95 protein-coding genes, 3 tRNA genes, 13 pseudogenes and 1 other annotated feature (1 of these 112 running past the window's edge) are annotated in these 114581 nt (G+C 62.9%); of the genes and pseudogenes, 60 read left to right on the top strand and 51 right to left on the bottom strand.

The window, feature by feature from the left end:
- Together trpC and XANALMUS060_RS06445 are read left to right on the top strand one after the other, a co-directional pair.
- Positions 1-303: the final stretch of an indole-3-glycerol phosphate synthase TrpC gene (gene trpC / locus XANALMUS060_RS06450; protein WP_045737668.1), read on the top strand. The gene continues 492 nt to the left of window position 1, outside the view; 303 of the gene's 795 nt are visible here — the last part of the coding sequence; the start codon falls outside the window, past its left edge; it ends in the stop codon at positions 301-303.
- Complete coding sequence (locus XANALMUS060_RS06445) at positions 300-1022, top strand: haloacid dehalogenase-like hydrolase (protein ID WP_045737667.1); 723 nt, start codon at positions 300-302, stop codon at positions 1020-1022. Before trpC ends, XANALMUS060_RS06445 begins: the two co-directional genes overlap by 4 nt.
- A 38-nt stretch (positions 1023-1060) precedes the next feature.
- On the opposite strand, the gene XANALMUS060_RS06440 is transcribed toward XANALMUS060_RS06445, so the two are convergent.
- Positions 1061-2080, bottom strand: a complete 1020-nt coding sequence (locus XANALMUS060_RS06440; RefSeq protein WP_082064951.1) for a cellulase family glycosylhydrolase — start codon at positions 2078-2080, stop codon at positions 1061-1063.
- 330 nt (positions 2081-2410) lie between these two features.
- A complete protein-coding gene (gene crp / locus XANALMUS060_RS06430; protein WP_045726679.1) occupies positions 2411-3100 on the bottom strand; it encodes a cAMP-activated global transcriptional regulator CRP in 690 nt (229 codons plus the stop codon).
- 142 nt (positions 3101-3242) lie between these two features.
- On the opposite strand from crp (XANALMUS060_RS06430), the pseudogene speD (XANALMUS060_RS06425) reads away from it, so the two are divergent.
- Together speD (XANALMUS060_RS06425) and XANALMUS060_RS06420 are read left to right on the top strand one after the other, a co-directional pair.
- A pseudogene (speD, locus tag XANALMUS060_RS06425) lies at positions 3243-3791 on the top strand (adenosylmethionine decarboxylase); the annotation flags it as partial.
- Positions 3792-3793: 2 nt separating this feature from the next.
- Positions 3794-4195 (top strand): annotated as a pseudogene (locus XANALMUS060_RS06420) (haloacid dehalogenase-like hydrolase); the annotation flags it as partial.
- 38 nt (positions 4196-4233) lie between these two features.
- Here the strand turns inward: XANALMUS060_RS06420 and XANALMUS060_RS06415 are convergent.
- Positions 4234-5253, bottom strand: coding sequence for a cellulase family glycosylhydrolase (locus XANALMUS060_RS06415; protein ID WP_082064951.1), 1020 nt, complete (start codon positions 5251-5253; stop codon positions 4234-4236).
- Positions 5254-5583: 330 nt separating this feature from the next.
- The gene (gene crp / locus XANALMUS060_RS06405) at positions 5584-6273 is read right to left on the bottom strand and encodes a cAMP-activated global transcriptional regulator CRP (RefSeq protein ID WP_045726679.1); all 690 of its coding nucleotides are present in this window, start codon (positions 6271-6273) and stop codon (positions 5584-5586) included.
- A 142-nt stretch (positions 6274-6415) separates the two neighbouring features.
- Between crp (XANALMUS060_RS06405) and speD (XANALMUS060_RS06400) the strand changes: the two genes are divergently transcribed.
- Entirely contained in the window at positions 6416-7210 is a 795-nt protein-coding gene (gene speD, locus XANALMUS060_RS06400; RefSeq protein WP_045726680.1) for an adenosylmethionine decarboxylase, read from the top strand.
- A 418-nt stretch (positions 7211-7628) separates the two neighbouring features.
- Here speD (XANALMUS060_RS06400) and XANALMUS060_RS06395 read toward each other — a convergent pair whose 3' ends face one another.
- Both XANALMUS060_RS06395 and coq7 read right to left on the bottom strand, forming a co-directional pair.
- Complete coding sequence (locus XANALMUS060_RS06395) at positions 7629-8048, bottom strand: hypothetical protein (RefSeq protein WP_235430378.1); 420 nt, start codon at positions 8046-8048, stop codon at positions 7629-7631.
- 283 nt (positions 8049-8331) lie between these two features.
- On the bottom strand, positions 8332-8973 hold the full coding sequence (gene coq7 / locus XANALMUS060_RS06390) for a 2-polyprenyl-3-methyl-6-methoxy-1,4-benzoquinone monooxygenase (protein ID WP_045737665.1): 642 nt from the start codon (positions 8971-8973) through the stop codon (positions 8332-8334).
- Positions 8974-9187: 214 nt separating this feature from the next.
- Here coq7 and rplM point away from each other — a divergent pair, with 214 nt between their 5' ends.
- Both rplM and rpsI read left to right on the top strand, forming a co-directional pair.
- Positions 9188-9616, top strand: a complete 429-nt coding sequence (rplM, locus tag XANALMUS060_RS06385) for a 50S ribosomal protein L13 (protein WP_045726683.1) — start codon at positions 9188-9190, stop codon at positions 9614-9616.
- A gap of 3 nt (positions 9617-9619) precedes the next feature.
- Entirely contained in the window at positions 9620-10012 is a 393-nt protein-coding gene (gene rpsI, locus XANALMUS060_RS06380) for a 30S ribosomal protein S9 (protein WP_012914852.1), read from the top strand.
- Positions 10013-10411: 399 nt separating this feature from the next.
- Here the strand turns inward: rpsI and XANALMUS060_RS06375 are convergent.
- Together XANALMUS060_RS06375 and XANALMUS060_RS06370 are read right to left on the bottom strand one after the other, a co-directional pair.
- Positions 10412-10486, bottom strand: a tRNA-Gln gene (locus XANALMUS060_RS06375).
- Between the two features lie 41 nt (positions 10487-10527).
- Positions 10528-10604 (bottom strand) — tRNA-Met (locus XANALMUS060_RS06370).
- Positions 10605-10724: 120 nt separating this feature from the next.
- On the opposite strand from XANALMUS060_RS06370, the gene XANALMUS060_RS06365 reads away from it, so the two are divergent.
- The 3 genes from XANALMUS060_RS06365 to bfr all read left to right on the top strand — a co-directional run bounded on the left by XANALMUS060_RS06365 (position 10725) and on the right by bfr (position 12196).
- Positions 10725-11336 carry an RNA pyrophosphohydrolase gene (locus tag XANALMUS060_RS06365; protein ID WP_045737664.1) on the top strand — a complete coding sequence of 204 codons (612 nt, stop codon included), beginning with the start codon at positions 10725-10727 and terminating at the stop codon, positions 11334-11336.
- Positions 11337-11415: 79 nt separating this feature from the next.
- A complete protein-coding gene (locus XANALMUS060_RS06360; protein ID WP_045737663.1) occupies positions 11416-11625 on the top strand; it encodes a (2Fe-2S)-binding protein in 210 nt (69 codons plus the stop codon).
- 100 nt (positions 11626-11725) lie between these two features.
- Positions 11726-12196, top strand: a complete 471-nt coding sequence (gene bfr, locus XANALMUS060_RS06355; RefSeq protein WP_012914855.1) for a bacterioferritin — start codon at positions 11726-11728, stop codon at positions 12194-12196.
- 170 nt (positions 12197-12366) lie between these two features.
- Here bfr and XANALMUS060_RS06350 read toward each other — a convergent pair whose 3' ends face one another.
- Together XANALMUS060_RS06350 and XANALMUS060_RS06345 are read right to left on the bottom strand one after the other, a co-directional pair.
- Positions 12367-14871 (bottom strand): hybrid sensor histidine kinase/response regulator, encoded by a 2505-nt coding sequence (locus tag XANALMUS060_RS06350; RefSeq protein WP_045737662.1) that lies wholly within the window; start codon positions 14869-14871, stop codon positions 12367-12369.
- Positions 14872-14874: 3 nt separating this feature from the next.
- A pseudogene (locus XANALMUS060_RS06345) lies at positions 14875-16786 on the bottom strand (EAL domain-containing protein).
- Positions 16787-17312: 526 nt separating this feature from the next.
- On the opposite strand from XANALMUS060_RS06345, the gene XANALMUS060_RS06340 reads away from it, so the two are divergent.
- The 3 genes and pseudogenes from XANALMUS060_RS06340 to XANALMUS060_RS06330 all read left to right on the top strand — a co-directional run.
- The gene (locus tag XANALMUS060_RS06340) at positions 17313-18092 is read left to right on the top strand and encodes a DUF6776 family protein (protein ID WP_045737660.1); all 780 of its coding nucleotides are present in this window, start codon (positions 17313-17315) and stop codon (positions 18090-18092) included.
- Positions 18064-18522, top strand: a complete 459-nt coding sequence (locus tag XANALMUS060_RS06335; protein WP_045737659.1) for a polymer-forming cytoskeletal protein — start codon at positions 18064-18066, stop codon at positions 18520-18522. The genes XANALMUS060_RS06340 and XANALMUS060_RS06335 overlap by 29 nt, the downstream gene beginning before the upstream one ends.
- Before the next feature lie 31 nt (positions 18523-18553).
- Positions 18554-18763: pseudogene (locus XANALMUS060_RS06330) on the top strand (iron-sulfur cluster insertion protein ErpA); the annotation flags it as partial.
- Here XANALMUS060_RS06330 and XANALMUS060_RS21845 read toward each other — a convergent pair.
- Positions 18749-19255: pseudogene (locus XANALMUS060_RS21845) on the bottom strand (response regulator); the annotation flags it as partial. The pseudogenes XANALMUS060_RS06330 and XANALMUS060_RS21845 overlap by 15 nt on opposite strands.
- Before the next feature lie 526 nt (positions 19256-19781).
- Between XANALMUS060_RS21845 and XANALMUS060_RS06320 the strand changes: the two are divergent.
- Genes XANALMUS060_RS06320 through XANALMUS060_RS06300 form a run of 5 tightly spaced genes read left to right on the top strand, consistent with a single transcriptional unit; the run spans position 19782 to position 23335 of the window.
- Entirely contained in the window at positions 19782-20561 is a 780-nt protein-coding gene (locus XANALMUS060_RS06320; protein ID WP_045737660.1) for a DUF6776 family protein, read from the top strand.
- Positions 20533-20991: a polymer-forming cytoskeletal protein gene (locus XANALMUS060_RS06315; RefSeq protein ID WP_045737659.1), complete on the top strand. Its 459-nt coding sequence runs from the start codon at positions 20533-20535 to the stop codon at positions 20989-20991. Before XANALMUS060_RS06320 ends, XANALMUS060_RS06315 begins: the two co-directional genes overlap by 29 nt.
- A gap of 31 nt (positions 20992-21022) precedes the next feature.
- Positions 21023-21409 carry an iron-sulfur cluster insertion protein ErpA gene (gene erpA / locus XANALMUS060_RS06310; protein WP_045726690.1) on the top strand — a complete coding sequence of 129 codons (387 nt, stop codon included), beginning with the start codon at positions 21023-21025 and terminating at the stop codon, positions 21407-21409.
- A gap of 48 nt (positions 21410-21457) precedes the next feature.
- Positions 21458-22384, top strand: a complete 927-nt coding sequence (nudC, locus tag XANALMUS060_RS06305; protein ID WP_045737658.1) for an NAD(+) diphosphatase — start codon at positions 21458-21460, stop codon at positions 22382-22384.
- A gap of 54 nt (positions 22385-22438) precedes the next feature.
- Positions 22439-23335, top strand: a complete 897-nt coding sequence (locus tag XANALMUS060_RS06300) for a membrane protein (protein ID WP_045737657.1) — start codon at positions 22439-22441, stop codon at positions 23333-23335.
- A gap of 12 nt (positions 23336-23347) precedes the next feature.
- On the opposite strand, the gene XANALMUS060_RS06295 is transcribed toward XANALMUS060_RS06300, so the two are convergent.
- The 16 genes from XANALMUS060_RS06295 to cutA form a co-directional block, all read right to left on the bottom strand.
- The gene (locus tag XANALMUS060_RS06295) at positions 23348-23779 is read right to left on the bottom strand and encodes a DUF2752 domain-containing protein (protein WP_045737656.1); all 432 of its coding nucleotides are present in this window, start codon (positions 23777-23779) and stop codon (positions 23348-23350) included.
- Between the two features lie 94 nt (positions 23780-23873).
- Entirely contained in the window at positions 23874-24173 is a 300-nt protein-coding gene (locus XANALMUS060_RS06290; protein ID WP_045737655.1) for a CD225/dispanin family protein, read from the bottom strand.
- 120 nt (positions 24174-24293) lie between these two features.
- Positions 24294-26216: an MFS transporter gene (locus XANALMUS060_RS06285; RefSeq protein WP_045737654.1), complete on the bottom strand. Its 1923-nt coding sequence runs from the start codon at positions 26214-26216 to the stop codon at positions 24294-24296.
- A 128-nt stretch (positions 26217-26344) separates the two neighbouring features.
- Positions 26345-28570 carry a YccS family putative transporter gene (gene yccS / locus XANALMUS060_RS06280; protein ID WP_045737781.1) on the bottom strand — a complete coding sequence of 742 codons (2226 nt, stop codon included), beginning with the start codon at positions 28568-28570 and terminating at the stop codon, positions 26345-26347.
- 392 nt (positions 28571-28962) lie between these two features.
- Positions 28963-30252: a phosphoribosylamine--glycine ligase gene (gene purD / locus XANALMUS060_RS06275; RefSeq protein WP_045737653.1), complete on the bottom strand. Its 1290-nt coding sequence runs from the start codon at positions 30250-30252 to the stop codon at positions 28963-28965.
- Positions 30253-30526: 274 nt separating this feature from the next.
- Complete coding sequence (purH, locus tag XANALMUS060_RS06270) at positions 30527-32113, bottom strand: bifunctional phosphoribosylaminoimidazolecarboxamide formyltransferase/IMP cyclohydrolase (RefSeq protein ID WP_045737652.1); 1587 nt, start codon at positions 32111-32113, stop codon at positions 30527-30529.
- A 274-nt stretch (positions 32114-32387) separates the two neighbouring features.
- Complete coding sequence (locus XANALMUS060_RS06265) at positions 32388-33332, bottom strand: hypothetical protein (protein ID WP_200894015.1); 945 nt, start codon at positions 33330-33332, stop codon at positions 32388-32390.
- A gap of 352 nt (positions 33333-33684) precedes the next feature.
- Complete coding sequence (gene fis, locus XANALMUS060_RS06260; protein WP_045737651.1) at positions 33685-33957, bottom strand: DNA-binding transcriptional regulator Fis; 273 nt, start codon at positions 33955-33957, stop codon at positions 33685-33687.
- 117 nt (positions 33958-34074) lie between these two features.
- Positions 34075-34806 (bottom strand): DUF3426 domain-containing protein, encoded by a 732-nt coding sequence (locus tag XANALMUS060_RS06255; protein WP_235430377.1) that lies wholly within the window; start codon positions 34804-34806, stop codon positions 34075-34077.
- A 306-nt stretch (positions 34807-35112) separates the two neighbouring features.
- The gene (gene prmA / locus XANALMUS060_RS06250) at positions 35113-36033 is read right to left on the bottom strand and encodes a 50S ribosomal protein L11 methyltransferase (RefSeq protein WP_045726698.1); all 921 of its coding nucleotides are present in this window, start codon (positions 36031-36033) and stop codon (positions 35113-35115) included.
- Positions 36034-36252: 219 nt separating this feature from the next.
- A complete protein-coding gene (accC, locus tag XANALMUS060_RS06245) occupies positions 36253-37620 on the bottom strand; it encodes an acetyl-CoA carboxylase biotin carboxylase subunit (protein WP_012914871.1) in 1368 nt (455 codons plus the stop codon).
- A 129-nt stretch (positions 37621-37749) separates the two neighbouring features.
- The gene (gene accB, locus XANALMUS060_RS06240) at positions 37750-38232 is read right to left on the bottom strand and encodes an acetyl-CoA carboxylase biotin carboxyl carrier protein (RefSeq protein ID WP_045737650.1); all 483 of its coding nucleotides are present in this window, start codon (positions 38230-38232) and stop codon (positions 37750-37752) included.
- A gap of 52 nt (positions 38233-38284) precedes the next feature.
- Positions 38285-38761, bottom strand: a complete 477-nt coding sequence (gene aroQ / locus XANALMUS060_RS06235) for a type II 3-dehydroquinate dehydratase (RefSeq protein WP_045737649.1) — start codon at positions 38759-38761, stop codon at positions 38285-38287.
- 218 nt (positions 38762-38979) lie between these two features.
- On the bottom strand, positions 38980-39498 hold the full coding sequence (locus tag XANALMUS060_RS06230) for a TlpA disulfide reductase family protein (protein WP_082064949.1): 519 nt from the start codon (positions 39496-39498) through the stop codon (positions 38980-38982).
- Positions 39495-41780, bottom strand: a complete 2286-nt coding sequence (locus XANALMUS060_RS06225; RefSeq protein WP_045737648.1) for a protein-disulfide reductase DsbD — start codon at positions 41778-41780, stop codon at positions 39495-39497. Before XANALMUS060_RS06225 ends, XANALMUS060_RS06230 begins: the two co-directional genes overlap by 4 nt.
- A gap of 4 nt (positions 41781-41784) precedes the next feature.
- Positions 41785-42117, bottom strand: a complete 333-nt coding sequence (cutA, locus tag XANALMUS060_RS06220; protein WP_045737647.1) for a divalent-cation tolerance protein CutA — start codon at positions 42115-42117, stop codon at positions 41785-41787.
- Between the two features lie 255 nt (positions 42118-42372).
- Here cutA and XANALMUS060_RS06215 point away from each other — a divergent pair, with 255 nt between their 5' ends.
- From XANALMUS060_RS06215 to glnE, 6 genes are all read left to right on the top strand, one after another.
- Positions 42373-42660, top strand: a complete 288-nt coding sequence (locus XANALMUS060_RS06215) for a co-chaperone GroES (RefSeq protein WP_045726704.1) — start codon at positions 42373-42375, stop codon at positions 42658-42660.
- Positions 42661-42771: 111 nt separating this feature from the next.
- Entirely contained in the window at positions 42772-44418 is a 1647-nt protein-coding gene (gene groL / locus XANALMUS060_RS06210) for a chaperonin GroEL (RefSeq protein WP_045737646.1), read from the top strand.
- 540 nt (positions 44419-44958) lie between these two features.
- Complete coding sequence (locus XANALMUS060_RS06205) at positions 44959-47841, top strand: TonB-dependent receptor (protein WP_152640412.1); 2883 nt, start codon at positions 44959-44961, stop codon at positions 47839-47841.
- A gap of 384 nt (positions 47842-48225) precedes the next feature.
- A complete protein-coding gene (locus tag XANALMUS060_RS06200) occupies positions 48226-49299 on the top strand; it encodes a 3-deoxy-7-phosphoheptulonate synthase (protein ID WP_045737777.1) in 1074 nt (357 codons plus the stop codon).
- 374 nt (positions 49300-49673) lie between these two features.
- Positions 49674-49961 carry a GIY-YIG nuclease family protein gene (locus XANALMUS060_RS06195; protein ID WP_045737644.1) on the top strand — a complete coding sequence of 96 codons (288 nt, stop codon included), beginning with the start codon at positions 49674-49676 and terminating at the stop codon, positions 49959-49961.
- 486 nt (positions 49962-50447) lie between these two features.
- Positions 50448-53288 (top strand): bifunctional [glutamate--ammonia ligase]-adenylyl-L-tyrosine phosphorylase/[glutamate--ammonia-ligase] adenylyltransferase, encoded by a 2841-nt coding sequence (gene glnE / locus XANALMUS060_RS06190; RefSeq protein ID WP_045737643.1) that lies wholly within the window; start codon positions 50448-50450, stop codon positions 53286-53288.
- 50 nt (positions 53289-53338) lie between these two features.
- On the opposite strand, the gene XANALMUS060_RS06185 is transcribed toward glnE, so the two are convergent.
- Positions 53339-54436 (bottom strand): glycerophosphodiester phosphodiesterase, encoded by a 1098-nt coding sequence (locus XANALMUS060_RS06185; protein WP_200894014.1) that lies wholly within the window; start codon positions 54434-54436, stop codon positions 53339-53341.
- Positions 54437-54508: 72 nt separating this feature from the next.
- Here XANALMUS060_RS06185 and XANALMUS060_RS19680 point away from each other — a divergent pair, with 72 nt between their 5' ends.
- Positions 54509-54868: a hypothetical protein gene (locus XANALMUS060_RS19680; protein ID WP_152640411.1), complete on the top strand. Its 360-nt coding sequence runs from the start codon at positions 54509-54511 to the stop codon at positions 54866-54868.
- Between the two features lie 356 nt (positions 54869-55224).
- Positions 55225-57117: a S53 family peptidase gene (locus XANALMUS060_RS06180; RefSeq protein ID WP_045737642.1), complete on the top strand. Its 1893-nt coding sequence runs from the start codon at positions 55225-55227 to the stop codon at positions 57115-57117.
- 70 nt (positions 57118-57187) lie between these two features.
- Here XANALMUS060_RS06180 and XANALMUS060_RS06175 read toward each other — a convergent pair whose 3' ends face one another.
- Positions 57188-58159 carry a mitochondrial fission ELM1 family protein gene (locus XANALMUS060_RS06175; protein WP_082064948.1) on the bottom strand — a complete coding sequence of 324 codons (972 nt, stop codon included), beginning with the start codon at positions 58157-58159 and terminating at the stop codon, positions 57188-57190.
- A 129-nt stretch (positions 58160-58288) separates the two neighbouring features.
- Between XANALMUS060_RS06175 and XANALMUS060_RS06170 the strand changes: the two genes are divergently transcribed.
- Positions 58289-58879, top strand: coding sequence for a malonic semialdehyde reductase (locus tag XANALMUS060_RS06170; protein WP_045737640.1), 591 nt, complete (start codon positions 58289-58291; stop codon positions 58877-58879).
- A gap of 81 nt (positions 58880-58960) precedes the next feature.
- A complete protein-coding gene (locus XANALMUS060_RS06165; RefSeq protein WP_052688111.1) occupies positions 58961-59590 on the top strand; it encodes a YceI family protein in 630 nt (209 codons plus the stop codon).
- 116 nt (positions 59591-59706) lie between these two features.
- Here the strand turns inward: XANALMUS060_RS06165 and XANALMUS060_RS06160 are convergent, their stop codons facing one another.
- The 6 genes from XANALMUS060_RS06160 to XANALMUS060_RS06140 all read right to left on the bottom strand — a co-directional run bounded on the left by XANALMUS060_RS06160 (position 59707) and on the right by XANALMUS060_RS06140 (position 64476).
- Positions 59707-60144: a hypothetical protein gene (locus tag XANALMUS060_RS06160; RefSeq protein WP_082064947.1), complete on the bottom strand. Its 438-nt coding sequence runs from the start codon at positions 60142-60144 to the stop codon at positions 59707-59709.
- Positions 60145-60233: 89 nt separating this feature from the next.
- Entirely contained in the window at positions 60234-61229 is a 996-nt protein-coding gene (locus tag XANALMUS060_RS06155) for a radical SAM protein (RefSeq protein ID WP_045737639.1), read from the bottom strand.
- Positions 61226-61498, bottom strand: a complete 273-nt coding sequence (locus tag XANALMUS060_RS19675; RefSeq protein ID WP_152640410.1) for a hypothetical protein — start codon at positions 61496-61498, stop codon at positions 61226-61228. The genes XANALMUS060_RS06155 and XANALMUS060_RS19675 overlap by 4 nt, the downstream gene beginning before the upstream one ends.
- 169 nt (positions 61499-61667) lie before the next feature.
- The gene (locus XANALMUS060_RS06150; RefSeq protein ID WP_045737638.1) at positions 61668-62051 is read right to left on the bottom strand and encodes an STAS domain-containing protein; all 384 of its coding nucleotides are present in this window, start codon (positions 62049-62051) and stop codon (positions 61668-61670) included.
- Positions 62048-62488, bottom strand: a complete 441-nt coding sequence (locus XANALMUS060_RS06145) for an ATP-binding protein (protein WP_045737637.1) — start codon at positions 62486-62488, stop codon at positions 62048-62050. The genes XANALMUS060_RS06150 and XANALMUS060_RS06145 overlap by 4 nt, the downstream gene beginning before the upstream one ends.
- The gene (locus XANALMUS060_RS06140) at positions 62485-64476 is read right to left on the bottom strand and encodes a SpoIIE family protein phosphatase (protein ID WP_045737636.1); all 1992 of its coding nucleotides are present in this window, start codon (positions 64474-64476) and stop codon (positions 62485-62487) included. Before XANALMUS060_RS06140 ends, XANALMUS060_RS06145 begins: the two co-directional genes overlap by 4 nt.
- A 193-nt stretch (positions 64477-64669) precedes the next feature.
- Between XANALMUS060_RS06140 and aceE the strand changes: the two genes are divergently transcribed.
- Together aceE and XANALMUS060_RS06130 are read left to right on the top strand one after the other, a co-directional pair.
- Positions 64670-67360: a pyruvate dehydrogenase (acetyl-transferring), homodimeric type gene (gene aceE / locus XANALMUS060_RS06135; RefSeq protein ID WP_045737635.1), complete on the top strand. Its 2691-nt coding sequence runs from the start codon at positions 64670-64672 to the stop codon at positions 67358-67360.
- Between the two features lie 385 nt (positions 67361-67745).
- On the top strand, positions 67746-68366 hold the full coding sequence (locus XANALMUS060_RS06130) for a hypothetical protein (protein ID WP_045737634.1): 621 nt from the start codon (positions 67746-67748) through the stop codon (positions 68364-68366).
- Between the two features lie 204 nt (positions 68367-68570).
- On the opposite strand, the gene XANALMUS060_RS06125 is transcribed toward XANALMUS060_RS06130, so the two are convergent.
- Positions 68571-69110 (bottom strand): gamma carbonic anhydrase family protein, encoded by a 540-nt coding sequence (locus XANALMUS060_RS06125; protein ID WP_045726719.1) that lies wholly within the window; start codon positions 69108-69110, stop codon positions 68571-68573.
- 264 nt (positions 69111-69374) lie between these two features.
- Between XANALMUS060_RS06125 and XANALMUS060_RS06120 the strand changes: the two genes are divergently transcribed.
- The 6 genes and pseudogenes from XANALMUS060_RS06120 to XANALMUS060_RS18360 form a co-directional block, all read left to right on the top strand.
- Positions 69375-70685 carry an MFS transporter gene (locus XANALMUS060_RS06120; RefSeq protein WP_045737633.1) on the top strand — a complete coding sequence of 437 codons (1311 nt, stop codon included), beginning with the start codon at positions 69375-69377 and terminating at the stop codon, positions 70683-70685.
- Between the two features lie 364 nt (positions 70686-71049).
- Entirely contained in the window at positions 71050-72114 is a 1065-nt protein-coding gene (locus tag XANALMUS060_RS06115) for an efflux RND transporter periplasmic adaptor subunit (protein WP_304413336.1), read from the top strand.
- Positions 72115-72124: 10 nt separating this feature from the next.
- Complete coding sequence (locus XANALMUS060_RS06110) at positions 72125-75253, top strand: efflux RND transporter permease subunit (RefSeq protein ID WP_045726722.1); 3129 nt, start codon at positions 72125-72127, stop codon at positions 75251-75253.
- Complete coding sequence (locus tag XANALMUS060_RS06105) at positions 75250-76689, top strand: efflux transporter outer membrane subunit (protein WP_045737632.1); 1440 nt, start codon at positions 75250-75252, stop codon at positions 76687-76689. Before XANALMUS060_RS06110 ends, XANALMUS060_RS06105 begins: the two co-directional genes overlap by 4 nt.
- Positions 76690-76936: 247 nt before the next feature.
- The gene (locus XANALMUS060_RS06100) at positions 76937-77794 is read left to right on the top strand and encodes a PA4780 family RIO1-like protein kinase (RefSeq protein ID WP_045726724.1); all 858 of its coding nucleotides are present in this window, start codon (positions 76937-76939) and stop codon (positions 77792-77794) included.
- A gap of 23 nt (positions 77795-77817) precedes the next feature.
- Positions 77818-78199: pseudogene (locus XANALMUS060_RS18360) on the top strand (alpha/beta hydrolase fold domain-containing protein); the annotation flags it as partial.
- A 17-nt stretch (positions 78200-78216) separates the two neighbouring features.
- Here XANALMUS060_RS18360 and mnmG read toward each other — a convergent pair.
- Together mnmG and XANALMUS060_RS06090 are read right to left on the bottom strand one after the other, a co-directional pair.
- Entirely contained in the window at positions 78217-80109 is a 1893-nt protein-coding gene (mnmG, locus tag XANALMUS060_RS06095; protein WP_045737631.1) for a tRNA uridine-5-carboxymethylaminomethyl(34) synthesis enzyme MnmG, read from the bottom strand.
- 494 nt (positions 80110-80603) lie between these two features.
- The gene (locus XANALMUS060_RS06090) at positions 80604-81071 is read right to left on the bottom strand and encodes a hypothetical protein (RefSeq protein WP_045737630.1); all 468 of its coding nucleotides are present in this window, start codon (positions 81069-81071) and stop codon (positions 80604-80606) included.
- 180 nt (positions 81072-81251) lie between these two features.
- Here XANALMUS060_RS06090 and XANALMUS060_RS06085 point away from each other — a divergent pair, with 180 nt between their 5' ends.
- Positions 81252-81611 carry a hypothetical protein gene (locus XANALMUS060_RS06085; RefSeq protein ID WP_045737629.1) on the top strand — a complete coding sequence of 120 codons (360 nt, stop codon included), beginning with the start codon at positions 81252-81254 and terminating at the stop codon, positions 81609-81611.
- Positions 81608-82225 (top strand): YdcF family protein, encoded by a 618-nt coding sequence (locus XANALMUS060_RS06080; RefSeq protein WP_045737774.1) that lies wholly within the window; start codon positions 81608-81610, stop codon positions 82223-82225. Before XANALMUS060_RS06085 ends, XANALMUS060_RS06080 begins: the two co-directional genes overlap by 4 nt.
- 150 nt (positions 82226-82375) lie before the next feature.
- Here XANALMUS060_RS06080 and bioC read toward each other — a convergent pair whose 3' ends face one another.
- The 5 genes from bioC to bioB form a co-directional block, all read right to left on the bottom strand.
- Positions 82376-83272 carry a malonyl-ACP O-methyltransferase BioC gene (bioC, locus tag XANALMUS060_RS06075; RefSeq protein ID WP_045737773.1) on the bottom strand — a complete coding sequence of 299 codons (897 nt, stop codon included), beginning with the start codon at positions 83270-83272 and terminating at the stop codon, positions 82376-82378.
- Between the two features lie 165 nt (positions 83273-83437).
- Positions 83438-84199 carry a pimeloyl-ACP methyl ester esterase BioH gene (bioH, locus tag XANALMUS060_RS06070; RefSeq protein WP_045737628.1) on the bottom strand — a complete coding sequence of 254 codons (762 nt, stop codon included), beginning with the start codon at positions 84197-84199 and terminating at the stop codon, positions 83438-83440.
- Positions 84200-84266: 67 nt separating this feature from the next.
- Positions 84267-84422: a hypothetical protein gene (locus XANALMUS060_RS20480; RefSeq protein ID WP_161795380.1), complete on the bottom strand. Its 156-nt coding sequence runs from the start codon at positions 84420-84422 to the stop codon at positions 84267-84269.
- Positions 84423-84441: 19 nt separating this feature from the next.
- Positions 84442-85647 (bottom strand): 8-amino-7-oxononanoate synthase, encoded by a 1206-nt coding sequence (bioF, locus tag XANALMUS060_RS06065; RefSeq protein WP_045737627.1) that lies wholly within the window; start codon positions 85645-85647, stop codon positions 84442-84444.
- Positions 85648-85747: 100 nt separating this feature from the next.
- A complete protein-coding gene (gene bioB / locus XANALMUS060_RS06060) occupies positions 85748-86791 on the bottom strand; it encodes a biotin synthase BioB (RefSeq protein WP_045726731.1) in 1044 nt (347 codons plus the stop codon).
- A 49-nt stretch (positions 86792-86840) separates the two neighbouring features.
- On the opposite strand from bioB, the gene XANALMUS060_RS06055 reads away from it, so the two are divergent.
- A complete protein-coding gene (locus XANALMUS060_RS06055; protein WP_152640409.1) occupies positions 86841-87572 on the top strand; it encodes a ComF family protein in 732 nt (243 codons plus the stop codon).
- Between the two features lie 148 nt (positions 87573-87720).
- Here XANALMUS060_RS06055 and ubiA read toward each other — a convergent pair whose 3' ends face one another.
- Positions 87721-88623 carry a 4-hydroxybenzoate octaprenyltransferase gene (gene ubiA / locus XANALMUS060_RS06050; RefSeq protein WP_045737625.1) on the bottom strand — a complete coding sequence of 301 codons (903 nt, stop codon included), beginning with the start codon at positions 88621-88623 and terminating at the stop codon, positions 87721-87723.
- A gap of 214 nt (positions 88624-88837) precedes the next feature.
- Between ubiA and XANALMUS060_RS06045 the strand changes: the two genes are divergently transcribed.
- Positions 88838-88914, top strand: a tRNA-Arg gene (locus XANALMUS060_RS06045).
- Positions 88915-89645: 731 nt separating this feature from the next.
- On the opposite strand, the gene XANALMUS060_RS06040 is transcribed toward XANALMUS060_RS06045, so the two are convergent.
- Positions 89646-90599: a trypsin-like serine protease gene (locus XANALMUS060_RS06040; RefSeq protein WP_045737624.1), complete on the bottom strand. Its 954-nt coding sequence runs from the start codon at positions 90597-90599 to the stop codon at positions 89646-89648.
- A 161-nt stretch (positions 90600-90760) separates the two neighbouring features.
- Here XANALMUS060_RS06040 and XANALMUS060_RS18355 point away from each other — a divergent pair.
- Together XANALMUS060_RS18355 and XANALMUS060_RS06035 are read left to right on the top strand one after the other, a co-directional pair.
- Positions 90761-91009: pseudogene (locus tag XANALMUS060_RS18355) on the top strand (transposase); the annotation flags it as partial.
- Between the two features lie 227 nt (positions 91010-91236).
- Complete coding sequence (locus tag XANALMUS060_RS06035) at positions 91237-92064, top strand: alpha/beta hydrolase (RefSeq protein ID WP_052688110.1); 828 nt, start codon at positions 91237-91239, stop codon at positions 92062-92064.
- Positions 92065-92128: 64 nt separating this feature from the next.
- Here XANALMUS060_RS06035 and XANALMUS060_RS06030 read toward each other — a convergent pair.
- Positions 92129-92902: pseudogene (locus XANALMUS060_RS06030) on the bottom strand (ATP-binding protein); the annotation flags it as partial.
- 100 nt (positions 92903-93002) lie between these two features.
- Here XANALMUS060_RS06030 and XANALMUS060_RS06025 point away from each other — a divergent pair.
- From XANALMUS060_RS06025 to XANALMUS060_RS06010, 4 genes are read left to right on the top strand one after another with little or no spacing between them, the layout of a single operon-like run.
- Positions 93003-93659, top strand: coding sequence for a heteromeric transposase endonuclease subunit TnsA (locus XANALMUS060_RS06025; RefSeq protein ID WP_045737623.1), 657 nt, complete (start codon positions 93003-93005; stop codon positions 93657-93659).
- Positions 93649-95550: a Mu transposase C-terminal domain-containing protein gene (locus tag XANALMUS060_RS06020; protein WP_152640408.1), complete on the top strand. Its 1902-nt coding sequence runs from the start codon at positions 93649-93651 to the stop codon at positions 95548-95550. The genes XANALMUS060_RS06025 and XANALMUS060_RS06020 overlap by 11 nt, the downstream gene beginning before the upstream one ends.
- A gap of 58 nt (positions 95551-95608) precedes the next feature.
- Positions 95609-95944 carry a hypothetical protein gene (locus tag XANALMUS060_RS21175; RefSeq protein ID WP_200894020.1) on the top strand — a complete coding sequence of 112 codons (336 nt, stop codon included), beginning with the start codon at positions 95609-95611 and terminating at the stop codon, positions 95942-95944.
- The gene (locus tag XANALMUS060_RS06010) at positions 95941-96840 is read left to right on the top strand and encodes a TniB family NTP-binding protein (RefSeq protein WP_052688108.1); all 900 of its coding nucleotides are present in this window, start codon (positions 95941-95943) and stop codon (positions 96838-96840) included. Before XANALMUS060_RS21175 ends, XANALMUS060_RS06010 begins: the two co-directional genes overlap by 4 nt.
- Before the next feature lie 497 nt (positions 96841-97337).
- Here XANALMUS060_RS06010 and XANALMUS060_RS22620 read toward each other — a convergent pair whose 3' ends face one another.
- A complete protein-coding gene (locus XANALMUS060_RS22620; protein ID WP_255352351.1) occupies positions 97338-97460 on the bottom strand; it encodes a hypothetical protein in 123 nt (40 codons plus the stop codon).
- A gap of 1194 nt (positions 97461-98654) precedes the next feature.
- Between XANALMUS060_RS22620 and XANALMUS060_RS19670 the strand changes: the two genes are divergently transcribed.
- Both XANALMUS060_RS19670 and XANALMUS060_RS06000 read left to right on the top strand, forming a co-directional pair.
- On the top strand, positions 98655-100058 hold the full coding sequence (locus tag XANALMUS060_RS19670; protein ID WP_152640407.1) for a hypothetical protein: 1404 nt from the start codon (positions 98655-98657) through the stop codon (positions 100056-100058).
- A 412-nt stretch (positions 100059-100470) separates the two neighbouring features.
- Positions 100471-101133, top strand: a complete 663-nt coding sequence (locus XANALMUS060_RS06000) for an HAD domain-containing protein (protein ID WP_045737620.1) — start codon at positions 100471-100473, stop codon at positions 101131-101133.
- Between the two features lie 51 nt (positions 101134-101184).
- Here the strand turns inward: XANALMUS060_RS06000 and XANALMUS060_RS18345 are convergent.
- Positions 101185-101370 (bottom strand): annotated as a pseudogene (locus XANALMUS060_RS18345) (integrase core domain-containing protein); the annotation flags it as partial.
- A 294-nt stretch (positions 101371-101664) separates the two neighbouring features.
- On the opposite strand from XANALMUS060_RS18345, the pseudogene XANALMUS060_RS05985 reads away from it, so the two are divergent.
- Positions 101665-102659: pseudogene (locus XANALMUS060_RS05985) on the top strand (IS3 family transposase); the annotation flags it as partial.
- Positions 101934-102050, top strand: a sequence feature (AL1L pseudoknot). Its footprint overlaps the pseudogene before it by 117 nt.
- Before the next feature lie 41 nt (positions 102660-102700).
- Here the strand turns inward: XANALMUS060_RS05985 and XANALMUS060_RS21840 are convergent.
- Both XANALMUS060_RS21840 and XANALMUS060_RS18335 read right to left on the bottom strand, forming a co-directional pair.
- Positions 102701-102965, bottom strand: a pseudogene (locus XANALMUS060_RS21840) (Tn3 family resolvase); the annotation flags it as partial.
- Between the two features lie 10 nt (positions 102966-102975).
- Positions 102976-103320 (bottom strand): annotated as a pseudogene (locus XANALMUS060_RS18335) (MerR family DNA-binding protein).
- Between the two features lie 296 nt (positions 103321-103616).
- Between XANALMUS060_RS18335 and leuC the strand changes: the two are divergent.
- Positions 103617-105032: a 3-isopropylmalate dehydratase large subunit gene (leuC, locus tag XANALMUS060_RS05980; RefSeq protein WP_045737618.1), complete on the top strand. Its 1416-nt coding sequence runs from the start codon at positions 103617-103619 to the stop codon at positions 105030-105032.
- Between the two features lie 4 nt (positions 105033-105036).
- Positions 105037-105657 carry a 3-isopropylmalate dehydratase small subunit gene (leuD, locus tag XANALMUS060_RS05975; protein ID WP_045737617.1) on the top strand — a complete coding sequence of 207 codons (621 nt, stop codon included), beginning with the start codon at positions 105037-105039 and terminating at the stop codon, positions 105655-105657.
- A 46-nt stretch (positions 105658-105703) separates the two neighbouring features.
- Here the strand turns inward: leuD and XANALMUS060_RS05970 are convergent, their stop codons facing one another.
- Entirely contained in the window at positions 105704-106384 is a 681-nt protein-coding gene (locus XANALMUS060_RS05970) for a GntR family transcriptional regulator (protein ID WP_045737616.1), read from the bottom strand.
- Between the two features lie 77 nt (positions 106385-106461).
- Here XANALMUS060_RS05970 and XANALMUS060_RS05965 point away from each other — a divergent pair, with 77 nt between their 5' ends.
- The 9 genes and pseudogenes from XANALMUS060_RS05965 to XANALMUS060_RS05930 all read left to right on the top strand — a co-directional run bounded on the left by XANALMUS060_RS05965 (position 106462) and on the right by XANALMUS060_RS05930 (position 114481).
- Positions 106462-108438 carry an aconitase family protein gene (locus XANALMUS060_RS05965; protein WP_045737615.1) on the top strand — a complete coding sequence of 659 codons (1977 nt, stop codon included), beginning with the start codon at positions 106462-106464 and terminating at the stop codon, positions 108436-108438.
- Between the two features lie 87 nt (positions 108439-108525).
- A complete protein-coding gene (locus XANALMUS060_RS05960) occupies positions 108526-109026 on the top strand; it encodes a YbhB/YbcL family Raf kinase inhibitor-like protein (RefSeq protein ID WP_045737614.1) in 501 nt (166 codons plus the stop codon).
- A 70-nt stretch (positions 109027-109096) separates the two neighbouring features.
- Complete coding sequence (locus XANALMUS060_RS05955) at positions 109097-110011, top strand: hypothetical protein (RefSeq protein ID WP_152640406.1); 915 nt, start codon at positions 109097-109099, stop codon at positions 110009-110011.
- The gene (locus XANALMUS060_RS05950) at positions 110008-110277 is read left to right on the top strand and encodes a hypothetical protein (protein WP_152640405.1); all 270 of its coding nucleotides are present in this window, start codon (positions 110008-110010) and stop codon (positions 110275-110277) included. The genes XANALMUS060_RS05955 and XANALMUS060_RS05950 overlap by 4 nt, the downstream gene beginning before the upstream one ends.
- A 64-nt stretch (positions 110278-110341) precedes the next feature.
- Positions 110342-111344 (top strand): annotated as a pseudogene (locus XANALMUS060_RS05945) (IS256 family transposase).
- 148 nt (positions 111345-111492) lie between these two features.
- The gene (locus tag XANALMUS060_RS19665; protein ID WP_152640404.1) at positions 111493-111711 is read left to right on the top strand and encodes a hypothetical protein; all 219 of its coding nucleotides are present in this window, start codon (positions 111493-111495) and stop codon (positions 111709-111711) included.
- A gap of 25 nt (positions 111712-111736) precedes the next feature.
- On the top strand, positions 111737-112525 hold the full coding sequence (locus XANALMUS060_RS05940) for a taurine catabolism dioxygenase TauD (RefSeq protein WP_152640403.1): 789 nt from the start codon (positions 111737-111739) through the stop codon (positions 112523-112525).
- Positions 112526-112578: 53 nt separating this feature from the next.
- Complete coding sequence (locus XANALMUS060_RS05935; RefSeq protein WP_045737611.1) at positions 112579-113187, top strand: L-threonylcarbamoyladenylate synthase; 609 nt, start codon at positions 112579-112581, stop codon at positions 113185-113187.
- Positions 113188-113209: 22 nt separating this feature from the next.
- Positions 113210-114481 (top strand): MFS transporter, encoded by a 1272-nt coding sequence (locus tag XANALMUS060_RS05930; RefSeq protein WP_152640402.1) that lies wholly within the window; start codon positions 113210-113212, stop codon positions 114479-114481.
- The last annotated feature ends 100 nt before the right edge of the window (positions 114482-114581 follow it).

Below are 114581 nucleotides of genomic sequence, written 5' to 3'. Positions count from 1 at the left end.
ATGGACGTCCTGGTGGAAGTGCACGACATCGACGAACTGGAGCGCGCCCTGCAAGTACCCGCGCCATTGATCGGCATCAACAACCGCAACCTGCGGACCTTCGAGGTGTCGCTGCAGACCACCTTGTCGATGAAGGACGCCGTCCCGCGCGATCGCCTGTTGGTGACCGAGAGTGGCATCCTCAGTCAGGCCGACGTGGCGACGATGCGCGCTGCCGACGTGCATGCTTTCCTGGTCGGCGAGGCGTTCATGCGTGCCGAGGAGCCTGGAGAAGCACTGCGGCAGTTGTTCTTTTCCGCATGAGCGTAACGTATCCAGTTCCGCACGCCGATGCGCCGGTGGTGGTGTTCGATTTCGACCACACGCTGTACGACGGCGACTCCGGCAGCCACCTGTTCGCTTGGTTGATCCGGCGCAATCCGTTGCGCCTGATCGCCGCGCTGTTGGCGACGCCGTTGTTAGGGCCGCTGGTGGCGATGCTGTCGACACGACGCACCGGCATCTCTGGCTATGTGTGGATCGCCAGCTTCGGTTTGCATCGCGCACGCGAGTTCAACGGGATCATCGATCAATACGTCCTGCATCATCAGGCGCAGATTCGGCAGCGGCTGCTGCCGCAAGCGCTGGAGGTGTTCGCCCGGCACCGTGTCGCAGGCGACCGGGTGGTGGTGGCCACCGGTGCGCCGCCGGAGTTGGCACGGGCGATTCTCGGTTTTGTCGCGCACCAGGACGTGCCGGTGATCGGCAGCCTGATCGGTCCGCGGCTGGGCGCGGTCACGGCGACCCGTCACTGCCACAATCAGGAAAAGATGCGCATGCTGCGCGAGCTCGGCTATGGCGCCATCGCCAAGGCCTATTCGGACAGCATCGCCGACCTGCCGCTGCTGCAAGCGGCGGCGGCGCCAGTCGTGGTCAATCCCAAGGCGTCGGCGGTGGCGGTGTTTCGGCAGGCCCTGCCGTCCGGTACGCCGATCCTGAACTGGGGATGCCGTGATCGCGCTGGCGACGCGGTGGGCGCGTGATTGCCGCGAAACGGCAGCCCAGCGCGCGACGCTGTTGCTCAACGCCCAGGTGCCGAATAGGCGCTGTCGCTCGCGACCAGGGCTCGGTGGATCGGCGCGATCCACTGCCCCTGGTCGATGTCGTAGGTGCCGAAGCCGCCTTCGAATTCCCAGTAGGCCCAGGCGAAATGGCGTTTCTCTGCGGCGTTGACCACGGCGATCGTCCAGGCGATGCGGTCGGCCGGCGGCGCCTTCTCGTAGGTGCCGAATTCACCTAGCAGCACGTGCCGGCGATGCACTGCGGCCCAGGCCGCGATCGTGTCGAACTCGCGATAAAGCTTGGCCCGGTCTACGTCGCTGCCCCAGTGCACGCCTGTGTTGTCGCGGATGTCACGACGAACCCAGGGTGCGCCCTGATGGGTGAAGCGGAACGGGTTGTAGTAATGCACCGTGACCAGAAGATGGGGGTCGTTCTCGGGCAGGCGCAGTTCGTCGAGGGCGTTGAAATTATTGCCGTTGGCCGGGCCGACGACCACGGTCCGGATCGGGTTGTCGCGGCGGATGACGTGCAGTGCGTCCCGGAGCAGGCCATTCCACACCGTACTGGTCACTTCGCCGCCGGGCTCGTTGAGGATTTCGAACAGTACCGAAGGCGGTGCGTTGCGGTAGCGTGGGGCGATCTGGCCCCAAAATGCCAACAGTTTCGTGCGGCAAACAGCGGCGTCGTTGGCGCAGGCATGGAAGTCGTGTTCGTCCAGGATCACGTTCAATCCTGCTGCCGTAGCCTGGCTGACCACCGTGTCCAGTGTGTTGAGCCAAACCGGGTCGAGCCGGTTGGCTGCGTCCATGTGCGCGAAGGCTTGCAGGTTCACCCGAACGGTGTGGAAGCCGCCATCGCGGATGGTGCGGAACAGTGGCGGGCGGAAATGCGCCTTGGCCGGGTCCGTCCACATTGGGTCATCGCTCAGGATGTTGACCCCACGGCCGAGCTGGGCAGAGGCGTCGGCCTGTGCCCAGCGCATTGGCAGTGCCAGACACAACAGCGCCAGAACGATGGGGATACCACGGTTGCGGTGCATTGCTGCTAGCTCCTAGGCAGTGGCAGGAGGCGAGACGCGCCGAGGCGCAGTCGGCTGGCAGCGGAGCCGCCACTGCACTCACTGCGCCAGGATCTGGCGCACTATCATCGTGCCCCATGGTCTGAGAAAAGCGAATGCAGGCGAACTGACCGGGCCAAGCGGGACCATGGCATCGCAGACGTACTCGCTGCCGCAGCCTCCGCCGTGTGGACTGGCGGTTGTCTCACACAACGCAGCGCGGCTGTCCATCTGAGACAGGTGGGCGCCCAGCGCCCGCACACCGAGCACCGCGGCGAGCAGGCCTGGTTCAGCGCTATCGCGGCATGCCGATCAGCGTGCGCCGTACAGCACCACGGTCTTGCCGCGTGCGTGCAGAAGGCCGTCGACCTGGAGCTTCTTCAGCACCCGGCCGGCCATCTCGCGCGAGCAGCCGACAAGTCGTGCCAACTCCTGCCGCGACACCCGCAACTGCATACCCTGCGGGTGGCTCATCGCCTCCGGCTCCTGGGCTAGGTCGTGCAGGGTGCGCACAATGCGGTCGCTGACATCCAGGAAGGCAAGGCGGCTGGCTTTGCGCGAGGTATCGAGCAGGCGCTTGGACAGCTGCACGCCGATTGCGTACAGCACCCGCGGCGCATCGGCCGACAGCGAACCTAAGAACAACTGGTGCAAACGTTCGTAGCTGATCTCGGCCAGCTCGCACGGCGTGCGCGTGCGCAGGATCACCTCGCGCTGGTCCGATTCGATGAACAGCCCCATCTCGCCGACGAACTCGCCGTTGCCGAAGTAGCCGAGAACCAGCTCACGGTCGTCATCTTCCTCGGCGATAATGCTGACCGAGCCGCTGACCACGTAGTACAGGGTCCCGGCAGGGTCGCCAGGTCTGAACACGTCGGTCCGCGCCGGATAACGACGGCGATGGCTGTGCGCTAGAAAGCGGTCAATGGTGGCGGCGTCCAACGTCAGAGGACTTGGGGCGATACGCACGGGTGCTGCGGTGGTGGCGTTTCCGGGACTCATGTTGGTTTCAGCTACGGCGTGATTCGTGAAGCTTAACGGGCCGCGTTCGTGGCGGCAAACATTAGGACGGACGACACATTTCGCGTTGCGCGCGTTTAGCTCATACTCTTGTGTATTCCCACGTCTGCAGAGGACCCACACCGTGGTCAAGCCGTTGCCTCGCTTGAGGCTGCAAGGTTTCAACAACCTCACCAAGGCGTTGAGCTTCAACATTTACGATGTCTGTTACGCGATCTCCGAAGATGAACGTCAGCGTTACATCGAATATATCGACGAGCAGTACGACGCCGATCGTCTGACCCAGATTCTTACCGATGTGGCCGAAATCATCGGCGCCAACATTCTGAACATTGCGCGCCAGGATTACGATCCGCAGGGCGCGTCGGTGACGATGCTGATCTCCGAAGAGCCGGTTATCGACAAGAAGGCGGCGGGCAAGGAAATCATCTCCGATGCCGTGGTTGCGCACATGGACAAGAGCCACATCACCGTCCATACCTACCCCGAAACCTATTCGCAGCACGGTATCGCTACGTTCCGTGCTGACATCGATGTCGCGACCTGCGGAGTGATTTCGCCGCTGAAGGCGCTCAACTATCTCATCGAGAGTCTGGAATCGGACATCGTGATCATGGATTACCGCGTGCGCGGCTTCACCCGCGACGTGAAGGGCAAGAAGCACTATATCGATCAGCGCTGGAGGTGTTCGCCCGGCACCGTGTCGCAGGCGACCGGGTGGTGGTGGCCACCGGTGCGCCGCCGGAGTTGGCACGGGCGATTCTCGGTTTTGTCGCGCACCAGGACGTGCCGGTGATCGGCAGCCTGATCGGTCCGCGGCTGGGCGCGGTCACGGCGACCCGTCACTGCCACAATCAGGAAAAGATGCGCATGCTGCGCGAGCTCGGCTATGGCGCCATCGCCAAGGCCTATTCGGACAGCATCGCCGACCTGCCGCTGCTGCAAGCGGCGGCGGCGCCAGTCGTGGTCAATCCCAAGGCGTCGGCGGTGGCGGTGTTTCGGCAGGCCCTGCCGTCCGGTACGCCGATCCTGAACTGGGGATGCCGTGATCGCGCTGGCGACGCGGTGGGCGCGTGATTGCCGCGAAACGGCAGCCCAGCGCGCGACGCTGTTGCTCAACGCCCAGGTGCCGAATAGGCGCTGTCGCTCGCGACCAGGGCTCGGTGGATCGGCGCGATCCACTGCCCCTGGTCGATGTCGTAGGTGCCGAAGCCGCCTTCGAATTCCCAGTAGGCCCAGGCGAAATGGCGTTTCTCTGCGGCGTTGACCACGGCGATCGTCCAGGCGATGCGGTCGGCCGGCGGCGCCTTCTCGTAGGTGCCGAATTCACCTAGCAGCACGTGCCGGCGATGCACTGCGGCCCAGGCCGCGATCGTGTCGAACTCGCGATAAAGCTTGGCCCGGTCTACGTCGCTGCCCCAGTGCACGCCTGTGTTGTCGCGGATGTCACGACGAACCCAGGGTGCGCCCTGATGGGTGAAGCGGAACGGGTTGTAGTAATGCACCGTGACCAGAAGATGGGGGTCGTTCTCGGGCAGGCGCAGTTCGTCGAGGGCGTTGAAATTATTGCCGTTGGCCGGGCCGACGACCACGGTCCGGATCGGGTTGTCGCGGCGGATGACGTGCAGTGCGTCCCGGAGCAGGCCATTCCACACCGTACTGGTCACTTCGCCGCCGGGCTCGTTGAGGATTTCGAACAGTACCGAAGGCGGTGCGTTGCGGTAGCGTGGGGCGATCTGGCCCCAAAATGCCAACAGTTTCGTGCGGCAAACAGCGGCGTCGTTGGCGCAGGCATGGAAGTCGTGTTCGTCCAGGATCACGTTCAATCCTGCTGCCGTAGCCTGGCTGACCACCGTGTCCAGTGTGTTGAGCCAAACCGGGTCGAGCCGGTTGGCTGCGTCCATGTGCGCGAAGGCTTGCAGGTTCACCCGAACGGTGTGGAAGCCGCCATCGCGGATGGTGCGGAACAGTGGCGGGCGGAAATGCGCCTTGGCCGGGTCCGTCCACATTGGGTCATCGCTCAGGATGTTGACCCCACGGCCGAGCTGGGCAGAGGCGTCGGCCTGTGCCCAGCGCATTGGCAGTGCCAGACACAACAGCGCCAGAACGATGGGGATACCACGGTTGCGGTGCATTGCTGCTAGCTCCTAGGCAGTGGCAGGAGGCGAGACGCGCCGAGGCGCAGTCGGCTGGCAGCGGAGCCGCCACTGCACTCACTGCGCCAGGATCTGGCGCACTATCATCGTGCCCCATGGTCTGAGAAAAGCGAATGCAGGCGAACTGACCGGGCCAAGCGGGACCATGGCATCGCAGACGTACTCGCTGCCGCAGCCTCCGCCGTGTGGACTGGCGGTTGTCTCACACAACGCAGCGCGGCTGTCCATCTGAGACAGGTGGGCGCCCAGCGCCCGCACACCGAGCACCGCGGCGAGCAGGCCTGGTTCAGCGCTATCGCGGCATGCCGATCAGCGTGCGCCGTACAGCACCACGGTCTTGCCGCGTGCGTGCAGAAGGCCGTCGACCTGGAGCTTCTTCAGCACCCGGCCGGCCATCTCGCGCGAGCAGCCGACAAGTCGTGCCAACTCCTGCCGCGACACCCGCAACTGCATACCCTGCGGGTGGCTCATCGCCTCCGGCTCCTGGGCTAGGTCGTGCAGGGTGCGCACAATGCGGTCGCTGACATCCAGGAAGGCAAGGCGGCTGGCTTTGCGCGAGGTATCGAGCAGGCGCTTGGACAGCTGCACGCCGATTGCGTACAGCACCCGCGGCGCATCGGCCGACAGCGAACCTAAGAACAACTGGTGCAAACGTTCGTAGCTGATCTCGGCCAGCTCGCACGGCGTGCGCGTGCGCAGGATCACCTCGCGCTGGTCCGATTCGATGAACAGCCCCATCTCGCCGACGAACTCGCCGTTGCCGAAGTAGCCGAGAACCAGCTCACGGTCGTCATCTTCCTCGGCGATAATGCTGACCGAGCCGCTGACCACGTAGTACAGGGTCCCGGCAGGGTCGCCAGGTCTGAACACGTCGGTCCGCGCCGGATAACGACGGCGATGGCTGTGCGCTAGAAAGCGGTCAATGGTGGCGGCGTCCAACGTCAGAGGACTTGGGGCGATACGCACGGGTGCTGCGGTGGTGGCGTTTCCGGGACTCATGTTGGTTTCAGCTACGGCGTGATTCGTGAAGCTTAACGGGCCGCGTTCGTGGCGGCAAACATTAGGACGGACGACACATTTCGCGTTGCGCGCGTTTAGCTCATACTCTTGTGTATTCCCACGTCTGCAGAGGACCCACACCGTGGTCAAGCCGTTGCCTCGCTTGAGGCTGCAAGGTTTCAACAACCTCACCAAGGCGTTGAGCTTCAACATTTACGATGTCTGTTACGCGATCTCCGAAGATGAACGTCAGCGTTACATCGAATATATCGACGAGCAGTACGACGCCGATCGTCTGACCCAGATTCTTACCGATGTGGCCGAAATCATCGGCGCCAACATTCTGAACATTGCGCGCCAGGATTACGATCCGCAGGGCGCGTCGGTGACGATGCTGATCTCCGAAGAGCCGGTTATCGACAAGAAGGCGGCGGGCAAGGAAATCATCTCCGATGCCGTGGTTGCGCACATGGACAAGAGCCACATCACCGTCCATACCTACCCCGAAACCTATTCGCAGCACGGTATCGCTACGTTCCGTGCTGACATCGATGTCGCGACCTGCGGAGTGATTTCGCCGCTGAAGGCGCTCAACTATCTCATCGAGAGTCTGGAATCGGACATCGTGATCATGGATTACCGCGTGCGCGGCTTCACCCGCGACGTGAAGGGCAAGAAGCACTATATCGATCACAAGATCAATTCGATCCAGAATTTCCTGGCGAAGAACATCAAATCGCGCTACGAGATGTTCGATGTCAACGTGTATCAGGAAAACATTTTCCACACCAAGATGCACCTGAAGGACTTCGATCTAGATCAGTACTTGTTCGAGGAGAAAGCCAAGAACCTGTCGTTCAAGGAGCGCATGCGTATCGAAGCGCTGCTCAAGCGCGAGATCGAGGAGTTGTTTCACGGCCGCAATTTGGTCGAATAAGTCTCTAGTCAGGGGTGCGCGGCAAGGTCGCCGCCGCGCGCTACGCGCTCCCGACAGGGCTCCGAGGTGCTACAAAAGTGTGCGATCTCTCTGCATTTTGTCTACATGCGGAGACGATGCGGCAATTCTTTTTGCCGGCACGTGCTGGATCGGCGCAGCCATCCGACCGAAGGGCTGCGGCGGTTTTGCTTTAGCTGTTGACCCGGTGAGGCCGGGGCGCTTGGCGCCTCCGGTCTTGAGGCTGCCGTGCGATCTAGTCGGGCAGTCTCTGGCGGCAGGAGGTGCGTTGCTGTGGAGCGCACTTGGCGACAGCGCCTTGTTCTGCGGTGCGCTGGGAGCTTGCGTCTGCCGGATGCGCGGCTCGCGGAATCAGCCTGCGGTGCGGACGATGCCGGATGCCGGATGCCGGATGCCGGCCTCAGGCGATGGCCATCCGTTTGCGTCTGACGAGTAGGCGACCGATCAGCAAGCGGTGTGCGACCATCGCCAGCAGCGCAGTGATCGACAGCGCGATGATGACGCGGGTAAACATGCCGCCCAGATTGCCGGCGTGCTCCAGTTGGTCGAGTCGGCCGAACTGCGATGGATCTGCGTTGGCATAGGCGATCACCACGGTGGCGCCGTCCAGCAGCAACGGTGCCGCTTCGGCGCCGCTGGCTTCGAACGCGCCGTTGTGCAGCCGCCCCTTGCTCTGGAACGCATAATGAAAGCGATAGCGCGTCAATGGCCGGGCCTGCATGCTGAAGGTGCCATCGGCGATCACCGGGACCGTGGTCACCGAGTGGTCGCGCAGGATTGCGCTGGCGTGGGCGTAGTCGCCGAGCAAATGATAAAGCACGGCACCACTGCAAAGCGCGAACAGGGCCGCGCACAGCAGGCGTGAGAGCCTGCGGATCAGCGGTGATGGTGAGTGGAGCGTGGCTGCGGGCATGGTGGTCGACGTGCGCAACCCGCGCCGAAGGTGCTAGAAGCGAACGATGCCGCAAATGACAAACGACACAGCAGATTGCCCATCGCGGGAATGTCGTGCGTGTGCGTGGAATCAGTCAGCATTTGTTCACTTTAGCCCGAATCCGCGGGCAATGCCAGCCGGCCCGGCTGCTCGCCGCCGCCAGCCATGGTCACAGTCGATAGGCGACCGCTTTCATTACGCGCGACGCGGCGGCCATCACGGTAGGGATCGGTACGGGCAGGTGTCGCGCGCCGGCGTGTTCGGCGTGCTCGGCATGGCGCGCCTCGTCGACTTTCATCACTGTCAAAATGTCGCGGCTGCGCAGGTCGGCTGGTGGCAGCGTCTGCAGGTGTTCGTCCAGGTGCGCCTCGACCTGGCGTTCGGTCTCCACGACGAAGCCCAGGTTCCAGCCATCGCCACGCAGCCCGGCAAGCGTGCCGATCGCGTAGCTGCCCGCGTACCAGAGCGGATTGAACAGGCTCGGGCGGCTGTCCAGTTCGTGTAGCCGCTTCGCGCACCAGGCCAGGTGATCGGTCTCTTCCTGTGCCGCCTCCAGCAGCTGCGCGCGCGTGGCCGGGTCGCGGGCGACCGCCGCTTGGCCGAAGTACAGCCCTTGTGCGCAGACTTCGCCCACATGGTTGATGCGCATCAGCCCGGCCGCGTGGCGGCGCTCGTCCGGCGCCAGCACCACATCGGCGCTGGCGGCGGGGTAGGCCCGTTGCGCTGGCGGATCGCCGAACACGGTCTCCAGGGCCCGTTGGGCCTCGACCAGGATGCGATCAAGTGGAGAATACTGGCGGCTGTCCGTCATGCGGGAGGCCCGGAAGCGGTGGGAGTGTCGATTCTCCCCCCGGGCTGGCGCACTGCCAAGCGTGAAGGGTCATTCTGGCCGTTGTGCCAGGAAGAACTTGCACGCAACCGTCGTCGCGCGTAGAATTTCGCCTCTTGCGTTTTTGCAATTCACAACGCGTGGCAAAGTTCCGGCAGTTTGCTGCGGGAATCCGCCCGACCAACCGAGTCTTTCAATGAGCACCTTCACTGCTAAGTCCGAGACCGTCCAGCGCGACTGGTATCTCGTCGACGCCGCCGGCAAAACGCTGGGTCGGCTTTCTACCGAACTTGCTCGCCGTCTGCGCGGCAAGCACAAGCCGGTCTATACCCCCCACGTCGATACTGGCGATTATCTGGTGGTGATCAACGCCGAGAAGATCGTCGTCACCGGTAACAAGCTCAAGGACAAGAAGTATCACCGCTTCACCGGCTACATCGGTAATCTGAAGACCGAGAGCCTGGAGCAGGCGTTGGAGCGCCATCCTGAGCGAGTGATCGAGATCGCGGTCAAGGGCATGTTGCCCAAGGGGCCGCTGGGTCGCGCGATGTATCGCAAGCTCAAGGTCTATTCCGGTGCGCAACATCCGCACGCCGCTCAGCAGCCGCAGGTTCTGGATATCTAAATCATGGCTATCACGCAAAACTACGGCACTGGCCGCCGCAAGTCCTCCACCGCTCGCGTGTTCCTGCGCAAGGGTACCGGCAATATCTCTGTCAATGGCCGTCCGCTGGACGAGTTCTTTGGCCGCGAGACCGCACGCATGATCGTGCGTCAGCCGTTGGAACTGACCAAGAACACCGAGAGCTTCGACATCGTGGTCACCGCCTCTGGCGGCGGCACCACTGGTCAGGCCGGCGCGATCCGCTTGGGGATTGCGCGTGCGCTGGTCGAGTACGACGAAACGTTGAAGTCCGAGCTGCGCAAGGCTGGTTTCATGACCCGCGACGCCCGTGAGGTCGAGCGTAAGAAGGTCGGTCTACACAAGGCGCGTCGCGCCACCCAGTTCTCCAAGCGCTGATTCATCGCGCCTAGTGTGGAATCCCGCGGGATTCCACTGGGGTGTACAAAAGCCCGGTTTCGGTCGGCCGGGCTTTTGTCGTTTTGAGGTTTTTTCTGTGTTTTGCCGACCGATAACGATGGAAGGTTGCCAATCCGCGTGATCCCGGCGGTTTTTGGCGTTGCGCGCGTTTGGCACAGTGCCGCGCTTGACTTGTGCCTGTTGCTCCGAGGCGAAGCGCTGTACCCGCTTTGTATCCAGCGCTGCTGAAAATTCCCCCGGAGTTCAAGGGGTTTGGCTGGATAGAGGAGGTGTTGGGTCTGCCGCCTTGTACGCGGCGTGCAGCGCGGGTGCGATGGACTTGCGCGAACCAAAAGCGAGTCAAATAAAAAGCCGATCTGTCGATCGGCTTTTTTTATTTGGCTGCCCCGGATGGATTCGAACCACCGAATGCCTGAGTCAGAGTCAGGTGCCTTACCGCTTGGCGACGGGGCAATGTGTAACAAAATTATTGCACGCCTTCAGCGTGGATACCATGGTGGCTATGGGTGGACTCGAACCACCGACCCCAGCATTATGAGTGCTGTGCTCTAACCGGCTGAGCTACATAGCCTCGGTGAACCGTCAATTCTTATGGAGAATCGGGCGGCTGTCAACGCATTTCTGCCCTGCTTGTGGCTTGAGCGCCACCATGGCAGAGTCGGAGCCAGTAGATTTTTCAGGAGTCCGCATCGTGATCGATCCGGACGGCTATCGACCGAACGTAGGCATCGTGCTGATGCGACCGGATGGTCAGGTGTTCTGGGCACGTCGTGTGCGCCGGGATGGCTGGCAGTTCCCGCAAGGTGGCATGAATACCGACGAAACCCCGGTCGAAGCCATGTACCGCGAGTTGCGCGAAGAAACCGGCTTGATGCCCGAGCATGTGGAAGTGCTCGGCGCCACGCCCGGTTGGCTGCGCTATCGCTTGCCCAGCCGAGCCATTCGCCGCAATGAGCGGCAGGTCTGTATCGGCCAGAAACAGGTCTGGTTCCTGCTACGCATGCAATGCGACGAAAGCCAGTTGAATCTGGAGTTGACCGAGACGCCGGAGTTCGACCATTGGCGCTGGGTCGATTTTTGGTATCCAGTGGAGCATGTGGTGCTGTTCAAGCGCGGTGTGTACGCCCGCGCACTGCGGCATCTGGCGCCGTTGGCGCAGAACATCGCCGGCAGCGGCATCCGCGCCATGCCGGCGCTGGCGCAGGAGGCCTGGTTGCCGGGCAATAACGCTGGCCACGAGCGCCCACGTAAGCGGCCGCGTAAGCGCGGCGGGTCATTGGGGGTGCGGGCGAATCATGATTGAGGGGTGGAATTGACAACCATTCTCACTTCGGGTTGAATGGTCCAGGGCGCAGTCCGCGCTGTTCACTACCAAGCTTGCCGTGTACGTCTGCATCTGCAACGGGGTCACTGATCGCCAGATCCGCGAAGCGGCCGAGGCCGGCTGTCGCAGCGTGTCCGAATTGACCATGCGCACGGGCTGCGGCGCTACCTGCGGCTCCTGCCTGGACATGGCCGCCGATCTGCTGCAACGCGCGCTCACGCGTGAACTGCCACTTCCGGTGTTGGTCGGTCTGGCCTGTGCTGCCTGAGTGCATGCCGCCGCGCGGCGGGATGATCACGATTCGCGTTCCCTCACGTTAGCGCTCGATTCGCTAGAGTCTGCGCTTTCCATCTTCCGCGAGCGATGCGATGAAGGGCGACAGCAAGGTCATCGAGTTCCTCAACAAGGTCCTCTACAACGAACTGACCGCGATCAATCAGTATTTTCTGCATGCCAAGATGCTGAAGAACTGGGGCCTGAAGGAACTGGCCGAGCACGAGTACAAGGAATCCATCGACGAGATGAAGCACGCCGACAAGCTTGCGGACCGTATTCTGTTCCTTGAGGGCCTGCCCAACTTCCAGGCGTTGGGTAAGCTGCGCATCGGTGAAAACCCGAAGGAAATTCTCGAATGCGATCTGGCTCTAGAGCAGGACGGCACCGCCACCTTGCGCGAGGGCATCGCCTACGCCGAGTCGATCCAGGACTATGTCAGCCGTCAGTTGCTGGCCGATATCCTTGAGTCGGAGGAAGAGCACATCGACTGGCTGGAAACCCAGTTGGATTTGATCGCGCGGATCGGCGAGCCGAACTACCTGTTGACCAAGCTCGAAGACTGAGTCGCGTCCTGCGCTTGCGTGGCGGTCGATGTTCCGAGCAAGCGCGCGGTTTTTCTTTCGTGACATCCGCTGATCTGTAGTGATCTGCATGGCCGGGGGCGCTGAGCTGTCGCACAATGGTCGGCTTGCCCCGCTGGGACGAAACATCCACCAGCTCAGAGTGCGGAGCTTTAAGCGTTGCGCAAAATGGCGAGGTAACCATTCAAGGCCAATCGCGCTTGTGCGAACTCGGCGATGGCCTGGCCGACCTCGACAGCGGGATGTTCCAGCGTTCCCGCGCGTACGCCGGCTTCGATGCGCAGCGCTGCGGCCGACAGGGTCTGCGCACCGACGTTGGCGGCGGATGATTTAAGGGTATGCGCGGCATCGCGTAGCAGCGCGTCCTCGGCGGTCGCGACGGCTTGTTCCATGCGCTGGATCAACAGTGGCGCATCGCCCAGAAAGGTGTCGACGATCTGCGCAGTGTTGGCGTTGCCGATGACCTCGCGCAGCTCGTCCAGCACTTCGATGTCCAACACTTGCTTTGCCACCGCCACGTGTCCGGTGCTCTCGGTCGCTGCCGATGCTGGCGTCGGCGTGGCTGCGATGGCGGCAGCCGCGTCTTTCGTGGGAAGAAACGGCCTGCTGCTGCCAGCGTCGTGAACGGCACTCGCATTCGCCATGGCCGCGTCCATGCCAGTGACCGCTGATGCAGGCACATGCGCCTGCGTGCGCATGGAGGGACGGCTTGGCAGCCAGCGTTGCAGGCAGGCTGCTAGCCGAGTTTGATCGATTGGCTTGGAGAGGTAATCGTCCATGCCGGCATCCAGGCAGCGTTGGCGGTCGCCGGCCATGGCGTTGGCGGTCATCGCCACGATCGGCAGACGCGCGCGCGTCCCGTTGGCTTCTGACTGACGCCATTGGCGGGTGGCGGCGTAGCCATCCAGTACCGGCATCTGGCAATCCATCAATACCAGGTCGTAAGGCTGTTGAGCCAATTGCGTCAACGCCAATGCCCCGTTTTCGACAGTGTCGGCACGATACCCCAGGGCTTCGAGCAATCGTTGCGCCACCATCATATTGACCGGGTTGTCTTCAACCAGCAGCAGACGGTATTGGCTGGGCGTGGTCTTCGCGTTCGAGTCGTTGGCCATGGTGTGCGTGGGGGGCGTGCTGCGCTCCTTGGTGCGCTCGCTTTCGATCTGCGCGTTTGTGTCCAGGGCTTTCAGTGCATTGACATAGGTGTCTTCTTTCGGACTTCCCGCGCTGACCTCCGTCGCAGGTGGGTCAAGGGCGAGCATGCTGCGCAGGTCCAGGTCGGCCGCCTGCCGCGACAGCAATGCGCCGTGCGCGCGGATTTCTTCCGGAATCTCCGTGTCACCGTAGAGCCAGATCAGGCGTGTGGTCTGCGGCGCTGGCAACCGCGCGACCGCACGCTGCAGCGCGCGGGCGCTGTGGCGCATGCCGTCAAGATCGCCGATCACCAAATCGTAGGTCGAACGCGTGCTGTTGCCAGTGCGTAGCCGCTCCAGCGCTTCCTGGGTGGAATCGACCTTGCTGACCTGCACTCCCCAGTTCGTCAGCAGTCGATTCAGCCGTTGGTACAAGCGCTGGTCCGCACTGACCAGCAGGGCATGTAGACGCGGCATGTGACTGTCTGCATGCGATATGTCACCGATCACCTTGAGCAGTGCAATCTCGAACCAGAAAGTAGCGCCGTGATCGAGCTTGGATTCCAGGCCGATGCGTCCGCCCATCAGCTCGACGATACGCTTGCAGATCGCCAGACCCAAGCCGGTGCCGCCGTAAAGACGGGTCGTGGATGCGTCGGCCTGGGTGAAGGCCTGGAACAGCCGTTCCTGGCGTTCGGCGCTGATGCCGATCCCGGTATCGCGCACTTCGAAGCGCAGCACGTGTTGCGCCGGACTCTCGCCGAGGCGACGCACGTGCAGGTCGATGCCCCCGCGTGCGGTGAATTTGATCGCGTTCCCCAGCAGGTTGCTCAGCACCTGGCGTAGTCGCACCGGATCGCCGCGTACCTGCAAGCGCACCGCGCGGTCCAGTTGCAGTGTCATGCGCAGGCCTTTGGCTTCCGCCGCACGCTGCATCAGTTGCAATACGTCGTCGAGCAGTTCGCGCAGGTTGAAGGCGGTGGTTTCCAACTCCAGTCGGTTCGCTTCGAGCTTGGAGTAGTCCAGGATGTCGTCGACGATTCGCAGCAATTGCAGCGATGAGTTGTTGGCCGCACGCAGCATCTCGCTCTGATCCAGGTCCAGCGGACCTTGTGCGATCAGTTCCAGCATCGGGATGATGCCGTTGAGTGGCGTGCGGATCTCGTGGCTCATCGTGGCCAGGAACTCGCCCTTGGCCAGCACAGCGGCCTCTGCCGCTTGCTTGGCCTGGACCAGCTCGCATTCCAGCCGCTCGCGCAGGTGTACATCGTGCTGCAGTGCGTTACGTTCGGATTCGGCTAGGTCGGCGCGGGTCAGGGCCGTGTCAAGATCGCTGACCTGTTGCTGTGCGCGCCAGCCGACGGTTGCAGTCAGTATGGCAGCGGCGATCATGCACGCTGGCGCCAGCCAGGACCATGGTGCCGGCAGGGCCATCGGTGGTAGCGCCAGGATCGCACCGCCGATGGCGCTGCCGGTGCCTAGCACGGCCAGCCATGGTAGGGGCTGGCGTTTTTGTGCGGACATGAGCTACAGCACCGCGTTCTGGAAGTCGAAGTTCAATTGATCGCCGGCTGATTGCACCAGATTGCCCTGGATGAAGTCGACTCCGCCCATCCACATTGCCGCAGCTGCCTGTGCCTGCTCGATTTGCTGGCCGATGATGAGCAGCCCGGCGCGGTGCGCCAAGTCGATCGCGATGCGTAGTTGGTCGCGCAATTGAGGGTTGCCGTGGGCGTTGGCGAAGCGCGCGGATAGTCGCAGATACCCCAGCGGTAACTGGGCGATCAGTGCTTCGGCTTCGGGGCCTGGTTCGAACTGGCTGATGCAGAACTGCACGCCCACCGGCATCAGGCGTGCGCAGAACTGCTGCAGCGTCGCAGTGTGAATCAGCGCATCGTCCAGACGCAGGTCGATCACCAGCGAGGTGCCGGTGACACCACGTCGCTCGATGGCGTCGATCAGCCAGTCGGTGAAGGCGGTGCGCGCCAGGGTGCGGCTGGATTGCGAGACGAATAGGCGCAGCGGCGGCGTGGCGTTCTGGTGAAGCTGCAGTAGGCCAAGTGCGTGGTCCAACACCTGCTGGTCGAGATCGGCGATGAGTCCACCGGCTTCGGCCGCCGGCAATAGCTGGCCGGCGGAGATCAGGGTGCCGTCGCGTTGGCGCACGCGCAGCAGTACCTGGTACTGCGCGATGTCGCCGCCGGCGACGGCGACGATCGGCTGGTAGGAGGGTTCCAGTTGGCCTTCCAGCATCGCAATGCGAGCCAGGTCCTCCTCCGTGCGGGGTGGGGTGTATGCGACGACGCTTTGCGGATGCAGCCGGGCCTGCAGCGCAGTGCGCTCCACCGCTTCCAATGCGGCGCCGGCGTCTTCGAAGCCCTGCATCAGATCGGCATATCCGACTGCGCAGCGCAGATGCAAGGTTTCGTCATCGCGCAACGGGAAGCCGTGGCCTGTCAGGGTGTCGCGCAGCGCTTGCGCGCGCTGTAGTTGTGTCTCGGCGTCGCTGTCCTCGGTCAACAGCAGGAAGCTGTTGTCGTTCAGTCGCGCCAGTGGCAGTGGTGCGTTGGCCCCTGCCAGGCGTTGTCCGGCTTGGGTGACCAGACGTTCGAACGCAGCGTAGCCGTAGCGCTCGCGCAAGCCAAGCGCACTGGCGATCTCGATGAAAAACAGGCTGCCGGGGCGGCGTGCGTGTAACGCTGTTTCAAGCAGTTGCAGCAGGTGCGCGCTGGTCGGCAAGCCGGTCTCGGGATTGTTCAACGGTACCTGCTCGGCGCTGCCCTGCTGACTCTGTTGGGCTTGCTGACGCGCGCGGCGGATGCGGTTGGACACGGCGGCGATCAGATGCCGCGGCCGGATCGGTTTGGTCAGGAAATCGTCGGCGCCACTGTCGAGTACTTCGTAGGGTAATTCCGGATTTGCATCGCCGGACAAGGAACACAATCGGCAGTAACTGATGTTGCGGTTGCTGACGGATCAGCGTGGTCAGGCGCATGCCGTCGAGTCCTGGCATGTGCAGGTCCATCAGGATCAGGTCTGGTCGGTACTCGGCGATCGTCTGCTGCACTTCTTCTGCTTGCAACTGCACCTGTGCGTCCATGCCGGCACCGTGGAGAATGCTCTGTGCGAACAGCGCCTGCGAGCGGTCGTCCTCGACGATCAGGACACGGTAGGCGTTTTCTTGCAGTTGTGGTGAGCTGTCATTTACCGCATCAGCCTCCACGGCCTGGGCTTCGGGCGTGTTGGCTGCCGACCCGCTCAGGCTGTCTGCAGTGCTGTGGCCGGCGAGCGGCCCGGGCGCTGCGTCCGCCGCTGGCGATTCGGTCACGGCATCGGTGGCCCAGCGCTGCCAATGGTCGGGCGGCGGGGTCTCGGCACGGACATTGTGCGTGCCCGGTTGCTCGTGATCTGGAAGTGGAGTGGTGTCTCTGGTTGCCATCGCGTCTTGTTCCTGGTGCGCTCCCCATTATGCGTTGAAGTGAGCGATGGCAGGGAAACGGTCTCATTTGGCTCAGCGACGAGGCTGCATGCTGTGGCCGTGATGGAGCCAGCGCATGCGACCTCGTCGCAAGCGCCACGTCCGCAGTGTGCCGACCACGTTCGCGGCCAGGACTGGCGATAAAGGCTGGCTTCTGGCTTCCAGGAGGGGCCCGGCGCGGGTATCCGGGTGCTGGGGCGCGGTCCCAGGCCGAATCCAGGTCCGGCCGCCAGTCTGTCGGCGAGGCGCTCGGCCAAGGCCGATGCGCTGGCGCTGCCGAGTCCGGACCGGGATTGGCGTGTCTGCAGCATCGGTGGCTGGGTCAATCCTACCGTCTACGCCTGTGGCCATGGTCAGCCTGGCGTGGGCGATACCGGCGGCAATTCGCCGTCGATCATGGGTTGGCTCTGGATTACAATTTGGAAAACCAAGCAGGCCGACTCGCCAGGATCGACGTCGGCGCCGCTCCGGTGGCGCCGTTGTATGCATGAACCGACCCGTTCCCCGTTTCCAGATCGTGCTCAATGGCGTCGCGCCACGCCGTGCCCGTGCAGTCTGGTTGTTGTTCGCGCTGCTATGGCCGCTGTCGATGGGCCTGACTTGGTGGTTCGCCAGCCGTCAGGCAGCGCCTCGGCTGGGCGTGGTCAGCGCGCAATTGCGCCAAGCCCAACACCAGTTGCTGGCACAGCAGCAGCAGATCCAGGCCCTCCATCAGCATCAGGCCACCCTGGCCCGTTCCGACCAGATCAGCCGTGCCGCCAACAATGAAGTGCAGAGTTCCCTTGCCGAGCGCGAGGAAGAGATCGCCAGCCTGCGCGCGGATGTCGCGTTCTACGAGCGTCTGGTCGGTGCGACCAGCCAGCGCAAGGGCTTGAGTGTGCATTCGGCGGAGTTCTCTGCCGAGGTCGGCGGCACCTGGCACTACAACGTGGTGCTGACCCAGAACCTCAACCGTGGCGCGATCAGCCAGGGACAGATGCGCCTGACCGTGGAAGGGGTACGTGGTGGCAAGCTCGCCAGCGTGGGCTGGGACGAGTTGCACCAGAAGACAGGCATGCCTGGACAGGACTATTCGTTCCGATACTTCCAACAGCTCGATGGCAGCGTAATACTGCCCAAGGGATTCACTCCACAGCGGGTGCGCGTGTGGTTGAGCGGTGGTGGGGGTGGGGCACCGGTCAACCAGACCTTCGATTGGGTATTGGCCGGCAACAGCAACGGCAAAGTGGAGCAGAGCGATGTTCGGAAACAAGAGCGGCCGCAGTAGCGGTCAGACCGTGGTGGACACTCTGATCGGCGCCCAGGTGGTGATCCGTGGCGATCTGATGTTCAGCGGTGGGCTCTACGTGGAAGGGCGCATTCTTGGCAAGGTGATCGCCGAGGAGGGAGTGCCGGCGATGCTCACCCTGTCCGAACACGGCAGCATCGAAGGCGAAATACGTGCCCCGGTGGTGGTCATCAATGGTCAAATGATCGGCGACGTACACGCCACCGAGCGGGTGGAGCTAGCGCCGAAGGCGCGGGTGCAGGGCAACGTGCATTACCAGGTGGTGGAGATGAACGCCGGCGCACAACTCACCGGGTGTTTGATCCATGCCGGCAGTATCGCCACGCTGGCGCTGCCGCAGATGCCCAACGCCGTCGCCTTGGGTGCCCCGGAGTCGTCGCCGCCTGCGCTGACCGCGGACCAGGCTTGATTCGGCGCCCGGCCATCCCCATGCTGTCTACATGAGCACCATCGTCTCCCTGCCCGGCGCTGCGCCGACGCCCGATTACCAGTCGCTGGAGCGGCCGCTGAACTTCACCTCGGCCGCCGCGGCCAAGGTGCGTGAGTTGATCCGCGAGGAAGGCAATGACGCGCTGGCATTGCGCGTCTACATCCAGGGTGGTGGTTGCTCAGGCTTTCAGTACGGCTTCGAGTTCGACGAACACAATCGGCAGTAACTGATGTTGCGGTTGCTGACGGATCAGCGTGGTCAGGCGCATGCCGTCGAGTCCTGGCATGTGCAGGTCCATCAGGATCAGGTCTGGTCGGTACTCGGCGATCGTCTGCTGCACTTCTTCTGCTTGCAACTGCACCTGTGCGTCCATGCCGGCACCGTGGAGAATGCTCTGTGCGAACAGCGCCTGCGAGCGGTCGTCCTCGACGATCAGGACACGGTAGGCGTTTTCTTGCAGTTGTGGTGAGCTGTCATTTACCGCATCAGCCTCCACGGCCTGGGCTTCGGGCGTGTTGGCTGCCGACCCGCTCAGGCTGTCTGCAGTGCTGTGGCCGGCGAGCGGCCCGGGCGCTGCGTCCGCCGCTGGCGATTCGGTCACGGCATCGGTGGCCCAGCGCTGCCAATGGTCGGGCGGCGGGGTCTCGGCACGGACATTGTGCGTGCCCGGTTGCTCGTGATCTGGAAGTGGAGTGGTGTCTCTGGTTGCCATCGCGTCTTGTTCCTGGTGCGCTCCCCATTATGCGTTGAAGTGAGCGATGGCAGGGAAACGGTCTCATTTGGCTCAGCGACGAGGCTGCATGCTGTGGCCGTGATGGAGCCAGCGCATGCGACCTCGTCGCAAGCGCCACGTCCGCAGTGTGCCGACCACGTTCGCGGCCAGGACTGGCGATAAAGGCTGGCTTCTGGCTTCCAGGAGGGGCCCGGCGCGGGTATCCGGGTGCTGGGGCGCGGTCCCAGGCCGAATCCAGGTCCGGCCGCCAGTCTGTCGGCGAGGCGCTCGGCCAAGGCCGATGCGCTGGCGCTGCCGAGTCCGGACCGGGATTGGCGTGTCTGCAGCATCGGTGGCTGGGTCAATCCTACCGTCTACGCCTGTGGCCATGGTCAGCCTGGCGTGGGCGATACCGGCGGCAATTCGCCGTCGATCATGGGTTGGCTCTGGATTACAATTTGGAAAACCAAGCAGGCCGACTCGCCAGGATCGACGTCGGCGCCGCTCCGGTGGCGCCGTTGTATGCATGAACCGACCCGTTCCCCGTTTCCAGATCGTGCTCAATGGCGTCGCGCCACGCCGTGCCCGTGCAGTCTGGTTGTTGTTCGCGCTGCTATGGCCGCTGTCGATGGGCCTGACTTGGTGGTTCGCCAGCCGTCAGGCAGCGCCTCGGCTGGGCGTGGTCAGCGCGCAATTGCGCCAAGCCCAACACCAGTTGCTGGCACAGCAGCAGCAGATCCAGGCCCTCCATCAGCATCAGGCCACCCTGGCCCGTTCCGACCAGATCAGCCGTGCCGCCAACAATGAAGTGCAGAGTTCCCTTGCCGAGCGCGAGGAAGAGATCGCCAGCCTGCGCGCGGATGTCGCGTTCTACGAGCGTCTGGTCGGTGCGACCAGCCAGCGCAAGGGCTTGAGTGTGCATTCGGCGGAGTTCTCTGCCGAGGTCGGCGGCACCTGGCACTACAACGTGGTGCTGACCCAGAACCTCAACCGTGGCGCGATCAGCCAGGGACAGATGCGCCTGACCGTGGAAGGGGTACGTGGTGGCAAGCTCGCCAGCGTGGGCTGGGACGAGTTGCACCAGAAGACAGGCATGCCTGGACAGGACTATTCGTTCCGATACTTCCAACAGCTCGATGGCAGCGTAATACTGCCCAAGGGATTCACTCCACAGCGGGTGCGCGTGTGGTTGAGCGGTGGTGGGGGTGGGGCACCGGTCAACCAGACCTTCGATTGGGTATTGGCCGGCAACAGCAACGGCAAAGTGGAGCAGAGCGATGTTCGGAAACAAGAGCGGCCGCAGTAGCGGTCAGACCGTGGTGGACACTCTGATCGGCGCCCAGGTGGTGATCCGTGGCGATCTGATGTTCAGCGGTGGGCTCTACGTGGAAGGGCGCATTCTTGGCAAGGTGATCGCCGAGGAGGGAGTGCCGGCGATGCTCACCCTGTCCGAACACGGCAGCATCGAAGGCGAAATACGTGCCCCGGTGGTGGTCATCAATGGTCAAATGATCGGCGACGTACACGCCACCGAGCGGGTGGAGCTAGCGCCGAAGGCGCGGGTGCAGGGCAACGTGCATTACCAGGTGGTGGAGATGAACGCCGGCGCACAACTCACCGGGTGTTTGATCCATGCCGGCAGTATCGCCACGCTGGCGCTGCCGCAGATGCCCAACGCCGTCGCCTTGGGTGCCCCGGAGTCGTCGCCGCCTGCGCTGACCGCGGACCAGGCTTGATTCGGCGCCCGGCCATCCCCATGCTGTCTACATGAGCACCATCGTCTCCCTGCCCGGCGCTGCGCCGACGCCCGATTACCAGTCGCTGGAGCGGCCGCTGAACTTCACCTCGGCCGCCGCGGCCAAGGTGCGTGAGTTGATCCGCGAGGAAGGCAATGACGCGCTGGCATTGCGCGTCTACATCCAGGGTGGTGGTTGCTCAGGCTTTCAGTACGGCTTCGAGTTCGACGAAAACCGTGCCGAGGACGATCTGGCGGTGCAGACCGACGCGGTCACCTTGCTGGTGGATCCACTCAGCCTGCAGTACTTGATGGGTGCCGAAGTGGACTACAGCGAAGGGTTGCACGGTGCGCAGTTCGTGATCCGCAACCCCAACGCCAAGACGACCTGCGGCTGCGGCAGCAGTTTCAGCGTGTAGACACGCTGCGGCTTGCGGCACGCCCGGTTTGCCTGCACCCTGCGGCGCATGTCCGAACCGATGCCCATGCCCGTTTCTTTCGCTTTCGCCACAAGCGCACTCGACCGTGCCGATGCGCTGCGCAACGATCCGGTTGCGCTGCGTCGGGCCTGGGAGCAGGCACGGGTGTTGGTCCTGGATGCCGATGGCCATGCGTATGCGGACGTCCAAGGGCATTTGTGCGTCTATGCCAGCGCGACGTTGGGCGATGCGCTGGAGCGTGCGGTGTTTCTCGGCCTGGACGATGGGCAGGCGTGGTTCGCGTTGATCGCCGCTGCGCTGCCGCGCGATCTCGCGCCGGCGCAGCGCCTGGATTTGCGCCGTGCCGCTGCCGAGTGGTCAGCGCCCGCCGCTGGCATGTTCGCCTATGCCCGCGCCATGCTCCATTGGCAGTCGCGGAACCGCTTCTGCGGCGTATGTGGTGGCGCGATTGCATTCTTGCGCGGTGGTTTTCTCGGCCAATGCACCCAATGCGGCATCGAACATTACCCGCGCGTGGACCCGGCGGTGATCGTCGCGGTCAGCGATGGCCGGCGTCTGCTGCTTGGGCGCCAGGCCAGTTGGCCGGCGCGCCGCTATTCGTTGATCGCTGGGTTCGTCGAACCAGGCGAGTCGCTGGAACAGACCGTGGTCCGCGAAGTGGCCGAGGAAACCCGGGTACGGGTGCAGCCGGGCAGTTGCCGTTACTATGCCGCGCAGCCATGGCCCTTTCCTGGCGCGCTGATGCTCGGTTTCACCGCGCTGGCGGGGCCGGACGTGCCGCAGGTGGATGGTGAACTGGAGGACGCGCGCTGGTTCGACCGCGAGGCCATCGGCGCTGCTCTGGAGCGCGCAACGGCACAGGGCGACAGCGCCGACGACGGTCATGGACTGCGCTTGCCACCGCGCATTTCCATTGCGCGTGCGTTGATCGAGGACTGGTGCCGGCGCGGCTAGCCGCAGCGCTGCCGGTCAAGCGCATCCGCTTCAGAACGGTCCCGGAGGACCTGCATGTTTACGACCCTCGTCGCTGTGATCGTTACCCTGGTGCTGGGCCATGTCGCGCCTGGCATGGTGGCATCCTTGCGTCGCTTCGACGCGTTCGGCGATTGGTTGTCATGGTTGGATGCGCGCGCTGGCGATGGCAGTGTGTGGCGCGGCCGCGATGGCATGTTGCTGGCGTTGCTGCCGGTCTTGTTGCTGGTGGGTTTGGTGCAGTGGCTGTTGGCGGTGCCGTATCTTGGCCTGTTCGCGCTGCTGTTCGGGATCGCAGTGTTGGTCTTCAGTTGGGGCCCGCGTGACCTGGACCGCGATGTGGAAGCGGTGATCGAGGCCGACGACGCAGCGGCGCGACGCTTGGCGGTGGCGCAATTACGGGCTGCTGGCGAGCCGCTGCGCGAGGACCCGGCCGGTCTGGTCGAGGCGGTGGCGGTCGCGGCGCTACGGCGTTGGTTCGCGGTGCTGTTTTGGTTTCTGCTGCTCGGGCCGTTCGGCGCGCTGGGTTACCGTCTGCTCGCGCTGGCGGTGGCTGGTCCTTATGCGGCGCGGCTACCGCCTGCCACCGCGGCCGGTGCGCGCGTGTTGCTGGGCGCGCTGGAATGGCCGGTGGCCCATCTGATGACGTTTTCGTTTGCGTTGGTCGGCAATTTCGAGGCGGTGTTTGGCGTCTGGCGTGCGCTCGGTGCTGGCCGTTGGCGTCTGGACAGCAGCTTCATCGGGCCAGTGGCTTGCGCCAGCGTGCGAGGCGAACTCGATGCCGAGGCGCACGACTACAGCGACGCAGGCATGTTGGTGCCGGCCTTGCGACCGCTGCCCGAATTGCGCGATGCAATGAGCCAGGTGTGGCGGATCTTGCTGTTGTGGTTGGTGCTGCTGGCATTGCTGGTCATCGCTGGCTGGGTCGGTTGAGCTGGCGCGCCGCTACGCAAGTGTGTGTGGCGCGAGCAAGGTGAATGGGAACCACGGGAGGTTGCGCAGCAGTGCGTAACCGAGCAGCACCCACAGCCATCCTCGTGGATCGGCCAGAATTTTCAGCAGCGGTGCCAATGGACGCAGACGCAAGCCGGCGGCGTTGAGTGCCATGAGCGCCAATAGCGGCAGCGCCACCACCAACAGTGGATTGCTTGCCCAGGCGTGGGCCAGATCCAGATGCACTAACGCATGCAGGCAGCGGGTACTGCCACAGCCGGGACAGTACAGGCCGGTGAGGCGATGGAAGGGACATGTCGGCAGCGGATGACCCGGTGCGTTGGGGTCGACGTGGCGCAACACCAGCGTGGCGACCGTGGCGGCACTGCTCAGTGCGAGCAGTGGCAGCCAGCGGGGCAGGGAATGGACGCGTGTTAGCACCACCGCGACACCTTTTGGCGTTGGGGAGGGGCCGCTGCTGCAGACGGCGGCGGACCGGACCGGTGAGTTACGAAGAAGCGTGCATGCGGCAAGCTATTCAGTGGCCGAGGAGGCTGCCGAATACGATGCTGCTGCCGCCCAGTACGAACAATAGGGCGATCAGGATGGGCACGGCGAGCGCGGACAACAGTGCCCACATGCCTGCCTTGCGTGAGGCCGCGCGCGCGCCGTCGATGTCGCCCGCACTGCGACGCCCGTCGACCTGGGCGGCGTATACGATCGACACGATGCCCAGCGGCAGACAGCAGAACAGCGTGGTCAGGATCGCCCAGACCAGATGGTTGGGAATATAGAGGCCCGTCTCGTTGGGTGCGGGTGGCGGTGATGCGTGGCTCACTGTCTTTGATCCTTCATCCGTGGATGCCATGGTGCCGATGCGGACAGAGCGGGGATGTGCGCCCAGCGTCCTTGCCTACATAAGTTAGGCCGAAGCATACACGCCGAGCACCTGTCTTGTTCATGCGGCGTCGCCGCGCAGTCCTCGTACCTGTGCTTCCAGCAGCGCGGCGCTGGCCTGGGTACCGGCAATCGGTGTGTCGGCGATCACCTCGATCGGGGCGCGGAAGCGTCGCGGTACACGCATGCGTCCCAGCCGTGAATCGCGCCTGCTCCACATGCTGCTCCACATGTTGCGCAGGGCCATCGGCACCACCGGCACCGCGCGGCGGGCGAGGATTTTCTCCACTCCTGACTTGAACGCACCGATTTGCCCGTCCTTGGTCAGCGTGCCCTCGGGGAAGATGCACACCAGCTCGCCCTCGGCCAGCGCCGCATCGATGGCGTCGAACGCGCGCTCCAACAGTATCGGGTCCTCGCGCGCGCCAGCGATCGGAATCGCCCTGGCGGTGCGGAAGATCCAACGCATCACCGGGAGATTGAAGATGCGGTAGTACATGACGAAACGCACCGGTCGCGGGAGCGAGGCGGCCAGTACCAGCGCGTCCATGTAGCTGACGTGGTTGCACACGATCAGCGCCGGGCCCGCGTCGGGCACGTGTTGTTCGATGCCGTGCGTGCGCAGCCGGTACAGCGCGCGCACCATCAACCAACTGAGGAAGCGCATCAGGAATTCGGGGACGATACTGAAGATCCACAGCGCGATCAGCGCATTGGCGATGGCCAGCGCCAGGAAGACCTGCGGGATGCTCAGTCCGGGCATCGGGATGCGCAGGCCGAACAAGCTCAGTTGCGGCAACTGTAATGCGATGCCTATCGCTGCGGCCAGGACAATGAACAGCGCGTTCTGGATATTGAGCCCGGCGATGACCCGCGATATTTCCGCCTTCGGCGTGCGGCTCTGGATCAGAGCGAACAGCGGCACCACGAACAGGCCGGCACACAGGCCGATGCCGACCAAGTCGAGCATGAGCCGCCAGCTTCCAGACTGGTGGACGAACGCGCCGATTTCCAGGCTGGTGTGCAGTGCCGACCCAGGCCGGGCGAAGTACAGGTCGAGCATGAAGCCGCTGATGCCGAACGCGCCCAGCGGCACCAGGCCGATTTCAACGGTGTGTCCGGATAGCCTCTCGCATAGCAGCGCGCCGGTGCAGGTGCCGACCGAGAACAGTGCCAGCGCGAAGATGTACAGTTGCGGCGCACCACCGAGATTGACCTCGGCATAAGTCGGCAACTGTGCGGTGAGCACGGTGCCGAAGAACCAGAACCACGACACGCCCAGCACCGCGTTGCGTACCGCCAGTTGGCGACGGGTCAGGCGCATGATCGCCAGCGACTGCGGCAGTGGGTTCCACTGGATGTTCAGTTGCGGTGCGCCGGCATCGACCTTGGGAATGCGGCGCGCGACCAGATTGCCGGTCACCGACAGTGCGATCACCGCGGCGGCGGCGGCGACTGGACCGTGGTGGCCGGCGATCTGAAAGATCAACCCGCCCACGATCATGCCGCACAGGATTGCCAGCGACGTGCCCATCTCGATCAGGCCATTGCCGCCGGTCAGCTCTTCCGGCTTGAGCACCGATGGCAGGATCGAATACTTCACCGGACCGAACAATGTGGCTTGCAGGCCGCTGCAGAATAGCGCCAGCAGCAGCAGCGTCATGTGCTCGGTCAAGAAGCCGACCGCCGCCAGCGACATGATCGCGATCTCCATCGTGGTGGTGATGACCACCAGACGCGATTTCTCCAGCTTCTCTGCGATTTGTCCGGCGAGCGAGGAAAACAGGAAGAACGGCAGGATGAACAGTGCGGGAGCCAGATTGGTGTACAGCGTGCGCTGTTGTGGGGTCACGCCGAGATAGAACAACAGGCCGATGATCGCTTGTCGGTACACGTTGTCGTTGAACGCGCCGAGCGCCTGGACCACGAAAAACGGCAGAAAGCGGCGTTGCCGCAGCAGGGCGAACTGGTTGTGGGCAGACATGCAGACTCCTTTGCGGACGTGGGCAGCCTAGCAGCTTCGATGCGGATCAAGGTTGCGGGGAGCATCTGTTCGTGCATGGCGAGCTTGTCGCGTGCGGCGAAGCAGATGGATCGTGCTGATAACGTATCTCAGCGTGTGTTTGGCACGGCAAGCGCGGACGTTGATGTTGACGTCCCCATATCAGCAGCCGCCCGCGCCGCTTCGCGGAGTTTGGGCAATAAGCGCAGGGTCAGTGCGAGTTGGTTGCGCACCAGTCGGCGCTTGCTGTCGTCGATGCCATCCTCGCGTTCCAGTGCGTCCGCCAGCGCGATCTCCACCGCCGTGTCGGTCATGGGTAACGCGTGTCGCTGGTTCAGTGCGTCGGCTAGCGCGCCCAGTGTCTCTTGCAGGTAGGTGCCTGCATGGTCGATGTCCGGATCGGCTTCGCCGGCCAGCGCGGCGCGGTGCGCGCCCAGCGCCGACAGATAACCGAGCAGGGTGTTAGACAGCGCCAGGAAGCGGAAACCCGCATCCAGATTGCGGCGATAGCGGCCCGGTTCGCGCAGCATGTTGGATAACGCCACCGACAGGCCCGCGTCGGCGTTGTGCATGTCGCGTCGGGCGATGCGATAGGGCAGATCGTCGCGCATGCCGCTGCGATATTGCTCCAGTACTTGTGTCAGGTAGCGTGCGCAACTGGTCAGCACCGTCGCCATGACCTGGTTGATGCGCCGACCCTGCCAGTCCGGCAGGATCAAGAACGCGGCGGCGGCGGCAATTGCGCAGCCGATCAGCGTATCGAGCAGACGCGGCCAGATCAGCACGAAGCCGTCGCCGAGCAGGTTGAAACAGAACAGCGCCATCACTGTGATTCCCGCAGTGGCGAGCATGTAGCGGTCAGTGCGGGTCACGAAGAACAGCAGCGTGGCGAGCAAGGCAAACAGTAACTGCACTTCGGTGCCGGTGAACAGTTGCATCAGCGCCCAAGCCGCGCCCAGGCCGATCAGCGTGCCGGCGATACGTTGCGCCAGGCGCAGCCGGGTGGCGCCGTAGTTGGGCCGGCAGACGAAAGCGGTGGTCAGCAGCACCCAGTAGCCGTTGCGTGTATGCATGGCTTGGATGATGGTGTAACCGGTTGCCAGCGCAATCGCCATGCGTAGCCCGTGCCGGAACAGCACCGAGCCGGGGGTGAATTGTTGGCCGAGGCGCAGCAACATTTCGCGCAAGGTATGCGGCGAAGCGTCGCGCAGGCGAGTATCCATGGTGTCGCTGTTGGTATCCGATCGTGCCGCCTCGGCCAGGCGCCGTTCGATGCTCTGCAGGTTGGTCACCAGTAACTCCAGCGAGCCGAGCAGGCGCGCCTGCTGCGGATCGGCGTGGGCGTGCAGAAAATCCAGCGACTGACGCAAGTCGGTGGTGGCCTGCTGGGTCTGCTCGCCATAGTCGAATGGCTGGCGTAGCCGGATCGCCTCGCCCAGTGCCGCGCAGGCCTTGCCCTGTAGCGCCAGCAGACGCTGGCAGCGGTACAGCACGTCGCTGTGGAAGAAGGCGTCGGTCAATGCCTCGTATGGATAGTGCGAGGAACTGGCGCGCTCGTGGAAGTCCTGCGCCATGTAGTACAGGCGGAAGTACAGGCCGGACTGTACGCCGGGCCGGCCGGAACGACCGAAGCGGCTCATGATTGCGGTCTTGGCCGCATTGAGCGCTGCCACCACTTGTGCGTTCTGTTCGGCCAGTGCCAGCCGCCGCGCCTGCAGGTCGCTTTGCCGGATCGGCTCGAACAGCGCGGCTTTGAGCTGCAGGTAGCGGCCGAGTTCGACGAACAGCCGCGACAGCCGTTCGCGCACCGGGCGGTTGGCGAACAGCACCGTCCACAGCACCGACAGCACGCCGTACCAACCAGCGCCGAGCAGCAGCAGCGCCACGCCGTGCCAGGCGCTGCTGTCCAGATGGCCGCTCTGGCTGCCATGGTCGATGCCGATCATGGCGTAGATCGCCAGCGCCACCGTGCCCTGGGCGATGGACGCATAGCGTTCGCCGAGCGCGCCGAGCAGGGTCAGGGCGAAGGTGGACAGCGCCAGGCCGGCCACGAACGCGAGCGGATACGGGAACAGCACCACCACCGCGGCGGCGGCGGCGGCGAAGCACAGGAGCGACAGCAGTACCGACTTGGTCCGGCCCAGCCAGTTGTCGTCGGTTTCGGCGATGGCGCTGGCGATGGTGCCGAGGAAGATCGCCGGTAGCGCGTCCAACTGCTGGCGATGCCAGCACAGGCCCATGGCCGCGGCCAGTGCGATGAACACACGCAGGCCGTAGCTGGCCTTTTCGTGGGCCCAGAGGCGGCTGAGACGGGATTCGAGCGAGGTCGTGGACACGGCGACACGATAGCGTACCCGTTGTCCGTGCGACGCGATCAGCGTCACCGGGTGTGGCAGAGAATGGGAGGCATTGGTGTGGCGATCCAGCGGCGGATTTTTTGAGCTGCTTGTGCGGCAGTGAACGCCCTGCCCAACGTCACGACGCTGGCTCGGATCTTTCTGAGCTGCCTACACGGCAGTGAACAGCACCAGCGCGTTGCGCAGGGCATTGATGGTTTTCTGAGCTGCCTACACGGCAGGTTGCTGACATCGGATGGATGCGTGGATGCGCAATTCACACCTGATGCAGCCTTCCAGCACAGTCGCTGCCGTTTGTACGCACAGCGACATCCTCTCGCAACGGGCGTTAGCGATGATGCCGTCGCGAGGGGACGTCGTGCTTACACGCGCTACGCGTCGCGTTCGCGCGCGATTGCGCGCCAGCCGATATCGTGGCGGTGGAAAGCGCTGGCCCATTTGATCCGGACCACGCCGGCATAGGCGCGACGCTGCGCATCGGCCACGTTATCGCCCAACGCGGCCACGCACAGCACGCGGCCGCCAGCGCTGACCACGCGCCCCTGCGCATCGAGTGCGGTGCCGGCATGGAACACTTTGGCGTCGGCGGGCACCGTCTCCAGGCCGGTGATCGGCTCGCCAGTGACCGGCGTGTCCGGATACGGCGCGGCGGCCAGCACCACGCCGAGCGATGGGCGTGGGTCCCACTGCGCTTGGGCTGCATGCAGCCGTCCGTCCAGTGCCGCTTCGACCAGATCGAGTAGATCCGATTGCAGGCGCAGCATCACCGGCTGCGTCTCCGGGTCGCCGAAGCGCACGTTGAATTCGATCACCTTCGGCGCGCCGTTGGCGTCGATCATCAGGCCCGCGTAGAGAAAGCCGGTGAACGGCACGCCATCGGCCTGCATGCCGCGCACGGTCGGTTCGACCACTTCCCGCATCACCCGCGCATGCACCTCGGCGGTGACCACCGGCGCTGGCGAGTAGGCGCCCATGCCGCCTGTGTTGGGGCCGGTGTCGCCGTCGCCGACGCGCTTGTGGTCCTGGCTGGTCGCCATCGGCAACGCGCTGACGCCGTCGACCATGGAGATGAAACTGGCCTCCTCGCCGTCGAGGAATTCCTCGATCACCACGCGTGCGCCAGCGTCGCCAAAGGCGTTGCCGGAGAGCATGTCACGCACGGCGGCCTCGGCCTCGGCCACGGTCATGGCCACGATCACGCCCTTACCGGCGGCCAGGCCGTCGGCTTTGATGACGATCGGCGCGCCTTTCGCATGCACGTAGTCCAGCGCGGCGTCCACCTCGGTGTGCACGGCGTAGAACGCGGTCGGAATGCCGTGGCGGTGCAGGAAGTCTTTCGCGTACGCCTTGCTGCCTTCCAGCTGCGCGGCCGCGGCGGTGGGGCCGAAGATACGCAGGCCGGCGGCGCGGAAGCGGTCCACCACGCCCAGCACCAGCGGCACTTCCGGGCCGACCACGGTCAGTGCCACGCCTTCGGTCTGCGCCAGTGTCAGCAACCCGTCCAGATCGGTGACCTTGATCGCCACGTTGCGGCATTTGGCTTCGTTGGCGGTGCCGGCGTTACCGGGGGCGACCAGCACTTCGCTGACGCGCGAGGATTGGGCCAGTTTCCAGGCCAAGGCGTGTTCGCGGCCGCCAGCGCCGATGACGAGCAATTTCATGGGGTCGAGTTATCCATACGAATCAGGAGGAAGGCCATACAGAGCCGCTATTTGATAACGCCGAGCCAGATTTTGCGTCTGTGGATCTTCTCGGCCGTTTCAGTGCGGTTGCCACGATAGTCAGTACAACGCAACGTGCGATGTGTTGTCATGCTCAGTTACCGCCATGGTTGTGGTCAGACAAACGCAACAGCTTGCGTGCGCGATCAACAGGCGGAGGTTGCAACATTCCGCCCGCAGCGACCGTGCCGGGATCAACGCGCCTTGGCGCGCCTCAATGGCGAAAATGCCGCACACCGGTGAACACCATGGCGATGCCGTGTTCGTCGGCGGCGGCGATGACCTCGGCGTCGCGCATCGAACCGCCGGGCTGAATCACCGCCTTGATGCCGGCGGCAGCGGCGGCGTCGATACCGTCGCGGAACGGGAAGAACGCATCGGAGGCCATCACCGAGCCTTCCACCGTCAGGCCAGCGTCGGTGGCCTTGATGCCGGCGATGCGCGCCGAATACACCCGGCTCATCTGCCCGGCGCCCACGCCGATGGTGCGGTGATCCCTGGCGTAGACGATGGCGTTGGACTTGACGTACTTGGCCACTTTCCAGGCGAACAGCAGGTCGGCGAACTGCGCTTGGTTCGGCGCCAGTTTGGTGACGACCTTGAGTGCGTCGCGGGTCACCACGTGGTCGTCGGCGGTCTGCATCAGCAGGCCCGAACCGATGCGCTTGGTGTCGATGAAGCCAGTGCTGGCCGGTGCCAGCGGGATGCGCAGCACGCGCACGTTGGCCTTCTTCTTGGCGTATTCCAGTGCGGCCTCTTCGTAGTCCGGGGCGATCAGCACCTCGACGAACTGACGGTCTAGGATGACCTTGGCCGTGGCCGCATCCAGCGTGCGATTGAAGGCGAGGATGCCGCCGAAGGCGCTGGTCGGATCGGTCGCATAGGCCATTTCGTAGGTGTCGCCGCAGCCCGTACCCACCGCTACGCCGCAGGGATTGGCGTGTTTGACGATGACGCAGGCCGGCGCGTCGAACTGGCGCACGCATTCCCAGGCCGCGTCGCTGTCGGCGATGTTGTTGTAACTCAGTTCCTTGCCTTGCAACTGCGTGAAGGTCGCCAGCGAACCCGGGGCCGGATACAGGTCGCGATAGAACGCGGCCTGCTGATGCGGGTTCTCGCCGTAGCGCAGGTCCATCACCTTGACGAAACTGCCGTTGCTCTGCGCGGGGAACACGCTGCGGCACACGCCGGCCTCGCTGTGTTCTACCACTGCCGATAGATAATTGCTGATCGCCGCATCGTACTGCGCGACGCGGTTGAACGCGGCCACCGCCAGGGCGAAACGCTTGGCGGCCGACAACTGGCCATCGTGGGCGTCCAGCTCGGCCAGCAGCTCGGCGTATTGCGCCGGATCGGTGGCCACCGCCACGCGGGCGAAGTTCTTTGCCGCCGAGCGCAGCATCGCCGGGCCGCCGATGTCGATGTTCTCCACCGCCACATCCAGGGTGCAGGCCGCATCGGCGGTCACTTGCTCGAACGGATATAGATTCAGCACCAGCAGGTCGATCGGCGCGATGCCATGTTCGGCCATCACCGCATCGTCGGTGCCGGCGCGGCCGAGCAGGCCGCCGTGGACGCGTGGGTGCAGGGTCTTGACCCGTCCGTCCATCATTTCCGGAAAGCCGGTCAGTTCGGAGACGTCCTGCACCGTCAGCCCGGCCTCGCGCAGCGCCTTGGCGGTGCCGCCGGTGGACAGCAATTCCACCTTGCGTGCGGCCAGCGCATGGGCCAGATCGATCAGGCCGGTCTTGTCGGAAACGGACAGCAGCGCCCGGCGCACGGGCAGGAAATCGGAGGACATGAGGGTCAGGCACACATCGAAGCGAGGGAGCGATATTGTAGGCTGCGCCGTCGCCGGCATGGACCTCGGCACCGCGCCAGGGTGTGGATCTACGCGATCATTGGTCGTTGCCAGGATCGTTTGCGCTTGGCGAAGTGGATCTTGTCCCGGTGCCACCGCCATCGGGCCTGCATTGGGCAGGGTTTTCCGGGTCTGTCTAGGCCATGAACCCCCCCTGCGTCCGCAACTGAGGTCAGCGCCGGGCCATTGATGTCGAGCCCGTCGGTGTCACGGATCAATGGGATTGAAGCCACGGCGAGGACAGGGACCAAAAAATGATGTCCGCTCCCAGGTAGTCCGTCGCGAAAGTCGACTGTTCAACCTTGCCCACGACGTTACCGGTACGCGGATCACGATAGTCGAGATCGGGTTCTTGAACGGCCATCGCGACCAGATCCAGCCGTCCCTTGTATGTGTGGAAGAATGGATAGGCGTTATGCATCTGGGCTTTCTTGTAGGGCAGCACGTCTGGTCCGCCGACGCCGATGTGATGCGCTACAGCGAAATCGAAAGCACGCTGCATGTAGCGATGGTCGTTGTTCCATTCGCAGGGCCAGAAGTTGATGTATTGGACGACAGCGCTGTGCTTGAAGACCGCGCGCGCATAGGCGGCATTCTCCAGGGTGGCTTGAAAGTAGCCGTCGCAGCTGAAACCTCCAGCGGAGTCTTTGGGTTTGTCCAGATCAATCGCCGATTCGGGCAAGTTGATGCCGCGAATGCGTCCGTCGAAGCGCTCGGCCAGTGCCTTGAGTAGCGCCTGATAGCGTTCACGCACATGGGGATTCCATTGCATGGCCACCCAGCCTTCGCCGCTGGTGCTATCGCCCTGCTTCGCCAGCCCTCCGCCGTAGATGGGATCTTTCAGCAGATACTCGGGGATGCGGCGGGCGTCGGCCGAGAAGAAGCGGTCCTGCAGTTGCACGAAGAGCTGTTTGTGCACCGATTGCAGAGAGGCCAGGTCATGTTCGATCGCGGTAAAATCGTAGACGCCCTTCGACTTTTCCAGCATGCGCCAGGGATAAAGAACCTGAGCGCCCTTGATGTCGTTGCGCGCTAGAAGCGGCTTGGCCTTGGCGAAATCTCCGGTGGAAAGATAGATGTAGTCATCTGCAGTTCTGGCTTTTTTCGCCAATGCAGGAAGTGCAAGAGCCAATAGGCAAAGCAACATGGTCTTGTGCATTTGTACGCATTGCATGGTCAAGAACACAGCGCAGGCGCTGCGCGCGTGTTGTCCAATCGATGGATGGTGCGTTGTTTATGGCGGCCGGCCAGGCGATGTGGCTGGCTTGCGGCGATCCAGGCCGTCGGCCAATCGAAAAACTATCACTCTACGAATCGACTTTACAACCCGTCGAGATGCCTGCGATCGAGACTTCATCGGCCTGATGAATTGCCCGGACGTGGCCTAATAACGCGGTTGCAAAAAGCGATTGCCCCCGGAGCCGATGTTGCGGTGTTTGGGGGCCACGCCGCGCATCGCATCGGGCGAGGAGGGCGTGCCTTCGCAGCGCATGTTGCGTGCGTCTTGTCCTTCAGGCCAGCCCGTATTCTTTCAGTTTCTTTCGCAGCGTGGCGCGATGAATGCCCAGCAGTGCCGCCGCGCGGCTCTGGTTGCCTTCGCAGTAGTTGAGTATTTCCACGAACAATGGGATTTCCATCTCGCGTAGCACGATCTCGTATACGTCGTCTGCGTCGCAACCATCGAGGTCGCGCAGGTAGCGGCGCACGGCTTGCGCCACGTGTTCGCGCAGCGGTGGCTTCGGTGCGCCGCGACTGGAATCAGGACGTGTGGTGGCGGCGTTCAAATTCGATGGATCCCGGTAAGACGACCACGCCGGGAGACTGAAGGGTCGGCGTGGGGAGAGGAGTCTAGCGCGTGGCCCGCGCCGCTGTCATGGCGACAAGTGGAAATTAGTGCGGTTTCAGTGGAAGTCAAAGCTGAATGCTGCTGTGTCTGCTGCCAACTCGCGTACTTGGAAGGTGATCTGTGCGCTCTGTCCCGGCGCAAGTGTCGTGTTGTCTGGATGGTGATTGCCCAGGTAGTCCTGCGGCTTCAAGACACGGCTGCCGATGGTGCGTCCATCGGCGTCGGCCAGCGATAGTTGCAATAGCGGCCATGCTTGCGCCCAGCGTGCGTCGTTGCGAAATGTGGCGCGTACCAGCAGTACGCCGTCCTTGCCAGGCAGCGGCCGCACCTCGCGGCTGAGCATGGTGAATGCGCGTGGCTCGCGCCACGCCGGCACACTGCAGTGCAGCACTTCGCAGATTCCGCTCACCCATGGCCGCCAGTGCGCGTCCGCACTGAGTTGTTGGCGGTCGGCGATCAGGATCTGCAGCGCCAGCAGGGCGCTCAACCCGAGCAGGGCGATCCATTGCCAGGGTCTGGAGCGCAACACCGGTCGCTTCAGGAAATTCGGCGCGGCACTGGTGGCTGTCTCTCGCGTGCGCGCCACCGCGTCGGTGATTGCCTCCGGCATGTCCGCTGTGGTGTCGGCCGTATCGGGTTCGGTCTGGTGGGTGGGTGCGCCATGTGCGGGTACGTGCGCTACAGCGCCGGGCTCGGACGTGGCGGCGGCATCGGTACCTGTGTGGGACCGATCCGGTTGACGTAACAGAGTCGCGAAGCTGGGACGTGGTGGCGTGGGATCGGGCATGCGCAAATGTGACGACGGCAAGGACGCTATTCAAGCATGCGCGCAGAGGCTGTGCAGCGCCAGACACTTCCGCCCCGCGCTTGGCGCGGTGGCGAGTGTAGTGGGTTGCTCACGTTCATTTGCAAACAAGACGAGGCATCGGGTTACCGGCTAGCGCGGATGGTGCGTTGCGCTATAGGTATTCCTGATGTCATCGCTCGGGTTGGAGTGACCTGCCGACGATGGGGTGGTTGTGCAGTGCGCGCGATGGGAGCAATGGGGTCATCGTCGGCCACGCCGTCCATCTCGGAGGCGATGGCAAGGAGTTCAGGTGCGGCGCACGCCGTCGATGCGCATCCAGTCGCCGTCCTGCTCGGTGCGCAATTGGTCGAACCACGCGGCATAACGCTGCAACAGGTCCTGTTCCTGGCCGTGCAGGATTCCAGAGAGCGCGATGCGTCCGCCCGGCGCGACGCGGGCGGCCAGGGTCGGTGCCAGTGTGTCCAGCGCCGAGGCGAGTATGTTGGCGACGACCACTGGATAGGTCGCGGTGGGTTCGTCATGCGGCAGATACACCGCCAGCCGCGCACCGACGGCGTTGCGCTCGGCGTTGTCGTGGCTCGCCAGTAGCGCTTGCGGGTCGTTGTCCACGCCGACGGCTGCCGCTGCGCCCAGCTTCAGCGCGGCCAGCGCCAGGATGCCCGAGCCGCAGCCGAAATCCAGCACCCGCGCTTGCGTCAACGCGCCGTCTGCGGCCAGTGCGTCCAGCCAGCGCAGGCACAGCGCGGTGGTCGGGTGGGTGCCGGAACCGAATGCCAGACCGGGGTCCAGACGCACCACGGCGGCGTCGCTGCCGCTGGCCTCCTCCGGTAGCGCGTGGTTCCACGGCACGATGAAGGTGCGTGCGCCGAAGCGCATCGGCTGGAACTGATCCAGCCAGGCGCGTTCCCAGTCCTGGTCGTCGACTTTGCGGAAAGTGGCTTGGCTCCAGTCCAGCCCGGGGTCGAACGCATCCAGCGCGGCCAGCAACAACAACGCGTCCTGCTCCTCAGGGAACAGCGCACTGAGAACCAATGTGCCCCACAGTGGTGTTTCGCCCACGCCTGGTTCCAGAATCGCGCGTTCGTTGCTGGTGTCGGCATCGGCATCGAGCAAGGTGACGGCCAGCGCACCGACATCCTCCAGCGCAGTTTCGTAACGGGGCTGGGTCGCGTCGGTGCAGCGCAGGGTCAGTTCGAGGAACGGCATCGGTCGGCGGGTGATCAGGGGAGTGAGGGTGAGTCGCGGACTCGGAACTTGGCCTTTTCCAGGTGTAAGCCGCAGGCGGTGCTGTCATGGCGGCGGCATACAGGGCCAACGGCTGTTGCTACGTGCGATGGCGGCAACGCCTTGCCACTTTTTTCGTCACGGTATTGGAGCGCGATTTGGCTCCGGAGCGCATGTTGCCGTCCGGAGCCACTGGCTTCATCACACCAGCGCGATGGACTTGTTCTTGCGCTCGGCCAGACGTTTTTCCAGGTAGTGGATGTTCTGTCCACCAGCCTGGAAACCCTTATCGCGCATGATCCGCTGCTGTAGCGGAATGTTGGTCTTGATGCCGTCCACCACCATCTCGCTCAGCGCCACGCGCATGCGCGCGATCGCGGTCTCGCGGTCGGGGCCATGCACGATCAACTTGCCGATCATCGAGTCGTAGTTCGGCGGCACTTTGTAGCCGCTGTAGATGTGCGTGTCCACGCGCACGCCGGGGCCACCGGGCGGGTGGAAGCCGGTGATCAGGCCCGGATTGGGCATGAAGGTTTCCGGATCCTCGGCGTTGATGCGGCACTCGATCGCATGACCACGCAGCACGATGTCTTTTTGCTTGATGCTCAGCTTGTGCCCGGCCGCAATACGCAACTGTTCGCAGACCAGATCGATGCCGGTGATGCGCTCGGTGACCGGGTGCTCGACCTGGATGCGGGTGTTCATTTCGATGAAGTAAAAGCGCCCGTTTTCGAACAGGAACTCGAAGGTGCCGGCACCGCGATAGCCGATGCGGATGCAGGCGTCCACGCACACCTTGCCGATTTCGTTGCGCAGTTCCTCGGTGATGCCCGGCGCTGGCGCTTCCTCGACCACTTTTTGATGGCGACGCTGCATCGAGCAGTCGCGCTCGCCCAGGTGGATGGCATTGCCCTGGCCGTCGGCCAGTACCTGGATTTCCACATGGCGTGGATTCTCCAGGAATTTCTCCATGTACACCTGGTCGTTGCTGAAAGCGGCCTTGGCTTCGGATTTGGTGGTCTCGATCGCGGCCTTCAACGCCGCTTCCGAATGCACCACGCGCATGCCGCGACCGCCGCCACCGCCAGCGGCCTTGATGATCACCGGATAGCCGATTTCGCGCGCAATCTTGGTGTTGGCGACGATGTCTTCGCCCAGCGGGCCACCCGAGCCGGGCACGCACGGCACGCCAGCGGCCTTCATCGCGCGGATCGCTTCCACCTTGTCGCCCATCAGACGGATGGTGTCGGCCTTGGGGCCGATGAAGATGAAGCCGGACTGCTCCACGCGTTCGGCGAAGTCGGCGTTCTCCGACAGGAAGCCGTAGCCGGGATGGATCGCTTGCGCGTCGGTGACTTCGGCCGCCGCGATCAGTGCCGGGATATTGAGGTAGCTCTCCGCCGACGCGGCCGGGCCGATACACACCGACTCGTCGGCCATGGCCACGTGCTTGAGGTTGCGGTCCACGGTGGAATGCACCGCGACCGTGCGGATGCCCAGCGTATGGCACGCGCGCAGGATGCGCAGGGCGATTTCGCCGCGATTGGCGATGACGACTTTATCTAGCATGGGAAAGGATTCCGAACGCGGGATGTGGTTCTGGACGCGGGATTGCGAGGCGCTGGACGCGGAAAAGCAAATTGGCGCGCAGGCGCTTGCTTTTCCGAGTCACAGGTCCTGGTCCTGCGTCCCGGCGCTTCAACCGATCACGAACAGTGGCTGATCGAACTCCACGGGTTGGCCGCTTTCGCCGAGGATCGCCACGATGGTGCCGGCGACGTCGGCTTCGATCGGGTTGAACATCTTCATCGCTTCGATGATCGCCAGGGTCTCGCCGATCTTCACCGTCTGGCCGACGCTGACGAACGCGGGCTTGTCCGGGGATGGGGAGGTGTAGAAGGTGCCGACCATCGGCGCACGCAGCACGTGGCCCTCGGGCAGGGCGTTGCCGGGCTTGGCGCTGCCGCCGGTGGAGGCTTCGGTCGGCGAATGCATCGGCATCGCGGCGGTTGGCGCAGGCGCAGCCGCCGGCGCTGCGGCGACGTACTGCGGCGCGCTGCCGGCCATCCCCTTGGGCGTGCGCGCCAGGCGCACACTTTCCTCGCCTTCCTTGATCTCGATCTCGGCGAGATTGGATTCTTCCAGCAGGTCGATCAGCTTCTTGATTTTGCGCAGATCCATAACGGCCTCGTGAGGTGAATCGGAATAAAGACCGGGCGTGCGGCCCGGCGACTTAAATGGGAATGCGGCGTGCTGGTATGGCGCATGCGGTCGCTTCCAGCCGTGTCAGCGCCGCGTCCATCGCATAGCGGTAGCTATCTGCGCCGAACCCGCAGACCACGCCGACCGCGTGATCACTGAAATAGCTGTGGTGGCGGAACGGCTCGCGGCTGTGCGGATTGGACAGGTGGATTTCGATGAATGGAATCGCCACCGCCGCCAGTGCATCGCGCAGCGCCACCGAGGTGTGGGTGAACGCGGCCGGGTTGATCAGGATGAACGCGGTGCCGTCCTCGCGTGCGGCTTGCACCCGCTCCACCAGCACATGCTCGGCGTTGGACTGCAGGCTGTCCAACTGGTAACCCGCCGCGCCGGCCTGGGCCAGCAGGGCCGCATCGATCTGCGCCAGCGTGGTGTGCCCGTACACGTCCGGCTCGCGGCTGCCGAGCAGGTTGAGGTTGGGGCCATGCAGCAGCAGCAGTCGGGACATCGAGGGCACAACAGTGGAAAGGGCGGCAGTCTGCGCGAAGCCGGCATTGCTGTCCAGTTCGGCGAAGTTGCAGATGTTTTAAGCGTCCGTTTGATTTCCCCGATTCCCTGCTGCGCTGCGCCAGGTCAGCGTCCACGATCATGCCGTGAGCGTGGACGCGCCACGGTTCCATCCGTGCGGGATCGCCTGCGTTGTGTCGCTCAATGCGGTTGTGCCGCTCAATGCGCTGGCGAGTGGCCGTCGCGTGTCCAGCGCTCGGCCTCGCCTGCGGCGAATGGACCGAGTTTTTGTTTCACAATGCGGCCATCGGCGTCGATCAGCACGCTATACGGCAATAAGCCCTGAGTGTCGCCCAGGCGCACGCTGGCGTCGGCCGGGCCGGGGGTCTCCAGCGCGGTCGGGTAGCTGATCGGTATCCGTTGCAGCAATGCGCGCACATCCTCGACCCGGTCCAGGGCGATACCCAGCACCTGCAGGCCGCCTTCGTTTGGCGTGCGCGCCAGACGGTCCAGTTCCGGTATTTCACGCACGCATTGTTCGCACCAACTGGCCCAGACGTTGACCAGCAGCGGCCTGCCACGGAACTGCGCCAAGCTGATGCGCTCGCCATTGAGCGTGGTGAGTTGCAGCGCCGGTGCGTGTTTGCCGTGTCGCACGTCGAACGCGTGTGCGGCGATCAATCCCAGCACCGCCGCGACCACTGCGACCACGAGCAGGCGTTGCGGCGTGGTGGTCATCGCGCCGCGCGTAGCAGCGCGTCTTCGACCACGGCTTGGGTCAGCATTGGCGGCAGCACGGTCGGCGGCGCGCCAGGACCGTAGACCACGTACAGCGGCACACCGACCGCCTTGTGCTCGGCGAGGAAGGCGCTGATGCGCTGGTCCTCGTTGGTCCAGTCGCCCTTCATGTACACCGCGTCCACGCGTTTGAGCGTGTCGCGGAACACGTCGCTGTGGAAGACGTTGCGCTCATTGGCCTTGCAGGTGACGCACCAGTCCGCGGTCATGTTGACGAACACCACGCGATTGTCGGTGCGCAGACGGTCGAGCATCTCCGGCGAATAGACCACGGTATTGCCCTCTTCCACCGTGGCACTGGGGGGGGGCAGTCGGGTCACGCCCCAGGCCGGCAGCAGCGCCAGCAGCAGCAATACGCTGGCCGCGCGCATGCCCCACGTGTGGCCGTGCCAGCGTGCGCGTTCGAACCACCACAGCCCCAGGGCCAGTAGCGTGGTGCCGATCAACAGCAGGGCGACCGCGTCTACGCCGCGCTGCTTGCCCAGCACCCACAGCAGCCAGATCGCGGTCAGGTACATCGGGAACGCCAGCACCTGCTTGAGCGTTTCCATCCATGCACCCGGCTTGGGTAGGCGCGTGGCAAGGGACGGCACGAAGCCGATCAACAGGAATGGCAGCGCCAGGCCCAGGCCGAGGGTCAGGAACACCAGCATGGCTGTGGCTGGCGGGGCGGTCAGTGCATAGCCCAGTGCCGGACCCATGAATGGCCCGATACAGGCACTGGACACCACGCAGGCCAGTACGCCAGTGAAGAAATCGCCGACCGGTCCGCTGCGCGCCGAGAGCGACTGGCCCAGGCCGCCGAGATTGGTGCTGAGAGTGAAGACGCCGGACAGGCTGAGCCCGACCACGAACATCAGATACACCAGGACCGCGACGAAGCCCGGACGCTGCAATTGGAACCCCCATAGCAGGCGCGCGGCCACGGCGATACCGCCGACCACGGCGAAGGAGGTCAAGACGCCCGTGGTGTACCAGAGCGCATGGCGGCGAGCGCGGCTGCGGCTTTCGCCGCTTTGCGCCAAGCCCAGGACCTTCAACGATAGGATCGGCAGCACGCAGGGCAACAGGTTCAGCACCAAGCCCCCACCCAATGCCAGCAGTAGGATCCACAGCAGGTTTTGCGGTGCGGGCTGCGTCGCGGCGTGGCTTGCGTCACGGTACGCCGGGGCATCCGGCGCAGGCTTGGGCGCAGGCGCTGTCGTTTGGTTGGCAGCGCTCGTCGCGTCGTTGGCGTCACTCTGGCGGCTGTCCAGCGGAGTCACCATGAGCGGGGTGACCGCCGCTTGATCGGGCGAAGTGAGCTTGCCCTTGGGCAGCGACAGCTTCACCCGCCGGGTCATGGGCGGATAGCAGATGCCGTTGGTCTGACAGCCCTGGAAGGTCGTCACCAAGGTCGCCTCGGCGGCATTGGTGCGTTGTCGTTGCAGCGGCACGGTCACTTCGCTTTGGTCGAAGTACACCACCACATTGCCGAAGTGTTCATCCTGGTGCGAGCGGCCCGGCGGCCAACGCGGTATGCCGGTGCGAATGCCGGGGGCACCTTCCAGTACCAGCGCGGTGCGGTCGCGGTACAGGTAATAGCCGGGTGCGGGCGTGAAGCGCAACAGCAAGGTATTGCCGTCGCTGACGATGGCTTCGAAGCCGAATGCCTGATCCGACGGCAGCGGCAGGCCCTGCAGCATGTCGGTCGCTGCACTGGTGCCGAGCAGCGGTTTTCCCTCGTTATCGGAGTGGTTGTCTACTGGCGCAGACTTGCTGGGCGGCACCGCATCCGCAGCAACGGCCGCCGGTAGCGCCACATCGAGCATGCGTTTCTGCGGCGGGTAGCACACACCGGCGTCGGCGCAGCCCTGGTAGCGCACTTCCAGTTGAAGGTGCTTGGTGCCGGGGTCGGCAATGCCGCTCTGCACGGCGGTCAGTTCGCCGCGGTAGGTCTCCACTTCGCCGAAATACGGGTCGATCTTTTTGTGTCCGGCTGGCAATTGCAGGGTCGGGTTGGGTTTGAAGTCACCGATCACCCGGACTGCGATCCGGTGCCGATACAGGTAGTAACCCTTGGCGATGTCCCAGTGCAGCACGATGCGGCCGCGTTCGGGCGCTTGCGCGCTCAGCGCGAAGGCCTGGTCCACCGGCAGCAGGTCTTTTTCGCTGATTGCCAGGGCGGGGAAGGCGGCTATGGCCAGCAGGCACACAGCGACGATACGTTGCAGCAAGGTCATCGGCTTATGGTTCCTCACGGGTTTCGGCATGCAGCCATTGCAGGTAGGCGGGCAGGCCATCGGCGACCTCGACTTCGACCAGCTCAGGCACATCGTAGGGGTGCAGTTCGCACAGCCGCTGCCGTAGCGCGGGCAGGCGGTCGGCAGCGGTTTTGATCAGCAGCAGTACTTCCTCGGCCTGTTCCACCGTGCCCTGCCAGCGGTAAGTGGAGTGCAGGCCTGGTAGGCGGCTCACGCATGCGGCCAGCCGCTCGTCGACCAGCGTTCGTGCGATCCGCGCGGCGCAGGCCGGATCGGGGCAGGTGCTGAACAATAGGCGGAGCGCGGGCATGACCATATAGGCCACAGTATAGGGACGCCCAATCGGGCTGTGGTGGCGCCCGGAGCGATGTTCGATGTCCTGGCGTGGGTGGAGAACGGTGAGTGCGAAAATTTTTTGCTCTCGCCCCTTGAAAGCCTGTCGCTTGGCACTACATCTTGCGCATCCCGGCGTGCCGGGTTTTTTCGCCAGCGTTGCTGGCACTCGTCATCTGCGAGTGCTAATGCCGCCTAATTTCACTAGACCAATCAATCATTTAAGAGGCCCCTCTCAATGAGCATCAAGCCGCTTCACGACCGCGTCGTAGTCAAGCCGATCGAAGCCGACGAAATCTCCGCCGGCGGCATCGTGATCCCGGATTCGGCCAAAGAAAAGTCCACCAAGGGCGAAGTCGTGGCCATCGGCCAAGGCAAGCCGCTGGACAACGGCAGCGTGCGCGCGCCGGCGCTGAAGGTTGGCGACAAGGTCATCTACGGCCAGTACGCCGGCTCCAGCTACAAGTCCGAAGGCGTCGAGTACAAGGTGCTGCGCGAAGACGACATCCTGGCCATCGTCGGCTAAAGGCCCTCACGCCGGGCCAGGAGCTGGATGCGCTGTGCGCTCCCGCTGTCCTAAGACCTGCTGCCTGTCGATTCCTAAATTCCCAAATCACGCATTACTGGAGTTACCCATATGGCTGCCAAAGATATCCGTTTCGGTGAAGACGCCCGTTCGCGCATGGTGCGCGGTGTCAACATCCTCGCCAATGCCGTCAAGGCGACCCTTGGCCCGAAGGGCCGCAACGTCGTGCTCGAGAAGAGCTTCGGTGCCCCGACCATCACCAAGGATGGCGTCTCCGTTGCCAAGGAAATCGAGCTGGCGGACAAGTTCGAGAACATGGGCGCGCAGATGGTGAAGGAAGTCGCCTCCAAGACCTCCGACAACGCCGGCGACGGCACCACCACCGCCACCGTGTTGGCGCAGGCGCTGATCCGCGAAGGCTCCAAGGCCGTCGCTGCCGGCATGAACCCGATGGACCTCAAGCGCGGTATCGACAAGGCCGTCGAGGCCGCCGTGGCCGAACTGAAGAAGATCAGCAAGCCCACCGCCGACGACAACGCCATCGCCCAGGTCGGCACCATTTCGGCCAACTCCGATAAGGCGATCGGCAACATCATCGCCGACGCGATGAAGAAGGTCGGCAAGAAGGGCGTGATCACGGTCGAGGAAGGCTCGGGCCTGGACAACGAGCTGGACGTGGTCGAGGGCATGCAGTTCGACCGCGGCTACCTGTCGCCGTACTTCATCAACAACCAGCAGAGCCAGTCGGCCGACCTGGACGATCCGTTCATCCTGCTGCACGACAAGAAGATCTCCAACGTGCGTGACCTGCTGCCGTTGCTGGAAGGCGTGGCCAAAGCGGGCAAGCCGCTGCTGATCGTCGCCGAGGAAGTGGAAGGTGAGGCGCTGGCGACCCTGGTGGTCAACACCATCCGTGGCATCGTCAAGGTCGTGGCGGTCAAGGCGCCGGGCTTCGGCGACCGTCGCAAGGCGATGTTGGAAGACATGGCCGTGCTGACCGGCGGCACCGTGATCTCCGATGAAGTGGGCCTGTCGCTGGAGAAGGCGACCCTCAAGGATCTGGGCCGCGCCAAGAAGGTGCAGGTTTCCAAAGAAAACACCACCATCATCGATGGCGTCGGCGATACCGCCGGGATCGAGTCGCGCATCAAGCAGATCGAATCGCAGATCGCCGAGACCTCGTCGGACTACGACAAAGAGAAGCTGCAAGAGCGCATGGCCAAGCTGGCTGGCGGCGTGGCGGTGATCAAGGTCGGCGCTGCCACCGAGATCGAAATGAAAGAAAAGAAGGCGCGCGTCGAAGACGCCCTGCACGCCACCCGTGCGGCGGTGGAAGAAGGCGTGGTCCCCGGCGGCGGCGTGGCCCTGGTGCGTGCGTTGAGCGCGATCGGTTCGCTCAAGGGCGATAACGAAGATCAGACCCACGGTGTGCAGATCGCGCTGCGTGCGATGGAAGCACCGCTGCGCGAGATCGTCACCAACGCCGGCGAAGAGCCGTCGGTGATTCTCAACAAAGTCAAGGAAGGCACCGGCAACTTCGGTTACGACGCCGCCACCGGCCAGTTCGGCGACATGGTTGCGTTCGGTATCCTGGATCCGACCAAGGTGACCCGTTTGGCGCTGCTGAATGCGTCCTCGATCGCCGGCCTGATGATCACCACCGAGGCGATGGTGGCCGAAGCGCCGAAGAAGGAAGAGCCGGCCGTCGGCGGTGGCATGGGCGGTGGCATGGGCGGCATGGGCGGCATGGATTTCTGATCCAGCCGGCGCGAGCCGACCAGTCATACGCAGTCGAAAGAGCCCCGCAGCGATGCGGGGCTTTTTCGTTGCCGGCCACGTTGTGCATGGTCATCGGAGTGATGCCGATGCGCGATAAGCCGTGCTCTTACAGCACGCACGGCGCAATCGGGCTGTTCCGTTCTGCCAATCCGATGGGCAGATCCTCCGGGGGTGTCGCCAGGTGAGGGCGTCTGCCCGAACGAGATCGGCGCGTTGCGGCAATGCGGCGGGAATCGGTGTGAGCGACGGCGAATCGCGCATAACGTCGAAACCGTCTACAGGCATCGCGTTGCAGCGTGTTGACAGGGTTGTCGACGACATGCAGGTTAGGGCGCACGGGTGCCCAGGGGAGCTGCACGTGCCCGCATGTTCGTCCTTTTTCTTTGCGTCGTCGTTGGCGCAGCGCGGCGCGTGCCCGTGGCACGCGCGATGCTGCTGTGGGCGCGCGAGGCGGTGAACAGGACGCTGCACGCCGCCGCTTTGCGACGGTACTTCCATCTTTGTCGCAGGGGATAGCGCATGCACCACACCCGATCTTTCACCATGCTTGCCTTGGGCATCGTACTTGCGTTGCACACCGTGTCCGACGCATGGGCGCAAAGCACCAGTACCGATGCCGATGCCACCGATCTTGGTCAGGTCGTGGTCACCGGCTCGCGGATCAAACGCGCCGAGGTGGAAGGGGTCCAGCCGGTGGTGGTGATCAGTGCGCAGCAGATCCAACAGGAAGGTTTTCTGACCGTCTACGACGTGCTCAAGACGATGAACCAGCAGGGCAGCGTCGAGGCCGATACCAAATACGGTTCGCATACGCCCAACGCCGCGCCGATCAACCTGCGCGATCTCGGTCCCGGGCGCACGCTGTTGTTGGTCAACGGCCATCGCGTCGCCGATTATCCTCAGCCCTATGCCGGCGAGAGCAACTTCGCCAACTTCGCCAACATTCCCTCTGCGGCAGTGGAACGGATCGAGATCCTCACTGGCGGCGCATCGGCGATCTACGGTTCCGATGCCGTGGCCGGCGTCATCAACGTGATCTTGAAAAAGGGTTACAAGGGCAACCAGGTGCGCTTGCGTGGCGGCACCGCGACCGAAGGTGGGCGCGATGTGTTCGACCTGTCCTGGGTCGGTGGTCACGGCGGCGACAAGTGGAATCTCACCTACGCGTTGCAGTGGACGCGGCGCGATCCGCTGTCGGTGGGCGAACGGCCGAAGATGGACTCTCAAAACGACGAGTCGTACAGCAACTGGACTGCGCAGGCGCGCAAATACGGCTTTAATCCGTTCACTGGGCTGAGCCTGGTCGATGCCGACAGCAATCGACGTCTGGCTCCGCCCAGCGGCACCTGCGCGCGCTTCGGTGGTCAGTTCATCGATGCGCAGCGGCTGAGCTATGACTACAACAGCGATACGGTGCGCAATCGCGGTGGTTATTGCGGGATGGCCCATGACTACGCCGACTGGATGGCGGCCAAGGGCGGCGACAACGGCTCGGCGTATCTGTACGGCACGTTCGATTTCGACAACGGCGTGCAGGCCTGGAGCACGCTATCGACGACCAAGAGCCGGGGTTACTGGACCTATGATCCGCCCTACGTCTACCTCGGGCCATTCCACGACACCGGTAGCGATCGCAACCTGTACGCGATCCGCCAGTTGACCCGCTACGAATCCGGCGGCTGGAAGAACCTGGCCAATATCACCGATGAATTCTCCTGGGATCTGAGCGCCGGCTTCAAGGGGCGTCTTGCTGACCGATTCGATTGGGAAGTCGCGGTCGGTCGTGCGCGCTATACCGTCGATGAGTATGTGCGCACGGTGGACACCCAGAAGGCCACCGACTACTTCCTCGGCCCGCAACTGGGCAGTACCGCCGACGGAACGCCGATCTACACGCTCAACGAAAATCGCTGGTACCAGCCACTCACCGGCGCGCAGTACAACGCGTTGGCGGTCAAGGCGGAAAACCGCGCCGATTCGTGGGTCAACCAGGCCAGCGCCAACATCACCGGCGAGTTGATTCAGGGGTGGGCTGGGCCGATCAAATTCGCCGCCGTCGGCGAAGTCGCCAAGCAAGGCTACCGACTGGTGCCGGATCCGTGCGCCAACGATTGCTATCCACTGGATGTGGTCGATCATGGCGGTGGCGAACGCTTGCGTTATTCCGGCGGTCTCGAATTCGATGTGCCGCTGCTGTCCTCGCTCAATGCCAGCCTGGCGGCGCGTCACGACCGTTATGGCGACTACCGCTCCTACAGCAGCGATCTCGGCGCCGCCATCGGCACCCAGCGTGACACCACCTGGAGCGCAGGACTGGAATGGCGGCCGCTCAGCACGCTGCTGTTGCGCGGTAGTGTTGCCACCAGTTTCCGCGCACCGGACATGCAATACGTGCTCGGCGAACCCAGCTCGACCCAGCAAACAGTGATCGATCAATACCGTTGCATCCAGAAGGGGTATTACCTTACCGGTGCCTGCAACGCCGAGAACAGCGACATCTACTACTTGATGCAGGTCAATCGTCGCGGCACCCCGGACCTGGAATCGGAACACGGACGCTCGGTGACCGCTGGTTTTGTCTGGGATATCGCCGAAGGTCTGTCGTTGACCACGGATTACTACAAGATCCGCCTGCAAGACATGATCAAAGACCTTAACCGCGACGAGATTCTCACCGGCGAGGCAGGGTGCCGCACCGGTCTGACCACCGCCGGTGGCGTGTGGGTCAATCCCGGTGGCGCCGAATACTGCGCGCGTATCGTCTCGCGCGTGTCGCGCGATGCCGCTGGTCGCGTGACCGGCATCGAACAAGGGCCGATCAACATCGCGCAGATGCGTGTGTCCGGTATCGACGCTGCACTGAAGTACCGATTGAGCACGGCGCAATGGGGCAACTTCAGCTTCGCGCTGGATTACAACAACCTGATCGGTTATCACGAACAGACCTACCGCATCGACGACGACAAGAACCTGCGCGATCAAAGGATCCGCACCAAACTACGCGGCAGCGTGCATTGGGAAAATGGCGGCCCGCTGGATCTGACCGTGTATGGCAAACGCTTCGGTTCCACCGAGGCGGTGAACTGGGGCACCTGCGCGCGCTTCGACGATGGGTATCAGCCCAGTCCCTCGGACGAATGCCGGGTTAGCGATAGTGCTAATCGCCACTTCGGCCAGAGCACCGCGCGCTACTTCGGTCGCGTTGGCCCGGCGTTGTACTGGAACCTCACCGCCGGTTATCGCATCACGCCGACGATGAAGGTCAACCTGTACGTCAACAATGTGTTCAACACCGTCGGTTACGACAACAAAGAGCGCTACTACGGCTATCAGTTCTACAACACCACGCTGTACGACGCGGTCGGTCGCGAAGTGGCGGTGGAGTATGTGCTGGATTTTTAACTGCGATGCCGCGCAGCTCGATCAAGTTGCGCTCGCGCTGGCTTGCGTTTCCCGCGTGATGGGGTGCGTTGCCTGGCAACGCGATGCAAGGGATGCTTTTTGATGCCGCGCATGGCGAGCCCTCGGCGCCTGCATCACAGTCGCATCGGTTGCATCGGCAACTGTGGCGCTCTTCGCGACCCTGTGTTATCACTGTTGACCATGAACGCTTCCTGCCGCAGCTTTTACTTTTGGTATTACGATTTTCCGATGCCGCTGGCGGAGGAAGGATCGCGTTCAAGCTGAGGACCACTTCAGTCGCCATCCCGAAAGCCGCCAGCGAACCTGGCGGCTTTTTTCATGTCGCTGGACCTGGCACCACCCAATCAACCGATGAGAATGCCCATGGCTCCCCATACCGACGATTTGCGCATCCGCAGGATCGAACCGCTCATCCCGCCCTCGCAACTGCTGGCGTTGTTGCCCTGCGATGAGAGCGCCTCGCAGACCGTCGTCGCCGCGCGCGCGGCGCTGCACGCGATCCTGCACGGTGACGACGACCGTTTGGCGGTGGTGATCGGTCCCTGCTCGATCCACGACCCGGTGGCGGCGCTGGAGTATGCGCAGCGTCTGCGTCCGCTGCGCGACACCTATGGCGATGCGCTGGAGATCGTGATGCGGGTGTACTTCGAGAAGCCACGCACGACGGTTGGCTGGAAGGGCTTGATCAACGATCCGGACCTCGATGGCAGCTTCGATATCAACAAGGGCCTGCGGCTGGCGCGCGGCCTGCTGCGCGATATCAACCGCCTGGGCCTGCCTGCTGGGGTGGAATTCCTCGACATCATCTCGCCGCAATACATCGCCGACCTGGTGGCCTGGGGCGCGATTGGCGCGCGCACCACCGAAAGTCAGGTGCATCGCGAGATGGCTTCCGGGCTGTCATGTCCGGTCGGATTCAAGAACGGCACCAGCGGCGACGTCAAGATCGCCGTCGATGCAGTTGGCGCGGCCTCGCATCCGCATCATTTCCTGGCCGTGACCAAAGACGGGCACACCGCCGTCGCGGCCACCGCGGGGAATCCGGATTGCCATGTGATCCTGCGCGGCGGCACCCAACCCAACTACGATGCCGATAGCGTTGCCGCCGCCGCGCAGGTATTGGAAAAAGCCGGTTTGCCTGCGCGACTGATGATCGATGCCAGCCACGCCAACAGCGCCAAGAATCCGGAGAATCAGCCCAAGGTGATCGAGAACATCGCCAGCCAGCTCGAAGCCGGACAGTCTCGTATTGTCGGCGCGATGATAGAAAGTCATTTGCGTGGTGGTCGTCAGGATCTGCGCCCTGGCCAGCCGCTGGTTTACGGTCAGAGCATCACCGACGGCTGCATCGATTGGGACACCTCGGTACAGGTGCTGGAACGCTTAGCGCAGGCCGTGCGGGCGCGCCGCCGTGCGCGAACGGCACAGGCGGCCTGAGTGCGGCATCGGTATCGCGCGCAATGCCCGGTACTGCCGCTGAAAAACAGAGCCGGCCGCGCCGCCGATGCCGAAGGGAGAGAGCTTCGGCATCGGCGGCTGCACGCCGGTGGTGACATTATCCGTCGGCGTGGTGATGCCGGTATGCCGACGTGTGCCATGCGCTGGCAAGTGATGGATTTTGCGTTAAGACTAGCTAGCAAAACGACGGCCTCGCCGTTGGACGGGCGCTGACAGTGCTTGTCATCGTCGCTGTACACTGCGCTCTGCGCGCTGTCCGCACTCACCCCACAGCGCTTGCGACATTTTGTTAAGCACTTTAAAGCCTGGATGCGCGCGGTTCAACGTTACTGCATTGTCGGCATAATGTCGCCATGGCCATTTCCACACCCTGGTTCCTGTATCTGCTCGAATGCCGCAACGGTAGCTACTACGCAGGCATCACCCCCGACGTGCAGGCGCGCTATCAGGCGCACCTGCGCGGTAGCGGCGCCAAGTACACCCGTGCCAATCCGCCGCTACGGTTACTGGCGAGCCGGCTCTACCCCGACCGTGCCGCCGCCGCGCGTGCCGAATGGGCGCTCAAACGGCTGCCACGCGCACGCAAGCTGGCGTTCCTGTGTGCGTCAGACCCGCTCGCTGGAGCCGACAGTGCGCCATGATCGCCGATAGCGGTGGCCTCAGCCGCCAGACATTTTCTCTTCTGATCGAGCGCGACTGAGATTTCTCCCATCGCGCGTTCTGTCGGATTGTTGAGAGTATGTCGGAGAAACGTCGACGCGCGACGCGAATACAGCAGTGTCCAGCGCTCATGCGTATATTCCGTGCTTCAGCGCGATCTACCATCAGGATGCTGTGTACCGGAAAGTAGACAAAATGGGCTCTCTCTAAAAAGAATGAATTGTGCAGTTTTTTTGCACTGCAGCGTGCATTCAAGAAAAAAAGCACTCACGATCACCGTGCATCCCGACGTGGGGGAGGGAGCAAAGCCCACTGGCAGTCCGCTGACAGTGGGCTTTTTTATGAGTGTTGTCTCGTCTCCTTCTCCCCCAGCCCTGATCGTGCGGGTGAGCTGTGTAGAGCATGGGCTCACCGGCATTGCGGCGTAGAGGCTGTCCGCGCGGACGCGGCAATGCAAGAATCGCCTCATGCCTGCGGTTATTCAGTCCGTCCCCACCGTCCTCCAGCCCACACTCGCACGTCAGTTGGCGCGGTTGCGTCAGGCCGTGGCGGCACAGCCATGGCCGTCCGGTCCACAGTTCGATGCACAGCTTGCGCGTGCCCTGCTCGCCAGCGATTTTCTACTCGACACGCTGTGTCTGCAGCCAGCGTTGTTTTTCCATCTTGCACAACCGGATCCGGCGCCGCTGCCGTTACCCGTGCTGGACCCAGCACAGCCTGCAACCTGGCCTGCGTCGCTGCGCCGCTATCGTGCTGCTGCCTCGGCGCGTCTGGTGTGGCGCGATGTGTTCGGACTGGACGATATCCAGACGACCCTGGCCGGCAGCACGCAGCTTGCCGAAGACTGCATGACCCTCGCGTTGCAGGCGCTGGAAAGCGAGTTTGCCGCGCGCCATGGCGTGGTCCGCGCCGCCGATGGCAGTGTGCAGCGGCTGGTGGTGTTTGGCCTGGGTAAGCTCGGCGGCGGCGAATTGAATTTCTCTTCCGACGTGGATCTGGTCTACGCCTATCCGCAGGCAGGTGATTCCGATGGTGCGCGTCCGCTCGCCGCCGAGGAATATTTCGCGCGTCTCGGTCAGCGCTTGGCGCGGCTCCTCGATGAAACCACCATCGATGGATTCGTGCATCGCGTGGACTTGCGTCTGCGCCCATTCGGCACTGCGGGTCGGGTCGCGTTGTCGTTCGCCGGGATGGACCACTATTTCCAGCGCGAAGGCCGCGACTGGGAACGCTATGCCTGGCTGAAGGCGCGCGCAGTGGCTGGCGACATCGTCGCTGGCGAACACTGGCTGCAGTCGCTACGCCCGTTCGTGTACCGACGCTATCTGGACTACACCGCGCTGGACGGACTGCGCGCGATGAAGGCGGCGATCGTCGCCGAAGTGGCCCGTCACGACCGCCTGGACGATATCAAGCGCGGCGCTGGCGGTATTCGCGAGATTGAATTTCTGGTGCAGTCGCTGCAATTGATTCGTGGCGGTCGCGAAGCGGCACTGCGCGAAACGCGCCTGTTGTCGGCCTTGCACGCGTTGATCGCGGCCGGCCAAATCGCCGCCACGGATGGCACTGCATTGGCGCAGGCATACTGTTTTCTGCGTCGGGTGGAAAATCGCCTGCAAATGCTGCGCGATGCACAGACGCATGCGTTACCGGAAGATCCGCTGGATCGCGCGCGCATCGCCTTCGGTCTGGGGTATGTCGATTGGGCCGAATTGCATGCGGCATTGCAATGTCAGCGCGACCGCGTCGCTGCTGAATTCGCTCAATTGCTGGCACCGCGCAGGCGCACGCGGGGCTCAGATGTGCTGGCCGATTACTGGCGCAATGTGGCTGCTGGCGATCGTGCGCAGGTACTGGGCGAGGCGGGCTTCGCCGCAGCCGATGCGGTCGATCAGGCATTGCGCGGGTTTGCGCAATCGCTGGGCGTGCGCAGCCTGTCCGACACCGCACGCGCGCGTCTGGATCGTGTCGTGCCCGCGCTGCTGCATGCCGCCACGCGTTCGTCGCACGCCGATGCCGCGCTGCACCGGGTACTCGGTTTGCTGCAAGCGGTGCTGCGTCGTTCCAGTTATATCGCCTTGCTCGACGAGCAACCCAGCGCCCTGGAACGGCTGGTCGATGTGCTGGCGCGTAGCGCCTTCTTGTCCGAGCGTCTTGCCGCGCATCCGTTGCTGCTCGACGAGTTGCTCGACAGCCGCGTGACCGCGCCGATGCCGGAGCCGACCGCGATGCAGCAGTTATGCGACAGCGCGGTGGTCGCTGCCGCCGACGATCCGGAAGCGGCGCTGCGTAGTCTCAACGAAGCGCGTCAGGCGTTGAGTTTCCGTATCGCGCTGGCCACGCTGGATCGACGTCAGCCTGCGCTCCATAGCAACCGTCAGCTCGCACAATTGGCCGAAGCGGTGGTGGTGACAGTGCTGCGTCTGGCGCACGCCGAGCTTGCCGCGACGCATGGTCAGGTACCTGGCGGCAGTTTCGCGATCATCGGCTACGGCAGTCTCGGCGGGCTGGAAATGGGCATCGGTTCGGATCTGGATCTGGTGTTTCTGTACGACCACCCGCCCAGCGTCGAGGTCTCCGATGGACCTCGCGCAATGGAGAGCGGGCGCTGGTTCGCACGGCTCGCGCAGAAGGTGATTGCACTGCTCGGTACGGTCACCGCTGGCGGGCGTCTGTACGACATCGATGTGCGTCTGCGTCCGGATGGTGGCAAGGGCGCGTTGGTGTCGTCGTTGGCTAGCTACAGTGATTACCAGCGTGACCGTGCCTGGACGTGGGAGCATCAGGCACTGGTGCGCGCGCGTGGTGTTGCCGGCGATCGCACGCTGTTGCAGCGTTTCGAACAGGTGCGGGCGCAGACCCTCGCACGCACGCGCGAAGCGGCGGCCTTGCGTGAGGATGTGCGCAGCATGCGCGCACGGATGCGGGCCGAACTGGATCGCAGCGATGCCGTGCGTTTCGATCTCAAGCAGGGCGCGGGTGGATTGATTGACCTGGAATTCCTGATGCAGGCCGGCGTGCTGCTCGGCGCCGCGCAACAACCGGCGCTGCTACAGCCGCGTGACACCGCGACGTTGATCGGCGCATTGGCGCACGCCGGCTATTTGGATTCGACGATGGCGGCACGCTTGCATGCCGCACATGCGGTGCTGGTGGAGGCTGGCCTGGCCTGCACGTTGGACCGGCGCGCGCAACTGATCGCCCCCAGTGCCGAGATCCAGGCCGCACGTGCGTCGATCCGCGATGTGGCTGCGCACTTGGGCCTGGCGTTCGTCGAGGACCGCGCGAGCGGTGTCGCCGAGCGCTGAGTGGACACGGCGTTGGAGTGGGCGTCAGGGCGATAGTCGCTAAGCCGATGTCAACGCGTCGGTGGCGGGGTGCCATCCACCGCTGCGCGCCCCACCGCCGGGTCGTCTGTGAAGAAGCCATCGATGCCTGCGCTGAGCAATGCGTGCATCTCGGCGATGCTGCCGGCGACGTTCATCGCGGCCGGGCCGCGCGTGTCCTGCAGTTGCTTGGGCAGAAATGTATTTTCGGCACGGAAGGTGTAGGGCACCACTTGCAAGCCGGCCGCATGCGCATCGGCGACGAAAGCCGTTGGTGCGGCCAAGCTGCCATTCGCCTCTACCGGCACGATCGCGCGCAGGTTCGGGCTGACCAACTGCGCGTATTTGGCGATCGCACGCAGGCCTTGGGCCGTACTCATCTGCGCGTAGGTTGGACCGTCGTCCAGGTGATCGCCGGGGCGCGCTTGCGGGTCGCCCAGCAACTGCACCAGGCGGACATTCGGATGTGTGCGGCCAAGGGCGCGATGCAGGGCTTTCAGGTTGCCGATTTCGAACGACTGGATCACCACCGGTGCGCGGCGGGTGTAGGCGTGTGCGTCCAGTGTCTTCAGCAGTGTGTCCTCCATTGCCAGGCCATGCGTGCGGAAGTAGGTGCCGTGCTTGATTTCCGGAATCAGTCCGATCAGGCGTCCGTGGGTGGCCGACTCGGCTGCGGTGAAATCGATGATCTCCTCGAGAGTGGGGAGCTGAAATTGGTCGTCGAAGGCGTTGCTGCGCAGCTGCGGCAGGCGCTCGCGTGCGCGTAGGGTCTTCAGTTCGGCCAGGGTGAAGTCCTCGGTGAACCAGCCTTCCACGCGTTGCCCGTCGATTTGTTTGACGGTCTTGCGCGCGGCGAACTCTGGATGCGTGGCGACGTCGGTGGTGCCGCCGATCTCGTTCTCGTGGCGCGCCACCAGCACACCGTCTTTGGTCGAGACCAGATCCGGTTCGATGTAGTCTGCGCCGTCGGCAATGGCTTTGGCGTAAGAGGCCAGTGTGTGTTCCGGGCGCAGCGCACTGGCACCGCGGTGGCCGATCACCAGCGGTTTGCGCTCGTGCGATGCGGCCATCGCCGTGAATGCCACTATCGCCACTGTAAAGCCCAGCAACCAGGGAGGAGATTGGATCATCGCATTGACTCCGCAGTCAGTGGACAGCATGTGCATGTTCGCAAGTGCGTGTCTCAAGTCAGAATATCTGCCATGGCGTGCTGGCATCAAACAGCGCAGAGCACCCGTTCGGGTGCCATCCTCGAAGGTGCTCAGGTCCGAAGCATAGTGCGTGTCGATGAGAACGCTGATACGCCGTACCTGGCGGATCTGGCTTTGTCCAGTCATCGCGATGGGGTCCAGTCATGGCGTGGTGGCCAATGCATAGGTGTTGGCGATATGCGCAGCATCTTAGACGAAGCGCGCCAACAACCCGGCGAGGATCGTTACGTCAGGCAAGCGATGCAGGAGCACGCGGCAGATTCGCGCTGGGAGTGCATCGACATTGCGTTGACGATGTTTCAGTTGACAGCATTTCAGCTTTGCTGGATCGGCATTGGGTTTCACATGTAATGAAGACGCGGTATGCCATGGATCATGAGCCACGATGCGCCTGTGCGATGGCGTTGATGCGCAGCGTTTCATCGTTCGAACAGTGGAGGGTTTTCTTTCCAAAATCGCAAATTTCGAATAGTGTCAAAGTTTGGAATGCAATAAGCGGGTAACCATATAAAGATTCGGTGCCTATTCGTGGTGGATCGAAGCAAGCGCAATGGCGATGGTTTTGTCCCGTCATCGGCCAAGCAATTCCTAATCCCCTGTTTTAAGTGAAATTTGTGCCAGGTTGCGTCTGTCGTGCCTGGCTTGTGTCCCCTGTCGCGATGCAGTGATGCATCGTTCACCTGCGCTACCCAATGGAGAGATCCCCCATGATTGATCGTATGCCTCACCGGCGGTTGCTGACCACCGTGCTGTCCGCTGCCATGCTCATGTGCAGTGGTGCCCAAGCGGCCCAGAACGGCGCGCTCCAGAACGCTGACCTGGACGCGCTGACCAGCGCGTTGCGCGTTGCACCGGTCAACTTCGATGTGCATCTGCCGTTGCGCGATGAGGCAGGTCTGGATGCGTTGCTGGCTGACATAGAGGACCCGCAATCGCCCCAATACCATCATTGGTTGAAGTCTGACGAGTTCGCGCGCCGCTTCGGCCCGACGCCGGCGCAAGTGGCGAAGGCCCGCGCTGCTCTGGAGGGCGCGCATATGACCGTCACCCAGCAGGGCGCGACCTTGCACGTCAGCGCCAGCGCGAACAATGTCGAACGTCTGTTCGCCGCACCTTTGACTGTTGATCTGCAAGCGGGCAAGCAGGTTCGCCTCGCTGCTGCCAGCCCCTTGCAATTGCCGGCGGCCCTGCGCGATAGCGGTGCCGTTATCACCGGCCTGGAGCGCGGCCTGCCGCCGTATCATGTGAACTCCAGGCAACTGCAGAAGATCGATCCGGATAACCGCAGTGGTCCTACCGGTATCTATGCTTACAACGATCTGAAGCAGGCCTATGACTATCCGTCCTACCAGGCGATGATCGGTCCGGCTGGCCATCACCAACGCCTCGACGGGACGGGGACGACCATCGCCATCTTGGTTGCCAGCGACGTGCTGGACTCGGACTTGGACCTGTTGTTCAACGAAGAAAAATTCAGCCGCCATGCTGCCGGCAATGTCAATCCCAAGTTGTACGCACGTCGTTATGTTGCCGGTGCCAAGCCAGGCATCAACCAGGAAGGTGGCGCAGGGAGCGAGGCGGCGCTGGATGTGGAAATGGCCCTGTCCGGTGCGCCGGGCGCGCATGTCATCTTGTATGTGATGCCTGAACTCACTGACCAATCGATTCTCGCCGGTTACCGGCAGATCGTGCAGGACAACGAGGCGGATGTGGTCAGTGTTTCGTTCAGTGGTTGCGAGTTGTACAGCACCCCAGCCTACAACGGCGGCAAAGACCTCACCGCTGTCTACCGTATTTACGATGCGCTGTTCCGGCAGGGCAACGCGCAGGGCATCACCTTTATCGCCTCCAGCGGCGACAATGCAGGCTTGGGCTGTGCGGATACCAATTACGCGGTCGATGGCAAAGACGGTCGCTTTGTGGTCGGCGTTGAACATCCCGCAGTCGATCCGCACGTGACCGCGGTCGGTGGCGGCAATCTGTTCACTGCCTACAAGAAGGGTAGTGCGGACTCCAGCTACCTGCGTGAGACCGCTTATGCCGATCCCTTGACCCCCTATGATCCTTACAATGCGGGCGCGATGTTGTCCGGTGGTTACTGGGGGGCTGGTGGAGGCGTCAGTACGATCTTCAAACGTCCGGTCTATCAATCGCGCGCGCTGGGCGGCGGTTCCGACAAGATGCGGCTGTTGCCCGATGTCGGGATGTTGGTTGGTGGTTGTCCGGATATTGCGACGCAGCCGTGCCAGGAAGGCCGCAAGCCGTACGCCAGTGGGGTAATGTCAGCCTACAACGGTGAATTCTATGCGACCCTCGGCACCAGCGTCGCCGCCCCCGAGTTCGCCAGCGTCGCGGCGCTGCTGGTGGAGAAGCAGGGCCGCCAGGGAAATCTCAATCTCTACCTGTACCGGCTGGCGGCCAATTATCCGCAAGCGTTCCACCGCGACATTGCCGGTTACAACGGCGTGGTCAGCAACGATGTGCCGCTCCAGGGCAAATACAACTACACGGTGGGTCTGGGGACTCCGGATGTACGCCTGCTGATCGGTGCGATGGACGCGGCTCCGGCGGGCGTGCCGCGCTCTCCCAGCAATCCCTGAGGTTGGCGTGTCAACGCATCTGCCCACGTCGCAGCGGCGACGTGGGCAGAGATGCGCGGGGTTGCCCCGCTCAGCGCAGTTGCAGATGCTCGCGAATCCGCGCTGCGATGCGTTCGGTCTCGCGCAGTGGTTCGATGCCGGCGGCCGCAGTGTCGTCGGCATCGTGCAGGTTGGCGAGCCGTCCGCGTTCGCGTAGTGCGCGGTGGAACGCCTGGGCCCGGTCGCGTGCCAGTTCGGGCATCAGTACGCGCACCGGTGCGCGCGTCGCACACGCCTCCGATAGCAGGTTCACCGAGTCCGGCGTGCAGATGAGGCGTTCGGCCCAGCCAAGAATGCCGGCATAGGGATTCGCACCGTCGTGCTCATCGCACCAGATTATCCCCGGTAAATCGGCAAACAGACGCCGCAACGCGATGGCGACCTCCGCTGGTGTGCGCCGCGAGGTGCTGGCCAGAATGCTGCCGCCGGTTGCGCGCAAGTCCGCAGCGATCACCTCGAAGGCGGCGCTGGCCTGTGCACCGCTCCACGCGGCCAGGCTCGACGGACCGCCGATCAGCAAGCCGGTGCGCGGTGAAGGTAACATCCCCAATGCAGGAAATGCCGCGCGTCCCTGCGCCAGCCAGCCATCGTCGATGGGGTGCAAGCTGCCGAGCAGGGTGAGGACATTGTCGCCACGCAGTCGGTCGTGCTGCGGCACGACTACTATGTCCCAATGCCGCGTCGGCAGGCGAGGGTCCAGCACCTGTACCACTTGGCTGCCGCGCGTGCGCAACAGGCGTGTGGCCAGTGCGGCTTGGCGTCCGCAGCCGATTGCAAGCGCTGGTGGGTGACGCAGCAGATCGGCAAAACTCTGGCCGTAGGCGCGTTTCGCGCCGGGGAGCTGGCGCGGCGCCAGCCAGCGCCATGGCGGCTGCGGCTGCAACACGAGCGTCTGCGCCGGTTGTGCCGGGTGTGCGACCAGTGCCAGGGCCAAGGCTTCTGCCTGGCGAGCGTTACCGGCACGCCCGTCGCTCAGCGCCCAACACAGATCCAATCGTTTCACCTTTGGTAGTAATCCATTGCATTGCCACTGGCTGCTGCCACAATTGTCTCACTCTACACTGGCTACCATCGCCTCGGCATGGCTCCTCACGAGTCATCTCGCGCTTTTGTCAATATAGGAGTTTCTCGCATGTCCGACGTCTTGCACGCCGCTGCCCTTGATCAGTTGTTCCGCACCGCCCGCACCCACAACGCGTTTCTGGACAAGCCAGTCGATGAAGTCACCTTGCGTGCCCTGTACGACTTGATGAAGTGGGGGCCGACCGCCGCCAACGGTAGTCCGGCACGGTTCGTGTTCGTGACCTCGCCGCAGGGCAAGGAAAAGCTCAAGTCGACGCTGTCCGAAGGCAACGTGACCAAGACCATGGCCGCGCCGGTGACGGTGATCGTGGCACACGACGAAGACTTCCACGAAAAGCTGCCCTACCTGTTCCCGCATACCGACGCCAAGAGCTGGTTCGACGGCCCGCGCGAAAGTCGCAGCGAAGGTGCGTTCCGCAACGGTTCGTTGCAGGGTGCTTATCTCATCCTGGCTGCGCGTGCGTTGGGCCTGGATGCCGGCCCGATGTCCGGTTTCGACAATGCCAAGGTCGATGCGGCGTTCTTCGCCGGCACCACGATCAAGTCCAACTTCCTGGTCAACCTCGGTTATGGCGATTCCAAGGGTCTGCACCCGCGCTTGCCACGACTGAGTTTCGACGAGGCCGCACGTATCGCGTAAATGTGGCCTGGTGATGATCCAGGCGGTCGCAGACTGCCTGCCGCAATTCTATCCATCGTCTCAACCAAGTAGAGCCTCTCCATGAAGACTCGTAATTTCCTGCTTCCGCTTGCCCTATCTCTGGCCGTCCTCGTCACTCAACCCGTCAGCACCGCCTTCGCCGCGCCTGCCGCCGCTGCTGTATTGAAAGGTGTTTCCGGTACTTACAAACTGGATCCTGCACACACTGACGTGTTGGTGCAGTGGAGTCACTTCGGCTTTTCCAATCCGTCTGCGAACTTTGGCGACGTCGACGGTACGTTGATTTACAACGCCCAGGACGTAAGCAAATCCAGCGTCAAGGTGACCCTGCCGCTGTCGGGTCTGAGTACCTTCAGCGCCAAACTCGACGAACACCTGAAGAGCGCCGATTTCTTCGACGCGGCCAAGTTTCCCACTGCCACTTTCAAGAGCACCAAGGTCACTGCGGCTGGTGCCAACAAGTTGAACGTGGCCGGCGAGCTGACCATCAAGGGCACGACCAAACCGGTAGTGCTGGCGGTGACGCTCAACGGTGCCGGTCCGCATCCGATGCACAAGGTGCAGGCGCTGGGCTTCGACGCCACCACCACGGTCAAGCGTAGCGATTTCGGTCTGAGCGCCTACGTCCCCAACGTCAGCGACGAGGTCAAGATCCGCATCACCACCGAGGCGTTGCAGGAAGCGAAGTAAGCCGACGCATGGACGAGGCGCCGCTACGCTGGCGCCGGACTTTCGCAACGCAAACGCCCGCCGAACAGCGGGCGTTTGCGTTTTCAGGTGCAACCACAGACGCGGCGGTAGCTGCGTTACAGCGCCTGCTCAATCGACAGCGCGTAGACCTGCACGCCGTGGCGGGTGAAGGTTGCGGTGGTGTCGCTGCCGATATTCATCTCTTCCAGCGGTGTGCCGTGTGCATCGGCCAGGACCAGTTTGTAGATCGGCCCGAAGCGCGTGGTGATGTCGGTGGGGCTGATCTTCACCCGATAGGTGCCATTGCCCGCGAGTGCGATCGGCTCGGAGAGTTGGCCGGGGGCAAGTTGCAGGTCGGTCGATGGTTGGCGCAGGTCGCCGAGCACCTGCATCATGAAGGTCTGCGTCTGGGCAAGTGCGCGGCCGTGTGCAGGTGCCTGCGTGGCGACGGTATTGACCACCGCGGCCGTTGCTACAGGCACGATCGCGGCGATCGCCGTGGCGGCGCTGCCGAGAAGGAAGTTGCGGCGGCTGTCGTTGCTGTGGGTTGTCATGGTGGTCTACCTGTCATGTGTACATGCATCATTCTTCCCCAGGGATATCTTGATCTGGGTCGATACAAATCGTGGCATGTCGATTCACTTCATCGAGTTGCCAAGCTCGAGAGCGGGCAACCCAACGATTGTTCGGATAGATTCGAAAAGCCATTCATCCACAAGCGCAGCTTATCGTTTGCAATCTCGATGGTGCCATCGGCATGGAGTTCCCCGAGATCGTTGCGGTCGTCGTTGAGGGCGACGGTGCATTTACCGATCCGGCCATTGGCGCGAATCATCAGGGAATTGGGCTTGGCCGCGTAGCAGATGTAGCCATCCAGATGCTCTTCGGAGATAGGGCGTTCGCTGTTTTTCGTGCGATTGGCATTGTCGGTGATGTAGGCGATCGCTTCCAGGTAACGCTCGCGCGGCAACACGGTTTCTTCGATCTTGCTGCTTGGGTTGAGATTGGAGACCTTGTGGAAATAGACCGAAAACCGGGAGTCGTCCAATAGTGCGCGATGTAGCTTGGTATAGAGCCGCTTGACCGAATCGATATTGTCTTGATGCAAGTGCAGGCGCAACGAAATGGCGAAGTCCGACGGCAGTGCGCGATAGGCGATGAGGTTGGACCATATTTTCTGGAATGTGCCGCCCTTGTTGGCGGTGATGCGGGTTTTGTCGTGCCAGTCGGCATCGCCATCCAGGGTGATCTGGAATTCGCGATGGCGCAATGTGACGAGTCGTTGCAGCAAGTCCGGTTCCAGCAGGTAGCCGTTGGTGGTGAAGCCCGCATTGAATGCCACGCCGTGTTGTGTGCATGCCGCGTGTGCATGCTGGCCGACGTCCATCACGACCTCGCGGGCCAGCAGTGGTTCGCCGCCGAACCAGGAAATATTCAGTCGGTCCAGAGACGGTACGCGCTTGGAGATCAAGGCCTTGATGCCCTCGACGACCTTGGGTCGCATGCGCCCTGTTGCGAAGTCCTCGTAGCAATACGTACAGCGGAAATTGCACTTCTCCGTGGGAAGCAGGATGAGTGAGAAGATGCGTGGGGAGAGCGCCTCGGCGACGATGGTTTCACTGAGCATCGTCTTGCTCATCCGTTGCCGGGTTGCGGGCTGGGCGAACCGCTGCAAGCGCCGACATTGGATGAACTTTGGCAGTTACCGCTGTTGTTGCACGTATAGTTGGTCGCGGTGCATGTGCCGGAGTTGGTGCATTTCCCCGCATTCTCGCTCATGGGGCGAATGGCTTCTTGCGTTGCTGAGGAAATCGCTGCCGCCCGCAAACGATGGTTGGCGAAGTGAATTGATCCGTCAGGATTCAGCGTGATGCCGCGCGGGTCTATCTCGTGAAATGCTTTGTCCATTTGCGCAGCCGCCTCTTCGCATGCCTTGTGATGAGTCGGTCGGAAAATATCGGCTTTCCGAACTCTGTGGCGCGGACCGCATCGCAAATTCAATGCATGTCTACTCAGGCGGCAGTGCATGTAGCCACGCCGCTTTCTCCGAGCATTCTCGCGGGCGATATCCTTGCGCTCAGCCCTCGCCTTGCTCCAGCACGCGCCGCTGCATTTCGTCCAGGTAGGCGTCCAGTTCCTGTAGCGAGGTGAATATCTCGTTCAATGGCACCGCCTTGACCAGGTCGAAAACCTTGCGGATTTGCGGTGCGGGGTTGACCACCAGCACCTGGCCCTCGCGCGCGGCCAGCATTTTGCGCGCTTTGAAAATCGAGCGGATGCCGGCGCTGCTGATGTAGTCCAGTTGCGATAGGTCCAGCACCAGGGTGGTGATGGGCGTGGCGAGCAACGGTGCCAGGGCATCGTCCAGGGTCTGGTAGGTGTGGGTGTCCAGACGCCCGCTCAGGGTGATGCGCTGGCGCTTGTCCTGCGCCGGGTCGATCTGCAGGCTCAACGTGGTCATGCGGGAAACTCCTGGGGGGAAGGGTCGAAAGGGTGCAGTAAGGTAATGCGCACGACGTTGTGGCCAGCGTCGTGGTGGTAGTCGATGCGGTCGGCCAGTTGCTTGACCATGTACAGGCCCAGCCCGCCGATCGGGCGCTCGGCGATGTCCGCGTCCAGGTCCGGTAGCGGCGTGCTGCGTGGGTCGAAAGCGGGGCCGTTGTCGTGGAATTCCAACACTAACTCGGCGCCTTCCAGTTGCAGGATCAGCTCCATCGGTGTCTGCTCGCGGCGCAGATGACCATGTTCGAGTGTGTTGCAGGCCAGCTCCTCCACGATCAGTCGGGCGCGCTGTACGTGATCGGTGCGCACGCCGTGGTGTAGCAGCGTGGTTTCCACGCTGTCGGTCAGTTGCGCCAGGCTGTCCAGTGCCGGTGTCATGTACAGCCGTTGTTTCATGCTGTCGTCTCCTCGGCCGAGCCCTGGCGTAGCCGAATCGCCAGCAGGGTGATGTCGTCGGACTGTGCGGCCGGTTCGGTGAACGCCTGCACATCGGCCAGCACCGCCAGGCACTGCGCTTGCGCATCGGCATCGGATTGCAGTGCGGCCAATAGCCGTGCCTCGCCGTAAGGTCGATCCTGCGCGTCCATCGCTTCGGTGATGCCGTCGGTGTAGCTCAGCAGGGTGGCACCGGCGGCCAGACGCCCTTGCAGCACCGGGTAGCGCTCCTGCGGCTCCAAGCCCAGCGGCGGACCCGATTCCAACGACAGTATCTGTGCATGACCATCGGCATCGAGCAGCAGTGGCGGTTCGTGGCCAGCACTGGCGAGCCAGTAGTCGCCGCTATGCACGTTGATCAGCCCGCATAGCACGGTGGCGAACATGCATGGTTCGTTGCCTTCCACCAGCCGCTGCGAGGCCGCGATCAGGATCGCGTCCGGCCGCGTGTGTCGGCGCGCGGCGACCTCCAGTACCGTGATCGCCCTGGCCATGAACAGCGCTGCCGGCACGCCCTTGTCCGAGACGTCGCCGACCACGAACCACAGCAGCCCCGGTTCGGTCTCGACGAACTGGTAAAAATCGCCGCCGACCATCGTGGCCGGTTCCAGTAGTGCGTAGGTTTCCAGGTGTTTGTGTGCGCTGACGAAGGTGCGCCCGGCCGGCAGCATGGCGTGCTGGATGTCGCGCGCGATCGATAGCTCGCTCTGCATGCGCTGCCGCGCTTGCGCCAGCGTGGCGATTTCCTGCAATTGTTGTTTGATCGAGGTGCGTGCGCTGTCGAAGGCGCGCGCCATCACCCCCACTTCGTCCTGCCGTTCGATGTGGCCCAATGGGTAGTCGAACGCGCCTTGGCTCAAATGCACCGCCGAGTCGGTCAGGTCCTCCAGTGGCCCGACCAGTCGCGCGGTATAGCGGTGCAGCAGCCACAGCCACAGTGCCAACGCGGTGGCGCCGACCAGCCCGCCCCACAGTGCGATGCGGTTGAGTCCGGCCAGGATGTAGCGCTCGGACACGCTCAATGCGAAGGTCCAGCCGGTGTCGCCGACCGCCGCGCTTTCGGTCAGATAGCGCTGACCGTCGGGCGCGGTGTGGACGAAATGTACCGGCCTGTGTGTCTGCACCGCTGCGGCCAGCGGCGAGAGGTCCGGCCGGGTCTGCACCGCGTGCGCTTCCAGAATGCGGTGAAAATGCAGTGTCGGGTCCGCATGCAGCACGAACAGCCCATCCGGCGATAACAGCATCGGTTGCAATCCGGCCTTGGCCGGCAGTTTGGCGACGATGGCTTGTAGTCGTTGCAGCGGCACCTCCACACGGACCATGCCGATCGCCCGCGCTTGCGCACCATCGCCCGGCAGCCGCAGTGGCAAGTTGTAGCTGGTGAGTAATAGGTCGCCAGTCAAGGCATCGCGATATGGTTCAGACCACCACGGTGCCGTTGCCGTCAGCGTGCGTCGGTACCATGGCGTGCGTTGATCGTCCAGTTCTGCTGTCGTGACAGGCTGTTCCAGCACGCGGTCGCGCGTGCGCTGTAGCCGCCAGGCGAAACCGCGGTCGTCGCCTTTCAGCGTGCCGGGCTCGATCACCAACAGTGTGCCGGCGATGTCGGGGTCGCCTTGCAAGGTGCCCTGCAACAGGCTGCGCAGGTTGAAGGGTTGCCGCCCCACGCCGGCGGCAGCGGCGGCCAGCGTGCGCCCGCTCACCTGCACCGAGCCGAGTGTGGCCTCCAGACTGCGCGCGGTCTGCTGGGTCAGTCCGGCGACTTCCTCACGCGCGTTACCCACCATCACCTGACGCGCGCCCAGGTAGAACAGCAGGGCTAAGCCGAGCAGCAGCGCCACCTGCAATAGGCTGACCCACAGCAATAGCCGCGTGCGCAAGCTGTGCCGCCAGGCGACCGCAGAGGCGTCCTGTATTGGCGATAAGGCGGCGATGGCGGCGCTCCGCAGGGGCCGGGGGGGCGATCATAAGCCTAGCTGCCTCTGTCCGGCGTGTTTGGCCTGGCGCGTGTCCCCGGGCCAATGTGACAGCGCACGCCATCCATACGCTGGCGTACGAGGTGCGGGCGAGCGGTTGCGCTACACTTGGAGGCTTCAAGAGAACACAGCCATCGCGCGCGTGCGTGCGACCTACGGGAGCGTTATGAATTGGTTGAACGAGGTGCTGCAGAACGATCCGAATCCCACTGAAACCCAGGAGTGGATCGAATCGCTCAAGGCCGTCATCGATGTCGCAGGCCCCGAGCGCGCGCATCAATTGCTGGAGGACATGGTCGAACTGACCCGTCGTTCCGGTGCCTATCTGCCGTTCTCGCCGACCACCGAGTACGTCAACACCATCTCGCCCGCCAACGAGGCCAAGAGCCCCGGCGATGCGGCCATCGAGTGGAAGATCCGCTCGATCATCCGCTGGAACGCGATGGCCACCGTGGTGCGCGCCAACCGCAAGCCGGGCGATTTGGGCGGCCATATCGCCTCCTTCGCCTCCAGCGCCACCCTGTACGACGTGGGCTTCAACCACTTCTGGCGTGCGCCTTCGGAGCAGCATCCCGGCGACTTGCTCTACATCCAGGGTCACAGCTCCCCGGGCATCTATTCCCGCGCCTTCCTCGAAGGCCGCATCAGCGAAGACCAGCTCAACAACTTCCGCATGGAAGTCGGCGGGCAGGGTATCTCCTCCTATCCGCACCCGTGGCTGATGCCGGACTTCTGGCAGACCCCCACCGTGTCGATGGGCCTGGGCCCGCTCAGCGCCATCTACCAGGCGCAGTTCATGAAGTATCTGGAACACCGCGGCCTGATCGAAAAATCCGACCGCAAGGTGTGGTGCTTCATCGGCGACGGCGAGAGTGACGAACCCGAGACCCTGGGCGCCATCGCCCTGGCCGGCCGCGAGGGCCTGGACAACCTGATCTTCGTGGTCAACTGCAACCTGCAGCGCCTGGACGGCCCGGTGCGCGGCAACGGCAAGATCATTCAAGAGTTGGAAGGCGTGTTCCGCGGTGGCGGCTGGAATGTCATCAAGCTGCTGTGGGGCGGCTATTGGGATGCCCTGCTGGCCAAGGACACCAACGGCGTCCTCAAAAAGCTGATGATGGAAACCGTCGACGGCGAGTACCAGAACTGCAAGGCCTTCGGCGGCGCCTATACCCGCGCCAATTTCTTCGGTAAGTACCCGGAGACCGCCGCCATGGTCGCTGGTCTGTCCGACGAGGACATCTGGCGCTTGAACCGTGGCGGCCACGATCCGCACAAGGTCTACGCCGCCTACCACCAGGCGGTGAACACCAAGGGCATGCCCACCGTGATCCTGGCCAAGACGGTCAAGGGCTACGGCATGGGCTCGGCCGGCGAAGCGCTGAACCCGACCCACCAGACCAAGAAGCTGGACGACGATGCCGTGCGCGCGTTCCGCGACCGCTTCAACATCCCGCTCAGCGACAAACAACTGGCCGACGCCGAACAGGTGCCGTTCTACCATCCCGGCCCGGATTCGCCGGAAGTGCAGTATCTGCAGCAGCGCCGCGCCGCGCTCGGCGGCTACCTGCCGCAGCGTCGTCGCAAGGCCAGCCTGTCCATCCCCGCACCGGGCCTGGACAAGTTCGAGCGCCTGCTCAAGGACAGCGGCGAGCGCACCTACTCCACCACCATGGCGTTCGTGCAGAGCCTCAACATCGCCCTGCGCGATAAGGAACTGGGCCCGCGCATCGTGCCGATCGTGGCCGACGAAGCGCGCACCTTCGGCATGGAAGGCATGTTCCGGCAGATCGGCATCTACGCTCCGTTCGGCCAGAAGTACAAGCCGGTGGACGCGGATCAGTTGATGTTCTACCGCGAAGACCAGTCCGGTCAGGTGCTGCAACAAGGCATCAGCGAGCCGGGCGCGATCTCCTCGTGGATGGCCGCCGGCACCAGCTACTCGGTCAGCAACGTACCGATGCTGCCGTTCTACATCTACTACTCCATGTTCGGCTTCCAGCGCGTGGGCGACATCGCCTGGCAGGCGGCGGACATGCGCACCCGCGGCTTCCTGCTCGGCGGCACCGCCGGTCGCACCACGCTCAATGGCGAAGGGTTGCAGCACGAAGACGGCTTCAGCCAGCTCATCGCAGGCTCGATTCCCAACGTGCGCAGCTACGACCCGACCTTCGGCTTCGAAGTTACGGTGGTCATGCAGCACGGCATCCACCAGATGATGCAAGAGCAGGTGGACGAGTACTACTACATCACCCTGATGAACGAGAACTACGCCCACCCGGACATGCCGGCGGGCGCGGAGCAGGGCATCATCAAGGGCATGTACTTGCTCAAGGACGCCGGCAAGCTCAAGAAGGGCGAACTGCGCGTGCAACTGCTGGGCTCGGGCACCATCCTGCGCGAAGCCATCGCCGCTGCGGAGCTACTGGAAAAGGACTTCGGCGTCACCGCCGATATTTGGTCCTGCCCCAGCTTCAACGAACTGCGCCGCGACGGCTTCGACGCTGAGCGCTGGAACCGCCTGCATCCGGAGGCCGCACAGCGCAAGCCCTACGTCACCGAACTGCTGGAAGGCCGTCAAGGTCCGGCCATTGCCGCCACCGACTACGTACGCGGCTTTGCCGACCAGATCCGCGCCTTCGTGCCGATGCACTACACCGTGCTGGGTACCGACGGTTTTGGTCGGAGCGATACCCGCGCCAACCTGCGTCGGTTCTTCGAGGTCGATCGGTACTACATCGCGCATGCGGCCATTGCGGCGCTGGCGAAGGAAGGCAAGATGACCGGCAAGGACGTGGCGAAGGCGATCAAGCACTACAAGATCGATCCTGAGAAGGCGAATCCGGTTGGGGTTTGACCGACCCGCGATGTAATCACGTGTGACCCCTCTCCTGCCCAGGCGGGAGAGGGTGCTTGAAATAGAAGAGAGCGCTCTTCCGCTAGCCGCTCCCGCATTCGCAAGGAGCGCGAACATGCTCCCGAACATCCGCGATGTGCTGCAATGCCTCAATGACGCAGGCTGGTAGCAAGTCGGCCGGATTGGAAGCCATCCCCAGTTAAAGTACCTCGTTTACCCGTGCCGCGTGACAGTGGTCGGCATGCCGGGCAATGATGTGGTTCCGGTACGTTGAGCAGCATCCTTAAAGATGCCGGCCTGAAGAGGGAATCGCCAAGAGTATCTTTGCATCGGCGAATATCTTTCTTTGCTGATGAGTCGAAATGTATTTGAAAAATCAACACAAATGGAGAAGGTTTTTTTGAAAATAACGGGTAAGTTGGTGGTCGTGTTGCTAAGCGGCGCTTGCACGATGTCTGTCTTTGCAGAAGAGCAGGCGACACCAAGCGTAAATGACGCGGGTGCGCGCATCCGCTTGTTTGGGCAGAATGGTGTAGGCCTAGTGCTATACAAGGATGCCGTGTGCACCGCCAAGTATGGTGAAAAAATCCGTGTCTCTGGATCGCTGGGCAATGCCTTTGGTTCCTTGTTCGGCGCTGTAAAGAATGAAGGAATCGGAATTCCAGAAACGCCCAATACAAAGAATATCGGCAATCGTAAGATGATCGGCTCCAAGCCGTACTACAAGGAATATGCCCTGGAAGCGGGTAAGCCTGTTGTGTTGGAGGCTGCTGCCGGCTCGCCTGCAGTTTGGAGTCAAACGCCAGGTTTTCATAGTTTTCATCCGGGGTGGGAATGCGCTCCGTCGTTTGCCTCCAGCTTTGTACCGCAAGCTGACTCTGATTATGAAGTCGCTTTGAACATCGACTTCCGCAATTCGGTCTGTGTGCTGGTCGTCAATCGGGTGGGCGCGGATGGGCAGACCACTCCGGTCGATGTCAAACCCGCTCCCAAGCACTGCGAATAGGGAATATCGGCGGCGAAGCGGCTCGGAGAGTAGGTGGGTAGGTCGTGGCTAGAGCAAGACGTACCTATCGGCGTTGAGGCTGATGCGGCAGTGGGTGCGAGCGCCTCGATCCTGTGGCGACTCAAGCACACGCGACGGCAGGCGTTGCGCAAATGCGAAAGGGGGCGTCAATTGCCCCCTGACAACGCGTTTGCTTGCAGCATGCTAGTCGGTGATGCCCATGTACTGGTTCTTCAGCCGCACGTAGTGCTGCGCGGAATAGTGCAGGCTCTCGATTTCCTTGTCGCTGAGCAGGCGCGCCGGCCGCGCGGGATTGCCCAGCCACAGTTCGCGTTCGCCCACGGTCTTGCCTGGGCCGACTACCGCGCCAGCGCCGACGAATCCATATTTCCTGACCGTGGCACCGTCGAGGACGCATGCGCCCATGCCGATCAAGCACAGGTCCTCGATGGTGCAGGCGTGCAGAATAGTGCCGTGGCCGACGGTCACGTCCGCGCCGATGACAGTGGGATAGCCGGCCTTGTTGTACGGACTGTGGTGGCTGACGTGCACGATGGTGCCGTCCTGAAGATTGCTGCGTGCGCCGATGCGCACATGGTTGACGTCGCCGCGGATCACCGTGCCTGGCCACACCGAGACGTCGTCCTCCAGCACCACGTCGCCGATGAGGGTGCAGGCCGGGTCCAGATAGACGCGGTCGCCGAGTCGAGGGGTCTTATCGAGGAATGGGCGGATCGTGGGCATGGCGGTCTGCGACGAGCGCGGTCAATGGCCGTAGTGGCGGACGATGATAGCTTGCGTGCCGATCCAGTCGCTGTCGCGCACTGCATGCGGATGCAGGTGCCATCGTCGCGATTCGGGCCTTGGGCATGCGCTCTCTTTTGCTTATCCGGCTGGGGGACGCGATACGTCTAAGGTAAATGCAACGCAGTACATTGCATCGGGTCAGGCAAGCGCGGTAGCGTCCGGCTGCTGTCTTTCCCCCATTTTCCCTGTAGGAATTTCGTCATGCCGCATGCTGCCGCCGTACCCGGCTCCCTCGTGCAGAACCGCATGGGTGGCTTCCAATGGATGGCCATCGGGATTTGCGTGTTGTTGACCATGCTCGATGGTTTCGACGTGATGGTGATGGCATTCACCGCATCGCATGTGTCCGATGATTGGCAGTTATCCGGCAAGCTCCTGGGAGGCTTGCTCAGTGCCGGTTTGATCGGCATGGCGGTGGGTTCGTTGTGTCTGGCGCCGTTGGCCGATCGTTGGGGGCGGCGGTGCCTGATCCTGGCGTGCCTGGCGATTCTCACCGTGGGCATGGGCGCCTCGGCGATGGCGCAGAATGTGCAGCAGCTTTGGATCTTGCGGGTGTTCACCGGCCTGGGCATCGGCGGCATGCTTCCCGGCGTGGGGGCGATCACCGCCGAATACGCCAGCGCCAAATGGCGCAGTACGGCGGTGGTGTTGCAGACCACCGGTTATCCGATCGGTGCCGCACTCGGCGGTGTGATCGCCGGCTTGATCCTCGAACATTGGCATTTGCACTGGCACGCGGTCTTTCTGTTCGGCGCGGGGTGTTCGCTGCTGTGCATGCCGCTGGTGCTGGCGTGCTTGCCAGAGTCGCTGGATTTCCTGATCAGCCGGCGTCCGCCCAACGCGTTGGCACGGCTCAACGCGACGTTGCGGCGCATGCGGCAGGCGCCATTAAAGGAATTGCCCGCGTTGCCGCCGCGCGATGCCGTTCCACGCCGTGGCTATGCCGTGTTGTTCGTCGGCGCGATGCGTCGCCGTTCGCTGTTGCTTGCACTGGCGTTCTTCTTGCACATGTTCGTGTTCTATTTCGTGCTGAGCTGGACCCCCAAGTTATTGGTCGCCGCCGGTATGTCGGCGCAGCAGGGCATCACGGGCGGGACCTTGCTCAACCTGGGCGGTATTGTCGGCGGCGGCGTGTTCAGTTGGCTGGCAGTGCGCTGGTCCTTGCGCTGGTTGACGCTGGGGATGTTCCTGCTGGCAGCCCTGGCGATGCTGGTTTTCGCCGGTTACAGCACCCAACTGGCGTCGGCTTTCGCGATTGCCCTGGTCATCGGTGCGGCGGTGTTCGCGGCGATGTCCGGACTGTACGCGACCGCACCGGTGATATTCGATGCGTCGATCCGCGGCACCGGCCTGGGGTGGGCGATTGGGATCGGCCGCCTCGGCGCGATCCTGTCGCCGCAGGCCGTGGGCCTGTTGATCGATGCGGGGTGGCAGCCATCGCGGTTGTACATGGTCTTTACGTTGCCTTTATTGCTCGCTACGGCGTCCTTGCTGGCGTTGCGTGCGCGTTAAATCCTCTGGCCGTCGTCGGCCCGCGCGTCCGTGTCGATGGCGGCGGCTAACGCGGAATGTTCAATGATCGAAATTTGCGTTCGCCGCCATAAAATCAACGTTAAATACGGTCGGGTCGATGCGCGTTTTACCCAGTTTTCCGCGTCATTTGTGAAGGCCGTACAACACCTTTGTGTTGCCGATGGTGCAGTGCGACACGTGAGTGGAGTATCGTTGACGGTTTCATCACAGTCGCTTGCCCATGTCCGACGTCGTTCCGGGGCTCCGTCGCCTCTCCTGTTGTGCGCTGTTGTCTCTGGTTGTTGGCGTTGGTGGCTGCTCTGGCGATAAGCCGTCCGCTACGGCGCTGCCGCGAGTCGGGGTGATGACCTTGAGCGCCCATGCGCTTCCTGTCGAGCGCACCCTGCCTGGGCGCACGGTGGCTTACGAGACGGCGGATGTGCGGCCGCAGGTCGGCGGGCTGCTACGCCAGCGACTGTTCGTGGAGGGCCAGGAGGTCAAGGCCGGGCAGCCGCTGTACCAGATCGATCCGGCGCCCTATCAGGCGGCCTACGACATCGCCCGTGGCAATCTGGTTCAGGCCGAGGCGGCTCTGGCCAGTGCGCGGCCCAAGGCCGAGCGTTACCGCACCCTGGTCGGGATGGACGCGGCCAGCAAGCAGGACACCGACGATGCGATTTCCGCGCTGCGCCAGGATGAGGCGGCGGTGATCGCGGCCAAGGCGGGGCTGCAGGCGGCACGGATCAATCTGGATTACACCCGAATCACCGCGCCCATTTCTGGCCGCATCGGCACCTCGGCCTATACCGTCGGCGCGCTGCTCACCGCCGCGCAGGATGCCGCGCTGACCACGATTCAGCGGCTGGACCCGATCTATCTGGATGTCACGCAGTCCAGTACGCAGATCCTCGCGCTGCGGCGCCAGCTCGACGCTGGCCGCATCCGCGCCATCGATGGCAAGGCGCAGGTGCAGGTGCGCTTGGAGGATGGCACCACCTATCCGCATGCGGGCACACTGGAGTTCGTCGGGACCCAGGTCAATGCCGGTACCGGTAACGTCACCTTGCGCGCGGTGGTCCCCAACCCGGAACATCTGCTGTTGCCGGGCATGTATCTGCGGGCGGTGTTGCCGATGGCCACCAATCAGGACGCGATGTTGGTGCCGCAGCAGGCGGTCGCCCGGGACAGCAAGGGTGAGCCGCTGGTCAAGCTGCTCGATGCGCAAAATCGGGTGGTGGAGCGCCGCATCCACACCGGCGATACGTTGGGTCACGATTGGGTGGTGGAGTCCGGACTCAAACCGGGCGAGCGGCTCATCGTGGTCAACGGGAGCCGCGCCGAGATCGGCAAGACGGTGACACCGTATCCGGTCAGCGCCGCCGAACTCGACGCCGCGCCAGCGGTGCCGGGCGCTGCCCAGGCCGACTGAGGACTTCCGCATGTCGCGTTTCTTCGTCAACCACCCGATGGTGGCCTGGGTCATGGCCATCGTGATCGTGCTGATGGGCATGTTGGCCATTCATGCGCTGCCGGTCGAGCGCTATCCGCATATGGCGCCGCCGACCATCACGGTGCGCGCCACCTACAACGGTGCCTCGGCGCAGACCGTGGAGAACACTGTCACCCAGTTGATCGAGCAGTCGCAGCAAAGCCTGGATCATCTGCTGTACATGACTTCCACCAGTGCTTCGGATGGCACCGCGCAGGTCAATCTGGTGTTCCAGACCGGCACCAACGCCGACACCGCGCAGGTGCAGGTGCAGAACCAGTTGCAGTCGGTGATGTCGATACTGCCGCAGGCGGTGCAGCAGAACGGCTTGATCATCACCAAGTCCAGTGGTTCGCTGTTCGAAGTGGTGGCGTTCACTTCCGACGACGGCAGCATGGACAGCTTCGATGTCGCCAATTACATGGAATCGCGCATCGACGACCAGATCAGCCGCGTCAGCGGCGTGGGCAATATCCAGCCGATTGGTTCGGAATACGCCATGCGCATCTGGCTGGACCCGGAAAAGCTGCGCAAGTACGCCTTGATGCCATCGGACGTGGAGAACGCGCTGCAATCGCAGAACACCGACGTGTCGGCCGGCGAACTCGGTGGCCAGCCGTCGCTGCGTGGGCAGCGCCTGGATGCGACCGTGACCACCCGCAGCCGCCTGCAGACGCCGGCGCAGTTCGGTGCGATCGTGCTCAAGAGCGATCCCGGTGGCGCCGCCGTGCACCTATCCGACGTGGCCAAGATCGGCCTGGGTCCGGTGACCTATGGCACGCTTTCCCGCTTCAATGGCAAGCCCTCGGCGTCGCTGGGGATCGAGCTCAACTCCGACGCCAACGCCGTCGAGGTGTCCGAGGCGATCGAACGGCGCCTGGATGAGCTCAAACAGTATTGGCCGCACGGCTACAACTACCATATCGCTTTCAGCAGCACTCCGTTCGTCACCACCTCGATCAAGGAAGTGGTCATCACCCTGATCGAGGCGGTGCTGTTGGTCGTGGCGGTGATGTACCTGTTCCTGCAGAACTGGCGCGCCACGCTGATCCCGACCATCGCGGTGCCGGTGGTGCTGATGGGGACCTTCGGTGTGCTCGCCGCGTTCGGTTACTCGATCAACACGTTGACCATGTTCGCGATGGTGCTGGCGATTGGCTTGCTGGTGGACGATGCGATCGTGGTCGTGGAGAACGTGGAGCGAGTCATGGGCCAGGAAGGGCTGCCACCGAAAGAAGCGACCTTGCGCTCGATGCAGCAGATCGGCGGCGCGTTGATCGGCATCGTGCTGGTACTGACGGCGGTGTTCGTGCCGATGGCCTTCTTCAACGGCGTCACTGGCGTGATCTACCGGCAGTTCTCGATCACCATCGCCGCCTCGATGATCCTGTCGGTATTGGTCGCGATGACCCTGACCCCGGCGCTATGCGTGACCATTCTCAAGCCGCTGCATCAGGGCGAGGCGCCGATCGGTTCGCATGGGCGTCTGGGCTGGTTCTTCGTCTGGTTCAACACGCGCTTTCGGCATCTGTCCGAGCGCTATCGCGCGCTGGTCGAGCGCGTGCTTGGACAGCGTGCGCTGGGCCTGCTCGCCTACGCGTTGCTGCTGGGCGTCACCGGTCTACTGCTGTGGCGTTTGCCCGGCGCCTTTTTGCCCGACGAAGACGAGGGCATGCTCAATGTGCTGGTCAAGCTGCCGGCGGGCTCCACCCTGGAGCAGACCCAACAGGTGGCAGACCGGTTGACCCAGGTCGCGATGAAGGATCCTGGCGTTCGCTCGGTTCTGTCTTCCGCTGGCTTCAGCGTCACCGGTTCCGGTCAGAACGTCGGCATGGCCTTCGTGCGGCTGAAGGATTGGGACGACCGCGACGACGATGCCGACACCATTGCCGAGCGTCTCAAAAAGGCCTTGGCCGACGTGCCCGATGCGGATCTGTTCGTGACCTCGCCGCCGGCGATCACCGGCCTCGGCGACGCGTCCGGTTTCACCTTCGAGTTGATGGACTACGAAGGCGCCGGCCATGCCGCTCTGCTTGCCGCGCGCGACAAGTTGCTGCATCTGGCCGCGCATGATCCCAAGCTAGTGAACGTGCGCTATGCCAGTCTGGAGGATGCGCCGGTGTACATGGTCAAGATCGACGACAACAAGGCGCAGGCGCTGGGCGTGGATCCGGGCGACATCAATGCCACGCTCAACAGCGTGCTCGGTGGCGACTTCGTCAACAACTTCATCTACAAGGGCCGCATCAAGAAGGTCTACGTCCAGGGCGACGCAGATGCACGCATGGCGCCGCACGACCTGGAGCGCTGGACGGTGCGCAACACCAACAGCGACATGGTGCCGATGTCCGCCTTCACCACCTCCCGCTGGAGCAGCGCACCGGCTGCGTTGGAACGCTACAACGGCGTGTCGGCGATGGAACTCACCGGCCAGGCAGTGAAGGGCGTCAGCTCCGGCGCGGCCATGGACGAGATGGCGGAGTTGAGCAAGCAACTGCCGCATGGCTTTGGCTATGCCTGGTCGGACATGGCGTATCAAGAGAAGTTGTCTGCCAACCAGGCGCCGGCGCTGTATGCGATCTCGCTGCTGTTCGTGTTCCTGTGTTTGGCGGGGTTGTACGAAAGTTGGTCGATCCCGTTCGCGGTGATGCTTGCGGTGCCTGTGGGCGTGTTCGGCGCGGTGCTGCTGATGACCCTGCGTGGCTTGGAGAACGACGTGTACTTCCAGGTGGGCCTGCTCACGACGGTTGGCTTGGCGGCTAAAAACGGCATCCTCGTCGTCGAGTTCGCCCGCGAGTTGGAACAGCGCGGCGAAAGCCTGTTGGCCGCGACCCTGCATGCGGTACAAATGCGCTTGCGGCCGATCCTGATGACCTCGCTGGCTTTCCTGCTTGGTGTGTTGCCGTTGATGTTCAGTCACGGCGCTGGTTCTGCCGCGCGTCACTCGCTGGGCACTGGCGTCACTGGCGGTACGTTGGCCTCGATCACCCTGGGCCTGTTCTTCGTGCCGTTGTTCTACGTGATCGTGCGCCGCCTGTTCCCCGAACGCAGGGTGGCGAGCGAGGAGGTGGGTTCATGAGCGCTCCCTTGCGTGTGAGCATGGCTGCTGCCACGTTGCTGGGGTTGGCCGGTTGCACTTTGGCACCGACCTACGTGCGTCCGGCGGCACCGGTCCCGGCGAATCTTGCCGCCGCCGATGCAAGCGCCGCGTACGCTGCGGGCCCGATCGCCGATACGCTGGCGATGCCGGATTGGCAGGCGGTATTTCTGGATCCGCGCCTGCGCCAAACCATCGCGCTGGCGTTGCAAAACAACCGCGATCTGCGCGTGGCGATGCTCTCCATCGACAAGGCGCGCGCGCAGTACCGCATCCAGCGTGCCGCGCAGTTGCCATCGCTGGACGCCAGCGCCAGCCAGATGCGCCAGCGGGTCGACGCTGCCAGCAGCGACACGGGTGTCTCGCAGATCAATACCAGTGACACCTTGCAGGTCGGCTTCAGCAGTTGGCAGTTGGATTTGTTCGGACAATTGCGCAGCCTCAAGCAGGAGGCATTGCAGAACTGGCTGGCCAGCGCGCAAACCCAGCGCAGCGTGCGCCTGAGCCTGATTGCGCAGGTTGCCGAGGCATGGCTGACGGTCGCCGCCGACCAAGCGCAACTGGCGCTCGCGCAGCAGACCCTGGACAGCCAGACGCAGACGCTGCAATTGACCGAACGCCAGCACAGCGTCGGCACCGTGTCGGCGTTGGACCTGGCCCAGCAGCAGACCAGTGTCGAAGCCGCGCGGGTGAGCGTGGCCAGCGCCGCCACGCAGCTCGCGCAGGCACGCGATGCCTTGCAATTGCTGGTGGGTGCCCCGGTGGACGCGGCGCTGTTGCCGAGCGAGCATGCCATCGACCACAGCGTTGCATTGGCACCGGTGCCGGCGCATCTGTCTTCTGCGGTGCTACTGCAACGTCCAGACGTACTCGCCGCAGAGCACAGCTTGCAGGCGGCCAACGCCGACATCGGCGCGGCCCGCGCGGCGTTCTTCCCGTCGCTGAGCCTCACCGCATCCACCGGCCGCAGCAGTGATGCGTTGTCCACGTTGTTCTCTGCCGGCACACGCACCTGGTCGTTCGTGCCCAGCATCACCACGCCGATCTTCCATGCCGGCGCGTTGAAGGCATCTCTCGACGCCTCCAAGATCGGCAAGGACATCGCGGTGGCGCAGTACGAGAAGGCGATCCAGTCGGCCTTTGCCGAAGTCGCCGATGCCCTGGCCGCGCAGGATCACATGCAGATGCAGCTCACCGCGCAGCAGGCGTTGGTCGATGCCAGTCAGCGCAGCTACACGCTGGCCGACGCGCGCTACCGCGCTGGCCTGGATGGTCACCTGGCGGTGCTGGATGCACAGCGCTCGCTATTCGTCGCGCAGCAGGCGTTGATCGCGCTGCGTTTGCAGGATGCCAGCAACCGAGTGACGCTGTACCAAGTGCTGGGTGGCGGTGCCGATGCCCAGGTCGGCACGCCCTGACCTGCTGCGCTCGGGCACGCTCGCGATTGCTGCTGGCGCTGTCAGTGCCTGCTTGTGCAGGCCCCTGCCTGGCCGCGAGCCATCCGTGCCGACGCCGGTGGTGTTGTCGCATCGCGTAGTGCGCCGCGCGGGACGTCATCGGCGCATCGTTCGCGGTCGGCGCTGCGCCGTAGTGGTACGTGTGACCCGATACTGTGGCAGGCTTGCGCCATAATCACAGCTCCTCACGCATGGTATTCGGCGACCGATGAAAATCCCGCAGGGCCTGCAACCGCTGATCGATGACGGTGTCATCGATGGCGTGCTGCGTCCGCTCAAGAGTGGCAAGGAGGCTGCGGTCTACGTGGTCCAGGCTGGCGACGACGTGCTGTGCGCCAAGGTGTACAAGGACATGGCCCAGCGCAGTTTCCAGGCGCGGGTGCAGTACCAGGAAGGGCGCAAGGTGCGCGGTAGCCGCCAGGCGCGGGCGATGGGCAAGGCCACCAAGTTCGGTCGTCGCGAACAGGAGGCCGCGTGGAAAGACACCGAGGCCAACACGTTGTATCAACTGGTCGATGCGGGGGTGCATGTGCCGCAGCCGCGCGGCTATTTCCACGGCGTGCTGTTGATGGAACTGGTCACTGATGCCGATGGGCAGAGCGCGCCACGCTTGAGCGAAGTGGAACTGTCGCCGGAGCAGGCATGCGCCTTCCACGCCCGTTTGATCGGCGATGTGGCGAAGATGCTGTGCCTGGGCCTGATCCATGGCGATCTGTCCGAATACAACGTGTTGGTCGCCGCCGATGGCCCGGTGGTGATCGATTTTCCGCAGGTGGTCAGCGCTGCCGGCAACAACGCCGCGCGTGCCATGCTGTTGCGCGACGTGCACAACCTGCGCGACTGCCTGGGCCGCTTCGCCCCCGATCTCAACGCCACCCACTACGGCGAGGAAATGTGGGCGCTCTACGAAAAGGGCGCGCTGCGTTCGGATACTCCGCTCACTGGCCGCTTTGCGTTCGACACCCGTCGTGCGGACGTGCGCGCGGTGCGTGCCTCGATCGAGGATGCACGGCAGGAAGCGCTCATCCGTCAGCAGGGTCGCGAAGCCGCCGCCAGCGACGACTGATCCGCTGTACGGCGGGCACCTTCGCACGGCCGGACAATCCGTTCCCCTCGCGTGTGCACAACGCGGTCATTCCGCCGCTGACCGAAGCAGCGATGCGCTTTTTCGACAGTCAATGACTCCCAGACCCGGCAGTGACGACGGACTGGCGCATTTCACCTGCGCTGGCTGCGGACGTGGCCGGCGCCGCGCCCGCGCTGGTGATACTGGCCGATCGCGATGCGCTGTACGACGAGGGGCTGCACTACGCGCAGCGGTTGCGCCAGGCCGGGGTGGAAGTGACCATGCGCGTCTACCCAGGGATGATCCATGGCTTCATCAACATGGGGGCGGTGTTACGCGCGGCGGGCGAGACCATCGACGTTGCAACTGCGCCAGCGCCTGCTGCCGGTCGCCGCACAGCATTAGCGCACGCGCTTGCCGGTTCAGGCCACCCGGTTGCGCCGCGCGCGTTCCAGGTGCACCAGCAGCAGCGAAATCGCCGCCGGGGTCATGCCGGGGATGCGTTGCGCCTGACCGACGGTCTGCGGGCGCACGCGTTCGAGTTTCTGCTGCACTTCGGCCGATAGCCCGCGCACCTGCGCGTAGTCGAACGTGGTCGGGATCGCCGTGTCCTCGTGGCGTTGCTGACGCGCGATTTCTTCGCGTTGGCGCTCCAGATAGCCGGCGTATTTGATGCCGATCTCGACCTGTTCGGCTACCTGCGTGTCGGCCACACCCGGGCCCAGCGACGGCACCCGCATCAGCGCGGCGTAGTCCAGTTCCGGTCGTTTGATCAGGTCCAGGACGTTGGTCTCGCGGCTGACCGCCACGCCCAGCGTCTGTGCCACCTCGCGGCCCAGCGCGTTGCCCGGCGTGGCCCAGAGCCCGCGCAGGCGTTCGCTCTCGCGTGTGACCGCCTCCTGCTTGGTCTGGAATTGCGCCCAGCGCGCCGCATCGACCAGACCTAGCTCGCGGCCGATACTGGTCAGGCGCGCGTCGGCGTTGTCTTCGCGCAACTGCAGCCGGTATTCGGCGCGACTGGTGAACATGCGGTACGGCTCGCTGGTGCCGTGAGTGATCAGATCGTCGATCAGTACGCCGATGTAAGCCTGGTCGCGGCGCGGCGACCACGCTGCCAGCCCCTGCACTTGACGCGCCGCATTGAGCCCGGCGATCAGACCCTGCGCGGCGGCTTCCTCGTAGCCTGTGGTGCCGTTGATCTGCCCGGCGAAGAACAGCCCCGGCATGGCCTTGGTCTCCAGTGATGCCTTCAGTCCGCGCGGGTCGAAGAAGTCGTATTCGATCGCGTAGCCGGGGCGGGTGATATGCGCTCGCTCGAAACCGCGGATCGAGCGCACCAACTCCAGTTGCACGTCGAACGGCAGCGAGGTGGAGATGCCGTTGGGATAGATCTCGACCACGTCCAGGCCCTCCGGCTCGACGAAGATCTGGTGGCTGGCTTTCTCGGCGAAGCGCACCACTTTGTCCTCGATCGAGGGACAGTAGCGCGGACCGATGCCCTCGATCTGGCCGGTGTACAGCGGCGAGCGGTCCAGTGCGCCGCGGATGATGGTGTGGGTGCGTTCGGTGGTGTGGGTGATCCAGCACGACACCTGGCGTGGATGCTGGGCGACGTCGCCGAGGAAGGACATCACCGGCAGGGGAGCGTCGCCGGGTTGCTCTTCCATTGCCGTGTAGTCCAGGCTGCGGCCATCGATGCGCGGCGGGGTACCGGTCTTGAGTCGGTCCACGCCGAAGCGGCCGTCGCGCAGCGCCTGCGCCAGCGCGGTGGCTGGCGGGTCGCCCGCGCGGCCGCCCGCGTACTGGGTCTGGCCGATGTGGATCTTGCCGGCCAGGAAGGTGCCGGCGGTCAGCACCACCGCCACCGCCTCGAAGCGCAGCCCGGTCTGGGTCAGCACGCCGCGCACGCGCTCGCCGTCCATGACCAGATCGTCGACGGCGGCCTGGAATACGGTCAGGTTGGGTTGAGCCTCGACCAGGCGTCTGATCGCGCTGCGGTACAGGCTACGGTCGGCCTGGCAGCGGGTGGCGCGCACGGCCGGACCCTTGGAGGCATTGAGGGTGCGCCACTGGATGCCTGCCAGATCCGCGGCCTGCGCCATGGCCCCGCCCAGTGCGTCGATTTCCTTGACCAGATGGCCTTTGCCGATACCGCCGATGGCCGGGTTGCAGCTCATTGCTCCCACGGTTTCCATGTTGTGGGTCAGCAGCAGGGTGCGCGCGCCGGCACGGGCGGAGGCCAGCGCCGCCTCGGTGCCGGCATGGCCGCCGCCGATCACGATCACGTCATAGCGGTAGAAGGAGGAATCGCTCATGGGGGAATCGTCAGCCGGCGTGGGTACCGACGAAAGTGTGGTACACGTTCAAGGACATGTAAAACGTGAAAGATTATTTGTGACATAAATCACAATTTACGAGTTCGGGACTCAAGTTGGCACGTAATCTGCAGATATCTCTACTGCACCCAACGTGGCAATGCGTCAGGGGCGCATGACTGGAATTGGAACAGGGGCCAGTCACGCGTGCGTCGGGGGAGCCGGGGCCGGTAGTCGGGGGACTACCGGCCCTTTTTTTGTGACCGTGGCCTAGGTCGATCAATCTTTAAAAGCAAAAAGCCCCGGCTCACCGGGGCTTTTTGTTTTAGGCGCCGACATCCGACAAGGCTGGAACAGGGGGGATCCAAATTCCCTGCCGGACATCGACATAAAACGGATGGGTAACGCTTCAGGTCGTAAAGCGAGGCAAGCGGTCACACCGTGGTAAATAGAGTGCGTCTTGCAGGGGCACCGACGCAAGACCCTTATAAGCTTCAGAACGTGTGGTGTGTCACATTGCTGTGCCCCAGGTTACTGGGGTGCGGTGCAATCATCCTCGGCATGATCGATGGCCGTTGCCGTAAAGACTGTGACCGCGGTGCGCCGTCGACGGTTTGTTGACGCATTGGTGACGGAATGCCGATGCCTCCGCTCGGTGGCATGAGCACCGGACGCTCGCGTGGCGGGCGATCACCGCCGTGGTAGCCGTCGCGATGGGAGTAGTACGGAACCCCGTAACTGTAATACCCGTAGTATCCGAAGGACCCGTAGTAGCCGGGACCATAGACGTAGGGAGGCATCCCGTATGGGGAGTAGTACTCGGAGTAGCCGGCGGGGTAGCGATACTCGACCGAGGGTGCGCCACGGTAGTATCCGCCCTCGCTACCGCCGGCATAATCGTAAGTGGCGCAGCCACCCAACACGGCGAGCAATCCAGCGGCGCAGATCAGGCGCAGTGTCATGGTGTTTGCTCTCCAAGAAGCTGACTGACAGATTCGGCCTGCTGCATTGAATGCGTCCTTAATTTGTGTGTCGGTGGGTTAAATACTTAAGTCGAGTGCAACAGCGGTCGCTTGGCAGCGGGGGCGGACGCTGTGCGTTCGGGACGATACGTTAACCTTTTGCGCATGGTCTCATGTTGCTTGCCCGAATTCGGCGACGTCATGGCGCTGGCGCGTCTTGCCGCCCATGCCGAGCTCACCCCGATGGTGCTGCATTTGAAAGTGCTGGAGGCTGCCGTCGGCCCGTGTGGTGGGCGCAGGGCCGCCGACAGCATGCGCAACAGTCTGGGCCGCCACGCCCTCGCCCTGCCGCACGACTGTGCCGAAGTTCGCGTGCGCGAGGATGCGATGAGGGACGCGATGCGGCCCGGTGCGCTCATCAAGCCCAAGGGAGAGGCGTCCTCGCCGATGGCATGGATGGCGGTGCTGAGCGGCTTGGCGGTGCGCTGCGGCGCGGGCATCCTGTGCGCCTGCCATGCCGATTCGGAGACGTGTTCGTGAAGGACGGTTCGACGTCGCGGCGATGGCGCGGCTGCCTGTTCTGGACTACTACTCGCCTGGGCGTTCTGCTGGGGCTGTGGCTATTGGGCGTGGCGATCTACATCGTCTGGGTCGGTGATCGCGACCAGGCCGCGCCGGCCGATGCCATCATCGTACTCGGTGCCGCCGCCTATGACGCCAAGCCCTCGCCGGTTTTCGAAGAGCGCATCCGTCATGCCCTGGAGTTGTACCGGCTTGGCTATGCGCCAACATTGATCTTCACTGGTGGCTTCGGCAACGGTGCCCGTTTCGCCGAGGCGCAGGTGGCCCGCCGCTATGCGTTGCGCCAGGGTATTCCGGCCGACGCGGTCCTGATCGAGACGGTTTCGCGGACCACCCGACAGAACCTGATCCAAGCGCGTCAGATCATGCGTGCGCATGGTCTGCATCGGGTCATTGTGGTCAGCGATCCCCTGCACATGGCGCGTGCGCTGCGACTGTGTCGGGAATTGCAGATCGAGGCTCTGGCTTCTTCGACGCCGAGCAGTCGCTTCCGCAGTTTCCAGACGCGGTGGCGCTTTCTGCTTCAGGAGGTCTATTTCTTTCATCGCGATCTGTTGGAGCAGGCCAACTGACGCGGCGTGCAAGCGTGCCGTCCTGAACGCAATGCGCAGCGATGATCTCGCCCACAAGCGGCAGGGTCGTCCGGATCGGCAATCGCAACACCCCGCAGGATTGGATGATGCACGCCTGGGAGCTTGCCGAAGTCAGACGCCGGTCGCGTGCTATCGGACGGCGTCGCGGCGGCGGATCGGGATTGCTGATAGCGGTACTGCGGCCATCTCGCCGTGGCCCTCGCGGATCGGCGTGCCCGGCGGTGGTGCCCAGGCGTGTGCGTAGATCACTTCCCAACTGCTGGGTAGCCTGCCTTCGGCGGTGCGTAGCGCGGCGTAGGCGGCGCTGGCGGCGGCGAAACGACCGCGTCCGGTCAGCGTGTGGCGGCGCGCGTGCAGGGCGTTGGTGGCGCCGATTGCGCGCAGTTCAAGCATCAGTGCGGTGAGATCGGGATAGGTCAGGGTGAACAGGTCGCGGTCCAGCACCGGATCGCGGAATCCCGCCAGCATCAGTGCATCGCCAAACTGCGCGATCGGCGCGAAGCGGCTCACGTGCGGTGTTTGGCGATCTGCCTGGGCGAAGGCCTCGCGCAGTTCGACCAGCGTGTCCGGACCGAAGCTGGAGCACAACAACAGGCCGCCGGGGCGCAGGACGCGACGGAAGCCGGCGAACACCGCCGGTAGATCCTCGACCCACTGCAGGCACAGATTGCTGAAAATCACATCGACGCTATGCTCGGCCAGCGGTAGCGCGCGCGCATCGGCGCAGACGCGCCCGAACGGTTTCCACCAGCTCGCCTGCCGCTTGGCCTGCTGCAACATCGGGAGCGCCTGATCCAGGGCAATCACCTGCGCACGTGGCCAGCGCTTTTTCATCGTCGCCGTGGCATGGGCCGGTCCGCTGCCCACGTCCAGCACCACCTGCGGCACGCGGTCGCCGAGATAGTCCAGCGATTCCAACAGGCGTTTTTCGACCTCGTGCTGTAGGGCAGCGGCGGCGTCGTAGCTGGTGGCGGCACGCGAAAATGCCCGGCGGATATGCTGAGGATCGAATGTGGAGGACGTCATCTGCGTATTATCGCCGGTCATCTATTGCCGCGGCCAGACGCATGCTGCCGTGGCCGCGAGGCGGCGCGCGGTCCTGCGCAGCGGCGATGCAGGGGGGCGCCATGCCTGTTGTATCGCCGGTTGTAGATATGTTTTCCCGAGTCCTGATCCTAAAACGATACGGCGTTACGCCAGCGTGGAAAGAAATCCGTCTAGCGCCTCGGCGACGTCGTCGGCATGACCGAGGAACGGCGCGTGGCCACCGCCTTTGATGCACAACGATTGCGCGTTCGGTGCGAGTGCGGCGGCGGCGGCCATGCCTGCGGGTGGAACCAGGCGGTCACGTTGGCCACCGATCCAGAGACTGGGCACGCGCAGGCTGGGTAGGGCACGGCGCAGGTCGCTGCGTTCCAGTAGCGTCAGTCCATCCTGCAGTACCTGCGCATCGGGTTCGCCACGTGCGCAGAGGGTGGCGCGCAGTGTGCGCAATTCGGCCTGCGCGTGCGCCGAGCCGAGCGTGTCCAGTGCCAGGAACCGGTCCAGCGTGCCGCGGTAGTCCTGGGTCAGGTCGTGGCCGAACTGGGCGAATACCTCCGGCGCCACCGCGTGCGGCCAGTCGCTACCGCGAACGAAACGTGGCGTTGCCGCCAGCATCGCCACGCCACGCACCTGCGGTTGGGTCGCGGCGGCATGCAGTGCGAACAGGCCGCCCAGCGACCAGCCCAGCCACACCCCTGGCGGCGTGGCCGCGGCGATCGCGCTGACCACATGCGGCAGTGCCAGTGGCGTGTCGTCGCCACGGCTGTGGCCATGTCCGGGCAGATCCACGACGTGCATGCGGTACTGCGCCGACAGGCGTTCGAGCAGCGGTGCGAAGATGCCGCCGTTCAGTGCCCAACCGTGCAGTAGGACTAGATCCGGGCCGTGTCCCAGGGTTTCGATGTGCATCGTCGCTCGTCGTCGCGAAGGTAAAGGGGAGGTCGTGGCAATCCCATGCAGCGCGCCACCTACAGCGTCAGCAGGAGCGAGGTTGCATGGTGTTCGGGATGTCGTGCCAGCCGCTGACCAGCCCGATGCAGGTCAGCGCGCGACATCCGCGATCGGCAATGGCGAGGCCGCGAATACGCCGGTCATGGCAGCCGAATTCGAACAGCCTCGTCCACGCGGACATGCTGCGCGCGTCCTTTTGCTCACGCGGGCACGCTGAGCGGATGCGCCGCCAGACGGTCTCGGGCCAATGCCAAGGCATCCAGCAGCGCCTGCACTTGCGTTTGTGTGTGCAAGGCCGACAGCGTCACCCGCAGCCGCGATTTGCCTTCCGGCACGGTTGGCGGGCGAATCGCAGAGACCAGAAATCCGGCGTCTTCCAGCGCCGCCGACAGCGCCAGCGCGTTGGCCTCCTCGCCGCACAACAGCGGCTGGATCGGCGTCTCCGAGGCCATCAATTCCAGGCCATGGCGGCGCGCACCGCCGCGGAATGCTGCGATCAATTCGACCAGGCGCTCGCGCCGCCATTGGTCACGCCGCGCCAACTTGAGCGCAGCCAGCGTGGCGGCGGCTTGTGCTGGGGGTAGCGCGGTGGTGTAGAGATACGGGCGTGCGGTTTCGGCCAGGTGCTGGATCAGCACGGGGTCGCCGACCACCACCGCGCCATAACCGCCGAGCGCCTTGCCCAGCGTCACCAACTGCAATGGCACATCGTCCGCGCCGAGTCCGGCCTCGGCGACGCAGCCGCGGCCATGCGGACCGACGACGCCGACGCCGTGGGCATCGTCCACATACAACAACGCCTGTTGTGTACGCGCGACCAGCGCCAACGAGCGCAGCGGGGCGACGTCGCCATCCATGCTGAATACCCCGTCGGTGGTCAGCATGGCTGCGCCCTCGGCGGCGTGTTTGAGCTGGCGCATCGCACCCTCGGCATCCAGGTGCGGATACCGACGCAGGCGGCAGCCGGCCAGACGAGTGGCGTCGAGCAGGCTGGCGTGATTGAGCCGGTCCTGCACGCACACGTCGTCCTCTTCGCTCAACAGCGCCTGTTGTACTGCGAGATTGGCGATGAAGCCGCTGCCGAACAGCAGCGCGCGCGGGTAGCCGAGCCAGTCGGCGATCTCGCGTTCCAGCGTGTCGTGTAGCGCGTGGTGGCCGCAGATCAGGTGCGAGGCGCTTGACCCAACCCCCTCGCGTGCGACGGCGTCCTGCAGCGCCGCGATTACTTCAAATTGCTGCGCCAAGCCAAGGTAATCGTTGCTGCAGAAGCCGGTCAGCCAGCGGTTGTCCAGTTCCAGGCGGACACCGTCGCGTCGACCGACGCTGCGGCGCACGCGTAGGCGGCCATGTGCCTCGCGCAAGCTGCGCAAGGATTGGAGACGGTCGTGCAGATTGGGACGGGCCATGGCGATGGGGCCTGACTGGCTGGCTAGCGTAGCGCGTCGTGGTGACGACCGATATGACCCGGCCGATGGATGTGCCGCGACCACACCACGCCGACAGATATCAGACTAGCGCGACGTTGCGGAATGGGTCGGTTGGCGCGGTGATGTCCGCATGCACGGTGCCGGGATGATCGTGCGCCTCGGCATCCACCATCACCTGCATCGGCCGCAGCCCCAGCCGCGCGAACAGCGCCTGATCGCGTTCGGTGTCCGGATTGCCGGTGGTCAACAGCTTCTCGCCATAGAAGATCGAGTTGGCGCCGGCGCAGAAGCACAGTGCCTGCAACTCGTCGCTCATGCTCTCGCGCCCGGCCGACAACCGCACCATCGCCTGCGGCATGGCGATACGGGCGACGGCGATGGTGCGCACGAATTCGAACGGATCCAGTTCGACGGTGCCATGCAGTGGCGTGCCGGCGACCTGCACCAGGCGGTTGATCGGCACCGAGTCCGGATGCACCGGTAGATTGGCCAGGGCTTGCAGTAGCCCGGCGCGTTGGTCGCGCGACTCGCCCATGCCGACGATGCCGCCGCAGCAGGTTTTCAGGCCGGCGTCGCGCACGTGGGCCAGGGTGTCCAGGCGATCCTGGTACTGGCGGGTGTGGATGATGGTGTCGTAGAAGTCCGGCGCGGTGTCCAGATTGTGGTTGTAGTAGTCCAGGCCGGCAGCCTTCAGCGCTTGCGCCTGCGCGCCGTCGAGCATGCCCAGGGTGGCGCAGGTTTCCAGGCCCAGTGCTTTCACTTCACGGATCATCTCCGCCACCTTGGGGATGTCGCGTTCCTTGGGCGAGCGCCAGGCCGCGCCCATGCAGAACCGCGACGCGCCAGCGGCCTTGGCCTGACGCGCCTTGGTCAGCACCGCTTCGGTGCTCATCAATTTCTGTGCTTCCACACCGGTGTCGTAGCGCTGCGCCTGCGGGCAGTAAGCGCAGTCTTCGGGGCAGCCGCCGGTCTTCACCGAGAGCAGCGTGGACACTTGCACTTGCGCCGGGTCGAAGTGCTCGCGGTGGACCTGGGCGGCGCGATGCAGCAGTTCCGGGAATGGCAGATCGAACAGTGCGAGCAATTCCTGGCGTTGCCAGTCGTGTCGGACGACAGCGTGCATGGGGGTTTCCTGACGGTATGCGGCTTGGAAAACAGGCAGTCTGGTGAGCATGGAAAGCCCTGTCAACTTCACTAGCGCAAATCGGGTTGACGGTGGCTGGCGATGGTTACAGCGTCGCTTGCTGCCGGAGCGTTGCCTGGTCTGCACCGAGCCAGGCACGCCTGGGCTGGATCTATGTCCGGCCTGCTGCGATGCCTTGCCGTGGAACGCTCATGCCTGTCGGTACTGTGCGCTGCCACTGCCGGGACTGGATGCGGACCAGCGTTGCGGTGCGTGCCAACGTCGCCCGCCGCCGTTGCATCTGGTGGTCAGCGCCTGCGTGTATGCCGCGCCGGTCGATGGCCTGCTGCGCCGCTTCAAATTCCATCAGGATCTGGTTGCCGGGCGCCTGCTGGCGGCGCTGTTGCAGGCGCGCTGCGCGGGGTTACCGCGTCCGCAGGCATTGTTGCCGATACCGCTGCATACCGCGCGGCTGCGTGAGCGTGGTTACGACCAAGCGCTGGAATTGGCGCAGCCGCTGGCGCGCGCGCTGGATGTGCCGGTGTGCCACGGCTTGCAACGCGTGCGTGCGACTGCCGCGCAGTCCGAATTGGATGCACGGGCACGTCGGCGCAATCTGCGTCGTGCGTTCGCAGTGGCCGATCCGGCGGCGTTGCCGGCGCATGTGGCATTGATCGACGATGTGATGACCACAGGCGCGACGTTGCATGCAGCCGCGCATGCGTTGCGCCGCGCGGGCGTGACCAGGGTCGATGCCTGGGTGGTGGCGCGGGTGCCGTGAGCGCCACGCTGCGCCAGAGCGCCTCTGCGGAGCAGGTCATGGATAGATGCGGCGTGCGGCGTATTTCTCGCGCCGCGTGGATAGCCGATAACCGCGATGGCTTTTGCTGTGATGGGGCGAGCAATTGCGCGTCGTGGTCGCGCTGACGCTACTGCGCGCGCAGCGCCAGCGCCACGGCGATACCAGTGAAGATCGCCAGGCCGACCCAATTGTTGTGCAGAAACGCGCGGAAACACGCAGCGCGTTCGCGGTGGCGTGCGATGAAGAATTCGCTTGCCACCAGCAGCGCGGCGATCCCTAACCCGGCCCAGTAGTAGATTCCCAACGCGGCGCGTTGGCCGACGCAGACCAGCGCGACGAACATCAGCGTGTACAAGATGCCGAGGATGAGCAGGTCCAGTTCACCGAACAGAATCGCGGTGGACTTGGAGCCGACGCGCAGATCGTCCTCGCGGTCGACCATCGCGTACCAGGTGTCGTAGGCGGTGGACCACAGGATGTTGGCCGCGTACAGCAGCCAGCCCAGCGCGGGCACCTCGCCGCGCACCGCCGCGAAGGCCATCGGAATGCCCCAGCCGAAGGCCATGCCCAGGTAAACCTGCGGCAGATAGGTATAGCGTTTCAGATACGGATAACTGGCGGCAAGCAACAGACCGATCACGCTCAGGCCGATGGTCAAGCGGTTCATCGTCAGCACCAGCGCGAAGGCGGCGAGCATCAGCAACGCGAACACCGCCAGCGCCTCGCGACCGCTGACCGCGCCCGTGGCTAGCGGACGGTGGCGGGTACGTTCGACGTGCGGATCCAGCCAGCGATCAGCGTAGTCGTTGATCACGCAGCCGGCCGAGCGGGTCAGCCAGACGCCGGCAGTGAACACACACAGCGTCCAGAGCGGCGGCAGCCCGTCGGCGGCCAGCCACAGCGCCCACCAGGTTGGCCAGAGCAGCAAGAGCGCGCCGATCGGACGGTCGCCACGCAGCAGCTTCCAGTACTGGCCGATGCGCGGGCGCGCAGGCGGCGCAACGGGTGTTTCATAGCGTTCGTAACTCATCGCACAAGGGTAGCAGTCGCGTCGTAATGGCGGCAGTCGGCGCTGGCGTGCGCGGGTGTGGCGGCGGTCGCAGCGCTGCTACGGGCTGCGATGTCGGGACACCTCGCTGCGCGTCGGTGCGCGCGCGTGATTGACGCTAATAGGGTGTGGCCCCTGCACGTGCGCAGACAGGGGGAGACGCGGCATCGGATTGCCGTTAGAATGCGCGTCCGTTGCGCCCGTAGCTCAGCCGGATAGAGTAGTGGCTTCCGAAGCCATTGGTCGGGGGTTCGAATCCCTCCGGGCGCACCATGTCTCTAGAACACAGCCGCTCTCGGTTGGGTTTTTTTCTGCCCGCAACCCCAGTGCTGGCGGGGCTTCCGGCATTGGCCTTCTGAGCATGCACATGCCGGAAGTGCGGTTTTCGACGCGCAGACCCCGGTTTTTCTCTCTGCGTTCGCGTCTGACCTCTTGAACATTCAGGATCCAGAATCGTGTGTCGATGCGGGTTTGCGCGGCATCGGTTTGTTTGTTCGTATGCGCTAGCAGTGGCGACCGAGAATGCGATGCGGTGGATACAAAAATCGTCATTCCCAAATGCACCAAGCCTTTTGGGCCGCAGAGGGCATGCCTGGATTGCCAGTTTCCGTTAGGCTGGGCACGGTTTTCTTGCATTTTCCCAGCATCTGCAATCGACGTCGCGCCGTAGAAGAGCGCCCGTCCGAAGAGTGATTCCGTTACCGCCTGCAGAGCCAGATCGATCTGCGTCATCGCATGGCGCAGCGATCAGCCAGCGTGCTGGCGCCGACGGTCAGGTCAACGCTGTATGTGAACCAGGATGGCTGAGGGCGATTTTTCAACGGTGATTCGTTCGCACGGCAACGCTTGGTTTTTCAGTTGTGACTCAAGCACACAGTTGTGACTCAAGCACATCACAAAGCGCCGCACGGAGGCGGCGCTTTGCTGACTGAAAAGCGATTCCCACGACTCACATGGGATGCTGACGGCACAGGCCGACGTCATGAACGCCGCCCCGCTCGTCTTTAACCACCAATGGGCTGCGTCTGGGCAGCTCCGCCAATGGGCTGCGTTTGACCATCTCCCCCGTCGCCGTCGGCCTCGTCTGGCGGGGCCAGTTCCCAATCGGTGGGGGGGAGTGGATTATCCTCGCCGTCAGCGGCGACTGCGTTGGTCGTCGGGGCAAGGGTGTAGCTGTAAAGCTCCTGCATCACCTGTGCCATTGGCGTGTAGAAGAGAAAGGAATGGGTGCGATCGTCGCTGGACGAGATGATCCCGACCAGTTTCCGGTCGTAGGTGACGACCGGTCCGCCGGAGTCGCCGCCGTCAAGGCTGCCGAACTCAGACCCGGACGCGGCACTGAGGTGATCATAATTCGGTCGCCAAGTTCCCGGCTGGGGCGACGTGCCTTGCCACACGCAGCGGACACCGGTTCGCCAACCGCTTGTGCAGAATGTTCCATCCGGCGCGGCGGACGACCCGGTAACAGCAAGACGCCTTTCCCGCCCCCCGCTTAGCATGAAGACTTGGTTGCTCGCGCGGGGCGTATATTGCAAGTACGGATTGCAGATGGCGGAGCCGCTGTTGTGATGAGCTTGGCACCACGTGTACGCTGGATTTGGCGCTGGCGACACCCGCACAAGCTCGATGTCCGAGGCTGCGGACTGCCACACGACGTCGCCGAGTACTTGGCCCCCCGCGGAGACGGTCCCGAACGGTACCGAGCAGTGCTTGGCAAGCACGATCCATCGTGTGGCATTTTGGTACGGTGTAAATCTCCAAAGGAAGTTACTGGGCACCAACACCGCCCCGACGGTACATGATCCTGTATCAACGAGGACCTTCGAGCCAGCGATGACCGGCAGGACGTCGCGGTCGGGATTGCGAGGGTCCACCGCCATGGCAGGCGAGCATGCGAGGGTGGTGCCGATGGCCATTGCGAGGCATGCCAAGCGCCTTTGTAGTTGTACGGTTTTCATCAGGAATCGAGTCCTATCAGGGGTGTTCGGGATCGGAGAAAGTGATGATTTGCCAGGTCCATTCGCGCATTGTTATAGATCGGTTGTATCCGTGCGTAGACAGAATCAGGCGGTCTTAGAGCGTGTTATGAACTTTAAGCTCGCACGGTCATCGTAATGTGATGAAGCCAGCACGCCCGTATCCGACCGACGTATCTGATGAAGAATGGGACTTCGCCGTGCCCTACTTGATGCTGATGGATCCGCAGGCACGACAGCGCAAATATGACCTGCGTGTGATGTTCAACGTCTTGCGCTGGATGGCGTGTGCCGGTACGCCCTGGCGCATGATGTCCCATGAGTTTCCGCCGTGGGAGGCGGTCTACCAGCAAACCCAACGGTGGTTGCAGGCTGGCTGCTTTGAAGTGATAAGCCCAGGTTTTCCTAGACATCCTCAATGCCGTGGAAAATGGATAATTCGGAGGTGTCCATGAGCAGTAAACGGTATACGGATGACTCCCAAGATAGAAGCAGTCCGGCAGGGGGCTGATCGCGCGTTCTCGTGCGACAGGCCGCGCCATCGCTGCACATCCTTGGTATCCGGCCGGCCGTGTCGCATGTTTCACGTAAGTAGTGGCCGCGCGCAGTGTGGTGACCGGTGACGCGTCTGCGTGGTCCGTTAGGCAAGCCCGCAGTGCGTGCTCTGGGTACGGACGATGCGCTGGCTTACCTGCGGGTGGGCGATGGTGCGCCGGTCGTGTTGGTGCATGGGGCGTTGTGCGATTACCGCTACTGGATGCCGCAACTGCGCGGGTTGGCCGATCATTGTCAGCTCAGTGCAGTGAGTCTGGGTCAATACTATCCGCCGCTACGCTCGGCATCGCGGCATGTCTTCGGTTGGCGCTGGCACGCGCAGCAAGTGGCGGCTTTCATCGCGGGCGAAGCGCAGCCGGTGCATCTGATCGGGCATTCGCGTGGCGCCGCGGTGGCCTGGCAGGTGGCGTTGCAGCAGCCCGCGGCGGTCGCCAGCCTGGGTTTGTTCGATCCCGGCGGGCCGCAAGCGCATGGCTTGTCGGCCGAGGTGCTGGCCATCCGCGCACGCGCGGTGGCGTTGTTGCAGGATGGACAGGTCGAGGCCGGCCTGGAATGTTTTGTCGATTCTGTCAGCCAGCCCGGTGCTTGGGCGCGTAGCAGTACGACATTCCGGCAGATGGTGCGCGATAACGCGCAGACGTTGGTGCCGCAGATCAATGATGCACTGCCGGCGTATCTTCCGGAGCAGGCCGCCAAGCTGGCGCTGCCGGTGCTATTGGTCACCGGCGAACACAGTCCGGCGCAATACCGCGACAACGCCGCTGCGCTGGCGCAATGGTTGCCGGACCCGCGCCTGCATCTGCTTGCCGGTGCCTCGCATGGCATGACGTTTACCCATGCGCGTCGCTGCAATACGTTGCTGGCCGAGATGGTGCGCGAAACTTCCGGCTGATCCGCCGGTGCTGCCATCGCCATTTTTGCGCTGTGTGGCGTGTCGATGTGGCGCGGTGGCCTGACTACTTGGCGTGACGCCGCAGTGCGCCGCGCCGCGTGGATTCCGCGCCCGGCGCGATTGCCTCGCCACGATCCAGTTGCCGGTAGGCGATGGCCTCGGTGAGATGTGGGGTGGCGATGGCGTCGCTGCCATCCAGGTCGGCGATGGTGCGGGCCACCCGCAGGATGCGGTGCAGCGAGCGTGCCGACAGTCGCAAGCGATCGATTGCGTGTTCCAGGAGTGCTTCGTCGTGTGGTTGCAGGCGGCAGTCGCGCATAGTCTGGTGGTGGTCGAGCTGGCCGTTGGGCCGCGCGGCACGCATCAGTTGCCGTTGTCGCGCCTGTTCCACCCGGGTGCGCACGGTGGCGCTGGATTCGCTTGCCGTGGCATCGGCGCGTAGCGCCTGTGGTGGCAATCTAGGCACTTCCACGTGCAGGTCGATGCGGTCCAGCAAGGGGCCGGAGATGCGTGCGCGATAGCGGCGGATGCTGTCCTCGCTGCACCGGCAGCGGCCACTGGGGTCGCCGGCCCAGCCGCAGGGGCAGGGATTCATTGCCGCGACCAGTTGGAAGCGCGCGGGGAATTCGGCACTGCGCGCCGCGCGCGAGACGGTAACCTGGCCCGATTCCAGTGGTTCGCGTAGTACTTCCAGTGCATGCCGGTTCCACTCGGGCAGCTCGTCCAAGAACAGCACGCCGTTGTGCGCCAGCGAGATCTCGCCTGGGCGTGGATGCGCGCCGCCACCGATGACAATTTGCAAAGTGTTTGCAACCGTATAGCGGACTTTTGGGCGCTGGGGTTACGGGATGGCAGCGAAGGCATTGCAACCTTCTGGCGAAGTCGGTGAAACTAGATTCCAATTCGATCCAAGTGACGCAACTGGGTTCCCAAGACGCTTGCCTCCCGCTCGAAAAATCGGCCTTGGTCGTCGTGCGCTGACCGGCCTTATCCCTAGCCAGAAGCTGTCCGAAGGGGCGTCCGCACGCTTCGAGTCGTCGTTGGAGCGCGATTTCTTCGCGCTTCTTGAATTCAGCAACGACGTGGCGGGGTGGGATCCTCAACCGGTTCAGATATCTGTGCCTGGAGGCCGCCCGTATGTACCGGATGTGCTCGTGCACTGGCTGGGTCCGGATCGGACTCTTGCAGGCGTCCAAACCATTCTCTATGAGGTGAAGTACCGGGAAGAACTTCGCCGTAAGTGGAACGAACTGCGTCCCCGTTATAGAGCTGCGACCCGATACGCTCGAGCGCGAGGCTGGAAGTTCCGCTTGATCACAGAAGATCGCATTCGGACCCAGGCGCTGTTCAATGCGAAGTTCTTGCTCCCCTATCTGAGCGATCCTTTCAATAGCGAGGATGCTTTCCAGTTGCTGCACGCCATTGAGGTAATAGGGGAGACCACACCCGCTTGCCTGCTTGAAGCCTGTTCGGCGGATCCTTGGATTCGAGGGCGACTGGTAACTACGTTATGGCGGCTTGTTGCAGACAGGACAATTGCTGCAGACCTCACTGCTAAGTTGACCATGAATTCGGTGATTTGGTGTGACTGCTAATTTATTGACCCCTCTGGCTGTTGGCTCAACAGTCCGTCTTGACGGAGCCCAGTATCGGCTGCGCCACTTTGTTGATCTTGGAACAGTGTTGGCTGAGGCGGATGACGGGAGACTTGTCCGCCTTGAGGTAAAACGCCTGCTTGAAGAGATGCAGCATGCGGCTGGTGAGCCGGATGAACCTGTCGTGGAAAGTTCCGGCTTCGAGGCATTGAGTGAAGAAGCTTGGGCTGAGGCTCAGCGACGCGCAGCGGTGCTTGCGCCCCTGATCAACATGGATAAGCCGAGCAAGACTCTAGTGACTGAGGCCGGCAATCACCTCGGCGTGGACGTGGTTACCGTCTACCGTTGGCTCAAGCGGTGGCGACGCGATGGAACGGTTAGCGCCTTGGCACCGCAATCACCTAGCGGTGGGCGCGGCAAGAGCAGGATCCGTCCCGAAGTTGAAGCAGTCCTCTCTCAAAGCATCCAGGAGATGTTCCTCACCCAGCAGCGGATAAAGCCGTCGCGCCTAATGCAAGATGTACGGATGCGCTGTCGCCGCATGGATTTGGAGCCGCCTAACGAAAGCACTTTGCGGCGACGTATCGCGAGTCTGTCGGAGCGGCAAGTCATCGAGAAGCGCATGGGTCGCAAGGCCGCTCAGGATCGTTTCGACGCCCGGCCCGGCCGATTCGAAGGCGCGGAGTGGCCCAATGCCGTGTGGCAGATCGATCACACACCAATGGACGTGGTGATTGTTGATGACGTGTATCGTCGCCACATCGGTAGGCCCTGGCTGACAGTCGCCATTGATGTGTACTCCCGATGTGTCGCAGGCTTTCATCTATCGCTAGACAAGCCCAGCGAAGTTTCGGTGGGCATGTGTTTGGTCCACGGGATGCTCAACAAGGATGGTTGGCTGGCAAAGATGGGTATTCCATCGCCATGGCCAATTTATGGTCGTCCAGACACTGTCCATGCCGATAACGGCAAGGAGTTTCATGGTGAGATGATCAGTCGAGCTTCTGCTGCTTATGGCTTTCGTTTGGAGTGGCGGATGGTTGCTACGCCTCATTGGGGCGGGCACATTGAACGCCTGATCGGTACCGCAAACGCGGAAATCCAGACTGTGCCAGGCACAACCTTCGCCAACGCGGCCGCTCGAGGTAAGTACAAACCACACGAAGAAGCCATCATGACGTTTGCAGAGTGCGAACGATATGTCGCCGAGTACATCTGCGGGATCTACCACCAAACCGTGCATTCCAGCCTTAAGCGACCACCTATCAAGCAGTTTGAAGCGGGGATACTTGGCGATGGAACGATGCCCGCACGTGGTCTACCAGCGCCCATCGCAGATCCCAAGAGACTGCGCCTAGACTTCATGCCCGTCATCAAGCGTACGGTTCAAGCCTACGGTCTAGCTATCGACGGGATTCGTTATTACGACCCCGTTCTGGATCCCTGGGTAGGCAGGCGCGACCCAAAGACGAAGAAGCCTCTCAGCTTTTTGGTGCGACGTGATCCTCGAGATATCAGCGTAGTTTGGTTCCTAGACCCGGACACCGACCAGTACTACGCGGTGCCCTACAGGAATCTGGCCTGGCCGCACATGACGTTGTGGGAGCTTCGTGAGATTCGCGCTCAGCTTAAGCGCGAAGGGCGCGAAGAAGTGAATGAAGATTTGATCTTCGAGACCTATGAGCGCTTGACCAAGCTCAAAGAGGATGCGCAGGCCAACACCGTCAAGGCCCGGATGGCGATGCAGAAGCAGCGCGAACGAGGTCGCCGTAAATCACTGGAACGGTCTAGCTATCGACGGGATTCGTTATTACGACCCCGTTCTGGATCCCTGGGTAGGCAGGCGCGACCCAAAGACGAAGAAGCCTCTCAGCTTTTTGGTGCGACGTGATCCTCGAGATATCAGCGTAGTTTGGTTCCTAGACCCGGACACCGACCAGTACTACGCGGTGCCCTACAGGAATCTGGCCTGGCCGCACATGACGTTGTGGGAGCTTCGTGAGATTCGCGCTCAGCTTAAGCGCGAAGGGCGCGAAGAAGTGAATGAAGATTTGATCTTCGAGACCTATGAGCGCTTGACCAAGCTCAAAGAGGATGCGCAGGCCAACACCGTCAAGGCCCGGATGGCGATGCAGAAGCAGCGCGAACGAGGTCGCCGTAAATCACTGGAAGAAGCCCAATCTGGTGCCCAAGTTCGTAGGGTCGTGCCATTGCCGGCCGAGGAAGAGGAGTGGGGCGAGGAGTCGGGTGAATTGTCCCCTTACGAAATCAAGCTCTCCAAATGAGCGACCTGAGCCATCTTCTGCCCGAAGTCAGGGAGGTGATCAATGAGTCTCCCGCGATGCGGCTCCGTCAGATGCAGGGAGGCAAGTGGTTCAACTACGCTGCTGCGGAAACGATCCTGCAGCGCATGGAGGGCCTGCTCGATCATCCGCCAACTCATCGCATGCCTGGCATTCTGCTGCTTGGGGAATCCAACAGCGGAAAGACGTCGCTCGGCTTGGAGTTCATGAGCAGGCATCCCATTGATCCGAACTTGGAAGGGGACGCGGTTCGTGTGCCTGTTCTTCGGATCGAAATGCCACCCAATCCCGATGAGACCAGGATCTACGACGAAATCCTGCTGCAGCTCATGCAGCCATTTCGCACCAAGGATCCGATCAGCGTGAAGGCGCGCCAGGTCCAGACAGCACTGAAGATCGTCGGCACCAGGATGCTGATCTTTGATGAGTTCCAGGCTGTCCTCAGCACGCGGAACGACCGGCGCCGCCTCGTCCTTGAGGTTGTCAAGCATCTCAGTAATACCTTGCAGATCCCCATTGTCGCCATTGGCACTGCCGAAGCTCACGTGGCGGTATCGAAGGATGAACAACTGGCCAATAGGTTGCACCCGGTTTGGATGCCGACCTGGCGGCTGGATACAGAGTTCCGTCGCTTGATGGCCGCTTTTCAGGCAACACTTCCCCTGAGGGAAAAATCACCTCTGCAGGACAAGCGCGTTGCTGCTCTCATTCTGGAGCTGAGCGAGGGCTTGCTTGGCGAGATGAACCTATTGCTATGCAAGGCCGTTGAGGAAGCGATGATCACCGGGAAGGAAAGCGTGGACGAACAGTTGCTTCGCTCGCTTGACTACATCCCGCCGTCGCAACGTCGGCAACATCGCCGGCCCGCGAGGACCTAATGACTTGGGGTGGCGCAACGTGGTGCGCTCACCCAAGGCTTCAAACTGGCGAGAGTTTTTCATCTTGGCTGCATCGGGTTGCCCAAGCCAATGGCGTTGGAGATCACAGCTTCTGCCGGCAAGTGTTGGGTGGGCGTGCAGCATGGGACCGCGACCTAGATAGGTTCGTCGACGAGCGAATGTTGATCGCGGCCTCACTGGCAACCGGTGAGCGGCTGCAAAATCTTCAGGGCAGCGTGATTGCTGGTGTCGCTGGACGAATGTTCGAGGAGCACCGCATCAGAGGCGAGTTGGAATGGGTGCTACCGCTTGGCATTCGGGCCAGAAGAAGAACTGCATTTGGTCAGCAGTACTGTCCGGTATGTCTATCAAGCGGCATGCCCTGGCTCCGCCTCACATGGCGTTTTGCTTGGATGACCGTTTGCTCAACTCATCACGTGGCACTACGCGATGCCTGCGAGAACTGCGCATCACCGATCACTCTTCATCGAATCAGCTCAAATCCGCGGCGTGGCCTGCTGTGTAGTCACTGTGGTGATCGGCTCGCGGGTGCTGGGGATGCTGCCCCTCAAGCTGAGGTGCGATTCCAGCGCCGCCTTGAGCGTGCGTTGAGTGGCCATTGGCTTAACTGGTATGGCACACCCACCGCACCTCTGGATGTCTTCCGCGGCCTGCGATCTCTCGCGCGAGGGCTTTACACCAGCAGCCACGGAATTGGCCTAGTCGAGCTTATGCCGCTCGCCATGTATCGAAACAGGCCTTCTCCAGGTGCCTTAGGCATTGAACACTGGAGAATTGAGCAGCGGCGGTACGCCATGAGCATCTTGAGGCATGTTCTAGCTGGGTGGCCCGACAGCTTCCTTGATAGGGCGCGAGTGCATCACCTGTACCGGGCCCGCTTTGATGATCTAGTGCGATCCGGGCAGCCTACTTGGCTGGATCGCGTGCTGCAGCAGCTGGAGCGACCTGTTCCAAACCTCACTGGTCGGTGGGCGGGCTATCAGAAAGCCGACCGGGTGTGACGGTCATCGCGATTTTGTTGGCTTTTTCCTGGGGGGGGGTAGCGGTCGCGTTTGCAGTGCGATGCGGGTTGAGGAAATACTGAGGGCATCTCAATGCATGGATTTTGGTGGCTCCATGGTGACTTTGCGATAGCCGAAGTGGCCACTCAGACGAGAAATGAATCAAGACGTCTATATCGAAGGTCTCAAGGGTGGCAGTTGGCGAGTGCTTTGGTTGGGAGGGTGTCGTCAACTCGCGGCCGAGGCGAGTCCGCTATATGTGGACGTGGATTTTGTTGGCTTTTTCCTGGGGGGGGGTAGCGGTCGCGTTTGCAGTGCGATGCGGGTTGAGGAAATACTGAGGGCATCTCAATGCATGGATTTTGGTGGCTCCATGGTGACTTTGCGATAGCCGAAGTGGCCACTCAGACGAGAAATGAATCAAGACGTCTATATCGAAGGTCTCAAGGGTGGCAGTTGGCGAGTGCTTTGGTTGGGAGGGTGTCGTCAACTCGCGGCCGAGGCGAGTCCGCTATATGTGGACGTGGTGTCTTCGTCAGAGTCCCTTTGCCAGTTAATCGGAATGCGACATGGCGGGTTGAGACCCGCCCCATCGAAGAACTTGGACTTTACGGAGTGCAGTCTCTTTGGCGTGACGGGCGGAGCGTGGGGTACGACTCCCGAGACCATCCAGTAAAAACGCTCACTGTGCTCCCGCGCCCTATTCGTTCTGGCTTTCCTGGCGGATTGAATTCCCCTTTCTCCGAGGAGGACTACCCTCTCTACAAGAGAAGTGTCACAGCTGAGTGCTACGTGTTCGACACGGTTGAAGGCGTTGAGCTCATTGTCCCAGGATGGCAGATCCTACATGCGTGGTACCTGTTTGATGCACAGGTCATTCCCTATGTGCTTGGTGGCATGCTGGATGTGAGCCACAACTACGGCATTGAGATGCCTTGGCTTCCAGGTACACAGTGCCATGCAGGACATGTGACCTATCACGCCCCGCCATCACTTTCCGAATACAACGCCAAGGCCATTTCAAGGCTTCTCTTTGATCCGGTGGCGAATCGCTCTGCGAAGATGATCCACCAGAAGCTCATGGCCAGTAGAACACGCTTACCCTTGATCTGGCCGCCACACAGTGTTCCGGCACGGTGGACTTTCCGAACGCGACCGCTTACGCCGCGGGAGGGTCGTGAGCGTTGGCTGCTACTGCACCTACATGCTGCTGATGTGCCCCTGCCATTCAATGTATTCGAACTAGTCAAAGAACTGCCTTCTCAGAAAGAGGTAACCGACGTCAAGCCTGTCATAGCGAGAACCGGTGCCCCACTTGCACGTGATGGGCAGTCGCTGCGGCTTGTTGGAACCCGCACAGGCGCACGGCGTGTCACCCCATCCTCTTTTCCAGCCCTTGGATTTTCGGACTATGCGGTGGAGACAGTGGAGGTCACAAGGCGGTTTGTATCGAAGGATCCCGAGCGGGCAACAGGGATCTCGATTGTCCTGCCTAATCCTGAGCTTGAACTCGAGGCTGCCTCGACGACGACGCTTGGCTCTGAAGATAAGACAGTGCTTGCAGTTCGCCCAAGGTCGTCCGAAAAGGATGCGGAAGAGTCGGCAACGTTGTTCCAGCGCTCACGTAGCGCGTTCCAAGCCGTTATCGATTATGTCACAGAGCAGCAAAACCCTCAGGGCTACCCTTGGGGCGGGCGATTCATTCACTCTGGTGCCGAAGACTTTTTCTTTCAAGAATCTCCGTGGAAGCGAAATTTCTTGATCTTAGAATTCCAGATCGCTGATCGCTACACGTACTTGTTGGATGTATGTCGTAAGCCGGATGATGAGGAATTCACGTTAGCTATGATCAGGCGTAATGGCGCTGTGGCTCTAAGTCTGGAGCACTTCCATGTTTGGCTGCGGGGGTTCCCATTTGCCGGCAAGGAGCCATGGGGCGATGGCGTTCAAACTCCACGCTGGTTGCTCAGACCCATGCAAATTCTCCATCAAACCACTCAGTTGCCTGCAAGGTTTGCTAGGTTGCCCGAGACGGAACAAAAAAAGAGCAAGGTAGAGGCACACTATGTCAGGCTTTTCAGAGATCGACTGATTCGCTACGTCACCCAGTACGAAGAGTTAAAGTCCAAAGAGTCAAGGCGTGTCAGGAAGCTTGAACATCGTCGTAAGCTTCCGAGGGAGAAAGCTATCGACTGAAGGAAGAACGCAAGGACGAAATTATCGGCATCCGGTAACTACTTGGCGTCAGCGAGATGTGCCAGATCTGAGATGTTGACCAGCGATCAAAGCGGGTGAAGTTGTTGTTGACACCAATGACGATCTGTCGCCTGTAGAGTTCGAGCAATGCTACGCGTAACGAGGGTCATGAGTGTCTATGGAGCCCTGGGCGTATCAAGTGCTACCACTTGGTGTACTGTAACTACGCTTAGGGAACCTCTGAACAAGTCAACGCACAAAAATTTCATCCAAATAGAAACAATGACTTATTGAATTTAACGCTTAGAAATTTGGACTTGTTCAGACCTTCCTTAGGTCACGCAGACTCGCAGTAAGTCCTACGCGATGCCCTGGCGCGAGCTGGGTTAGATATTGTTATGGGAGATAAGCCATGACCACTGCCGATCTGACGGTTTTCCTAGACTTCGACGGAGTGCTGCATCCGCTGTGGGAGCCAGCACCGGATAGCGACTGTAAAGGCGAGAATATCCACGGGCCGAACGCTTACGCTGGTCCATTTTTCGTCTATGCACCAATTTTAGTTGAGCTGCTGGCCAGCTACTTGCCGCACCTCGATATCGTGATTTCATCAACTTGGGGCCACAAGCGTGATCTGGTGACGCTAAAGGGACTTCTACCCACTGAGCTGGCCGCTCGGGTAAAGGACGCAGTTCATCATCACTTGCCTCCATTAGAGGCGATCAATAAAGGTGAGAATATAAACTCGCGCTGGACTGAAATCGCGTGGTATCGCGAGAACGTGCGCCCTGATATCGGCGCCAGGTGGTTGGCGATCGACAACGACAATAGCGGTTGGCCAGCCTACGCTGCTGCTCATCTGGCGTATTGCAACCACGATCTCGGCGATCCGTTATCACGGCAAGCCATCGAAGATGCTCTGCTGCTATGCCGAGCCATCCACCCATTCGCAAAGGATATAGCAGCGAGGCGTGCTTCCGGTCAGCAATCCGGTGCCATTGGCCTTGACGAGTACGGTACTTTAGTCGTGAGAGGTGAGGATGGGGAACTCTACCCGTTTCAGCCTCAAATGTGATCAGGTGCGCCTTTGAACCGCCCCGGGATGTGGGAGGCTGTTTGGTTTGAGTCACGCTGCTTCGGCGTAACTGGCTTGTTGTCGATAGTAAGCCTCTTCGGCTTCTGCTGGCGGAATGTTCCCGATCGACCCCAGCAAGCGTTTGTGGTTGTACCAGTCCACCCAATCCAGCGTGGCCAGTTCCACGTCTTGGCGGTTGCGCCACGAGCGCCGGTGGATCACCTCTGCCTTGTATAAAATGCGAAGCTCACTGGCGCCCTTCCCTACCGGCTCGGCATCGCCGGTGTGGCCGAACGCTAGGCGGTCGAGCGCGAGGCGATGGCAGTGGCCGCCCGCTCATCCCGGAGCTTGGAGAACCACTTGCGGAAGGTGTCAGTCTGTTTCAAATTAATCATACCACAATGTATTCTAAGAACTACGCAAAGGTAAGAGCTTTTAGTGGGTCGGCAGGGATTCGTAAAAAATTATTTTATAATAGTAATGAACCGCCCCGGGAATGTGGGAGGCTCCAATTCTTGAGAAGATGGAGTCATGAGCAAGTATTCACCCGAAGTGAGAGAGCGTGCGGTTCGGCTGGTGCGGGAGCACCAAGGAGAGTATGGCTCGCAGTGTGCGGCGATCGAGTCAATTGCCGCGAAGATCGGCTGTTCGGCGCAGACGCTGTGCAACTGGGTGCGGCAGGCCGAGCGTGATGCCGGCGAGCGTCAGGGGTTGACGACGGACGAGCGGAGGCGGATGAAGGCGTTAGAACGCGAAGTGCGTGAGCTGAGGCAAGCCAACGAGATCCTGCGCAAGGCCAGCGCCTATTTCGCCCAGGCGGAGCTCGACCGCAGCTTCAAGCCCTGACCACGTTCGTGACTGAACATCGTCACGTCCACGGGGTCGAGCCGATCTGCCAGGTGCTGCAGGTTGCCCCGTCGACGTATTACCGCTATGCGCAGCAGGAAGCGGACGCGAACCTGCGTCCGAAGCGCTGGTGGAAGGATCAGACGCTGCGCCCGCAGATTCAGCGGGTATGGCAGGAGAACCGACAGGTGTACGGCGTGCGCAAGGTCTGGCGGCAACTCAAGCGCGAGGGCTACCAGGTGGCCCGCTGCACGGTGGAGCGACTGATGAGCGAACTCGGCCTGCACGGGGTGGTGCGCGGGAAGGTGGTCAAGACCACGATCAGCGACAAGCGGCCGTGCCCGCTGGATAAGGTGAACCGGCAGTTCCATGCGCCGTCGCCGAACCGACTGTGGGTCAGCGACTTCACCTACGTCTCGACCTGGGCCGGGGTCGTGTACGTGGCCTTCGTGATCGATGTATATGCACGGCGGATCGTGGGCTGGAAGGTGTCGCAGACGGCGCAGACGGATTTCGTGCTGGACGCGCTGGAGCAGGCGTTGCATGCGCGGCGCCCAACCGACGGTAGTCTGATCCACCGCTCTGACAGGGGTACGCAGTACGTGTCGATCCGCTATACCGAGCGGCTGGCCGACGCCGGGATCGAGCCATCGGTGGGCAGCGTGGGCGATAGCTACGAGCGCGAAGCTTGCCCTTGGGGCACAACGCGCTTGCCGACCCTCTTGAGCACCTTGCGCACCAGCGGTGCCCGGGTCGGATTGACGAACCTGTGTTCGCGGTGCCAGTGTGTCAGCGCGGCAAGGCGTTGCCGGGAGGGTGTTGTTCGCGAACTGCGTGGCGTGTTTGGCCAAGTAGTGGGCTGCGTTGTCCGGTGTGGCGGGCAGATAGTCGCCCCATTCGACCTCGAAGTGTCGCAGCGCCGAGGCGTAGCTACGTTGGGTGTTCTCGCGATTGGCGGCTTCGAAGTAGCGGTCCACGGTCGTCATGGGGCGATACTCAGTGCATCGCCGCGATCAACGGACACACCACATTAGCTGTGGCCCGTGCGGCACGCGGCAACAAGTTGGGAGCGCGCGGTTTCCATGCGCTGAAAATCCAACAGCCGGGCGCGCACGCCCGTCAGGCGCGCTGCGCCTAGTTCGGCGGCCTCCTGGCAGAGTGGGGGCCGTCCTCCAGACGAAGCATTTTGACAACATAGTGCACACTGAACCCCGGCCGCTTGGCCGGCTTGATGAACCTCCCCCGGGCTACGTCCAGGGCACCATAGCGGCAAATGCCGCTAACCGGTCGATGCTGTTCCATGAGCAGCCCCTTGCGCAGATAGAATCGGATGGTATCAATGTTGGCCTAAGCCGCCCGGGCCAAGGTCCTGATCATCAGAGTGTGAAGATTGGCCCGATGGGGCTTGGCTCCTTACTTGAAATACGGGAGTAAGGTCAACCCATTTAGCGACATTCCGCAGGATGCACATGTAGCGCTTTAGGTGCGGAAATTGTAGCCAGGCCAGATGGAATCAGCAAGGCTGGTTCTTAAGTTGAGAGCATTGATTGCTACTGGACTCATGTGGAAATTCTGCTATAGTAAAAATGCTTATTGTATACATAAGCGTATATTTTTCGGTACACGGGACAGTAATCATGGTGGCAAGCAAGGCTCAGACCCTTTACGACAAGATTTGGGCCTCCCATGCCCTGCATAAGTTCTCTGACGGCACCGTGCTTCTATACATAGACCAGCATCTGATCCACGAAGTGACCACGCCCCAGCCTTTCGATGGGCTGCGCCGCGAGGGTCGTCGGGTGCGCCGGCTGGACGCCACCCTTGGTGTGGCCGACCACGACATCCCGACTACGCTTGGTCGCTCGGACGACGTGGAGGACCCTGAGGCGAAGCTGCAGCTTGCGCTGATGCGTAAGAACACTCAGGAGTTCGGCGTCACCTACTTCGGTTACGAAGACCCGCGTCAGGGAATCGTGCACGTGGTGGGCCCCGAGCAGGGCCTGACCCAGCCTGGTATGACCATCGTCTGCGGCGACAGCCACACCTCGACCCATGGCGCCTTCGGCGCCTATGCGGTGGGGATTGGCACTTCCGAAGTGGAGCACGTGCTGACCACGCAGACGTTGATCCAGAGGCGCTCCAAGAACATGCGGATCACTTGCAAGGGCGAACTAAGCCCTGGCGTGTCCGCTAAGGACCTGGTGCTGGCCATCATCGGTCAGATCGGCACCGCCGGTGCCACTGGCCATGTGATCGAGTTCACGGGCCGGGCGGTGCGTGCGCTGTCGATGGAGGGCCGCATGACCATGTCCAACATGGCGATCGAGGCGGGCGCACGTGCTGGCCTTATCGCACCAGACGAGACTACCTTCGCCTACATCAAGGGCCGTCCCGGCGCGCCCAAGGCGCAATACTGGGAGCAAGCGGTCGCTTACTGGAAGACGTTGCCTTCCGACCCCAACGCAGTGTACGACACCGAAGTCGAGATCGATGCCTCCACTGTCGCGCCCATGGTCACCTGGGGCACCAGCCCTCAGGATGTGGTGCCGGTCACTGAAATGGTACCCGATCCGGCCATGGTCAAGGGAGACGCCGGCCGCCGGGCGGCCGCGGCCGCGCTGGAGTACATGGGCTTGCAGGCCGGCCAGAAGATGTCGGACATCAAGTTGGACAAGGTCTTCATTGGCTCGTGCACTAACAGCCGCATCGAGGATCTGCGTGAGGTCGCGCGGATTGTGCGCGGCCACAAGGTATCGCCGCACGTGCAGGCGCTGGTGGTACCAGGCTCTGGCCTAGTCAAGCGCCAGGCTGAGGAAGAAGGCATTGCCAAAATCTTGGTCGACGCGGGCTTCGAGTGGCGCGAGTCGGGCTGCTCCATGTGTATTGCCATGAACCCCGATCGCCTGCAGCCCGAGGAGCGCTGCGCCTCGACCTCGAACCGCAACTTCGTGGGCCGGCAAGGTCCTCGCGGACGTACTCACTTGGTCAGCCCCGCCATGGCTGGCGCCGCAGCCATCGCCGGCCACTTCGTCGACATTCGTGACTGGAAATAAGCACGTGGAAAAGTTCACCACCATCAAGGCCTACGCGGCTCCCATGCCAATCCCCAATATCAATACGGACATGATCACCCCGAAGTACATGTTGAAGTGGGTGACCAAGACCGGCTTGAGCTGGGGTCTGTTCCGCGAATACCGCATCCGCGACGACGGCTCGGAGAACCCCGACTTCATCCTGAACCAAGAGCCTTGGCGAAAGGCCAAGCTGATCGTGGCCTTGGAGAACTTCGGCTGCGGCTCCTCGCGAGAACACGCGCCTTGGGCGCTGTACGACTTTGGCATCCGTTGTGTGATCGCCACCTCGTTTGCCGATATTTTCTACAACAATTGCTTCAAGAACGGCCTACTGCCGGTGATCCTGGAACCGGATGAGGTGGAGCAAGTGATGGAGGAGGCCAAGGCCGGCCGCCAAGTTGCCGTAGACTTGCCCATGCAGAATGTGGTGCTGGAGGACGGCCGCCAGTTCGGCTTCGAGGTCACCGAGTTCCGCAAGTACTGCCTGTTGAACGGCCTGGACGACATCGGCCTCACTCTGGGGCAAGCACCCAAGATCGAGAAGTTCGAGCAGGCCCAGCGCGCCCGCCAGCCTTGGCTGTACGACCGTGCGCCGCTCAACTGAGAGCGGTGCGATGCGGCCGGTCGCCTGGGGGGCTGCCGTTAGGTGTTTAGAGTTGGTGGATGTTCAGCGAGGTGAGCAACTGGTCCAGGGTCTGGGTCCAGGAGTCACGGTGTGCACCGTGGATCTTGCGCGCGAGTGCTGGGCGCTTCTGCCTGATCGCGTCGACCAACGCGCCATGGTGCTTAACCGAGCTGACCGGCTTGTCACGCAGGCGCAGGGCGAACAGACGCACGCGGTGCGACTGGGCGAATATCAGCTTGGCCGCGCGCGCCAAACGCTGGTTGCCGCACAGGTCTACCAAGCGAACGTGGAACAGCTCGTCGGCATCAGCCCAGCCCTGCAGGTCGTCTGCCTGCAGCGCGGCATCCATGCGGTCCACGCATTCCTGCAGGGCCTCCACTTCCTGCTCGTTCGAGTTCTTCTCGGCCAGCAACTCGGCCGCCGCCGTCTCCAATGGGGACAGGATCTGATAGATTTCGTGAATGTCCTGCACAGTGATCGGCGTGACTCGGTAGCCGTGCCGGCGCACCGCTTGCACCAGTCCCTCGGCCTCCAGCTTGGACAATGCAGCGCGCACTGGTGTGCGACTCACGTTGAGTTGCGCCGTCACTTCTTCCTCCAGCAGCTGGCTGCCGCCGGGAAGCTGGTTGTGCATGATCTTGTAACGAAGCGTCTTGTATACGGTGTCGCTGGCGGTTTGCTTGACCACTTCTGGAAAGTTGCGCATGCCTAAGTTTAGCTTCTCAAGAGCCGGAATAAAATCCGCAAACGTATACGCAGCGAGATGCGAAAGGTTGTTTTCTTATGTCTGATCCCTTAACGGTCACTTTTAGCGGCCGGATTCTCTTCCTCAGCGACGACCCTGCGCGCATCGCCCAGCAGCTTGCCGGTGAGAACCTGACCCGCGAGCAGGCAGGTACGCTGCGCGACAACGTTTCCACCGACGAGATCACGCCTACAACGGTGATGACGGTCTATGACGACCGGTTGGCTGATTTTCCCTATGTTGGCTATCGCGCCGGCGACGCCATGCCGATCGGTAAGGGAGCGATCCGCCAAGGCGGCTTTGCGGTGGTGGTGGGCGGCAAGCGCTACGGTAAGGGCTCCTCGCGCGAGAACAGTCCGATGGCCGAGTCCAGCGCCGGTATCCGCCTGGTGATCGCCGAGAGCTTCGAGCGTATCTACCGCCAGAATGCGCACAACGTGGGCCTGTTCACCTCCACCGACCTGAGTTTGGTGGAGCGCATCCAACGCGGCGATATGATCCCGCTGCACGAATTCACCGATGGCCACGACGAGCTAACGCAGCACATCATTCGTGCGGGTGGCCTGCTCGCGTTCTCCAGGCAGCACATGCAGGCGGCGGCGCGGCCTACGCCGTTCGTCGCTGACCGACCGCGCAGTCTCGCGCACAAGATCATCGACCGCAACCTAGTGCGTGTGCCTTGGCTGTCGGTCAACGCACCGCAGCCCAAGGTGGGCGACGGTGTCTTCCTGAAAGTGGACTGGCGCTTCTCGCACGAGTACTTCACCGGCATGGCGGCGCACCTGATGCACGGCGCCTTCGGCAAACCGGCTCCGCTGCACGCCCCATCCACCATCGTCGCATTCCAGGACCACCTGACCTATGTGACGCGCAGCCCTGTACATCAGAAGATGGGGCTGATCAATGGCGTGGGTGGCCTGGTCGACGGGCACTACAACTTTGTCAACAGCTACGGCGTCAAAGGTCACGGCGCGGTGCCGGGTAGCCTGGGCTCCGAGGGCATTTGCCACGCCATGATGGCCGAGTGCTACGTATTGCCTGGCCAGGTGGTGGTGGGCACCGACTCCCACACGCCGCACTCGGGCGCGCTAGGTGCGCTGTGCTTCGGTGCGGGCGCAACTGACATGGCCAACGCCTGGGTGACTGGCTTGGTGCGCTGTAATTACCCTGCCGTATGCCGTGTAGAGCTGCGAGGCGAGCTGCAGCCGGGCGTGCATGCCAAGGACGTGGTGCTGGAGATGCTGCGTTCGCCCTACATAGCCGAGGGCGGTGGCATCGGTATGGTGTTCGAGTACACCGGCCCGGTGGTGGAGCGGATGTCGGTAGACGACCGTGCCACGCTCACCAACATGGTTGCCGAGTTGGGCGGCTTCACCGGCATCATTGCGCCCGATGCACAGACAACGCGGTTCTTGAAGGAGCGTCGCGGCGTCGACTTCCAACTCGAACCCTGGATGCAGAGTGATCCGGACGCGACATACGAGAACGTCATCTCCATCGACTGCTCTGCGATCGAACCCATGTTCGCCGCGCCCGGCGACCCGGGCAACGGCGTGGCTTACAGCCAGATCGGTCGCAGCGTGCAGGTGAACATCGCCTACGGCGGTTCCTGCACGGCCGGCAAGCGCGCCGACTTCGACGAGTACCTTGAAGTTTTCTCCTGGGGCCTGCAGCACGGCCTGAAGGTGCCGCAGACGGTGTCGCTGTTCCTACAGTTCGGTACGCAGGATGTGAAGCGCTATTGCGAAGAGAAAAACATGCTGCAGGTGTTCGAACAAGCCGGCGCGGAAATGCTGATGCCGGGCTGCGGCGCCTGCGCCAACTGTGGCCCAGGTTCCTCTACCGACTCCGGGCAGGTTACTGTGAGCGCGATCAACCGCAACTTCCCCGGCCGCTCAGGACCGGGGCAGGTGTGGCTCGCGAGCCCCGCCAGCGTCGCGGCCAGCGCGCTCGCGGGCGAGCTAATCACCTTCACCGAATTGAAGAAGCGCGTCGCGGAGGGCGAAGTTCCCTAGTACACTAATCTCTAGTCGCGATTGACTGCCTTCCGGATACGCGGCCGTACGCAACCATTGTTCGCAGAAATCTCACAAAGGAATCAGATGAGCAATTTCAAGGTCACGTCCCCTGAGCTCAAGGAACAGGGCGCATTGCAGAAGACGCATGAATTTAACGGTTTTGACGGCGAGGGTCAGAACCAGTCGCCAGCTCTGCAGTGGCAGGGTGCACCCGAAGGCACGCAGAGCTTTGCAGTCACGCTGTACGACCCTGATGCACCCACTGGCAGCGGCTTCTGGCACTGGGTGCTGTACGACATCCCGGCCAATGTCACCCAGCTCGTAAAGGGTGCCGGTTCCATAGGCAACGTTGAGCTGCCCGGCATCGGGATCCAAGTGCAGAACGACTTCGGCACCACCGGTTTCGGCGGCCCTTGTCCACCCAAGGGGTCGGTCGCACACCGATACATCTTTACCGTGCATGCGCTGCGAGTGGCATCGCTTGGCCTGCCCACCAGTGGCGTCACCAACGCGGTGGCGCGCTTCATGATCCATCAGAACACCACGGCCACAGCGACCATGACCGGACTGTACCAGCGGACATAGGAGTTGTATCTTGGCTTCCTGGACTGAGCGGCTGCGTAGCCGCAAGGCTGCGCCTGTCTTGGGTGTGGGTTTGTTCGTCTTTTCCGTCGTCGGCGTGCTGATCTACAACAAGACGCAGCAGCTCACCGCGCAGGCATTCATCAACGCGCCGGTAATCACGGTGCGCGCGCCGATCCCGGGCCGCACCGAGCTGCCCGTCGGCCTGCAGATCGGTCAGCGCGTGAGCAAGGGTGACGTGCTCGGTAACCTGGAAGCCGGCACTGATAACCCGCGCATCTCCGAGCTTATTAGCCTGATCGCTGATCTAGTTGCACAACGTACCGCGAGCCAGTTGGAAATCGAGTCGATCAACGAGCAACTTGCGCACCGCCGCAGGGAGCTTGTCGATCAGCGCCAGCGGGCGGGCTCGCAGCAGGTGGCCGATGTGCAGGGTGCGCGCGCCGCTTTGGCGATGGCGATGGCCGACCTTGAGCGTGTCAACGCGATACTCAAGGAATCGCAGCGTCGCGTGGAGCGTGCGGACAGCCTGCGCAGCGATGGCTTCATCAGCCCTGCGGCCTTCGACACCCTGAAGGCAGAGGAAGACCAAGCCCGCGCCGCGCACCGTGCTGCACAGGAAGCCGCACAGCGCGCTAAGGTGGTGTTGACTGGTGCGCGCCAGGGCGTGCAGATCGATGGCCCGCGCGGCTTGCCCTATGCGGTCACGCGCGGTCAGGAGTTGGATCAGTCGATCGCTGATTTCGAGGCGCGCAAGAGCCTGCTAGAAAAAAAGGTCGCGGCGATAGATAATGAGATTGACGTATTGCGGCGCGAGCAGGGCAAGCAGAGTCAGGCGCGGTTGTTGTCACCAGTGCAGGGCGCGGTCTGGAGCATTGACGCAAACAGTGGCGACGAGGTGGTGCGCCAAGGCTCGGTGCTGCAACTGGTGGACTGCGCGACCGTTGGGTGGAGGCCTTCTTCAGTGAGAAGGACGCTGCGCACATGACAGCAGGTACGCGCGTAAAGGTGCGCGCTTACTACGGCGGCGGCAACGAATGGGACGGTGAAGTGGTGTCCGTGCGTTACGGCGCCGGCCGCGTCACGGTTGGCCAGTACTTGGTCGACCCACCGCCAGAAGTGCTTCGCAGACAGCTGCCGGTGCGCGTGGCGACCGTGCGTATCCGAGTGAACTGGGGACGCAGCGATGCTGATGCACCGCTATGCAACGTGGGCCGCAGCGTGGAAGTCCTGCACGACGGGCGCGCGGTGTGAAACGGAGCCTGTTAGGATTTTTGTGTGCTGAGCCGTAAACTGCCCACTAGACAAGGAAGTACGTATGGCAAAGAAAGATACTGGGCCGTTCACGGCCGAGTTGCTGGATTCGCTGCTGGCGGGTCCAGATACGAAGAGTATTCTCGAATCAGGCGGCCTGATCGGTGACCTGAAGAAGGCATTGGCCGAGCGGATGCTCAATGCCGAGATGGACGTTCACCTGGAAGGCGAGATCGAAGCCGGACTGTCCAACCACCGCAACGGCAGCAGATTGAAGACGGTGCTGACGCCGGAAGGTCCTATGGAGCTGTCTATCCCGCGGGATCGCCACGGTCGCTTAGATCCGGCGCTGATCGCCAAGTACCGGCGCCGCTTTCTCGGCTTCGAGGACAAGATCATTGCACTCTACGCTCGCGGCATGAGTACGCGCGATATCCAGGGCCATGTGCGCGAGCTGTACGGCATCGAGGTGTCGCCGTGCCTGGTCTCGTCGGTTACCGATTCGGTGATCGACGAGGTGACGGCCTGGCAGACCCGGCCGCTGGAGCCGACCTATGCCATCGTCTTCTTCGACGCGCTGCGCGTGAATATCCGCGACGAAGGGCTGGTCCGTAACAAGGCCGTCTACCTGGCCATCGGCATCCGCCCGTCTGGGTACAAGGAAGTGCTGAGCATGTGGATCGAGCAGACCGAAGGCGCTAAGTTCTGGTTGCGCGTTATGAACGAGATCAAGGCGCGCGGCATGCACGACATCCTGATCGTCGTTGTCGACGGCCTGGAGGGGTTTCCGGAGGCGATCACCGCCGCCTTCCCCGACACGGTCGTTCAGACCTGCATCCGTCCGGAAAATCATCTACACGACCAACGCGATCGAAAGCCTCAATGCTTCGGTGTGCAAGGCGATCCGCAACAAGGGGCACTTCCCGAACGATCAAGCTGCCTCAAGCTGATCTGGCTGGCCCTGCGTTACATCACAGAGAATCTGGGACAACCCGCCCATGACGTGGCACTCTGCCAGAGTACAACTCGCCATCCAGTTCGGCGAGCGATTCACGCTGACCGATTGATGACATCAACCGGCTCACACACAGAATTTCTGACACGCTCGTGAAACTTAAACAGGCGCAGGCCATGCCCTGATTACATGCGTTCCGAACTACAACAACAACCAGTCACCGCCGTTCCTTTTGCTTAACCCACAGGAGTAATAAAGACATGGAACCATTCCTACAACTAGGCAATCGCGACAAGGAGGCCTTGACCTCCACCCTTCTGAAGCTCTCCACTAATCCCTATCGCGACTATCCGAGCTTCCGCGACGAGATCGCCGGCCTCGCCTTAACATCCGCTGTTACCGATGCGTTGGCGGTCGCCTGTGAGCGGATTCGCGTCGCACGCGCCTCGGGGGGGGGACGCCGCCTACCTGCTACGTAATTGTCCCCTGGACCCCGAGATTCCCGTGTTCGACCAGGACGATCCGGTGGCCGACAAATACCGTCAAAAGAAGACCTTCGTTGCCGAAGGATTCCTCGCCCTATTCGCCGAACTTACCGCCACGCCGCTGTTGGCCTATTCCACGCGCAACAACGGGGATTTCTTCCATGACGTGTACGCGCACAACCGCTATCGCAATACACAGACGCAGAAGACCGACGGCGAGCTGTACTTCCACAACGATCGCACTGCGCACCCGGTACGCGCTGATTTCCTTTCCTTACTGGGAATGCGCTGCGATCCATGCAACATGATCTACACAGGCTACGTGGACGGCCATGATGTCCTGCGCTTCTTGACTCCGAAGCACCAGATGCTGCTGCGTCAGCCGCTGTTCTGCACGCCCTACGACGAGTACTCACGTGACTCCAACAGCCTGCAGGTCAACTCCAAGCCGCACACCGTGCTAGAGGAATCGCACTGCTTCCGCTACTACGAAACGCGTACCAAGCCGTTACCGGACGCGCCGATCGAAGCTTGGGAAGCGGTGCTCGCGCTCAAGGACGCGATCGTGCGTGCCAACAAGGCACGCGTGCGCATTGGCATGGGAGATCTATTCTCCTTTCCCAACCAAGCCGGCCTACACAACCGCGACATCATGGAACTAGGCGACCCGGAACAAGCCAGGTTGCGTTGGCTGCTCAAGACCTACAGCTTCCGAAGCCCCGAGTACATGCGCCGCTTCCAGGGCGCGTTTTACACCGGCGTGGATGGCTTCGTCTGCGACACCGTCGAATCGCCCTACGCGGCCTGACTCCTACTCCATCACCACATTAATGAGCGACGAGATAGATGACTACTGAGACGATGAAGGCTAACACCGGCTATGACCCGGCGACCGTCGCGCGACGCCTGAACGACGGCGGGGTCGCATTGCTGCCCACTGATACCAACTATGCCCTCGGTTGCCTGCCATGGGACGAGGCCGTGTGCGCGCAGCTGTACGCGATCAAGCAGCGCCCGGCTGACAAGCCACTCACGCTGTTCGTACGCAATGCCGCGGAAGGCCGTGTCTATGCAGACCTCACCCCCGAGGAGGAAAAGTTATTCAACGACTTGGCCGAGCGGTTCTGGCCAGGTCCGTTGAACATGATCGTGCGTTCCAGTTTGCGCGCGCCGAAGCACAAATATTTCGACGCCGGCTCGATCTCTCTAGTCTGCAACCGCAACAGGGCGCTGATGGATCTGCTTGATGCCGTCGACGGCCCCCTTGCGCTGACTTCTGCCAACATCTCTGGCACCGCCATCGACGGCTTAGTGTCGGCGGAGCTTGCGGCTGAACTGTTCGGCGAAAAGATCGAGGTGTTCGTGCCGACGGCGGACTCCGACTCCGGCACCACGCAGTCCAGCACCATTGTCTCGCTGGTAGGCGGCGGTTTGAAGGTCGTGCGCCAAGGCGACGTGGTGGTGCCGTAAGTCATAGGCATCCAGTGAGCCCATGAACCGCAACATACGTCTCTTTATGGCCTACCGGGTGGTTTCCCGGCTGTATTTCCATCTACCGGTACTGTTTCTGCTGTTCTGGTCTTTGCGTGCGGAATACAGCACGGTGACATTGCTGCTGGCGGTCTACAGCGGTGCCTCCACGCTTGCGGCCGATTTGGCTCCACGCTTCAGTCGGGTCATGCCGGCCATGCGTCTGGTGCTGTTGGGCGAGGGCATGAAGTCGCTAGGGCTTGCGCTGCTGGTACTCGGCACCATGCCAGGTGCCGTTTCATTGCCCATGCTGCTCCTCGGCCAATTGATCGGTGGTACCGGCTTCGCGCTGGCGCTCGCGGCAGACGGGGGCCTGCTGCGTGTGGTCACTTCGGGCGCCGATCCCAAGACGTTGGGCCGGATTCAGGGTCGCACGCAGAGCATGATGTTCATCGCCACGCTGGTGGCGGGTTTCATCGGCGGCGTGCTATTCGACTACGAGATGCACTTGGCCTTCTACGCCGGCATCGGTGCTTCGATGGCGTCGATGGTGGTGGTGATGTTCATCGCCGAGCCGCCGCCACAAGCGGAGTCCGCGTCTGCAGCAGTTGCCCCTCCGCCCTCATCCGCCCCGCTGGCGAAGCTAAAGCTGTCGCGCAACCAGACCACCTGGGTTGGTTTTTACGCCGTCACGCGCGCTTTCGCGCTCGCACCTTTCATCGGCTTGCTGCCTCTGCATTTCGCGCTGCAGAACGTTGACCACTATCTGTTTGGCATAGTGCTGGGCCTGTTCACAGTGGGCGGCTTTGTGGTCGCGCTTTGGGGGGGGGCGGTGATCGCCTGGCTTGGGCCGCAAGGCGGTGTGTTGGTCACCTTTGGAGGCATCGTGGGTTCGCTCGCGCTGTTCGCTGCCTCCGACATGCTGGAGCATTGGGGCATCAGCATTTTCGCGAGTTCGCTGGTAGCTATTTCACTGCTGGGCATCGCTGCCGGTGCGATTCGCTCTGTGGTGACCACGCGGCTGGATCTGCAGCAGCTCACCATGCAGCAGCGCATCATGGTGTTCGGACTCATGGAGCGACAGTTCGGCTACTTGAGCGCATTACTGCTGATCTGCTTCGGCCAACTTGTGGAGCGCTTCTCCACCACCGTCACCTTCACTTGCACTGTGCTGGCGCTGTTGGCTACGGTGGCGACCAGCGTGGTCTGGCTCGCGCTTACTGCAACCGACGACGAGACGGCTACTGCCCCCCCCCCGGAAAACCGGGCCAACTTAAAAACCGGGCCAACTTAAAGTTTCACGGACACTTACAAGAAGGCCGATCCAGGCCATGAGGAGTGTTCATGTCAAAGCGTAGGAAGTTCAGTGCCGAAGGAAGTTCAGTGCCGAGTTC

The organism is Xanthomonas sp. MUS 060, assembly GCF_000963215.1.
In the GTDB taxonomy this organism is placed as follows: domain Bacteria; phylum Pseudomonadota; class Gammaproteobacteria; order Xanthomonadales; family Xanthomonadaceae; genus Xanthomonas_A.
Note: the sequence above shows the minus strand (reverse complement) of the source record. Positions and strands in the feature narration are given on the sequence as shown.

Bases quoted from the DNA above. Each gene is read 5' to 3' on its own strand.
- XANALMUS060_RS06445 (WP_045737667.1), top strand. From the start codon at position 300: ATGAGCGTAACGTATCCAGTTCCGCACGCCGATGCGCCGGTGGTGGTG.
- XANALMUS060_RS06440 (WP_082064951.1), bottom strand. From the start codon at position 2,080: ATGCACCGCAACCGTGGTATCCCCATCGTTCTGGCGCTGTTGTGTCTG.
- crp (WP_045726679.1), bottom strand. From the start codon at position 3,100: ATGAGTCCCGGAAACGCCACCACCGCAGCACCCGTGCGTATCGCCCCA.
- XANALMUS060_RS06415 (WP_082064951.1), bottom strand. From the start codon at position 5,253: ATGCACCGCAACCGTGGTATCCCCATCGTTCTGGCGCTGTTGTGTCTG.
- crp (WP_045726679.1), bottom strand. From the start codon at position 6,273: ATGAGTCCCGGAAACGCCACCACCGCAGCACCCGTGCGTATCGCCCCA.
- coq7 (WP_045737665.1), bottom strand. From the start codon at position 8,973: ATGACGGACAGCCGCCAGTATTCTCCACTTGATCGCATCCTGGTCGAG.
- rplM (WP_045726683.1), top strand. From the start codon at position 9,188: ATGAGCACCTTCACTGCTAAGTCCGAGACCGTCCAGCGCGACTGGTAT.
- rpsI (WP_012914852.1), top strand. From the start codon at position 9,620: ATGGCTATCACGCAAAACTACGGCACTGGCCGCCGCAAGTCCTCCACC.
- bfr (WP_012914855.1), top strand. From the start codon at position 11,726: ATGAAGGGCGACAGCAAGGTCATCGAGTTCCTCAACAAGGTCCTCTAC.
- XANALMUS060_RS06350 (WP_045737662.1), bottom strand. From the start codon at position 14,871: ATGTCCGCACAAAAACGCCAGCCCCTACCATGGCTGGCCGTGCTAGGC.
- XANALMUS060_RS06340 (WP_045737660.1), top strand. From the start codon at position 17,313: ATGAACCGACCCGTTCCCCGTTTCCAGATCGTGCTCAATGGCGTCGCG.
- XANALMUS060_RS06335 (WP_045737659.1), top strand. From the start codon at position 18,064: ATGTTCGGAAACAAGAGCGGCCGCAGTAGCGGTCAGACCGTGGTGGAC.
- XANALMUS060_RS06320 (WP_045737660.1), top strand. From the start codon at position 19,782: ATGAACCGACCCGTTCCCCGTTTCCAGATCGTGCTCAATGGCGTCGCG.
- XANALMUS060_RS06315 (WP_045737659.1), top strand. From the start codon at position 20,533: ATGTTCGGAAACAAGAGCGGCCGCAGTAGCGGTCAGACCGTGGTGGAC.
- erpA (WP_045726690.1), top strand. From the start codon at position 21,023: ATGAGCACCATCGTCTCCCTGCCCGGCGCTGCGCCGACGCCCGATTAC.
- nudC (WP_045737658.1), top strand. From the start codon at position 21,458: ATGTCCGAACCGATGCCCATGCCCGTTTCTTTCGCTTTCGCCACAAGC.
- XANALMUS060_RS06300 (WP_045737657.1), top strand. From the start codon at position 22,439: ATGTTTACGACCCTCGTCGCTGTGATCGTTACCCTGGTGCTGGGCCAT.
- XANALMUS060_RS06285 (WP_045737654.1), bottom strand. From the start codon at position 26,216: ATGTCTGCCCACAACCAGTTCGCCCTGCTGCGGCAACGCCGCTTTCTG.
- purD (WP_045737653.1), bottom strand. From the start codon at position 30,252: ATGAAATTGCTCGTCATCGGCGCTGGCGGCCGCGAACACGCCTTGGCC.
- purH (WP_045737652.1), bottom strand. From the start codon at position 32,113: ATGTCCTCCGATTTCCTGCCCGTGCGCCGGGCGCTGCTGTCCGTTTCC.
- XANALMUS060_RS06265 (WP_200894015.1), bottom strand. From the start codon at position 33,332: ATGCACAAGACCATGTTGCTTTGCCTATTGGCTCTTGCACTTCCTGCA.
- XANALMUS060_RS06255 (WP_235430377.1), bottom strand. From the start codon at position 34,806: ATGCCCGATCCCACGCCACCACGTCCCAGCTTCGCGACTCTGTTACGT.
- prmA (WP_045726698.1), bottom strand. From the start codon at position 36,033: ATGCCGTTCCTCGAACTGACCCTGCGCTGCACCGACGCGACCCAGCCC.
- accC (WP_012914871.1), bottom strand. From the start codon at position 37,620: ATGCTAGATAAAGTCGTCATCGCCAATCGCGGCGAAATCGCCCTGCGC.
- accB (WP_045737650.1), bottom strand. From the start codon at position 38,232: ATGGATCTGCGCAAAATCAAGAAGCTGATCGACCTGCTGGAAGAATCC.
- aroQ (WP_045737649.1), bottom strand. From the start codon at position 38,761: ATGTCCCGACTGCTGCTGCTGCATGGCCCCAACCTCAACCTGCTCGGC.
- XANALMUS060_RS06230 (WP_082064949.1), bottom strand. From the start codon at position 39,498: ATGACCACCACGCCGCAACGCCTGCTCGTGGTCGCAGTGGTCGCGGCG.
- XANALMUS060_RS06225 (WP_045737648.1), bottom strand. From the start codon at position 41,780: ATGACCTTGCTGCAACGTATCGTCGCTGTGTGCCTGCTGGCCATAGCC.
- cutA (WP_045737647.1), bottom strand. From the start codon at position 42,117: ATGGTCATGCCCGCGCTCCGCCTATTGTTCAGCACCTGCCCCGATCCG.
- XANALMUS060_RS06215 (WP_045726704.1), top strand. From the start codon at position 42,373: ATGAGCATCAAGCCGCTTCACGACCGCGTCGTAGTCAAGCCGATCGAA.
- groL (WP_045737646.1), top strand. From the start codon at position 42,772: ATGGCTGCCAAAGATATCCGTTTCGGTGAAGACGCCCGTTCGCGCATG.
- XANALMUS060_RS06205 (WP_152640412.1), top strand. From the start codon at position 44,959: ATGCACCACACCCGATCTTTCACCATGCTTGCCTTGGGCATCGTACTT.
- XANALMUS060_RS06200 (WP_045737777.1), top strand. From the start codon at position 48,226: ATGGCTCCCCATACCGACGATTTGCGCATCCGCAGGATCGAACCGCTC.
- XANALMUS060_RS06195 (WP_045737644.1), top strand. From the start codon at position 49,674: ATGGCCATTTCCACACCCTGGTTCCTGTATCTGCTCGAATGCCGCAAC.
- glnE (WP_045737643.1), top strand. From the start codon at position 50,448: ATGCCTGCGGTTATTCAGTCCGTCCCCACCGTCCTCCAGCCCACACTC.
- XANALMUS060_RS06185 (WP_200894014.1), bottom strand. From the start codon at position 54,436: ATGATCCAATCTCCTCCCTGGTTGCTGGGCTTTACAGTGGCGATAGTG.
- XANALMUS060_RS19680 (WP_152640411.1), top strand. From the start codon at position 54,509: ATGGCGTGCTGGCATCAAACAGCGCAGAGCACCCGTTCGGGTGCCATC.
- XANALMUS060_RS06180 (WP_045737642.1), top strand. From the start codon at position 55,225: ATGATTGATCGTATGCCTCACCGGCGGTTGCTGACCACCGTGCTGTCC.
- XANALMUS060_RS06170 (WP_045737640.1), top strand. From the start codon at position 58,289: ATGTCCGACGTCTTGCACGCCGCTGCCCTTGATCAGTTGTTCCGCACC.
- XANALMUS060_RS06165 (WP_052688111.1), top strand. From the start codon at position 58,961: ATGAAGACTCGTAATTTCCTGCTTCCGCTTGCCCTATCTCTGGCCGTC.
- XANALMUS060_RS06160 (WP_082064947.1), bottom strand. From the start codon at position 60,144: ATGACAACCCACAGCAACGACAGCCGCCGCAACTTCCTTCTCGGCAGC.
- XANALMUS060_RS06155 (WP_045737639.1), bottom strand. From the start codon at position 61,229: ATGAGCAAGACGATGCTCAGTGAAACCATCGTCGCCGAGGCGCTCTCC.
- XANALMUS060_RS19675 (WP_152640410.1), bottom strand. From the start codon at position 61,498: ATGGACAAAGCATTTCACGAGATAGACCCGCGCGGCATCACGCTGAAT.
- XANALMUS060_RS06150 (WP_045737638.1), bottom strand. From the start codon at position 62,051: ATGACCACGTTGAGCCTGCAGATCGACCCGGCGCAGGACAAGCGCCAG.
- XANALMUS060_RS06145 (WP_045737637.1), bottom strand. From the start codon at position 62,488: ATGAAACAACGGCTGTACATGACACCGGCACTGGACAGCCTGGCGCAA.
- aceE (WP_045737635.1), top strand. From the start codon at position 64,670: ATGAATTGGTTGAACGAGGTGCTGCAGAACGATCCGAATCCCACTGAA.
- XANALMUS060_RS06130 (WP_045737634.1), top strand. From the start codon at position 67,746: ATGGAGAAGGTTTTTTTGAAAATAACGGGTAAGTTGGTGGTCGTGTTG.
- XANALMUS060_RS06125 (WP_045726719.1), bottom strand. From the start codon at position 69,110: ATGCCCACGATCCGCCCATTCCTCGATAAGACCCCTCGACTCGGCGAC.
- XANALMUS060_RS06120 (WP_045737633.1), top strand. From the start codon at position 69,375: ATGCCGCATGCTGCCGCCGTACCCGGCTCCCTCGTGCAGAACCGCATG.
- XANALMUS060_RS06115 (WP_304413336.1), top strand. From the start codon at position 71,050: ATGACCTTGAGCGCCCATGCGCTTCCTGTCGAGCGCACCCTGCCTGGG.
- XANALMUS060_RS06110 (WP_045726722.1), top strand. From the start codon at position 72,125: ATGTCGCGTTTCTTCGTCAACCACCCGATGGTGGCCTGGGTCATGGCC.
- XANALMUS060_RS06105 (WP_045737632.1), top strand. From the start codon at position 75,250: ATGAGCGCTCCCTTGCGTGTGAGCATGGCTGCTGCCACGTTGCTGGGG.
- XANALMUS060_RS06100 (WP_045726724.1), top strand. From the start codon at position 76,937: ATGAAAATCCCGCAGGGCCTGCAACCGCTGATCGATGACGGTGTCATC.
- mnmG (WP_045737631.1), bottom strand. From the start codon at position 80,109: ATGAGCGATTCCTCCTTCTACCGCTATGACGTGATCGTGATCGGCGGC.
- XANALMUS060_RS06090 (WP_045737630.1), bottom strand. From the start codon at position 81,071: ATGACACTGCGCCTGATCTGCGCCGCTGGATTGCTCGCCGTGTTGGGT.
- bioC (WP_045737773.1), bottom strand. From the start codon at position 83,272: ATGACGTCCTCCACATTCGATCCTCAGCATATCCGCCGGGCATTTTCG.
- bioH (WP_045737628.1), bottom strand. From the start codon at position 84,199: ATGCACATCGAAACCCTGGGACACGGCCCGGATCTAGTCCTACTGCAC.
- XANALMUS060_RS20480 (WP_161795380.1), bottom strand. From the start codon at position 84,422: ATGTCCGCGTGGACGAGGCTGTTCGAATTCGGCTGCCATGACCGGCGT.
- bioF (WP_045737627.1), bottom strand. From the start codon at position 85,647: ATGGCCCGTCCCAATCTGCACGACCGTCTCCAATCCTTGCGCAGCTTG.
- bioB (WP_045726731.1), bottom strand. From the start codon at position 86,791: ATGCACGCTGTCGTCCGACACGACTGGCAACGCCAGGAATTGCTCGCA.
- XANALMUS060_RS06055 (WP_152640409.1), top strand. From the start codon at position 86,841: ATGGAAAGCCCTGTCAACTTCACTAGCGCAAATCGGGTTGACGGTGGC.
- ubiA (WP_045737625.1), bottom strand. From the start codon at position 88,623: ATGAGTTACGAACGCTATGAAACACCCGTTGCGCCGCCTGCGCGCCCG.
- XANALMUS060_RS06040 (WP_045737624.1), bottom strand. From the start codon at position 90,599: ATGAAAACCGTACAACTACAAAGGCGCTTGGCATGCCTCGCAATGGCC.
- XANALMUS060_RS06010 (WP_052688108.1), top strand. From the start codon at position 95,941: ATGAGCGACCTGAGCCATCTTCTGCCCGAAGTCAGGGAGGTGATCAAT.
- XANALMUS060_RS22620 (WP_255352351.1), bottom strand. From the start codon at position 97,460: ATGGCCACTCAACGCACGCTCAAGGCGGCGCTGGAATCGCACCTCAGC.
- XANALMUS060_RS06000 (WP_045737620.1), top strand. From the start codon at position 100,471: ATGACCACTGCCGATCTGACGGTTTTCCTAGACTTCGACGGAGTGCTG.
- leuC (WP_045737618.1), top strand. From the start codon at position 103,617: ATGGTGGCAAGCAAGGCTCAGACCCTTTACGACAAGATTTGGGCCTCC.
- XANALMUS060_RS05970 (WP_045737616.1), bottom strand. From the start codon at position 106,384: ATGCGCAACTTTCCAGAAGTGGTCAAGCAAACCGCCAGCGACACCGTA.
- XANALMUS060_RS05965 (WP_045737615.1), top strand. From the start codon at position 106,462: ATGTCTGATCCCTTAACGGTCACTTTTAGCGGCCGGATTCTCTTCCTC.
- XANALMUS060_RS05960 (WP_045737614.1), top strand. From the start codon at position 108,526: ATGAGCAATTTCAAGGTCACGTCCCCTGAGCTCAAGGAACAGGGCGCA.
- XANALMUS060_RS05950 (WP_152640405.1), top strand. From the start codon at position 110,008: ATGACAGCAGGTACGCGCGTAAAGGTGCGCGCTTACTACGGCGGCGGC.
- XANALMUS060_RS19665 (WP_152640404.1), top strand. From the start codon at position 111,493: ATGGAACCATTCCTACAACTAGGCAATCGCGACAAGGAGGCCTTGACC.
- XANALMUS060_RS05935 (WP_045737611.1), top strand. From the start codon at position 112,579: ATGAAGGCTAACACCGGCTATGACCCGGCGACCGTCGCGCGACGCCTG.
- XANALMUS060_RS05930 (WP_152640402.1), top strand. From the start codon at position 113,210: ATGAACCGCAACATACGTCTCTTTATGGCCTACCGGGTGGTTTCCCGG.